The sequence below is a fragment of the Alistipes sp. genome (assembly GCF_020026455.1).
Classification (GTDB): Bacteria; Bacteroidota; Bacteroidia; order Bacteroidales; family Rikenellaceae; genus Alistipes.
This window is the reverse complement of sequence record NZ_JAHHQJ010000003.1, coordinates 57,672-173,014: the sequence shown is the minus strand read 5'-3', so window position 1 is coordinate 173,014 and position 115,343 is coordinate 57,672. Positions and strand designations below refer to the sequence as shown.

The window sequence follows — 115,343 nt, the reverse complement described above, 5'->3', positions numbered from 1 at the left end:
AGTCATACTTCGTGACTTTTCAATTGGTTAGTGAATTGGGGCGAATTGGCCGGAGGTCATCCCGGCCGTCATCACAAAAGTACCGAACCCCAACGAACCCGTCTCGCACAAAAAAGACAAATCATGCAACATATGGGACATCGATCCGCATGTGTGCTTGTAGGAGGGCTTATTGGCCGGAGGTCTCCGAATATTGGCTCGGCTTGCAGCCGTATTGGGCGATGAAACATTTGGTGAAGTACGATGGCGTTCCGAATCCTACCATGTAGGCGATCTCGGCAATGGTGAACTTGTGCTGCGACAGCAGTACGACGGCCTTCTTTATGCGGATCTGGCGGATGTACTCGACCGGCGTGACGCCCGCATATTTCTTGATCAGACGGCAGAGCTGTTTATTCCCGATCCCGGTCTTTTCGCACAGCGTCTTCACGTTCAGTTCGGTGTCGTCGATATGTTCCTCGATCGTGCGGGTAACCAGATCGAGCTGACGTTCGCTGCCCGATTCGGCGACGATCGGCGTAATGGTCGTGATCTGCTCGATGCGCAGCGACTCCCGAACTGCGTTTTTCGCCTGCAGCCGCTGCTCCACCAAGGCGCGCAGCAGGGGTGCCTCAAAGGGCTTCGAGAGGAACGTGTCGATGCCGAGCCGAGCCGCCTGTGTCTCCGTCTCATTGTCCTCTCGGGCCGTCACCATGATGATCGAGATCGATGCGAAGGCCGGCATCGCCTTGATGCGCCGGCACATTTCCAGTCCCGGCATGACGGGCATCATTTCGTCGGTGAGGATCAGCTCCGGGCGGAAGGTCGGTAGCAGGGCGAGTCCGGCCCGACCGTTCGAGGCGATCTGGCACTCGTAGCGCTCCGAAAGAATATCCCGGATGAACTCGGCAACGGCCCGGTTGTCCTCGACAATGAGGACCCGGGGCCTGGACAGATCCGGGTTTGTCTCCTGTGTCGGGGTTGCGGACGCCTTGGGTGCTTCGTATGGAAGCCGGACGGTGAAGGTCGTGCCCATGTTCTCGCAACTCTCGACGCCGATCTCCCCGCCGTGCATCTCGACATAGCGCTTGACCAGATAGAGCCCGATGCCGGTCCCGTTCTTCAGTTCGGCGGTGCGCGACGAGCGGAATAGCCGCTGGAAGATCAATTGCTGCTCTCCGGCGGGGATTCCTACGCCGTCGTCCGAAACCCGGATTTCGATCGAACTGCCGATCCGTCGGATGGAGCATCCGATCGTGGCATACTCCTTCGAATAGATGCACGCATTGGAGATGAGGTTGTTGAAGACGGATTCCATCTTCACGATATCCCACTCCGCCGTCAGGGGCTCGTTGTCCGCCGTGAAGACGAAATGCACCGACGGCCAGGCCTCCGCGTAGGAGTCGAAGATGCTCCGACAGAACTCCGTGACATCGACCCGCGAGCGGATGATCGGGGCCTCCGTTTCGAGGTCCACCCGGTCGATCTCGACGGTTTTATGCACCATCTCGTTGATCCGGACGGCATTCTTGTGAATTACGTCGAGCGTGTGGCTCATCTTCTTGTCCGTGACCTCCTCGCGCAACTGGCTCACCGGGCCGAGGATCATCGAAAGCGGGGTTTTCAGTTCGTGCGAGATGTTGGTCAGGAACTCCATCTTGTGGCGGATGCTGGCCAACGTCTGGTCGCGTTCGCGCTGTTCGAGACGTTTGCGGTCGCGGCGCCGCAGCAGGACGATTGTCGAAAGCGTTGCGCCGCCGAGTACGAGTATGTAGCCTCCGATGGCATACCAGCGTGCATACCACGGCGCGAGCACCCTGACCTGTAGCTTTATCGGCGTCGCTCCGGCGTCGTAATGCTTGATGAGCAGTTCGTGGGAGCCGGACGGCAGATGCGGAACAGACAGGGTGCTCTCTCCCGGAGGCAGAACCACATAATCATCCGTAATCCCGGGGATATGGTATGCGTAGCGGTAGGTCATTACCGGGTTGCAGTTGAGCGAACTCAGTTCGATCTTCAGTTCGTCGGAGGCGGATTTCAGCGTGATGGTTGACAACTCGGTCTCCGCAAGAAACGGGGTCGACGCGACCTTTCCGTCGACGATTACCCGCATGATGTTCACGTCTTTTTTTCGGATGCCGCTGGCGATCCATGCGGGATTGACCTGAATGATTTCGTCAGTGCTCCCCAGCAGAACGTCCCCGTCGGCGGGGTCGAGGTAGATCGAGGAGTATGATCGGTCGGGAACGGGCAAAAGATTGACTTCGCCCGAATCGCTCTGCAAGGTCCATACACCCGTTGAGGTGACGATCCACAGGTTGTCTCCGACCTTTTCCAAGTCGATGATGTTGTTGCTTCCCGATCCGCTGGTCGGAAGCCGGTATACGTGGGTCTGTTCCATCTCCTGCGACACCCGCAGGAGTTTGTCGGTGGCTCCTACCCAGATCTCGTCGTCCAGGTCGATGTAGAGCGTGTTGGGGGAGTTGCCGGTCAGCTCCTTTACGCTGATGCGCTGCAGGCTGTTGTCGTCGATCCGGATCAGGGAGTCGTCCCGGAAGAGGATGGCCCACAGGGTTCCCCGGCTGTCCAGGGCGATCCGGTTGACCAGATTGTTGGGAAGCCCCGTCTCCGTATTGATCGCCTGTTGCGCCCGGCATACCTTGCAGACTCCCAGTGTTGCGGGGTCCACGGCCATGATGCCGCCCAGGTAACTGCCCACCCAAAGGTGTGCAGCGGCATCCTCGACGACGCTGTAACACCAGTTGGCATTGTATTTCCCGTCGGCGTCCTCGATGTGGAAACTCTCGAAGCGGTGACGGCGTTTGTCAAAACGGTTCAGTCCGCCGTCGGTGGCAACCCAGACCGTTCCGTTGTGGTCCTGGAAGATGTCTCGGACCCGGTTGTGCGAAAGCCCGCTGTTTGCATTCCCGGGCAGGAACCATTCTGTCTCCTCGTCCGCCGCGCGGATGATGCCGTTGGGTCCGCCGAGCCACAAGGCGCCGTCCGTGTCGCGCAGCATGGAGGAGATCTGGTTGCCGTCGCCGCGTCCGGTCATGGCGCTCAACTGGATGATATTTAGGGCCGAGGTGGTATTGGTGATCGAAAGCCCCGTGTCGGTCCCGGCCAGCAGGTTGCCTTCGGTATCGACCTTCAGTGACCAGATGATGTTGTTGGCGATGGAGCCCGGAATGCGTGAATCGTGCCGGTACAAGGTTGTTTCCTGCTCCTCGCTGAGGAGATATAACCCGTTGTCGGTCCCCGCCAGAATGTCTTTGGCACAGAGTTGCAGTGATTTGACCGAATTGCCCTTTAAATTTTCGACCACGACGCGCTGCGCCGACAGATCATAGGAGAGCAGGCTGCCTTCGGTGCCGACATGAAGGATCCAATTCCCGGGGTCGAGAGCCAGCGCATTGACAAAAATCGAGGATTTGTCTGTTCCCCGGTATTCCAGCCTGATCGGCTCGATCCGGTTGTTAGAGAGGTCGTATCGGCACAGTCCGCGATAGGTCCCGATATAGAGATGTCCCCTATCGTATAAAAGGGCATATACGGCTTCGTGAGGCAGATCCAAGGTTAATTTCCGCAATTCGTCGGTCTGGAAATCGTATTCGTACAGCCCGGACAGAGCTCCGATCCATAATTTGTCCTCCACGGAGATCATGGCGCGGATTTCGGAGGGGTTGTGATCGGTAACCGGGTATCGCACCGCTCCCGATTGGGTTTCCAGAATCCGCAAACCGTTGTTGGTGCCGAGGTAGAGCGTCCCTTTGCGGGATACGACCCCGTAGATCTGGCATTTGGGAAATCCATTGTCGGGGCCGTATCCGTATATTTTGTATCCGTCGTAACCGAAAAGGCCGTAGTCGGTTCCCAGCCAGGTCAATCCGTTTTCGGCACGCGTGATTGCATGGACCGCCATCGGCATGTTGCCGACGGAGATGTTTTTCCAGAGCAGGTGTTCCGAGGCTTGCACCTGGATCCAACATGCAAGGGTAAGGAGTATGGATGTCAAAAATCTTTTCATGATTTTGTCGCCTAAAAGTCTCAATATGCATTGAGCGGATGGCCGTGTAAACAAAATTAATTTATTTTCTCGAGAAACGCTATCGAAACAATTCGATAAACTTCGTTTTGTTCCTAATTATCTGTGTTTATTATTCAGAAAGAATTGGCAGAATAATAGAAAAATTCTGTGATATGGTACTAAAAAGTTGAATAGCCTCTTCTCCTGGACCGAGAATCTCGGGGCACGGTGGATAACCTTCGAAGCGCTCGGCAAAGAGTCGTTTGACGATGCTCTGACTGCGGTTGTGCTCCAATCCGGCGGCAGCAAGCATTTGCCGGAAGCGGTTCTCCTGCTCCTTGTTGAGCCGGAACGGGTATTTGTAACTTGGGGTCGGGATTTGAGTGTTGCATTTTTTTTGATGAGTCATTCGATAGAAGTTGTGGGGTTCGACTTGGGAGAACTCCGCACGCCTCGCTCGTGGACAACATGCTATGCTTCGTGCTTGATCTGTATGGTGATGAATTGAACGATCTTCACGAAAAGAAGAACTGTCGCCGGATATTTTAACTGCCCATCCCCTGCACGGCTTTGCTGTCGCAGTGGCTGGCCTAAAAACAATCGGGCGGAAAGGAACTTGACTGGTTCCTTTCCGCCAGGTCGGTCTCCGGTATCAGTCCGTAGGCAAAACAGGTCACGATTTGGGCTCGAACACGTTGCCTAAGAATGCATTTTCAGGAGCCGTACAAAAACGAAAAACCTTACATATCCTGAGGATACATAAGGTTTTTTGCTTGTTTTGGCGCTTTCTTTTTCTACGCCCTGGGGTGGAAGATGGGGCTCGAACCCACGACCTTCGGAACCACAATCCGACGCTCTAACCGACTGAGCTACATCCACCGTGTGATACGCATTTGTCGTATCGGGATGCAAATGTAATATGTTTTTTCGGTCCGTGCAAAAAAAACGACTGAAAAATCATCCGGAAATGAAGGAAATGACAAAATGGCAGTCGTCTCTGCTCCTTTGTCACGCAAAATCTGCCAAAAAACGGTTGGCACATCTATTGATGGGATAGAGGTTGCGAAAGCGAATAAAACAGATTATATCAAACAAATTTAAAACACAAGGCTATGAACGTAAAACCATTATCGGACCGCGTGCTGATTCTCCCGAATCCCGCGGAGGAGAAGACGGCCGGCGGATTGATCATTCCCGACACGGCAAAGGAAAAACCCCTGGCAGGTAAAGTCGTTGCGGTAGGCCCCGGAACCTCGGAGGTCAAGATGGAGGTCAAGGAGGGCGACCAGGTGCTCTACGGCAAGTATGCCGGGCAGGAGATTCAGGTCGACGGCGTGGACTACCTCATCATGAAACAGAACGATATTTTGGCAATCATCTAAAATCGATAAACAATCATGGCAAAGGATATCAAATACAACGTAGAGGCGCGCGAACTCCTCAAGGAGGGTGTCGACGCGCTGTCGAATGCCGTTAAGGTGACACTCGGCCCCAAAGGCCGCAACGTGATCATCGACAAGAAATTCGGTGCTCCGCAGATCACCAAGGACGGTGTGACGGTGGCCAAGGAGGTGGAATTGGAGGACGCGTTCGCCAACATGGGCGCCCAGATGGTCCGCGAGGTCGCTTCGAAGACCAACGACGATGCAGGTGACGGTACGACCACCGCAACCGTGCTGGCTCAGTCGATCATCGGTGTCGGCCTGAAGAACGTGACGGCCGGTGCCAACCCGATGGACCTGAAGCGCGGTATCGACAAGGCCGTTGCGACGGTCGTGGAATCGCTCAAGAAGCAGAGCCAGGAGGTCGGCTCGGATTTCGCCAAGATCGAGCAGGTAGCCACCATTTCGGCCAACAACGACGAGACGATCGGTAAGCTGATCGCCGAGGCGATGGCCAAGGTCAACAACGAGGGTGTCATCACCGTTGAGGAGGCCAAGGGAACCGAGACCCATGTCGAGGTGGTTGAGGGCATGCAGTTCGACCGCGGCTATATTTCGGCTTACTTCATCACCGACACGGAGAAGATGGAGGCACAGCTCGAGAAGCCCTATATCCTGATCACGGACAAGAAGGTTTCGACGATGAAGGAGCTGATGGGCGTGTTGGAGCCGGTGGCTCAGAGCGGACGTGCACTGCTGATCATCGCCGAGGATGTCGATGGCGAGGCCCTGTCGGCACTGGTTGTCAACAAACTCCGCGGTACGCTGAAGATCGCCGCCTGCAAGGCTCCGGGATTCGGTGACCGTCGCAAGGAGATGCTTGAGGACATCGCCGTCCTGACGGGTGCAACCGTGATCTCGGCCGACAAGGGCATGAAGATCGAGGATACGACGCTCGCGATGCTGGGTTCGGCCGACAAGGTGACGCTCAACAAGGAGAACACCACGATTGTCGACGGTGCCGGCAAGAAGGAGGAGATCGCAGCCCGTGTGGGTCAGATCCGCGCGTCGATCGAGAAGGCTACGTCGGATTACGACCGCGAGAAGCTGCAGGAGCGTCTGGCCAAGCTGGCCGGCGGTGTTGCCGTGCTTTACGTCGGAGCCGCTACGGAGGTCGAGATGAAGGAGAAGAAGGACCGTGTCGATGACGCGCTGGCCGCAACCCGCGCAGCCGTCGAGGAGGGTATCGTCCCGGGCGGCGGCGTGGCTTACATCCGTGCCACGGCGGCTCTCGAAGGCATGAAGGGCCAGAACGAGGACCAGACGACGGGTATTCAGATCGTGAAACGCGCCATTGAGGAGCCGCTCCGCCAGATCGTCGAGAACGCCGGCGGCGAGGGTTCGGTGGTTGTCAACAAGGTGAAGGAAGGCAAGGATGCCTTCGGCTACAACGCCCGCGACGACAAGTATGAGGACCTGCTGAAAGCCGGTATCATCGACCCGACGAAGGTGTCGCGCGTAGCGCTGGAGAACGCCGCGTCAATCGCTTCGATGTTCCTCACCACGGAGTGCGTGCTGGCCGAGAAGAAGTCCGACGCTCCCGCCATGCCAGCAATGCCCGCAGGCGGTATGGGCGGCATGATGTAACGGACTTGCATCGATAAGCGGATATTTCCGCACACCCCTCGAACGGGACGAATGGAAGGTACCTCGGGTACGGATCCATCCGTCCCGTTCTTCGTGATGCCCGGGAGATCCCGGTCCGAGCCCTGCATTCGGGGCGGGTGCGGGACGGGGCGGGGCGGGGGCTCGCTCTGCGGTCTTCCAGCGGAAAGAGGGGGAATTCCGGGTCGGGGCGTGCATTCGGGCCGGGGCGGTTTCGTTTTGCCGCCTGTTTTTTGTACCTTTGCGGCGAAAAAATGCACGCTATGAAAAAAGGAATACTCTATGCCATGCTGGCCTCGGTATTGTGGGCGATTGTCAATCCGTTCATCAAGCAGGGGCTGAGCTACGATTTTACGCCGATGAATTTCGCGGGTCTGCGCTTCACCATTGTCGGGATCATTCTCTTCGCCTACACCTGGCATCGCGGCATGTGGTGCGAGATCATGCACCACCGGAGGCTCTTCGCCAATCTGATTCTGATCAACATGTTCCTGGGCTATACGGCTTTCTATTTCGGGGTCGATTTCGTCAGCGGGGCCATCGGTTCGATCGTCATGGGCCTCACGCCGCTGATCAACGTGCTGCTGGCGCATCTCGTGGCCAGCAACGACCGTCTGAACCGGTACAAGGTCGTGAGCCTTGCGGTGAGCCTCGCGGGGCTGCTGCTGATCGTCGGTACGGGCAGCGACGGTTCGCCGCTCGACTGGCGCGGCATCGGGGGTATCGTCCTGCTGCTGGCCTGCATTCTGTTCCAGGGCTATTCCGCGATCTCGGTTTCGGAGGACAAGGGCAAGGTCGACCCGATTTTCCTGAATGCCGTGCAGATGTTCTTCGGCGGCCTGCTGATCTACGGCGTAGGGGTCTCGGCGGAGGGTTTTCACCCCTTCTGGGCCAAACCCTTTGGGTTCTATGCCAGTCTCGGCGTGCTGGTCTTCATCTCGGTCTTCGCCTTCAGTTTCTGGTTCATGGCCCTGCGCACGAAGGGGGCGAAGGTCAGCGACATCAACATGTGCCGTTTGATCAATCCCGTCCTGGGGGCGGTGCTCAGCTGGATCATGCTGCCCGGCGAATACCCCGATTTCAGCACCGTGGCGGGTATGGTGGTCATCGTCAGCTCGCTGCTCATCTACTTCCGGGGCGAGACAATCGTGCAACGCTGGCAGCAGCGCCGGCATTGACGCGAAACGGACCGTCCCCGAAAGGAACGGTCCGTTTTCTTTTGCTGTGGAGGCCGGTTTTATTGCTCCTTGCCGCATTTGCAGTTCAGCATCTTCCAGACGCCTGCCGACAGGGCGGCTCCGATGAACGGCGCTACGATGAACAGCCACAGCTGGCTGAGTGCCGTGCCTCCTGCGAAAATCGCCGGGCCGAAACTGCGGGCCGGGTTTACGGAGGTTCCCGTGATCGGAATGCAGACGATGTGCACCAGCACCAGCGTCAGGCCGATAGCCAGTCCGGCCAGGTTGCCCGCGCCTTTCTCGCTGTCGGTCGCGCCGAGGACCACGAGTACGAAAATGAAGGTGAAGACCACCTCGGCGATCAGCGCCTGCACCATTTCGCCTTCGCCGAAGCCGTTGGCACCCGTTGCGGTTGTTGCGCCGTAGGCTCCCGTCGAGGTGAGCAGCCAGATGATCGCCGATCCGATCAGGGCACCGGCAAACTGGCCCACCATGTAGCCGGCGGCGTCCTTGCCGCTCATGCGTTTCGAGAGCCACACGCCGAGCGTGATGGCCGGATTGATGTGGCAGCCTGAAATGCCGCCGATGCAATAGGCCATCGCTACGACGGAGAGACCGAAGGCGAACGCCACAGCCAGAATTTCGGCCGGGGCGTCGCAACCCAGAAATACGGCGCTTCCGCAGCCCATCAGAGTGAGAACCATGGTTCCCACCATTTCTGCAAAATATTTCTTCATGATCATTGGGGTTTAGAGGACTGATGTCCTGTTTGCTTATACAAATATACGAAAAAAGAGCGGAAAGGGTGCAGAAAAAAGTGCTAAAAATTGATGACACCTCCGGGCGGGCGGCGTTTTCGGCGGACCTACGGCATCCATTCCAGGATCCCTTCGATGGGGTTGGCCGCGCGCCAAGTCTCGAATTCGGCATAGGTGCGCACGCCGTCGCGAAGGACCGCCCGGTAGTATTCAACGCCCGGGATCTTCACCTCGTCGGGAGTGTCGTACTTGAGTTGCAGGATGGTGCGGCGCGTCTCGTCGGTCAGCACCGAGGCGATCCGGTCGGCCACGCGTTCGAAGTAGCCGTCCCACGCCGAGCCGCGGGGCATGTGGATCATGTCGATCTGCCAGAGCCTTTCGTCTGCGTCGGCATACCACGCATGCCACTCGAGGCACTGGTCCCGCGTGTCGAGCAGGTTGGTCAGCTCGATGCGGCGGATGCGGGGATTTTCGGCCAGCCGGGCCATGGCGGCGAAGCTGTCGGCCACGCGCAACGGGGCCGAGTAGATGTGGTAGTCGATGTCGCGGTGCTTCATCAGCAGTCCCGTGCGGAGCGAGCCTATGAGGTTGGGTTCGGCGCCCACCGAGCGCCAGACGGCTTCCAGATCGGTGTCGCGGATGATCTCGCGGGCCCGCTGTCGGTTGGCGGCCGCAAGGTCGAGGATGTCGGTCATGGCATGTTCTTTTTGGGGTATATAACGGCGCCGGAGCGGTCGCGCTCCGGCGTGTGGAATCGGTTGCGTGCGGCTATTTGCCCAGCAGGATGCGGGCCTGGGCCAGGGCGGCGTCGGTGATCTCCGAGCCGGAGAGCATTTTGGCGATCTCGGTCACACGCTCCTCGTCGTTGAGGCGTGTGATGTCGGTGCGCCCGCCGCGCTTGTAGACCACGAAATGGGCCGTGCCCTTCGATGCGACCTGCGGCAGGTGGGTGATGTCCACCACCTGTATCGAGCCCGAGAGCGAGGCGATGATTTCGCCCATGGCGTCGGCGATGCGGCCCGAAACGCCCGTGTCGATCTCGTCGAAGATGATTGTCGGCAGCTGCATCCGTTCGGCCAGCAGGGCCTTCAGGGCCAGCATCACACGCGAAAGTTCGCCGCCCGAGGCGATGCGCTCGACGGGTTGCGGCGTCATCCGCGGATTGGCCGTGAAGAGGAATTGCACGCTGTCGCGGCCCGTGCGCCCCGGTTCCGCGAGGGGGAGCAGGGCGATGCGGAAAACCGTCTCGGCCATGCCCAGCCGGGCGAGGGTTGCGAGGATGTGTTTCTCGAATCCGGAGGCAGCCTTTTCGCGCGCCTTGTGCAGGCGGTCGGCCAGCGCCGCGGTCTTTGCGGATGCCTCTGCGAGGGCCGCTTCCGCCCGGGCGATCTCCTCGTCGCTGTGGACGATGGCTGCGAGTTGTGCGACGCAGCTATCGCGCAGGGCGATCAGTCCCACCTCGTCCGCCGCGCGGTGTTTCTGTTGCAGGGCGATCAGCGTGTCGAGCCGCGCCGAGCATTTCGCCAGCCGTTCGGGGTCGGCATCGAGCCGTTCGCAGGCGGCGGCAGCCGAGCCGTTGATGTCCTTGAGTTCCTCCAGCACCGAGCGCAGCCGTTCGGCGTATTCTCCGGCGGCGGGGTAGTGGCTGCGGATGTGGTTGAGTTCGTTCTCCGAATTCTTGAGTTGCGCCAGCACCCCGCTCTCGTCGGTGTCGAGGGCATTGCGCAGGGAGGTCAGCGCTTCGCCGATGCGGTCGGCATTTTCGAGCACCGTCAGTTCCTCCTCCAGTTCGGCCTGTTCGCCGGGGCGCAGGTCGGCGGCCGTCAGCTCCTCGGTTTGGAAGCGGAGCCACTCCTCGTCGCGGCGGCCCTTGGCGGCCTCCTCGCGCAGGGTCGCAAGCTGGCGGCGCAGTTCCGTGAGCCGAGCATACTGCGCGGCATACTGTGCCAGCAGCTCCCCGTTGGCCGCCACGGTGTCCAGAGCCGAGGTCCGGAACTCCTCCGACGAGAGAATCAGATTCTGGTGTTGCGAGTGGATGTCCAGCAGGCGAGTGCCCAGTTCGCGCAGCTGCGCCAGCTGCACGGGGACGTCGTTGACGAAGGCGCGGCTCTTGCCCGCAGGGGTGATCATGCGTGTCAGGGTCGTCTCGGGGGCATAGTCGAGGTCGTTCTCGTCGAAGAACGCCTCCAGACCGCTCCCCGTGATCTCGAAAGTCCCCTCCACCGTGCAGTTGCGCGTTGCGTCCTTCATCGCCTGCCCGTCGTTCTTGGCTCCGAGCAGCAGGCCCAGGGCCCCGAGCAGAATGGATTTGCCGGCTCCGGTCTCACCCGTGATGATGTTCAGGTGGGGATCCAGCTCCATTTCGAGCTTGTCGATGAGCGCATAGTTTTCGACCGACAGACGGCGTAGCATACCAATTCGGAATTAAGAATTCAAAAGTAAGAATTAAAAACGAAAAAACGAAGCCCGCGGGGCCCTGTTGCGTGCTATTGGGCGAAGAACTTTGCGATGCGTTCGGCGATGCGTCCGGCGACTTCACGCTTCGACAGCAGGGGAAGCTCTTCGCGGCCAGCGGCATCGATGAGGGTCACCTTGTTCGTATCGCCGCGGAAGCCGGCTCCGGCGTCGCGCAGCGAGTTGAGAACGATGAAGTCGAAATTCTTCTTTTCGAGTTTGGCTTCGGCATGCGCCTGTTCGTCGTGGGTTTCCAGGGCGAATCCCACCAGCAGGCGGCTGCCCTTGCGTGCTCCGAGTTCGGCGGCGATGTCGCGCGTGCGGCGCAGGGGAATGTACATGTCGCCGTCGCATTTCTTGATCTTGGTCTCCGAAACCCGGTCGGGGGTGTAGTCGGCCACGGCGGCGCACATGACAGCCCCGTCGGCCCCGTCGAAGGCCTGGACCGCAGCCTCGTACATCTCGGCGGCCGAGAGTACGTCCACTCGCTCCACGCCCGCAGGCGTCGGCAGCGAGGTGCGGCCCGTGACAAGCTTTACGCAGGCGCCTCTGGCGGCCAGTTCCCCGGCAATGGCATAGCCCATTTTGCCCGAGGAGTGGTTCGAGATGAACCGCACGGGGTCGATGGCTTCGATCGTGGCTCCAGCCGTGACGATCAGTCGTTTACCCTGCAGGCTCTTTTTTTTTTCGCAGAGAAGATCGCTGACGAATGCGACGATCGCATCGGGTTCGGCCATGCGGCCCTTGCCCTGAAGACCACTGGCCAGTTCGCCTTCGCCCGGCTCGACGATCCGCACGCCGCGTCGGGCAAGTGTCCGGAGGTTCTGCTGCGTGGCTTCGTGGGCATACATGTCCAGATCCATGGCCGGGGCCACGGCGACCGGACAGCGCGCCGAGAGGTAGGTGGTCAGCAGCAGGTTGTCGGCGATGCCGCAGGCCATTTTGGCCAGGGTGTTGGCCGTGGCCGGGGCGATCAGGTAGCAGTCGGCCCATTCGCCCAGCGACACATGGGAGTTCCACGCTCCGTTTTCGGGATCGAAGAACTCCACCAGAATCGGGTTCTTCGAGAGCGTGGCCATCGTCAGGGGGGTGATGAACTGCTTTGCCAGCGGGGTCATCACCACGCGCACCTCGGCGCCGGCCGTCTTCAATAAACGACAAAGCATGGCAGCCTTGTAGGCCGCTATGCTACCCGTGATACCCAGCAGTATGTGGCGTCCCGCCAGCGGGGGACACGTCTCCGGGGATGTCATTGCGTGCGGATGTTAGATCTCCTTCAACTCGCCGTCCTTGCCCTCCTTGTAGACCAGTTCGTGGTCGAGGAACTCCTCGGTGGCGATGATCACCGGTTTGGGCAGGCGCTCGTAGTAACGCGAAATCTCGATCTGCTCGCGGTTCTCGAAGGTCTCCTCCATGGTGTCGGTGGGCGATGAGAAGTCGGCGAGCTTGCGATTGAGCTCCGTCTTGAGTTCGGTCGAGATCTGGTTGGCGCGGCGGGCGATGATGTTGATGCTTTCGTAGACGTTGCCCGTCTCCCGGTCCAGATCCACCAGCTTGCGCGTGACGGTGTTGTTGGGAATGTTCTTCTTGATTTCCATCTTATATGTTGTTGTCCTTGTTATTGCGGTCGAGGTAATCGCGGGCCTGCTGGGCCATGCGGTCGAGGTTCTTGATATGTTTCGATTCGGGGAACTCCTCCTTGAACGAGAGGTAGGAGTCGAGCATCGACAGGTAGCGGTCGGTCTGCTTGGAGGAGATCGAATTGCTGGCCAGGTGGTAGCCCGAATCGACGATCAGATACATGATCTCTTCGCGGTGCTTGCTCTCGGGGTATTGTTTCAGCGCGTTCTTGAAGGCCACGATCGCCGACTTGTATTTGCCCGTTTTATAATAGGTGTAGGCATTCAGGTAGGCCTTCTCGTGGAGCCGCTCGGTCAGCTCGGTGTCGATTTTCCGGAAGTTCTCGACACGGTCGCTCTGCGGGTAGCGCGATATGAATTCGTTGATGGCGATCAGCGCGTGCCCGGTCATCGTCTGGTCGCGCGAGGGACCCGGCGAGAGGTAGTAGAAGCAGAGCGCATACATGCCCTCGGCGTCTTCGATGAAGGCGCTGCGGCCGAATTTGCGGCGGAAGTCGTCCAGCAGGGCCGATGCCGTGTCGAAATCGCGGTTCTTGTATTTGCAGCGGGCATTGAAGAACAGGACGCTGTCCTCGCGCGACGTGCCCGCGTAGTAATGCTGCACGCCCTCGAAAAGGGTCGAGGCGCGTTGCCATTTCTCCTTCTGATAGTACTCCAGCGCCTTGCTGTAAATCAGTTCGGGCTGCCCGCTTTTCAGAAGGGCATTCATCCCGGAGCATCCTCCGAGGAGGATCGCAACCGCCACTCCGCAAAGGGCGTATAAAAAAGTCTGCTTCATTTATGAATCTTTTACGGCGCTTTATCGCACAAAGTTACGCATAAATTAACGATTTGCAAAAAAAAATATTGCTTGCGGCGACAGCGGAGGAGTGCAGTGCGGTTTCGGGGTGTGGCGAACCGGTGTATTTGCGGTCGGTTGCTGTCGGTTGCGGTGCGTGCCGGGGAAGGCGAGCGCGGACGGGTGCGGCGGGGGCGTGGCGGGCCGGTGGTCGGGCGCGGACGGGTGCGGCATGGGAGCGGGCGGCGGCGGAGGGAGGAGAGCCGGCGAGCGGTGAGAGCGGGAAAATGGGCGGGGCCTTCGGAACCGGAGCCTTCTGAACCGGGGGGGCGTCAGGGGCGGAATCACATCAGGGGCGATACGAGCCGGAGCGCGTCGCCCAGCGTCCGGCGCCACAGCGGCGGCCTCCATTCGGCGGGGGTGATGCGTCGGCACGAGGCGAGGTCGTTGTCGAAGGTCGCAGCCAGTTGCCGGACCGTCGCGCGGTCGCGGATGAAGGCCGTGACTTCGAGATTGTCCGTCAGGCTGCGGTAGTCCATGTTTGCGGTTCCGACCGAGGCCAGCGTGTCGTCGACGATCACCAGTTTGGCGTGCAGGAATCCGTTGTCGTAGCGGTAGAGTTCGACGCCGGCGTCGAGCAGGTCCGCGACGTAGGAGTCGGAGACCAGGTCCGAGAGCGGCGAGTCGCTGCACGTGGGGATCATCACTTCGACCCGGATGCCGCCCCGCGCCGCAAGGCGCAGCGCATCGAGAATTAGCGTCGGGGGCAGGAAGTAGGGGGAGCAGATGCGCACCCGCCGTCTGGCCCGGACGACGGCCGCCGCGAACGCGTCGGCGATGGTCAGCCGCGAAGGACCCTCTTCGGACCAGGCCAGCTGGATCGGCAGGCGCTGCCGGATGCCGTGCGGGGCGACGTAGCGGCGCAGGTCGAGGCATTCGTGTGTGACCCGGGCCCAGTCGGCGATGAAGAGCCGCTGCATGTCCTTCACGGCATCGCCCTCGATGCGGAGATGCTCGTCGCGCCACTTGCCCATGTCGTTCCCGTCGAGGTAGTATTTCGCGATATTGATGCCGCCGAGGAAGGCGATACGGCCGTCCGTGACGACTATTTTGCGGTGGTTGCGGCGCGATACGCGTGTGGAGAACCACGGGAAGCGTACCGTTTCGAAGGCGGCCGTGCGGATTCCGGCGTCGTGCATGCGGCGCAAAGTCGTGCGGCTGAGCCGCCACGAACCCACGGCATCGTAGATGACGCGCACTTCCAGCCCGGCGCGGGCCTTGCGGATCAGAATTTCGGCGATGGTGCGCCCGATGCGGTCGTCGCGGATGATGTAGTACTCCATGTGTATCGAGCGGGCGGCGTGCTGCAGGGCGGCGATCAGGGCCGTGAAGGCGTTGCTGCCGTTGTGCAGCAGGCTGACGCTGTTGCGGGGTGCGGGGCGGGTTCCGCAGCCGCGGGCGACGATCTGTTCCACGGCATCGCCCCGGCAGATGCAGGGTTCTGGCGCCGGGATCGCACGGCGGTGTCCGGCCAGCACGTAGAGCAGCGTGCCGGCGACGGGAAGCAGGAAAACCAGTGCCAGCCAGGCGGCTGCCGAGGCCGGTATCCGTTGGCGACGCGTGATGACGAAGGCCGCGCCGAGGGTCCACAGCAGGTGAAGCGTAAGGGCGATGTACATACCCCGCAGGGCAGGCACGATCCGTGCCACGGAGCGCGAAAAAAGATTTGGAAATATGGATTTTACTTCCTATCTTTGTCTATACAATAGCAACGGGGTTCTGGCCTTTTTGGGTCGGGATTCTTGTTTTTTTACGTTTTTATTCGGTTTTTTGGAATTTCCGGCTCCGGCGGGAGATTCCGGAGAGTTGTTGAATTATGGCACAAGAGATTATTTACCTGACAGCGGAGGGTTACAAGAAAATTAAGGACGAACTCGAACACATGCGTTCCGTCGAGCGTCCGGCGATTTCGGCGGCGATCGCCGAAGCGCGCGACAAGGGCGATCTTTCGGAGAATGCGGAGTACGATGCCGCCCGTGAGGCACAGGGCCTGCTGGAGATGCGTATCGCCAAACTGGAGGATACGATAGCCAATGCCCGAGTGATCGACGAGTCGAAGATCGACAAGAGCAAGGTGCAGATTTTGAGCAAGGTGACGCTGCTGAACCACAACAATCAGAAGCAGGTGACCTACACGATCGTCGCCGAGCACGAGGCGAATCTGCGCGAGGGCAAGCTGGCGATCGGCACGCCCATCGCAAAGGCGTTGCTGGGCCGCAAGAAGGGCGACCGTGTGGATGTGGAGGTTCCGGCCGGCACGATCCATTTCGAGATCCTCGACATCAGCATTTGAGCCTCCCGGCTTTTTTCGGGGGCGTCCGCTTCCCCCGGGGGGCCGGACCAGACATACATCCTCGTTCGGAGGTATTTTTGCAGGGGTCGCGACAAGCGGCCCCTTTTTTTATGTCGCTAACCGTGCGTGTGATACGTCTTTGTCTGGGGTGTCCTGCGACTTTGTGGCTGTTCCGCCCCTGCCGCTTCCCGTGGCCTTGACAGGCGTTTTCGGACCGGCGGGGGGCGATCCGATCGGGGCGGGGAGTTGTGCGGCAGGGTTGCGTTTGCGCCCGCTGCCGTCACCGTTCGGGCCGCTCGATTGGATCAGATGTCAGTGCCGGGCGCGACTGGGACTTTCGGGGGCCGTTTTCGGGGCGAAGGGAACCGGAAACACTTGCTGTCGGTTGTTGACGACTGCTGCCGGTTTCGGGGCGGATTGGACATGTCGGGTGTGTCGAATGTGTCGGGGCGGATTGGGAGTGTTGAGCGTATCGAACGTGTTGGGGCGGATTGGGTCTGTCGGGCCTGCCGGGTCTGTCGGGCGGATGGGGGTGCGTGTAGCTTGAGGTTCGTGCCGTGTAGCTTGTGGCGCATGATCTGTGGCGCATGATCTGAGGTGTGTGGCATGCGGCCCGTGACCCGTGACCCGTGACCTGTGGCTCGGGCTGCATCTGCGCGGGTCTGCGGGGTTTCGCGGGGGGCGATTGCGGCGGAGAGCGTTGCGGGGCTTCGGCCCGGATACGAAAAGGCCGCCCCGAACGTCGGAGCGGCCTTTGTGGACGGGTTTCTTGGGCTTTACGGGACGGCTTTCCGTTTTCCGGTCGTCCGTCTCCGTCTCGCCCCCCCCCTCCTTGGTTTAGAGAGCCTTGATCTCGTGCAGGATGTTGTTCGTCTTGCGGACGGCCTCGGCCGAAGCGGCGAACTTCTCGGCCTCTTCCTTCGTGAGGTCGATCTTCACGATCTTCTCGATGCCCTTGCGGCCGATGATTGCGGGAACGCCGATGCAGATGTCCTGCTGGCCGTATTCGCCTTCGAGGTAGCAGCAGCAGGGGATCATCTTCTTCTGGTCGTTGAGGATAGCCTCGACCATCATTGCGGCGCCGGCACCGGGAGCGTACCATGCCGAAGTGCCGATGAGTTTGGTCAGAGTGGCTCCGCCCACCATCGTGTTGGCTACGGCCTCTTCGAGTTTCTTCTTCGAGGCGAACTGCGAAACGGGAACGCCGTTGACCGTGGCTTTCGATACGAGCGGGAGCATCGTCGTGTCGCCGTGGCCGCCGATGACCATGCCGTCAACGTTGTTGATGTTGGCACCCGTGGCTTTGGCCAGGTAGCATTTGAAACGGGCCGAGTCGAGAGCGCCGCCCATGCCGATGATGCGGTTCTTCGGGAGTCCCGAAGCCTTCAGGGCCAGGTAGGTCAGCGTGTCCATCGGGTTGGCTACCACGATGATGATGGCGCGGGGTGAGTGTTTGATGACGTTCTCGATCACGCCTTTCATGATGCCGGCGTTGGTGCCGATCAGCTCCTCGCGGGTCATGCCCGGCTTGCGGGGAATGCCCGAGGTGATGACTACCACGTCCGAGTTGGCCGTCATTTTGTAGTCGTTGGTTGCGCCGACGACCTTCGTGTCGAAATCCATCAGCGTCGAGCACTGGTACATGTCCAGCATCTTGCCTTCCGAGAGACCCTCTTTGATGTCGACGAGGACCACTTCGCTCGCCACTTCGCGGCAAGCCATTACGTTTGCACAGGTTGCACCTACGGCGCCTGCACCTACGACAGTAACTTTTGACATAACAGTAAGTATTTTGTGTAAAATGTTCGTTTCGCCTCCGGCGGACGGTTTCGTGCGCGGCTTTCCGCCGCGTTTGCAACCTGGCCCCGCCTCTGGATTCCCGCCTTGGCGGTTCATCCGAAGGGGACTTCCTATCCGATCAGCTTCTCGTAGTCGGCGGCGCTGAGCAGGGCGTCGTATTCGGCCGGATCCGACATCTTGACCTTCACGAGCCAGCCTTCGCCATAGGCGTCGCGGTTGACGACGGCGGGGTCGGCATCGACAGCCTCGTTGAATTCCACGATCTCGCCGCCCACCGGGAGGAATGCGTCGCTGACGGTCTTCACGGCTTCGATCGAACCGAAGACCTCGCCTGCAGCCAGGGTCTCGCCCACGGTCGGAACGTCGACGAAAACGATGTCGCCCAACTGGCTCTGGGCAAAGTCGGTAATGCCGATAACGGCCATGTCACCCTCGATGCGGCACCACTCGTGGTCGCTGGAGTATTTCAGATTTGCAGGTACGTTCATAATATCCTTGAAATTTGGTTTGAAATAGGCTGTTTTACGATGCAAATATAACTGTTATTTCTGTAACAGCAAAGGACTTTCACACTATTTTGCCATATATTTTTCCTGCGGCGGATTTTGGGCCGCCACCGCAGTCGGGTTCGCTTGAAGCAGGATGTTAGTGGATTGTAGGACAGGTCTTTATCTCCGATTGGCCGGCGTCGGTCCGGGTTGCTTTCCGGTGTTGCGGTTCCCGCCCCGGAGCTTCGGCCGGCGCTCCGGGGCGCAACGGCAGGCTGCGGCGGGTCGTTGCCGAGGCTGCATGGTGTGTGTCGGGGCGTCTTGCCGGCATTATCCGGGCCCGGCTGCCGGGGCGCAGATGTTGGGCGAAAACGGCGGCAGGGTGGGTCGGGATGCGAAAATCCGGTGCTCCGACCTCCCCCCCCCCTTCTGATGCCGATGCCTGCTATTGCGGCTTTTCAATCACGAATTCGATCTCCTTGAACAGGTATTCCCCGAGCGTGCCGTCGGAGTGCCGCAGCAGGAGTTCGCCCGTGGGGCGCACACCCTCGATCGAGGCCTCGGTCGGCCGGCCGTCGGGGAAGCGGAACGTGTGCCGCTCGCCCAGCCGGTACATCCGCTCGCGGTAGTCGCTCTGGAGGGGCTCCCGTTCGCCCTGCTCAAGCTGTGCGTAGCGGATGCCGATGCGGTGGCGGAAGGCTTCGAGCACCTCGCTGCGGTCGAACGCGTGTCCCGCGATCAGGGCCATCGACACGGGGTTGGGGAGCTCGGGGTCGAACTCCGTCTGGTTGACATTGATGCCGATCCCGACGATCGTGCGGCCGAGCGTCGGGCCGGAGTAGCTGTGTTCGATCAGGATGCCGACCAGCTTCTTGTCTCCGGCGTAGATGTCGTTGGTCCACTTGATGCGCGTCGCGATGCCGAACTGCGCAAAGGTGTCGGTGAGTGCGAGGGCTACGGCCTCGTTGAGCAGAAACTGTTCGCCGGCCGGCAGGAACCGGGGTTCGAGCACCAGCGAGAAGGTGAGGTTCAGACCCTCGGCGCTCGACCATTTGTGGCCCCGCTGGCCGCGGCCGGCACTCTGGCGCTCGGCCCAGACGATGTCCCCGTGGCGGTATTTCGCGTCGCGGGCGTCGTCGTTGGTCGAGGTGGTCTCTTCGATGTGGTCAATCATTGCTATACCGATACGCTGAAGTCGCGCAGGGCGTCGTTCAGCGAAGTTTTCTTGTCTGTGGACTCCTTGCGCTGGCCGATGATCAGCGCACACGAGACGCTGTATTCACCCGCCGGGAACTGCTTGCGGTAGCTGCCCGGAACAACCACCGAACGGGGCGGAACATAGCCCTTGTAGGTGACGGGTTCGGGGCCCGTGACGTCGATGATGTGCGTCGAACCGGTGATCACGGTGTTCGAGCCGAGCACCGCCTCGCGGCAGACGTGCGCACCCTCGACCACGATGCAGCGCGAGCCGATGAAGCAGTTGTCCTCGATGATCACCGGTGCGGCCTGCACGGGTTCCAGCACTCCGCCGATACCCACACCGCCCGAGAGGTGGACGTGTTTGCCGATCTGGGCGCAGGAGCCCACCGTGGCCCACGTGTCGACCATCGTGCCGGAATCGACGTAGGCGCCGATGTTCACGTACGAAGGCATCAGGATGGCTCCCGGAGCGATGTAGGCGCCATAGCGCGCCACGGCTTGGGGCACGACCCGCACGCCCAGCTCCTCGTAGCCGTGCTTGAGTTCCATCTTGTCGTACCACTCCAGTTCGCCGGCCTCCATTTTGCGCATGGGCTGGATCGGGAAGTAGAGGATCACGGTCTTCTTGACCCACTCGTTGACTTTCCATTCGCTTTTGGCGGGGTTGACGGGTTCCGCCGTGCGGAGCTCGCCCTTGTCCACCAGTTCGACGACCTGCCGTATGGCCTGCTGCACGGCGGGATCCTGAAGCAGCGCGCGGTTTTCCCACGCCTGTCCGATTATCGTTTCGAGTTCGTTGTACATAGACTGTTGTTTTCGATAGGCAAAATTACGGAAAATATTGAATTTTTCATAACTTTGCCCCGATCATTACCCAAACAGTTCAGTTATGAAGCATTTATCCATCAAGGTCGCCTTCCTGCTCGGAGCAGCGGCGGCGGTAAGTTGCGGCAATATGAAGCAGATCAAACATCAGCCTTACCCCGAGGCCGTGCGCGGTGAGGTGGTGGACAACTATTTCGGCACGGAGGTGTCCGACCCCTACCGGTGGCTCGAGGATGACAATTCGGAAGCCACGGGCGCATGGGTCGCCGCCGAGAACGCCGTGACGCAGGACTACCTTTCGCAGATTCCGTTCCGCGGGGCCATCCGCGAGCGGCTGACCGAATTGTGGAACTACGCCAAGGAGAGCGCCCCGCGCAAGCACGGCGACTGGTGGTACTATACGTATAACGACGGGTTGCAGAACCAGCCGGTGATCTACCGCACGAAGACGCCGGGCGAGGCCGGCGAGGTGTTCCTCGACCCCAACAAGCTCTCCGACGACGGAACGGTGGCCCTGGCCGCCATGTCCTTCTCGAAGGACGGCCGCTGGTTTGCCTATTCGGCCGCCACGTCGGGTTCGGACTGGGTGGAGATCCGCGTGATGGACACCGCCGACAAGTCGCTCACGTCCGACAGGATCGAGTGGGTGAAGTTCTCGGGCGCACAGTGGGCGGCCGATTCCAAGGGATTCTATTACAGCGCCTATGATGCTCCGAAGCAAAATACCTACTCGTCCAAGAACGAGTTCCAGAAGGTCTATTACCACACTCTGGGGACACCCCAGGCGGCCGACAAGCTTGTCTACGAGGACCGGGAACATCCGCTGCGCTACTTCTCGGCATGGACTTCGGAGGACGGTAAATGGCTCTTCGTCATCGCTTCGGAGGGAACGTCGGGTACGGAGATCCTTTATAAGAAAGTGTCGGAACCGAAATTCCGCGTCCTGCTGCCGGGCTTCGAGGCGGATTATTCGCCCGTCGACTGCAAGGACGACCAGCTCTATTTCGTGACCAACCGGGATGCGTCGAACTATGCGCTGATGAAGATCGATCTGAACCGTCCCGGGCAGCCCGAAACGGTGATTCCCGAGAGCGACCGGAATCTGCTCGAGGGCGTCGGTACGGCGGGCGGCAGCCTGTTTGCCTACTACCTGCAGGATGCGCAGAGCCGGATTTATCAGTACGACTACACCGGAAAGCAGGTGCGCGAGGTGGCGCTTCCGGCCATCGGCTCGGTCGGCGGATTCGACGGCCGCGAGGAGGACACGGAGCTTTACTATACGCTGGCCAACTACACGGCTCCGGCCACGATCTACAAATACGACATCGCTTCGGGCGAATCGACGCTTTACAAGGCTCCGGAGGTGAATTTCGACCCCGAACTGTTCACGACCGAGCAGGTGTTCTACACCTCGAAGGACGGCACGCGGGTTCCGATGTTCATCACCCGCCGCAAGGACATGAAACGCGACGGCAAGAATCCCTGTCTGCTCTATGCCTACGGCGGTTTCCAGATCAACCTCACGCCCGGTTTCAACCCCTCGGCACTGATGTTCGTCGAGCAGGGCGGCATCTACTGCGTGGCCAACCTGCGCGGCGGCTCGGAGTACGGTGAGGAGTGGCACAGGGGCGGCATGCTCGAGAACAAGCAGAACGTCTTCGATGACTTCATCGCCGCTGCCGAGTATCTGGTTGCCGAAAACTACACGTCGACGGACAAGCTGGCCATCCACGGCGGCTCGAACGGCGGTCTGCTGGTCGGTGCCTGCGAGGTGCAGCGCCCGGATCTCTATGCCGTGTGTCTTCCGGCCGTGGGCGTGATGGACATGCTTCGCTACCACAAGTTCACCATCGGCTGGGGCTGGGCCGTGGAGTACGGTTCGTCGGAGGACGAGGAGCAGTTCGGCTACATCTACAAATACTCGCCCCTGCACAATATCAAGGAGGGTGTGAAATACCCCGCGACGATGGTCATTACGGCGGATCACGACGACCGCGTCGTTCCGGCCCACTCGTTCAAGTTCGCCGCCACGATGCAGCATGCCCAGGCGGGTGATGCCCCGATCCTGATCCGCATCGAGTCGAAAGCGGGCCACGGCGCCGGCAAACCCACGTCGAAGCGTATCGACGAGGCGACCGACATGTACGCGTTCCTGTTCCAGAACATCGGCGTGCCGTACAGGGAGCTGAAAAAGTAATATTTTCAGGGGCCGCATTGCCGCTCAGAATCGTTTTCGGCGCCGGGCTGCGGCGGTTTCCGCGGGAGCAACAGGCGGAGGGTGCGGCGCTTTGGCCGGCAAAAGCCGGGGAGGGGCGCCGCACCGCCGCGTGCATCCTGTCGGGCGGCAAGACGCCAGGATTGGGTTAGTTAGGTTAAAACGAGAGACAACATGAAAGTCTATAAATTCGGAGGAGCGTCGGTGCGGAATGCCGACGGTGTGAGGAATCTGCGCAAGATCATCGACGACGAGCAGAACCTGTTCATCATCGTTTCGGCGATGGGCAAAACGACCAATGCTCTGGAAAAGGTGTTCGAAGGGCTTCAGAAAGGCGACAAACAGCTCTCGCTGGAGCATGTCGGGCAGCTGCGGAAGTGCCATGCGGAGATCATCGACGAACTGTGGCACGAGCCGAAGCGGCTTCCGGCCGTCGATGGGCTGTTCGACGAACTGGAAAAGGTCGCCACGCAAACCGTCTACAAACCCGGTGACGCCGAATTGTGGTACGACACGATCGTGGCCTACGGCGAGTTGGTTTCGACGACGATCATCTCCGAATATCTGAACTACGCCGGGGTGTCGAACCGCTGGATCGACATGCGCCGTTGCTTTCTCACCGAGCAGCGCCACAAGGACGCCGGAGTGGACATCGAGGCTTCGGCTCCGCTGCTGAAAAATGCGCTGGGCAAATGTGTCGAGAACATCTTCATCGGGCAGGGCTTCATCGGCGGTGCGCCCGACGGCACGACCACGACCCTGGGGCGCGAAGGCTCGGACTACTCGGCGGCGGTGGTGGCCAACATTCTCGATGCCGAGTCGATGTCGGTGTGGAAGGATGTGGACGGCGTGATGAACGCCGACCCGAAAGCGTTCCCCGATGCCGTGCAGATCGCCGAACTGAACTACCTCGACACCATCGAACTGGCTTACAGCGGTGCGCAGATCATCCATCCGAAGACGATCAAGCCGCTCCAGAACAAGAACATTCCGCTTTACGTACGTCCCTTCGGCGACAAGCGCAAGCCCGGCACGGTGATCCGCGGCATGTCGGCCCCGATCGACGTGCCCATCCTGATTCTCAAGAAGGACCAGGTGTTGCTGACCATCCGTTCGCGGGATTTCTCCTTCGTGCTGGAGGAGAAGTTCGCCACGATCTTCTCGCTGCTGGAGCGTTTCCGCATCAAGGCCAACCTGATCCACAATTCGGCCGTGAACCTGAGTCTGTGCGTCGACAACTCGTGGCACATCGACGAGGCCATCGAGGCGCTGCGCGGCGCGGGCTTCGATGTGATGAAGGCCGAGAACATGGAACTGCTCACGGTGCGCGGCTATACCGACGAACTGTGGCGGCGTTACGCCCGGGGGCCGCAGGTCTTCGTGCGGCAGGCCACGCAGTCCACCGTGCGCGTGGTCCGCAAACGGGAATAGCCGGTCCCGGGGGCCGGATTTGATGGGCGGGAGTCGCCGGATGCGTTTCGAACGGGTCCGAGTGTCCCCGCCCCTCGTTTTTTAGGGGTTACTACTGTCCGGAGCGGAGTTTGTGGATGATGTCGATCACCGACGAGTCACGGATTTCGCCGTTGCGCTTCATGTGCCAGATCGTGCGGGCGATATAGCGCTCGATGTCGCGTTCCAGCCGCTTGTAGAGCGGGCATTTGGTGTAGTTCTCGTTGTCGAGCAGCACGTCGCGGATCGAACGCAGTGAATTGGTGTAGTTCGACATCTCGTTCTTGAGCGCCACGCCCTGCTTCTTCGAGGCGGTGATCTTGGCGATCGACATGGCTCGCAGTTTCTCGCACACGGTGTTGAGCAGGATCAGCACCACGTTGTCCATCAGCGTGTGGCCGTGCATGAACAGATAGGCGTTTTCGGGCATCAGGCCGCGCTTGCGGAGCTGCAGTTCGAACTCCTTCATGGGTTCGATCATCCGCGGGTTGCGCTGCCGGAGCAGTTCCTCGCGCTTTGCGACGTTGCGCCGCAGCCACTCGATGGTCTTCGCGCCGTTGTCCTCGATGTCGAGGTAGCCGATGCGCACCGACTGCTTGAAGTCGATCAGCGGAAAGACATGCTCCGTGGCGAGCTGCGCCGAGTAGGCATACCAGAGGAACAGCGGGTAGATCGTGCACGAATAGTCGTGCATGAATTTCACGAAGTCGAAGATGCGCGTGTCGTTCTTGGTGGCCTTGACGCAGACGTTGTGCAGCGAAGGGGCGTAGCAGAGGTAGTTCTCGGTGGCGTAGGCGTAGGTGTGGAACATGAATTTGGCCTCGGCGACCTCTTTCGACTGGGGCGTGCGCCCGGCGAAGAGGTAGTCGAAGTCGGAGTCGACGCAGAGAAGCAGCTCCTCCGACGAGCGGGGGATCATGCTCATGAGGACCTTCTTGCCCTTGGGCAGGTCGCCGCGGTCGGGGACCGAGATTTCGAAACGCAGGTAGGGATTCTGGAAATGGTCGAAGATACCGCGCCAGAAGGCCACGTCTTCGTAGCCTTCGACATAGACCTTCACCAGCCGCTGGTCGGGGTTGGCAGGCAGCGGTTGGGGCAGTTCATCGAGCGTCATCGGACGCGTGAAGGGGTTGAACTTGCGCAGTTTTTCGCGGAACTTCTTCGTCATGCGTTAACAAAGATAAATATTTTGTTAATTTTGCGCAATAAATGACGCCGCTTTAGGCGTTTAATTTCAACCATTCGAACATTATGGCCGACAACGACTGGAAATCACGCCTCGGGATGGTCTACTCGACCGACCCGGGTTTCAACTACGAAACGGACGACGAACCCGAAGCCGAGACGCTGCCCGCCGGGCAGCAGGATCTGCGCGTGTGGCTCGACCGCAAACAGCGGGCGGGCAAGGTCGTGACCCTCGTCAAGGGGTTTGTGGGCCGGGATGCCGACCTTCAGGAGTTGGCGCGCATGCTGAAATCCCGGTGCGGCGTCGGCGGTTCGGCGAAGGCGGGCGAAATCATCATCCAGGGCGACCACCGCGACCGTGTGGTTGAACTGCTCACCCGCAGCGGCTACCGTTGCAAAAAAGCCGGTTCGTAACGTGCGCCGGCTGCTGTTGCTCCTTGCGTTGCTAAGTGTGTGGTGCGGTGTCGAACGCGCCGCGGCCCAGTATTATACCTGGGGTTCGGATCCGCCGCAGAAATGGTCGACGATCCGCACCCCCGACGTGCGGATGATCTATCCCGATACGGTCGCCGGCATCGCCCGGCGCACGCTGTTCTATCTCCGCTCGGTCCGTCCCGACATCGGTTACGGATTCCGCCACGGCCCGATGCGCATCCCCTTCGTCATGCACCCCGCGAATTTCCAGTCGAATGGTCTGGTGATGTATCTTCCCAAGCGCGTGGAATTCCTCACCCCGCCGGCCGTCGACAGCTATTCGATGCCGTGGTACAAGCAGCTCGCGGCCCACGAGTACCGCCACGCCGTGCAGTACAACAACCTCAATCGGGGCGTCATCCGCGCCCTGAGCTATGTGCTCGGGCAGCAGGGATCGACCATCGGCCTGCTGTGCATGCCGATCTGGGCCATGGAGGGCGACGCCGTGATGTCCGAGACGATGATGTCGTCGTTCGGCCGCGGTCTCCAGCCTTCGTTTTCGATGGCCTACCGCGCCATGGGCGGCGTCGGCCGCGACCGCTGCAACATCGACCGCTGGTTCTGCGGCTCCTACCGCGACTACATCCCCGACCACTACCAGCTGGGCTATCAGATCTGCTCCTATGCCTGGGAACGCTACGGCGAGAACATCTGGGACAAGGTCGCCTGGTACGGGTCGCGCAATCCCTACGTGCTGGCCACCACGCGTGTGGCGCTGGGCAAATTCTACAAGACCAACGTCATGAAGCTCTTCCGCGAAACCTTCGACGAGTTGGAACGCTACTGGGATTCGCTGCCGCAAACCGAGGACAGCGCCGTGCCGCTCACTGCGCTGCCCGAAAAGAACCACACGACCTACCAGTGGCCTCTGCCGCTGGGCGACACGGCTGTGCTGGCGCTGAAAACCGATCTCGACCGCGTTTCGCGTTTCGTCGTGATCGACCGCCGCACGGCTCGGGAACGGACGCTCTGCCATACGGGACTGGTCTCGACCCGTCCGTCGATGGCCGACGGCCGCGTGTGGTGGACCGAGTACCGCCGCTCCGCGCTCTTCGAACAGCGTGTCAATTCGCAATTGTGTTACATGGATCTTGCCGACGGTGTGCCCCGCACGGCATCGGGGCGGCGGAATGCACTCTATCCCACGGCCTCGGGCGAGGAGTTCGGATGGGTCGAGTACAGTCCCGACGGTCGCTATACGGTTGTGGTGCGGCATGGCGGGGAGGCCGAACGGCGGTTCGAGACTCCCGATCGGGTGGAGATCCACGGATTGGCGTGGGACGATCGGACCGTGGCGTGGTATGTCCTGGTCACCGACGACAGCGGTATATGGATCGGCCGCATCGATTCCGACGGCATGCATCCGATTACCGAAGGGGCCTACATCACCCTTTCGAACCTCCGGGCTGCGGACGGCAAACTCTATTACGGCTCGATCGCCTCGGGCAGGGACGAGGTCCACTGTTACGACCTGATGTCCCGCCGCGAATACCGCATCACCACCTCGGCCTACGGCTCTTTTGCCCCTGCTCCGGCGGAAGGAGGGGTGCTGCTGACGACCTACGACCGCCTCGGTTACCGCGTCGCCGAGCAGCGGGCCACGGCCGGCGACAGCCTGCCGATTCGCGTCACGCCGTCGCGGCTGCCCGTCAATCTGGTGAACCCGCCCCGAAAACGGTGGGACGTGGTGAATCTCGACACGGTGCGCTATACGTGTGCCGATTCGGTCGGACTGTCGGGCCGGTTCCGCGCCAAACGGTATCGCAAGGTCCCCAATCTGATGAACGTCCACAGCTGGATGCCCGTGGCATTCAATCCCTTTGCGGCGGTCGACGAACATGTGATCAATCTCAACGCGGGCCTTACGCTGATCTCGCAGAACCTGCTTTCGAACACCGAGGCCTACGCCTCCTACGGCTGGAACCGCCACGAGGGTTCGCTCGTGAATCTGGGCGTGCGCTATTTCGGACTGGGCGTGCGTTTCGACCTGGATGCCTCCTACGGCGGCAACCAGCTCTTCTATGCGCTGGCCGGGCGCGACGAGCAGGGAAACCCGGTCTACCAAACGCGTCCCGCCCCCGACAAATACTACTCCGTGGGGCTGTCGGCCACGCTGCCGCTCTATTTCCAGCGGGGCTATCACACGCGGCAGTTCTCCCTGTCGGCGGGCTGGAACTACTCCAACGGCATGGTCGCCGATCTGGGTAAAATCGAATGGGAGAACGGCAGCATCTCCAACATGCAGCGGATCGGTTTCCGCAAGGGACTGCACAAAGTCTCGTTCGGAGCCGGATTCTCCGACCAGGTGCGCATGGCGCACCGCGACATCGCGCCCCGCTGGGGCTACACCCTCAGTGCGAACTACACGTTCAACCCGGAGAACAGTCATTTCAGCGATCTGATTTCATGCTACGGACAGGTCTATCTGCCGGGGCTGGCACCCCACAACTCGCTGTTTCTGGCCGCGACCTACCAGACCTCGATCGGCGGCTACAAGTTCCCGTCGGGATATGCTCCGCTGAGCTACAAATCCACGCGGCTGGTTCCGCACGGGTTCACCTCCGCGGACATCGTGTCGAACAACTACATGGCTTTTCAGGCCGACTACCAGCTGCCGGTGTGGTATCCCGAGGGCGGCATCGGTTCGGTGATCTACATCAAGCGCATCCGGCTCAATGCCGGAGGCGACTATGCGCAGTTCCGCGACGTCGGCAACAACGGGATGACCCGGCGGCGGATCTGGTCGGTGGGCGGGGACCTCATTTTCGACTTCAACGTCTTCCGGCAGCCGGCGTCGGCCACGTCGACCCTCAAGCTCTCGTGCTACCGTCCGTCGTGCGGCGGGGTCTATGTCGCAGCATCGCTGGGATTGCCGTTTTAGCAATATATTTCGTATCTTTGTCGCAAATTTCGTCGTATGGGACAGAAAAAAAAGATGGGTGTCAGCCCGAGAACGATAAAATGGATCTGGTACGCGGCTTTCGCGCCCTTTGCGCTGGTGGCGCTGATGCTGCTGCTCACGGTCTTCGGCGTCTTCGGACGCATGCCCTCGTTCGAGGAACTGGAGAATCCGCGCAGCAATCTCGCCACGGAGATCTACTCCGAGGACGGCAAGGTGATCGGTACGTTCTTCGTGCAGAACCGCTCCTATGTGCAGTATGCCGACCTCTATCCGTCGGATTCGACGCTCCACATCCGGCTGGCCGGCTATGAGGTGCCGCCCATCGTTGCGGCGCTCATCGCAACCGAGGACGTCCGCTTCCGCTCCCACTCGGGTATCGACATCCCTTCGCTGGCGCGTGTGGCCGTGAAGACCCTGCTGCTGCAGAACACCTCGCAGGGCGGCGGCTCGACCATCACGCAGCAGCTGGCCAAGAACCTCTTTCCGCGCGATACGGTCCGCAACCGCGCTGCCGTCGTCCGCAAGGCCAAACTCGTGACCGCAAAGTTCAAGGAGTGGATCACGGCCCTCAAACTCGAATACAACTACACCAAGGAGGAGATTGCCGCCATGTACCTCAATACGGTGGAGTTCGGATCGAACGCCTTCGGCATCAAGTCAGCGGCCCACACCTTCTTCAACAAGGACCCGGACGAACTCAACGTGCAGGAGGCGGCCGTGCTGGTGGGGGTGGTGAATGCCCCGACGCGCTATTCGCCCATTCTGAATCCCGAAAATGCCCTCGCACGCCGCAACCTCGTGCTTTCGCGCATGGAGGAGGCCGGGGCCCTGACCCGCGGGCAGCGCGATTCGCTGGCGGCGCTGCCGATTGTGACCAACTACAAACCCGTGTCGCACAACGAGGGTGCGGCGACCTATTTCCGCGAGATGCTGCGGCTGGTGATGAACGCCCGGCCTCCCAAGCGCAACCAGTTCTACAACGAGTGGGACTACGATCAGGCGCTGAAGGAGTACAACGAGAACCCGCTCTATGGCTGGTGCCACAAGAACACCAAGGCCGACGGTACACCCTACAATATCTACCGCGACGGGCTGAAGATCTATACCACGATCAACTCCGTGATGCAGACCTATGCCGAGCAGGCCGTGCAGCGGCAGATGGAGAAGGAGATTCAGCCCAGGATGGAGGCGCAGTTCCGGGCGACGAAGACGCTTTTCGTCGATGCTGATCGCGAGGAGCGTGATCGGATCATGCGCCATGCCGTCCGCTATTCGGACCGTTACCGCGAGATGAAGCACGCCGGGGCGAGCGAGAAGGAGATCAACGCGGCCTTCGACAAACCCTGCCACATGCGGGTGTTCACCTACAAGGGCGAACGCGACACGCTGATGACGCCGCGCGACTCGATCCTCCACCACAAACGGATCATGCGGGCCGCGATGGTGTCGCTCGATCCTGCCACGGGCTTCGTAAAGGCCTATGTCGGAGGGCCGAACTTCCGTTACTTCAAGTACGACATGGCCAAGCAGGGCAAACGCCAGATCGGTTCGACGATCAAGCCCTTCGTCTATACCTTTGCCATCGACCATCTGGGGCTGACGCCCTGCACGATGGTCCCCAACCTGCCGACGACCATCGAGACGGCCAACGGTACGGCCTGGTCGCCCAAGGAGGCCGGCAATGTCGAGTACGACGGGGTGCTGCACCCCCTCAAGTGGGGACTTGCGCGCAGCCGCAACAACTATTCGGCGTGGATCATGAAGCAGGCCAAGCAGCCCGCCGCCGTGGCCGACTTCATCTACAACATGGGCATCCGCAGCTACATAGACCCCGTTCCGGCTCTGGCTCTCGGCTCTTCGGAATCGAACGTCTACGAGATGGTGAGCGCCTTTTCGACCTTCGCCAATCAGGGCGTGCATACCGATCCGATCTTCGTGACGCGCATCGAGGACCGGCAGGGCAACCTGATCGCCAGTTTCATCCCCCAGTCGCAGGATGCCGTCGGCGAACGCACGGCCTACACGATGCTCATGATGCTTCAGGAGGTGGTCAACTCGGGAACGGCGGGCCGTTTGCGGTGGCAGTTCGGGCTGACCGACATGGAGATCGGCGGCAAGACCGGAACGTCGAACAAGAACCGCGACGCGTGGTTCATGTGTGTGGTCCCGAAGCTGGTGACCGGGGCCTGGGTCGGTGGCGAGGATCAGTCGGTGCACTTCATCCGCGGGGGTGAGGGCAGTGTCATGGCGCTGCCGATCGTGGGCGAATATATGAAAAAGATCTACGACGACGGACGTTTCGGCATCAGCCGCACGGATCAGTTCGTGCGTCCGGCGATGATGCCCCGTTACGACTGCGAGGAGGAGGCCGGTTCCGAGGTGCCGGACAACTCCGAGGACGAATATTTCTTCGACTGACACGGAGCCGATTCCCCGTATTCGGTAAAAGTCCGGGCCGCCCGTCGCAAGGCCGCCCGGACTTTTTTTGGAGGGGGAGGACTGGGTTTGCCCGCCCGTCTGCCTATCTGTCTGCTCGTCCGCCTGTCCGTCTGCCTGTCCGTCTGCCTGTCCTCTTGCCTCCTGCCCGCCATCCCGGCCGGGACCTGCCCGATAGGGGGATTCGGCCGGAGGTGTCCACCCGGTCGGAGGAGTGTCCGGGAGCTGTCCGGTCGGGGAGTTCGGCCGAAGAGTTCGGCCGAAGGATGTCCGGTAGAGGCTGTCCGTTCGCGGGCGGCGGTGCGGTCGGCCCCGTCCGGATCGGCTGCCGGAGCCGGATTTCGCCTATTTCCAGCGAGGGAGAAGGATTTTTCCCGGAAAATCGTTATTTTTGCCCGCGGAGTTTCCGGGTACGGTCCGTCCGGGCGGAAACATGGATTACTTTATAACTTTATCGAGATGAAAATTGCTATTGTGGGCGTCAGCGGTGCTGTGGGCCAGGAGTTTTTGCGGATTTTGGAGGAGCGCCGGCTCCCGATCGACGAACTGGTGCTGTTCGGTTCGGAACGCAGTGCGGGCCGCACCTATAAATTCCGCGGCGAGGAGCTTACCGTCAAACTGCTGCAGCACAACGACGATTTCAAGGGAATCGACTTTGCCCTGACATCGGCCGGGGCGGGCACGTCGAAGGAGTTCGCCGAGACGATCACCCGGCACGGGACCGTCATGATCGATAATTCGAGCGCATTCCGCATGGATGCCGACGTGCCCCTCGTGGTGTCGGAGGTCAACCCCGGGGATGCGAAGAATGCACCCCGCCGCATCATTGCCAACCCCAACTGCACGACGATCCAGATGGTCGTGGCGCTGAAGGCGATCGAGGATGTGTCGCACATCCGCCGCGTGCACGTGTCGACATATCAGTCGGCCAGCGGTGCCGGGGCGGCCGCCATGGCGGAACTCGAGACGCAGTATGCCGAACTGGGGGCGGGCAAGGAGCCGACGGTGTCGAAATTCGCCTTCCAGCTGGCCTACAACGTGATTCCGCATATCGACGTCTTTACCGACAACGACTATACGAAGGAGGAGATGAAGATGTTCCACGAGACGCGCAAGATCATGCATTCGGACATCGCCGTGTCGGCTACCTGTGTGCGTGTCCCGGTGATGCGTGCGCATTCGGAGAGCGTGTGGCTCGAAACCGAATGCCCGGTCTCCGTGGCCGAGGCCCGCGAGGCCTTTTCGAAGGCCCGGGGCGTGGTACTGATGGACGATCCCGCCGGCAAGGTCTACCCGATGCCGCTCTTCATCGCCGGCAAGGATCCCGTCTACGTGGGGCGCATCCGCAAGGACCTGACGTGCGATAACGGGCTGACCTTCTGGTGTGTGAGCGACCAGATCAGGAAGGGTGCGGCGCTCAATGCCGTGCAGATTCTCGAGACGTTGATTTAGCCTTCGGGCGGAGCCGCCGGGGCGTACCGGCAGGAGGCCGACGGAAGGATTGGAGCCCTGCACCGCCCGTGGGCACATCGATTGCGGCTTACATGCAGGGCGGCGGTTGGGACGCTTGCGCAAGCCCGGGATTTCGTCCCGGGCTTGTGCCGTATTGCGCGTATTGGGAAACCCGGATCAAACGGGGCCCGATAAGCGGGGCGGAAGGGCGGCTGCTTGCGGCCTCTCGGTACAGCTCCCGGGTTTGTCCCGAAAGCCCGCAAAGGCCGATTGGGGCGTCCGGATGAAACCCTCGCTCCATCCCTGTTTTCGGCCCTTTTTCTTCGGACGCAGCCCCGGAGGAGCCGGCCGTCCTGTTCGGGCGGGAGGTTCGGCGACGCCTCCCCGATTGTTAAATTTCACCGTTCGTCGGCCAAATTCCACGCAATCTGTTTGCAGATGTCGGGATATTTTGCGAATATTGCATATGGGTTGTGCATATGAAAAATTGGCCATCCGCCGAATTTTGGCATTTTTAGCCACAACTTTTTTCCGATTTTTGAAGACCTTTGTATAAAACGACCTCAAAACCTTAAAAACCCATGAATCTCTCGTTCGAAAAATTGATTCTGATGCTCGGTCTGGCATGCTCGGTCTCGTGCGCGCAGCCCGAGAACAAAACGGAAATCCTGTTGCCCACTCCCGTGACGGTGGTCAAGCAAAACGGCTCCTTCGCCTTCAAGGAGGGAATGACGGTCAGCGTGTCCAGCAAGGAGCTGCTGCCGGCGGTCGGGTATCTGGAAAGTTTCCTGCCCCGGAGTTTCCTGACCGTCAAGAGCGGTGAGGATGCGGCCGCTCCGATCCTCATCTGCCGGGTCGACAGCCTTGCCAAGGGAGGCTACCACCTCGCTGTCGGCAAAAAGCAGCTGCTCATCGAGGCTGCCGATTATTCGGGCGTGGCTTCGGCCATCTCCACCGTGCGCCAGCTGCTGCCCGACGGCATCGAGGCCCGGGATTGGAGCAACCTCTCGATGGAGTGCGTCGACATTACCGATGCGCCCCGTTTCGAGTGGCGCGGCATGCACCTCGACGTTTCGCGTCACTTCTACGACAAGGAAGAGGTGAAGCACCTGCTCGACTTGATGTCGCTCTACAAGTTGAACAAGTTCCACTGGCATCTGACCGACGATCAGGGCTGGCGCATCGAAATCAAGCGCTACCCGCTGCTGACCGAAAAGGGCGCATGGCGCAAGTTCAACGCGCACGACCGCACCTGTCTGCGTTACGAGCAGGAACTTGCGAATCCCGACTACGGCATTCCGGCCGACAAGATCAAGATTGTCGAGGGCGACACCATCTATGGCGGTTTCTACACCCAGGAGGATATTCGCGAGGTGGTCGGCTATGCTGCCGAGCGCGGTATCGACGTCATTCCCGAAATCGACATGCCGGGCCACTTCCTGGCAGCCATCGAGCAGTATCCCTTCGTCGACTGCGAGCAGGCCGAGGCGTGGGGTGATGTCTTCTCCTCGCCCATCTGCGTAGGCGATGAAAAGGCCGTGGAGTTTGCCTGCAACATCTGGAAAGAGGTCTTCGAACTCTTCCCCTATGAGTATGCCCACATCGGCGGGGACGAGGTCGACCGCAAGAACTGGAAGAGCTGCAGGAAGTGCAACGAGCTGATTCGCCGCGAAAAACTGGGGAATGTCGACGGGATCCAGGCCTACTTCATCCGCGAGATGGAGCGGTTCTTCAACTCCCACGGCAAGCGTCTCATCGGTTGGGACGAAGTGGTGGAGGACGGTCTGAATGCCACGAGTGCCATTTCGTGGTGGAGAAGCTGGTGCGGCGATGCCGTGAAGAAGGCGACCTCCAAGGGCATGGAAGCCATCATCTGCCCCAATACCTGCTTCTATTTCGACTACGAGCAGAACGACGCTTCGCTGACGCAGATCTACGGGACGAATCCCTATCCGGCCGATCTCACCGAGGCCGAGAAGGCGCTGGTGAAGGGTGTGCAGTGTAATATCTGGTGCGAGTGGATTCCTTCGATGGACCGCATGGAGTACATGATCACGCCCCGGATGGTGGCCGTCAGCGAGTTGGGCTGGTGTGCAGCCGACAAACGGAACGATTATCCGGCCTTCGAGGGCAAGCTGCTGGGCCACTTCCCGCGTTTCGACAGGATGGGCGTCAACTACCGCATTCCCGACCTCAAGGGCTTCCATGACCGGAACGCATTCGTCGACAGTGCCGCTCTCAAGGTCGAGTGCATGCTCCCCGGAATCGATATCCGCTACACGACCGACGGCTCCGTCCCCACACTTTCATCGCCCAAATACACGGCTCCCGTTCCAGTTACCCAAACCACCCGTTTCGTGATTCGCGGCTTCCGTCCCGACGGCACGCCCGGCGATATCTACCGGACCGAGTTCATCAAGCAGGATTACATGCCTGCCGTGACCGCCCCCGCAGCATTGGGCGAGGGCCTGCGCGTCGAGCGCAAGGACTACACCGGTGAAGTCTGCGCCCGGATCCCTGCCGCGCGCACCCTCGAAACCTATGTCAGCACCAACGGCGTGAATATCCCTTCGGAGGTGAAGGGCTCCATCGCGCTCCTCTTCGACGGCTACATCGAGGTGCCGGCCGATGGCGTCTACACGCTGTCGACCCTCTCCGACGACGGCAGTGTGGTGACCATCGACGGCGAGGTGATTGTCGACAACGACGGTGCCCATTCGCCCCGGGAACGGACCTCGCAGGTGGCTCTGGCAAAGGGGCTCCACAAGATTCAGGTCACCTATTTCGACTACAACGGCGGTCTGCTCAAGTTCTTCGAGACCGGAGCCGACGGCGTGAAGCGCGAATGCCCGGCCGCATGGTTCAAATATGCTCGGGACTGATCCGTGGCCCATTTGCAAATCACCCCGACCGCGGTTACTGCGTGTCGGGGTGATTTTTTTTTGGTCCGAATCGCTAAACGCCTCATTTGCGGTGGCCCAATAGCAGCAGGGGCAGGAAGAGATAGAATCCCAGCAGCAGGATGCCCGCTGTCGGCATCGCATGCCGGGCGAAGCGGCGGCGATGGACGAAGGCATAGACGGCAGCCAAAACCGCCCCCAGCCACAGTGCATGGGGCGAGTAGGGCGCAAGACGCGGACGGACAAAGGCATCCTTCGCCGAGGTGAAGGACAGAGCCGTCGGGAAGAGGTATTTCCCCACACGCTCCGCGGTGGTGGTCTCTGCGGGCGGGGTGTAGGAATCCACCAGCGAATAGTCGCGGGCATTGATCGCCATGAGCCGCTCGTCGTGGTCGCGCTGCAGGGTGACGGTCCAGTAGAACATGTCGCCGATGATCATCAGCGCATCATTGGCGGCATCGAACGGCTCGACGGATACCTCGTGCAGCGAGTAGTCCCCGGCACGCAGGGCGTGGAACCGCCGCTGGCTGTCGCTCATGAAGGCGAGATGCCGTCGGTCGGCAAATTCGGTGACGAAGATGTGGGTGATCTCCAGCGAGTCCGGAAGGGCGATGCGGCGGACTTGGGGCTGGCCGTCGATTTGCAGCAGGTGGAAAATCTGACCGCTGTCGTCCTTCAGGAAATAGCCGTTGTCATACTCCTTCTGCGTCGAGGCGTTGCCCGACACCAGCCGTGCCGGAAAGCGGAACCCCGCCTCCTGCAGGGCGGCCGTGAAACGCCGGCTCTTGTCGGCATTGACCGTATTGGTGGCCATGTCGACAAACTCCATGGCGTGGCCTGTGATGCGGAATACATCGGTGGGCGACTCGAACTCGAGCCTTCGGGGATGGGACTCCAGGATCTGGTAGAGGCCTGTCCTGGGGCGGTTGATCTCCGAGGGGGTTGTGCGGAAGATGAATCCCGTGCGTTCGGCATCCTGCGGCGTGACTTTCACGCCCTCGATCTCCGAAGGGAAACGTCCCTCGGCGGCCAGCTGACGGTAGTAGAACAGGGGCATGATGCTGTCGATCTGCCGTTCGGTGTATCTGTTGCCGTTGAAGTCGCGGCCGAAGACCTTGCCGTGGCAATCGTAGTCGAGCTGTGCGAATGAGTGGACGATGCAGCTGTAAAGGGTGAAGGGGTGCCACGAGGGTGAGGCGGTCATGAAGGCCAGCAGCCAGGGCAGCAGCCACGACAACAGACCGCAGGCCAGAACGACAACTCCTGTTTTGATAATCTTGAGCATGGGTGTAAAATCTGTTTTGCGGTTAATCCTGGCAGCCCTCCTTGAAGCGGTGCATCGACAGCAGGGGCAGGAAGAATAGACCCGCGAGCAGCACGGCCAGCCAGGGCAGCATGCCGTCGTAGGATCGGGGGACGTCGCTCAGGTAGAACATGCGGCACAGCCCCAGCGCCATGACGATGTAGATTCCGCGGAGGTAACGGGTCGGTTCCATGCAGATCCAGGCGCAGAGCAGGTAGAGCGTCAGCCCGGCCAGCCACCACGGCAGGGCGGTGAGCAGTGCGTGTGCGGTGAGCTCGGGAGCCAGCAGGCGGTGGAGGTAGCCCCACAGCAGCACGCCCTGAAGGGCGAACAGCACGATGAGCAGTCCCAGCCCGATGGCGGCCATGAGCAGGATCATCCGATGGCGGGGATAGGGCAGGTGGAGGGTCAGTTTCAGCCGCTTGTGCATCATTTCGGGCAGGAACTGCGCCAGCGAGAGCAGCAGGCCTGCGATGAGCGGCACGAAGCGCAGTATCTCGATGAACACCACCTCCTTGTCGAGCATTATCTGCCACAGATGGGCGGCTCCGTTGAGGGTGACGGCGCGGTCGATGCGCAGCAGGGCGTAGATCGTTATGCCGATGAGGGCGAGACTCATCACCGGCAGCAGCGAGCGCATCTTGATCCACTCTTTGTAGAAAATCGCTTTTTCCATGGTTGTCAATATTTTCCGGTCAGGCCGATGAAAGCGTCCTCGAGGTTGAGCTTCTCGCGCGTGAGTTTGCCGAACGGTATGCCGCTGCGGCGCAGTCTGTCGGCCACCGTGTCGGGGGCTTCGAACGAGAACAGCTCGCCCTCTCCGCGGGTCACCTGCGGATGGTGGCAGCCTTCGATGTCGGGCAGTGACGACAGCGGGGTGGTGAACATGTAGCGGCCGAACGTGGAGAGCAGCTCCCCGACGGGCATCTGCACCATGATGCGGCCGTAGTCCATGATGATGCACTCTTCGATGAGTTTCTCCATGTCCTGAATGATGTGGGAGGTCAGAAACACGGTCTTGTCCTCGGCACGGGCATAGTCGCGGAGATACTCGACGAACAGACGGCGGTAGCCGGGGTCGAGACCCATCGAGAAGTCGTCGAGGATGAGCAGCTCGGCATCCTGTGCCAGAATCAGACCGAGGGCCACCTGCGACTGCTGGCCGCACGACATGCGCGAGATGCGCTGCCGCGGGGCGACATGCAGTTTCTCCATCAGGGCGTAGTAGGCGTCGCGGTTCCATCGGGGGTAGAACGGGGCGTAGAACCGCTCGATTTCCTCGATGGTCATGTAGGAGTACTGCACATGGCCCTCGATGAGCAGGGCTATCTTCTGTCGGGTCTGCGGCGTGAGGCGGCGCAGCTCCTCGCCGAAGATGCGACACTCGCCCTCGAGGGGCCGGAGGTAGCCGCTCAGGATGTTGATGGTGGTGGTCTTGCCGGTGCCGTTTTTGCCCAAGAGGCCGAGTATTCGGCCTCTTGGTACATCAAAACTCAAATCCCGATAGATGAGCCGCTTCCCGTAGTAGTGGGTCAGGTTCCGGCATTCGATAACATTGTCGTTCATGCTCCTACTGCATGAGTGAGGGGGTTGATTCGGGCGTGAAGTCCACCGTCGAATTGTTGGTGTCCTTGAGCAGGGTGCGGCCGTCGGCCATCTTCACGCTCTTGCGGATAACGCTCTTGCCGTAGCGGGTCTGGTCGTGGTCGATCTTGCCGCAGTAGCTCCAACCCGAATCCAGCGTGGGTGCAGTGACGATCCAGGCAAACTGCTCCTCGATGCTCAGGTTCACGGCGTCGGTGATCCATGCGTTGGGGAATTTCCAGGCTTCGCAGCTCATGGGGAAGGAGCCGTGGCCGGGAACTACCATCTCATATTCGGCGGTGTAGAAGTTGTCCTGGGCGAACGATGCGGCGGTCACACCCTCGCCGAAGCGGCCGATGGCGTAGGACTTGAAGCCGCGGTTGTGGAAGGTCCACATCATGTCCTTGCCCAGCGACGAGGAGATCATGTTCGGGACCAGGGGGTTGTCGACATCCTCGTCGTCGCGCTCGTTGTGGTATTCGAAGTCGGCCTTCGAGAGGTCGAACGAACGGGGGTTGTACTGACGGTGGTCGATGGCGGTGTCGGCAATGACGATCGACTTGCCGGGAGCCACCGGATAATCCTTACCCTTGCCGGGGACGATGAGGGTGTTGCTGATGGAGAAGAACTCGCTCATGATGTCGGGCGTGTAGTTGTATTTCGACACGGTGAGGAACTCCGAATCCATGAGAATGAGCCCATCGGCATAGAGGGTGCGGTCGGTGTTGTTGGTGATTTTGACATACTTGTCTCCGTCATACTGGTTGCCTTCGGGAGTGAGTGTTCCGGTGAAGAAGATCTCCTCGATGACGAAGTCGTTGGACGTGAGGGTCGAGATGCTGCTCTCGATGCTGATTTCGTTGGGCTGGCCTTCGGTGACGGTGATGCCTTCGCGCGAGGCCTCGATGTAGCTCTCCACCGTGGCGGAGTTGAGGGTGTAGCTCACCACGCCGTTCAACGTCAGGTTGTAGGTCCCGGCCTTGAGCTGGGTGGTGACGGTGTAGCTGCCTTCGCTTGCGGCCGTAAACTCACGGGTCTGGATGGTCTGGCCGGAGGTGACCTCCGTGAAGATGGCGTCGAGCGTCTTGAGTTTGGGCTGCTCTACGCTGATGGGCATGTTGATGCGGAGCGTAAGAGGGGTCTTGCCGTTGGAATGATCGTCGTCGTTGTCGCTGCAGGCTGCAAAGAGCAGCAATGTCGAAGCAATGAAGAATTTGAAAAGGTTTGTCATCATGATTTTGTTGATTTTGAGTGATTTTTATGTTTTTTTGATTTAAAATGTAATTCCGGCTTGGAGTTCCACCGCATGGGAGAGGGTGCTGTCCGAGAAACGGCGGAAGTGGTAGTTGGCCGAGGCAAACAGGTTGAGCCGTCGTCCCAGGGTGTGGTCGGCCCTCAGGGCGCAGTGCATCAGCACCGCATCGAGCTGCATGCGCCGGTAGTCGTGGCGGACCATCTTCACCAGCGAGGCGTGGAGGTCGGCCACCGGCAGCAGCAGATGGGGACTCATGGCCGCGCGATAGCCCGCACCGGCCTCGCACCGCAGATACATGCGCGACCGCTTCAGCAGGACGGAGCCGTCGACGCCGCCTGCGAGATGACTCGCCCGGCGGTTCTGCGAGGGGTAGAGGTAGTCCTCGGTCTGTCGGCGGAAGTCGGCCCAGGGCGACAGGTTCCACTCCCAGCGGGTGCCGCGGCGGCCCATGTATGCGTCGATGCGTGCCGACAGAGCGCTGTATTCATACATTTTGAGGTCTCCCACCACGGCGTAGATGTTCGAAATCTTCTCGCCCACGATGCTCTCCGTGCCGGGACGGTAGTGGTAGCTCAGGCGTGCGCCCACGCCCCAGTGGAGGAGGCGTCCGGCGACCGTGCGACCGATGTGTGCGCTCAGCGTTCGGGGTTCGATGCGCTGGAGGGGCAGGTTGTTGAACGCGACGAGGATTTTCTCCACCTTTCTGTACGCGTAGCTTGCCGCGGCAAACCATCCGTCGCGGCCGTCGCGCGGCGAGACGGTGAAGGTGAGCGTGCAGCCGCTTCCGCGGTAGTGGCTGCCGGCCTCGCCGCCCGAGAAGCGCGAAAAGTGGCTGCCGAGTCCCGAAAGATGGTATTCGGCCTTGATGCCGAGCGGATTGTAGAACTCCACGTCGCCGCGCTGTTTGTACTCCTGCGCCTTGAGCGAGAGGCCCGTGAGGTAGTTGCCCGTGCGGAACGCCACCCCGGCACAGAATTGCAGCTCGATGGAGATGTTGCGCGGCCGGGGGTCGATGTCGCGATACTCGTGCGAAGCCCTGATGTCGGCTTCCAGGGCCCAGGTCCATTTGCGGCGCTGCTGTCCGTAGCCGCCCCCGAATGTGTAGGTCTCGGAGGTCAGGTCGCCGCCCGTCGAGTCGGCCGTGATGTAGGGATAGATGAGCTCGAGGTCGGAGGACGAGTTCCACGTCACGTTGCGGACGGTCCCGCGGCGGTAGCCGGCCTTGCCCCACACCGAAGTCCGGGGCGAGAGCCGGCGGAACGATTCGGCCGCGAAGAATCCGTAATCGCTGCCGTCGCCTGCGGCCAGAAGCTGCGCTTCGTCGTCGTGGTTCAGCCGGTAGCCCACGCCGGCCTGCGAGAAGTCGCGGAGGTAGGCCGAGGTGTGGACTGCCGGATTTGTGTGGAGTGCCGACAGCATGTGTTTTTGGGGCGAAAACTGCTCTTCGAGGGCGAGAAACTGTCCGCGCTGCTTGTCGGAAGGCCGTGGGGTGCTTCTCGACGTGGTGTCGGCGGCGGACCCGGCGGCCTGTGCCGGCGAGAGGAGGCTCGCGGCGGCGAAGAGTGACGACAGCAGATAGATCGCTCTTTTCATGGCGGTGTCAGTTTTTGAGAATTAGGTCAACGGTTGCCTCGCTCGTGTCGCCGACCAGGGTCAGCGGAGCGTTGTCGATGACCACCTCGCCGAAGCGCCGTTGTCCGTCGCTGTCGGTGTAGGTCATGCCGCCTCCCTCGTTGATACTCAGGCGATAGAGGCCCTTGAGCAGGCGGATGCGGAGTTTCCCGTCGATGAAGTCCGAGGTGGAGATGCGCTGTCGGGTGTTGATGTTCTCGAAGACCATGGTGGCCTGGAAGCGGAGCATCTCGATGCCGCGCGGCGGCTCGACCTCGAGTGTCAGCCGGGTGAACAGCGGGTCTGTATCCTTTTCGACGCATGCCGCCGACAGGAGGGCCAGCAGCAGATAGAGTCTCGTTCTCATATTATAGCTTGAAGTTTAATTCCATCCCGAAATAAGGGGTTGCACTGCGGCGCACGGTGACACCTTCGACCTTGTAGTCGGGGGTGTAGTTGAGCATCTGGGTGATGAACATGGCGGCGGAGAGTTTTTCGCCCATGAGCCGCTTGGTGACCTTGAGGTTGGTGGTCATGGCAAACGGGACGCTGTGCCAGCGGAACGACTTTTCGTTGTAGTGGATGATCAGCCACTTCAGATAGGGGTCCTGCTCGGAGGCTTCGGTGAAGGGGAAGCTGTTGCCGTCGATGTCGGTATAGTGCGACGGGCGGCTGCTGCGGTGGGTGTTCAGGTCGCGCGTGAGCCACTGGCACTGGAAGGTGAGCGAGAAGCCCAGACCGATGCGCGGCAGGTCGGTGTCGACCATGAAGTTGGTGTTGCAGATTTCGCGGATGTAGTGCGAATCGTCGTCGTAGATACCCACATAGCCCAGCTCCTTGTTGTCGATGAGCACCGAGGGGCTGTAATGAATGGGTTCGCTGTTGGAGTATTCGGTGCGGAACCATGCTCCCGTGATCGTGACGCGCGTGCGCAGGGCGGCGATACGCTGCGACGAGAAGGTGAACTCGACGCCCTTTTTGGAGGTGCGGCTACCGTTGGTGGTCGCGGAGTAGGAACGCAGCACGTTCTGCGTGGTGTAGGGCATCTGCTCGAGCGAGGGCGGTTCCATGAGCTGCGAGCCGTCGATGCCGCTGTAATCGTAGGCCTTGTAGGAGTATTTGCGGTAGGTGGCAGCCGAGCGGAATCCCGACTTCATATCCTCCTCGAAATAGGTCAGCGACAGCCGGTTGCCGGCCACGGTGACATCGCCGCGCACCTCCCACTTGAAGTTGCGGGCCGGCATGAGCCGGTAGTTGGTCGGGTCGGTGATGTAGGTGCGGACGTTGAAACGGCGCAGCGCCGCATTGGTGTGGAAGTAGTTGAGCTGCATGAAGTCGTAGTAGCGGGGCGCGGGGTAGAGCTGGTTCATGGTCGGGCTTTTGGTGTGCCAGCCCATGCCTCCGGAGAGGGCTGTGGTCACCTCGTGGCCGGCGATGGTGAAGCCGGGAAGCGACAGGCGCAGGTTGACACGGGGATCGAACCAGAAATCGCCGTGCATGGCGTATTTGCGTGCGATGTTGAACATCGTGAGCACTCTCAGTCCGGCCATGATGTCGAGGTGGGTGCGTCCCATGGTGAGGGTGGTGTTGTCCTCAAGGAACATTCCCAGGTCGTGCTGTGCCGGGATCTTGTTGTAGGGATAGGGGCGCGCGGCCACGCCCGAGAAGATGGGGCGCGTCATGTCGAAGACCTGCCCGCGGCCCAGGTTCTTGTCCAGCGACCAGTCGGCGCCGGCCACGATCGAGGAGCGGCTGCGGGCGGTGGAGAAGGCAAACGAGGCCATCCACTTCACGAAGGCCGACAGCGGACGTCCGTCGACGGTCATGCGGGCGGTGTAGGAGGCCTCGATCGGCACGGCGTCGAACTCTCCGGCCTCCATGTTCACGGGGGTGACCATGGGTTTGCTGATGGAGACGAAACGGCGGCGGCGGATGAGGTCCTTCGAGTAGTCGAACGAGGCGGTGCTCTCCAGCGAACGGAAGAAACCCTCGCCTTTGGCGCGGTACTCGAAGTTGATGCCGCAGTTCAGACGGTTGTACTGCGACTTGTAGTCGTCGATGTTGTGGTTGTTGAGTTCGGGGTCCTTCTTCTTGTTGTCGAACGAGCCGGTGTAGTCGAGGTGCAGACCCAGTGAGGTCTGGTGTGTGTCGCTGTCCCATTTCTTGTCGACGCGCAGCGAGCCGGTCACGCGTTTGAAGTTCTCCAGCTTGTTGCGGGGGTCGGATTTGGCGTCGAGCAGGTCGGCGCCGACATTGACGGTGAGGTTGCGGCGCGGAATCTCGAACCCCTTGCCCGCATAGAAGAGTTTGCTGGCCATGTCGGCCTTGAAGCGCGCGTTGAGCTGGTGCCCGCCCTTGCGGCGTTTGATTTTCACCAGTCCGCTGGTCAGGTCGCCGTACTGCACCGACGGGATGCCGCGCACGATCTCCACACTCTCGATCTGGTCGGTGGAAATGGTGCGCATGTCGACGCCCGAATTGACGAAGTAGTTGTAGCTGATTTCGGTGTCGAAGGTGCTGCTGCCGGGGATGTACTGCATGTTGGCATCGGTGCTGACGGGGGCTCCGTCGATGACAAACGACGTGCCGAGGGCCGAGGTGGCGTAGTCGGAACTGCTGACGCCCGTCTCGCGCAGATGGATCGTATTGGGCGAGCCGAGCAGGGGCTTGGTGGCCGTTCCTCCGGGCAGCAGCGACAGCAGGTCGGCGAAGCTCGACGGCTGGAGGTGCTCCATGGCCTTGCGGTCGATGGTCGACGAACTGGTGCTTCCCTTGGTCTCGGAGGCTGTGACCACCACATCGCGGATGGAGACCGCACTCTCGTGCATGACGATGCGGTAGAGCGTGGGCGCATGCTGCGAGAGGTGAAGTTCGCGGCGGTAGGGGTTGTAGCCGATGTATTCGGCGGTCAGCACGTAGCTGTCCTCGTGCAGCGAGAAGAGGGTGCTGCCCTCCTTGTCGCTGACGGCGGCGAAGATGTGGTTGTCGGCATCGGTGAAGGCGATGGTGGTGTAGGGCAGGGGCATACCTAATGAGTCGGTCACCTCCACCGTAACCCGGATTTTCTCCTGCCGTGCGGCATCCGGCTCCTCCCATGCCTGAAGGGGACCGTACAGCACAAGTAAAGCGGTCGTTATGAGGGTCTTGAATAGACGGTTTAAAAATCGGGTCATCTGTTGTCTTTTGGCTCGACGAATTTAGAGGCGTACAGGACCGGAGACAATACCCAATGCAGGGGAAATTTTCGGGGGTGGATACCTACTTTTGGGGACGCCCCCCCCCTCTTGCCGACCGCTGCTGCCGGTCGCGGAAGGCGGTGCGGGGCGTTGGAGGGCGGCGGGGAGTGCCGGAGGTGCGGGGATGGAAAAATCCGGCCGCGGGGTTTGTCCCCGCGGCCGGATCGGTCGGTTGGAAGCTGCGCTTGGGGCGCCTTGGGTCGCCGTCAGCGGATTTTGTCGAGTTCGACGGTGAAGTGGCGCAGGATCGGAGCCTCGAAGGTGATGCGGTAGCCCCGGGTGATTGTCGCACGGCGCTCGAAGATGTTGCGGCAGGCGGCGGCGATCACCCGGATGTGGTTGTCGGTGTAGACGCGGCGCGGGATGGCCAGACGCAGCAGTTCGAGCGCGGGGTAGCGGTTTTCGTGCGTCTCGGGGTCGCGGTCGGCCAGGATCGAGCCGATCTCCACACCGCGGATGCCCGCTTCGAGATAGAGCTCCACGGCCAGTGTCTGGGCGATGAACTGCTCCTTGGGCAGGTTCGGAAGCACCTGCTTCGCATCCACGAAGATGGCGTGTCCGCCCGCCGGACGCTGGTAGGGAACGCCGTACTGGTCCAGCAGGTCGCCCAGCAGCCGCACCTGCTGGATGCGGGCGTCGAGCTGTTCGAATTCCGTGTTCTCGTCCAGCCCCACGGCCAGTGCGTCCATGTCGCGGCCCGACATGCCGCCGTAGGTGACGTAGCCTTCGAACATGATGCCGAACGACATGGCTTTTTTGTAGAGCTCCTCGGAGCGCATCGCCACGAAGCCGCCCATGTTCACCACACCGTCCTTCTTGGCCGAGATGGTCATGATGTCGGCCCAGGCATACATCTCGCGGACGATCTCCTTGATGGTCTTCGAGGCGTAGCCCTCCTCGCGGGTTTTGATGAAGTAGGCGTTCTCGGCGAAGCGCGCCGAGTCCATCAGCAGGGGCACGCCGTAGCGGCGGCACAGTTCGGCCGTTTCGCGGATGTTGCGCATCGACACGGGTTGGCCCCCGGCCGTGTTGTTGGTGACGGTGAGCACCACGCACGGAATCTTCTCGCGCGGGTTCTCGCGCAGGATCTTTTCGAGTTTCGCAAGGTCCATCTCGCCCTTGAAGGGCAGTTCCAGCTGCGTGTCGGCCGCCGCATCGATCGTGCAGTCCACGGCATGGCAGCGGCGGAACTCGATGTGACCCTTCGTGGTGTCGAAGTGCGAGTTGCCGGGGACGATGTCGCCCTCGCGGAGCAGAGCCGAGAAAATCACGTTCTCGGCGGCGCGTCCCTGGTGTGTGGGGAGGAACCACGGCATGCCGAACAGGTCGCCGACCCTCTCTTTGAGCCGGAAGTAGGACGAGGCCCCGGCATAGCTTTCGTCTCCGGTCATCATCGCCGCCCACTGGCGGTCGGACATCGATCCCGTGCCCGAATCGGTCAGCAGGTCGATCGCCACCTGGTCCGAGCGCAGTTTGAAAAGGTTGTAGCGGGCTTCGCGGATCCATGCTTCGCGTTCTTCGCGGGTGGAGGTGCGGATGGCCTCGGTCATCTTGATCTTGTAGGGTTCGGCATAAGGAAGTGTCATCGTATGGTTGGTTTTAGGTTGTGATTTGTCGGTATTCCGACCCAAAATACGAAAATTTTCCCGAAATCGGAACTCGGGTACGCTATTTGTTCGGGATCTTGCCGAATTTAATTTCCGAATGCGATGCGAAAATACCGCTGTACCTGTTGCGAATATATCTATGATCCCCTGTCGGGCGATCCGGAGCACGACGTGGGGCGCTCCACACCGTTCGATGCTCTGCCCGACGACTGGGTGTGCCCGGTCTGCGGCCGGGGGAAATGGGCCTTCGAGGCGATGGAGGAGCAGGGAGGTGATGGAAGATCTGAAATAAGCGATATATGATTTTGTTTATCAACCTGTTAATTTCTTTGATTATGGCAACGACCGACACCGCGGCCACGCCGCGTTTCACCCCGCAGGACCTGCCCTATGCCTACGATGCGCTTGCTCCCGCCATCTCCGAGGAGACGATGCACTACCACCACGACAAACATTATGCGGGTTATGTCGACAAACTCAACACCCTGATCGTCGACACGCCCTTTGCCGGGCAACCGCTGGAGGACATCATCCTTTCGGCCGACGGGGCCATGTACAACAACGCCGCGCAGGCGTGGAATCACGAGTTCTTCTTCGGGCAGCTTTCGCCGAAGCCCCGGAAGGAGCCCTCGGGCCGGCTGCTGGAGGCCATCAACCGCAGTTTCGGTTCGCTCGACGACCTGAAGGTGGAGATGGGCCGCACCGCCGCGGGGCTCTTCGGCTCGGGATGGGTGTGGCTGGCCGAGGATCCCTCGGGGCGTCTGGTCGTCGTCGGCGAGCCGAACGCCGGCAACCCCATGTGCCGGGGCATGAAGCCGCTGCTGGCGATCGACGTCTGGGAGCACGCCTATTATATCGACTACCGGAACCGCCGCGCCGATGCCGTCGAGGCGCTCTGGAACGTCGTCGACTGGAAGGTCGTGGGCGACCGCTACGCAAAACGATAGACGGTTTCAGCCGGTGTCCGAATGCCGTTTCCTCACACGGGAAACGGCATTTTTCTTGTTTCTGGGGCGAGGCGCTGATTCGTGGATTTGGGGACAAAATTCATCATTTTGCGATCTTTTTGGTTCACCAATGCACTTTTCTGCGCAAAAGAATGTATCTTCGCAGCGCAGAAATTTATGATTCGGACCGGATGCAGGAGAGAATTCAATTGATATTGATTCTGTTACTCTTCGCCTTGACGGGGAGTTTGGAGGATACGTCGTTACGCAGCGATGCGGAGAGCGTACGCCCTGCCCTGACGCAATCCTCGGTGGCCGATTCGCACGCCGCGGCATGCAATTACTTGTCCGCCGCGATCTGTCCCGGTGGCGTCTCGATCGAGACCCCCGCGACCCAGTCGGACCACAAGGCCTTCGTGCGGCAGCTTGCCGGCGCACGCCCTGCCTGCGATGCCGCCTTCGGCCTCCGGACCGCAATGCGCACCTACTCCCCGGCGTTGCACCCCGATGCCGTGGATTACTATGTCTTCTCCTTGGGGCGTATTCTGATTTAGCCTTTTCCGTCGTTTTTCCTGCCGCATGTTTCCGCAACGTTGCCGTCTGCGGGGCGTGTGGGCATTCGTCGTGTCGGAATTGCAAATTGTAAAACATCATATTCTATGTATTTCACGCTATTGGTGGTCGTCATCCTTACGGCCATTGCGCTGGTCGCAGTCGCGCTGGGCATCGCCCGCGCCGTGTCGCCGCGTTCGTACAACCCCCAGAAGGGCGAGGCCTACGAGTGCGGCATCCCGACGCGCGGACGTTCGTGGATGCAGTTCAAGGTGGGCTACTACCTCTTTGCCATCCTTTTCCTGATGTTCGACGTCGAGACGGTATTCCTCTTTTCGTGGGCCGTCGTCGTGCAGGAACTGGGCGTCTATGGACTGGTGAGCATCCTCTTCTTTTTGGTGGTACTGATTCTGGGCCTTGCCTATGCATGGCGGAAAGGAGCTTTGGAATGGAAATAAAGAGACCGAAAATCAAGTCGATGAAGTATGAAGACTTCAACGACAACGAATACCTCGAGCAGATGGTGCGCGAACTGCGCGCAAACGGAACCCAGGTGGTGGCGGGATGTCTCGACGAGGTGATCAACTGGGGCCGCAGCAACAGCCTCTGGCCCCTGACGTTTGCCACGAGCTGCTGCGGCATCGAATTCATGGCCGTGGGTGCCGCGCGCTACGACTTTGCCCGGTTCGGGTTCGAAGTGGCCCGCGCCTCCCCGCGTCAGGCCGACTTCATCATGGTCGCCGGGACCATCACGCACAAGATGGCCCCGGTGCTCAGGCGTCTTTACGACCAGATGGCCGATCCCAAATATGTGATCGCCGTGGGCGGCTGCGCCATCAGCGGTGGCCCGTTCAAGAAGTCGTACCACGTGGTCAACGGCGTGGACCGGATTCTGCCCGTCGACGTGTACATCCCCGGATGTCCGCCGCGTCCCGAGGCGATGCTCTACGGATTGATGCAGCTCCAGCGCAAGGTGAAGCTGCAGCGCTTCTTCGGCGACGTGAACCGGCAGATCGACCGTGAGGAGTACGAACGGCTGCTGCGGAGCGACCTGACGGCGGAGAAGAACGATTTGAATGTGGACGAAGAAAAACGAGAATTATGACCCTGACAGATAAAATGAAGGAATGGGCGCCTGCGGCCGTGTGGTCGGAGGCCGGCGAGGGGATGTTCACCGTGCCGGCGGAGGCTTTCCGCGGGGTGGCCGAACGCCTGAAGAGCGAAGGATTCGATTTCCTGCGCAGCCTGACCGGCATGGACTGGGGCGAAGCGGGCTTCGGTGTGGTGTACCACCTCGAAGCCACCGCGACGGGCGAGAATGTCGTGGTGCGGACGCTGACCCCGGAACGCGAACACCCCGTCCTGCCCTCGGTGTGCGACCTGTGGAAGGCCGCCGAGCTGAACGAGCGCGAGGCGTTCGACTACTTCGGCATCCGGTTTCTGAACCATCCCGACATGCGGCGGCTGTACCTGCGCGACGATTGGGTGGGACATCCCCTGCGTAAGGACTACGACCCGGCACTGAACCCGCTCCGCATGAGCAACGAGGTCTCGAAGGACAGCACCCCGACCTTCGAGCTGCAGCCCGACGGCAGTTTCATCCGCGGGCGCAACGTGCTTTTCGAGGAGGAGGAGTATGTCATCAACATCGGTCCCCAGCACCCGGCCACGCACGGCGTGCTGCGCTTCCGTGTGTCGCTCGAGGGTGAGATCATCCGGAAACTCGACGTGCACTGCGGCTACATCCACCGCGGCATCGAGAAGATGTGCGAAGAGCTGACCTACCCCCAGACCCTCGCCTTGACGGACCGTCTCGACTACCTCGGGGCGTCGCAGAACCGCCACGCCCTCTGCATGTGCATCGAAAAGGGGCTGGGCATCGAGGTGCCCGAGCGCGTGCAGTACATCCGCACGATCATGGACGAGTTGCAGCGCATCGATTCGCACCTGCTCTTCTTCTCCTGCCTGTGCATGGACATGGGTGCGCTGACGGCTTTCTTCTACGGGTTCCGCGACCGCGAGAAGGTGCTCGACATCCTGGAGCAGACCACCGGAGGCCGTCTGATCCAGACCTATAACACCATCGGCGGCGTGCAGGCCGACATCCATCCCGATTTTGTCCGCAAGGTCAAGGCATTCATCGCCTACATGCGTCCCGCCCTGCGCGAGTACCGCGAGATCTTCACGGGCAATGTCATCGCGCAGGAGCGTCTGAAGGGAACCGGCGTGCTGACGCGCGAGGATGCTATTTCGTTCGGCGCGACGGGCGGTACGGGCCGCGCCTCGGGGTGGGCCTGCGACGTGCGCAAGCGCCATTCCTATGCCGTTTACGACAAGGTGGATTTCGAGGAGGTGCTCTTCACCGAGGGCGACTGTCTGGCCCGCTACATGGTCCGCATGCGCGAGATCGAGCAGAGCATGTACATCATCGAGCAGTTGATAGACAACATTCCCGAAGGCGAATACCGGGTGAAGACCAAGCCCGTGATCCGCATCCCCGAGGGCAGCTACTACGCCGCCGTCGAGGGCAGCCGCGGCGAGTTCGGGGTCTTCATCGAGAGCCGGGGCGACAAGTTCCCCTACCGCATGAAATTCCGCTCGACGGGACTGCCGCTCGTTGCGTGCCTGGAGACCATCGCCCGGGGAACGAAGATCGCCGACCTGATCGCCATCGGCGGCACGCTGGATTACGTGGTCCCGGATATTGACAGATAAAAAAGAGATTGGATATGTTCGACTTTTCTATAATTACGAGCTGGGTCCACGGACTGCTGACCTCGTTCCTGCCCCTCGGGCTGGCCGTTTTCATCGAATGCGTGATCGTCGGTGGCTGTCTGCTGCTGATGTACACCGTGATCGCCATACTGATGATCTTCATGGAACGCAAGGTCTGCGCCGCCTTCCAATGCCGCCTTGGGCCCATGCGCGTGGGTCCGTGGGGTACGGTGCAGGTCATCTGCGATGTCTTCAAGATGCTCACCAAGGAGATCATCACCATCCGCCGTTCGGACAAGTTTCTCTACAACCTCGCGCCCTATATCGTCATCCTGGCTTCGGTGCTGGCCTTCGCCTGCCTGCCGGTCGATAAGGGGCTGGAGGTGCTGGATTTCAACGTGGGTGTCTTCTTCATGATGGCCGCCTCGTCGATCGGCGTGGTCGGCATTCTGCTGGCGGGGTGGAGCTCCAACAACAAGTACTCGCTCATCGGCGCCATGCGCAGCGGTGCGCAGATGATCTCCTACGAGCTCTCCATCGGCCTCTCGATCCTCACGATCATCGTGCTGACTGACACCATGCAGTTCTCCGAGATCGTGGCCCGGCAGGCCGACGGGTGGTTCCTGTTCAAGGGCCACATCCCGGCGCTGATCGCCTTCGTGATCTACCTCATCGCCGGCAATGCCGAGGTCAACCGCGGGCCGTTCGACCTCCCGGAGGCCGAGTCGGAGCTGACGGCGGGGTATCACACCGAGTATTCGGGCATGCACTTCGGACTCTTCTACGTCGCCGAGTTTGTCAACCTGTTCATAGTCGCGGGCGTTGCCGCCACCATCTTCCTCGGAGGCTGGATGCCGCTGCACATTGCGGGCTGGGAGGCCTTCAATGCCGTGATGAACTGCATCCCGGGTTTCGTGTGGTTCTTCGCCAAGGCGTTTTTCGTGGTGTGGCTGCTCATGTGGATCAAGTGGACCTTCCCGCGCCTGCGTATCGACCAGATCCTGACGCTCGAATGGAAATACCTCGTTCCCATCGGGTTGGCAAACCTGCTGCTGATGGTCATTGTCGTCGTCTTCAAACTGCATTTTTAGTTATGAGTAGCTATATCAAAGGCCTTTTCCGCGGGTTGGGATCCCTCCTGACCGGACTCAAGGTGACCGGACGCGAGTTTTTCACGCCCAAGATCACCGAGCTATATCCCGAAAACCGGGCCGTGCTGAAGATGCACGACCGTTTCTGCGGCTCGCTGACGATGCCGCACGATGCCGAGGGACACAACAAGTGCATCGCCTGCGGGCTGTGCCAGTCGGCCTGCCCCAACGGAACCATCCGCCTCACGACCGAGACGGTGGTCGACCCCGCGACGGGCAAGCCCAAAAAGCGGCTGGCGCGCTACGAGTACGACCTGGGCTCGTGCATGTTCTGCCACCTGTGCGTCAATGCCTGCCCGACCGGTGCAATCCGCTTCTCGACCGATTTTGAACACGCCGTCTACACGCGCGAGAAGCTCGTCAAACAACTCAACAAACAGTAAGTCATGGAAATAACACTCGAATTGGTCGTTTTCACGGTCCTGGCGCTGTTCATCGGCGTCAGTGCGATTCTCGCCGTGACGACCCGGCGCATCCTGCGCGCCGCGACCTACCTGCTGTTCGTGCTTTTCGGCACGGCGGGCATCTACTTCCAGCTCAACTATTCGTTCCTCGGGGCGGTGCAGCTGCTGATCTACGCCGGCGGCATCACGGTGCTCTACGTCTTCTCGATTCTCCTGACGTCGAGTCAGGGCGACAAGGCCGAGGACCTGAAAGGCTACAAACTCTTCGTGGGACTGGGCGCCGCGCTGGCCAGCCTGGGCGTCTGCCTCTGGATAACGCTCCGCCACGACTTCCTGCCCTCGCATTTCGAGCACGGCGAGCTGCACGTGCGGACCATCGGACACGCGCTGACGGGCAGCGGAAAATACGGTTACATCCTGCCCTTCGAGGTGATCAGCCTGCTGCTGCTGGCCTGCATCGTCGGCGGCATCCTCATCGCGCGCAAACGCTAAACAAGTACGACTATGATACACATGGAATATTACCTGATTGTCTCCACGGTGATGATGTTCGTGGGCATCTACGGATTCGTCACGCGCCGCAACCTGCTGGCGATGCTGATTTCGGTCGAGCTGATCCTCAACTCGGTGGACATCAATTTCGTGGTCTTCAACCGCTTCCTCTTCCCCGAGCAGCTCGAAGGATTCTTCTTCGCCCTGTTCGCCATCGGCATCAGCGCCGCGGAGACCGCCGTGGCCATCGCCATCATCATCAACATCTACCGCAACATCCGCAACATCGGAGCCCGGAGTCTGCGGGAAATGAAGTGGTAACGGAGCGAAAAAACGATCTTCTATGGAATATACGATTCTGATTCTGTTGCTTCCGCTGGCGAGTTTCCTCGTGCTGGGACTTGCGGGCATGAAGCTGCGTCCGGCGGTGGCGGGCGCCATGGGTACGGCCGTCTTGGCCGTCGTGGCGCTGTTGAGCTACCGGACGGCTTTCGACTACTTCTCGGCCGGGCGCGATGCCGCGGGCGTCTTCCCGACGCTGATCCCCTGGAACACCGTGTGGCTGCCCATCGGCGGCGCGCTGCACATCGACCTGGGCATCCTGCTCGACCCGATTTCGGTGATGATGCTCGTGGTGATCTCCACAGTGTCGCTGATGGTGCACATCTACTCGCTGGGTTACATGAAGGGCGAGCGGGGCTTCCAGCGCTACTATGCCTTTCTTGCGCTCTTCACGATGAGCATGATCGGGCTGGTCGTGGCGACCAACATCTTCCAGATGTACCTCTTCTGGGAGCTGGTGGGCGTCAGCTCCTACCTGCTGATCGGCTTCTACTATACGAAGAGGGAGGCCGTGGCCGCCTCGAAGAAGGCCTTCATCGTCACGCGCTTCGCCGACCTGGGATTCCTGATCGGCATCCTGATCTACGGCTACTACGCCGGAACCTTCTCCTTCACCCCCGCGACGCAGGCCCTGGCGGCTGCCGGGGCGATGATTCCGCTGGCGCTGGGGCTGATGTTCGTCGGCGGTGCGGGCAAGAGCGCCATGTTTCCGCTGCACATCTGGCTGCCCGACGCCATGGAGGGCCCGACACCCGTGTCGGCGCTGATTCATGCCGCGACGATGGTCGTGGCGGGCGTCTACCTCGTGGCGCGGATGTTCCCGCTCTTCATCGGCCATGCACCCGAAGTACTGCATTGGACGGCTTATGTCGGGGCCTTCACGGCTCTCTATGCCGCCGTCGTGGCCTGTGTGCAGAGCGATATCAAGCGGGTGCTGGCGTTCAGCACCATCTCGCAGATCGGATTCATGATCGTGTCGCTGGGTGTCTCGACCTCGGCCGACCCGCATGCCGGAGGACTGGGTTACATGGCCTCGATGTTCCATCTCTTCACCCATGCCATGTTCAAGGCCCTGCTGTTTCTCGGCGCGGGGTGCATCATCCATGCCGTGCATTCCAACGAAATGTCGGCCATGGGCGGCCTGCGCCGCTACATGCCGCTGACCCATGCGACCTTCCTCGTGGCGTGCCTCGCCATCGCGGGGATCTGGCCCTTGAGCGGGTTCTTTTCGAAGGACGAGATCCTGACGGCCTGCTTCGCCTTCTCGCCCGTCATGGGATGGGTGATGACCGCCATCGCGGGACTTACGGCCTTCTACATGTTCCGGCTCTATTACGGTATTTTCTGGGGTACGGAGAACCGCGAACTGCATGCGGCGCACCGGCCGCACGAAGCGCCGCTGACGATGACCCTGCCGCTCGTGCTGCTTGCGGCGGTGACCTGCGTGGCAGGATTCATCCCCTTCGGGGAGTTCGTGTCGAGCGACGGAGCGCCCTATGTCATCCATATCGACCGGAGCGTGGCCGCCGTGAGCCTCTGCGTGGCTGTGGCAGCCATCGTTTTGGCGACCTGGATGTATGCCCGTGACCGGCAGCCCGTGGCCGACCGTCTGGCTGCGACGTTCAGCGGCCTGCACCGCGCGGCCTATCGCCGGTTCTACATCGACGAGGTCTATCAGTTCGTCACCCACCGGGTGATCTTTGCCTGCATCTCGACGCCCATAGCGTGGTTCGACCGCCATGTGGTTGACGGCTTCATGGACCTCCTCGCCCGGGGCGCCAACACGGCCGCCTGGCTCATCCGCGACATGCAGAGCGGCAGCGTGCAGCGCTACTGCATCTGGTTCCTCGGCGGTGCGCTGGGCCTCACGATTCTGATTTCTCTGATCTGTTAATCCGAACGAGTTATGAATATACTATCTCTGTTTCCCGCCGTTCCGCTCGCGATGATGCTGGGCCTGTGGCTCTCGAAGTCCACGCGGCAGATCCGCACGGTGATGGTCGCGGGCTCATCGCTGCTCGTGGCTCTGGCCGTCGTTCTTGTGGTGCAATACCTCGGGCTGCGTGGCGCGGGCGAGACGGCGCAGATGCTTTTCACCGAAAGCCACGTCTGGTATGCCCCGCTCAACATCCACTACGCCGTGGGCGTCGACGGTATTTCGGTGGCGATGATTCTGCTGTCGGCCATCATCGTCTTCACGGGCACGTTCGCCTCGTGGCAGATGAAGACCGACGTCAAGGCCTACTTCCTCTGGTTCTGCCTGCTGAGCGTGGGGGTGTTCGGATTCTTCATTTCGGTCGACCTCTTCACGATGTTCCTCTTCTACGAGATGGCGCTGATCCCGATGTATCTGCTGATCGGCGTCTGGGGCACCGGGCGCAAGGAGTATGCCGCCATGAAACTGACACTGATGCTCATGGGCGGTTCGGCGCTGCTGCTGATCGGGATTCTGGGCATCTACTTCGGTGCGGGCGCCACGACGATGAACATACAGCAGATCGCCGCGCTGAACAACATCCCCGTGGCGTTGCAGCGCATCTGGTTCCCGCTGGTGTTCGTGGGTTTCGGCGTGCTGGGCGCGCTGTTCCCGTTCCATACGTGGAGCCCCGACGGTCATGCCTCGGCTCCGACCGCCGTGTCGATGCTCCACGCCGGAGTGCTGATGAAGCTGGGCGGATACGGTTGTTTCCGGGTCGCCATGTACCTTCTACCTGCAGCGGCACAGGAACTGAGCTGGATATTTATCTTGCTGACAACGATTTCCGTCGTTTACGGCGCCTTCTCGGCCTGCGTGCAGACCGATCTCAAGTACATCAACGCCTATTCCTCGGTGTCGCACTGCGGACTGGTGCTGTTTGCCGTGCTGATGATGAACACCGCGGCCGGTACGGGCGCCGTGCTCCAGATGTTGAGCCACGGTCTGATGACGGCCCTCTTCTTTGCGCTGATCGGCATGATCTACGGCCGCACCCACACCCGGGACATCCGCCAGCTGGGCGGGCTGATGAAGGTGATGCCGTTCCTCGCGGTCGGGTATGTGATCGCGGGTCTTGCCAACCTCGGGCTGCCGGGTCTGAGCGGCTTCGTGGCCGAAATGACCATCTTCAACGGAGCGTTCATGAACGCTGACACGTTCCACCGCGTGGTGACCCTCATCGCCTGCACGTCGATCGTCATCACGGCGGTCTACATCCTGCGCGTCGTCGGGAAAATCCTCTACGGCACGTGTGACAATCCCGAGCACCTGAAGCTCTCGGACGCCACGTGGGACGAGCGGCTGTCGGTCATCTGTCTGGTCGTCGCCATCGCCGGCATGGGACTGGCGCCCCTGTGGGTGAGCGACATGATCCGCGGCAGCGTCGGGCAGGTTATTATGCACATCATGAATTAAGCGAACTATGGATTACACCTCGATATTTACGCTGATGCGGGCCGAAGTGACCCTCACGGCGATCCTCGTCTTCGTGTTCCTCTACGACCTGATGGCCGGGGAGCGCGCACGCCGCCGTTTCTCGGCCGTGGCCTGCGGCCTGATGGTCGTGCAGGTGGTTGTGAACCTTGTGCCGACCGCCGGGGGAGAACTCTTCGGCGGGATGTTCTGCCACACGCCGATGGACGGCATTGTCAAAAGCATGCTCGGCATCGGGGCGCTGGTCGTCTTCCTGCAGTCCGACACGTGGTTGCGCCGCGAGGACACGCGCCACAAGCAGGGCGAATTCTACATCCTGACCCTCTCGACCCTGCTGGGCATGTATTTCATGATCGGTGCGGGCAACTTCCTGCTGTTCTTCATCGGTCTGGAGCTGGCTTCGGTGCCGATGGCCTGTCTGGTGGCCTTCGACAAATACAAGCGCTATTCGGCCGAGGCGGGGGCCAAATACATCCTCTGCGCGCTGTTTTCGAGCGGGCTGATGCTTTACGGCATCTCGTTCCTCTACGGGACGACCGGGACGCTCTATTTCGGGGACATGGCCGCCCGCATCGACGGCTCGCCGCTGCAGGTGATGGCCCTGGTCTTCTTCTTCTCGGGACTCGGATTCAAGATTTCGCTCGTGCCTTTCCACCTCTGGACGGCGGATGCCTATCAGGGGGCGCCGACGAACGTGACGGCCTATCTTTCGGTGGTCTCGAAGGGTGCTGCGGCATTCGTGCTGCTGACGCTGCTGGTGAAGGTCTTCGCTCCGATGACGGAGCAGTGGCAGACGCTGCTCTGGATCGTGGCGGTGTCGAGCATCACCGTCGCAAACCTCTTCGCCATGAGGCAGAAGGATCTCAAGCGGTTCATGGCCTTCTCATCCATCTCGCAGGCCGGATACATCCTGCTGGCCGTCGTCGGCGGCAGCGCCATCGGCATGACCTCGCTGGTCTTCTATGTGCTGGTCTACATGGCCGCCAACCTCGCGGTGTTCGGCGTGCTCTCCACGGTCGAGCAGCACAGCGGCGGCAGGGTCGCACTGGAGGACTACAACGGTTTTTCCCGCACCAATCCCCGCCTGGCCTTGCTGATGACCCTGGCGCTCTTCTCGCTGGCCGGAATCCCGCCCTTCGCCGGGTTCTTCTCGAAATTCTTCGTCTTTGCGGCGGCCTTCAAGGGCGGATTCCACCTGCTGGTCTTCATCGCCCTCGTCAACACGGTCGTGTCGCTCTATTACTACCTGCTGCTCGTCAAGGCGATGTACATCACGCCCGGCGATGCGCCGATCGGGACCTTTCGCAGCGACCGTTACACGCGCATCAGCCTTGCGCTCTGTATGGCGGGCGTCCTGCTGCTGGGCCTCGTCAGTGTGGTTTACGACGGCATCAACGCCTTTGCCTTCGGGCTCTGAGCGGGGCGGATATGCAAATGCGAGGCGCGGGAGACCGTGCCTCGCATTTTTTGTGCGGGTGTGTACGGGAGAGTTGCAGCCCTTCGGTCGGAGTGCGCGGTTGGTGGTCGTGACGACGCAGTGGAAGGGTTTGGCGGTCGTGACGATGCTGCGGAAGGGTTTGGCGGTCGTCGGGCTGAAGGTGCCGCCGGCAGGCGGGAGTGTCGCCGGGGTGGCGGCACTCCCGCGCTCCTGCGCTGCCGGGCGGCGGCTACAAATTCTTCAGTGTATAGTCGATCATCTTTTGCCGGACGTGTGCCGTTGCGTCGGGCATCATCGAGTGGTTCTGATCGGGGTAGATCATCATGTCGTACTGTTTGCCGGCACGGTTGAGCGCCCGGGTCATCTCGACGGTGTTCTGGAAATGGACGTTGTCGTCGGCCGTGCCGTGGATGATCAGCAACCGCGTGTGACGGTCGTCGAGCATCCGCGCGAAATTGATCGGCGAATTGTCGTCGTAGCCCGCGGCGTTGTACTGCGGAAGGTTGTTGTAGATCTCGGTGTAGATCGAGTCGTAGTAGCGCCACGAGGTGACGGGAGCCACGGCGATGGCCATTTTGAACAGCCCGAGACCCTTCATCGCACAGCTCAGGGCCATGAATCCGCCGTAGGACCAGCCGTAGATGCCGATGCGCGCGGAGTCGACCCAGGGCTGTGCCGCCATGTGGCGGGCGGTCGAGAGCTGGTCCTCGACCTCCAGTGCCCCCAGGCGCCCGTAGGTGAGTTTCTTGAACTTCTCGCCCCGGAATCCCGTGCCGCGGCCGTCGGCGCAGACCACGATGTAGCCTTTGTCGACGAGGGCGTCCTCCCAGTCCAGCGACCAGCGGTCGTGAACGGACTGCGAGCCGGGACCCGAATACTGGGTCAGCAGCACTGGGTAGCGTTGCGCCGGGTCGAAGTCGCGGGGCTTGATCATGTAGGCGTTGAGCGTGTCGCCGCGCTCGGTCGTGAAGGTGAAGAACTCCTTCACGGGGCGGCCTGTGGCGGCCAGCTCGTCGCGCAGGCGGCGGTTGTCGGCCAGCGTGCGGACGGGGTTGCCCGCGGCGTCGCAGATCTGCGTGACGTTGGGTGTCGAGACGTTGGAAAAGGTGGTGATGAAGTATTTCATTCCGGCACTCGGGGCTGCGTTGTAGTAGCCCTCGCCCGTGGTGAGGCGCTGTTTCTCCTTGCCGTCGAGGCGTACGCTGTACAGATTGCGGCGCAGCGGCGAGGTCTCGGTGGAGAGGAACCACACACGTTTGCCGTCGGTGCCCACGACCCGCGTCACCTCCCAGTTGCCGCGGGTGACCTGGCCGAGGATGCCCCGGCGCAGGCTGTAGAGGTAGAGGTGCATGAAGCCCGTGTGGCTCTCCTGCCGCACGAGGAAGCGGTCGCGGTCGACGAACGTCACGGTCCCGTCGTCGACGCGCTCGACATATTGCTGCGCACGCTCCTCGTAGACCGTGCGCTGTGCCCCGTGGGGCTCGCAGACGATCATTCCGAAGGTGTTCTGGCGGCGGTTGAGGCGGAAGTACCACAGTTTCCCGTCGGGTGTCCAGCCGATGCGGGGGATGTACTGGTCGGTCTCCTCGCCCGTGTCGATGCGCTCCCTGGCGCCGGTCTCAAGGTCGGCGATCCAGAGCTGGACCACGGAGTTGCGCTCCCCGGCCTTGGGGTATTTGAACGAATAGGCGCTGTTGTAGAGTTTGCCGTCGAAACGCATCATCTCCATCAGCGGCACTTCGCTCTCGTCGAAACGCAGGTAGGCGATGCGGCGGCTGTCGGGCGAGAAGGCATAGGCACGCGTGACGCCGAACTCCTCCTCGTAGACCCAGTCGGTCGTGCCGTTGATCACCTCGTTCCACGCTCCGTCGTCGGTGATGCGGCGTGTGGTCTGGGTGGTGATGTCGTAGACGTAGAGGTCGTTGCGGTCCGAGTAGGCGATCTTCTCCCCGTCGGGCGAGAAGGAGGCGTCGCGCGGCTTTTCGGCGTCGCGCAGGACGGGGCGCAGGGTGTTGTCGCGCACGAGTGAATAGCTGGTGGTGTAGGAGTGGCGGTAGATCGGATTGCGCCCCGAGGCAATGAGGATCGACCGCTCGTCGGGCGAGAAGGTATAGTCGGTGATGACGAGCTTCGGCGCCGACTTGGGGAGCATGCTCTCGCCGGGAGCGGCGGTGGCATAGCTGTAACGGACGATATCGTTCGACTCGAGGGTGGTGTAGTGTTCGCCGTCGGCCATCGAGCGGATGCCGTGTACCGATTCGTTCAGTCGCTGCAGCCGGGTGATTTCGGCGTATTCGTTCTGGGCGCGGACGCTGCCCGTCAGGAGTGCCGCTGCGGCGAGCAGCGGGAAAAGGATGGTTTTCAAGATTAAATGACGTGTTGAAAGGTTGTGTTCGATGTATGTGGGGGCTGTAGCCTTCCTTCAGGCGGAGGAAATCGGCGAGGGGGCGGATTTGCGGCCTGGTGCCGAAGCGACGGTCCTGTGTCGCAACGGCGCGGTCGGGCTCCGCGGCATCGGTTGGAACCCGGCCCCCCCCCTCCGTCGGGCCCGTTAAATATCCTCTATGTCGAAGTCGTAGCCCAGGCGTTTGCCCGTCACGAACTTCGAGTTGTCCATCTTGGTGTTGAACTGGTCCACCGTCACGCGTTTGTTCTCCTCGTAGGGCGGCATCAGCAGGTCGAAGTTCAGCGCGAAGCCGATAGCCGATTCGAGGATTGCGACCAGTGCCTCCTGGTCGATCTCCGACTTGCCGAAATCCATCGCCCGCATCGAGTTCTGCTGCTTGCCTTCGGCGAAGTAGCGGTGTTCGCGGTTGATGAAAATGCGGCCGATCAGGTAGCCTTCGTCGGCGTTGCGGTTGAATTTGAACGAGTCGGACAGGAAGTTGTAGATGTTGATGAGCCCGCAGTAGGAGTTGTCGCGGTCGGCCTGCACGTAGGGGTTTTGCCAGATGAGGTGGTCGGAATCGAACTCGAAGACGTCGCTGTGCATCTGGAAGATCAGGATGTCGTTGGCCACCTGCAGCTGAGCCTCGAACTTGCCGCGGTCGCGGTATTCGAGCCTCACGCGGCGGTCGAGTTTGCCGTCCAGTTCGTCGTCCATCTCCGAAGCCATCTCCAGAAGCGTCTCCTTCAGGGAGTTGAACGCTCCGAAGGTGTTGTCGAAAACCCGTTGTTTGAGGGTCGACTTGCGGATGATGGTGTCGAGAATCTGTGCTCTCAGCGGGGTTGTTTCCATGGTATATATAGGTTTTATTTTATGCGTATTTCGCGTCCTGCGGCCAGCTCCTCGCCCTTGCGGAGCTTGTTGAGCTTCTCGATCGACCGCGTCCGGATGGCGTAGGACTGACCCACGGAGTAGGCCGTTTCGCCCTGGCGGCAGATGTGGTTCCGGGTGTTGCCCTCCCAGCGCTTGCGCTTGCGCTCGATGTAGATCACCTCGCCCGGTACCGGCTGGGCCTTCTTGTCCTTCAGGTCGTTGAACTTGCGCAGGTTGCGCGGCGAGAGGCGGAATTTCCGCCCGATGTTCTCGAACGTGTCGTTCTCCTTGGCCAGCACGTAGTGCACGCCGTTGGTGGCGTAGACGTTGTAACCCTGGTGGGCGTTGATCGTCACGCGGTAGTTGTCCGGGTCGACGGCTCCCTCGGTCCGGGCCAGTTCCTCCACGCTGCTCTGCGACGAGAACCACTCCTCGGGATTGCGTTTCAGACCGTAGCGCGTGGCGTAGAGCCGTGCGCCGTCGGGCCGGTCGAGCAGGAAGAGCTGGTTCTCCTCGATGATGCGGATGAGCCGCTGCGCATAGTCGGGAGCCGTGGCGTAGCCCGCGGCCTTCAGACCCCGAGCCCAGCTCTTGTAGTCGTCGGAGGAGTAGGCGAAGAGCGAGTCGTAGCGGGGCTGCGAGTCGAGGAACTCGGCGTGGTCCCGGTACGACGCCTCGACCGAGGGGTAGGAGCGGAAGCATTCGCCCTTGGCGTCGTCGTCGTGGTAGACCTTCTCGCCCGTCCAGTTGCGTTTGCACTTGATGCCGAAATGGTTGTTCGACTTCATCGACAGCAGGCTGTTGCCGCAGTCGGATTCGAGGATGCCCTGCGCCATGGTGATGCTCGCGGGGATGCCGTAGCGCTCCATGTGGGCGATGGCGATGGACATGTAGCGGCTGATGTACTCTTCGCGCGTCTGGCGCACCTGGGCCCCGAGCTGCACGGTGGTGCAGAGGAGGATTCCGGAAAGGAGTATTGCTTTTTTGAAAAAAGTCATTATCTTTGTTTAATCGTTACCGACAAAGATATGATTTTCCGGTGAAAAATCCAATAATACAATAAAACCGCAAGCTATGTTTACTGAAAACGCGAACCGTATTTTCAACCGGTCCATCGAGGAGTACCACCGCTGGGACGATGTGGACCATCCCATCGACAATCCCTATGCTCCGGGTACGATCGACCATCTGCTCTACCACAAGAACTGGATTGATACGGTGCAGTGGCACCTGGAGGATATTATCCGCGACCCGGCCATCGACCCTGCGGAGGCACTTCTCATCAAGCGCCGCATCGACAAGTCGAACCAGGACCGTACGGACATGGTGGAGTATGTGGATTCGTACCTGATGGACAAATACAGGGACATAACGCCCGCCGAAGGCGCCCGGCTCAACACCGAGACCCCGGCCTGGGCCATCGACCGACTGTCGATCCTTGCACTGAAGATCTACCACATGGCTCGCGAGGTGGAACGGACGGATGTGGACGAGGCGCACCGCGCGGCCTGCCGGAAGAAACTGGATGTGCTGCTCGCACAGCAGGTCGATCTTTCGCAGGCCATCGAAGAGCTGATCGAGGACATCGAGGCGGGCCGCAAGTACATGAAGACCTACAAACAGATGAAGATGTACAACGACCCGGCACTGAATCCGGTGCTCTATGGGCAGAAAAAATAGCGTGGGGACCGCAAGCGGTCTCTCGACCGGAGACGGCGGGGGCGCAACGTCTGAGAGCGGGGTGTCCGGGAGCGGGATGCTTCGGGGCGGGGCGGCGGCTCCGCGTCACCTGCTGGTGGCGCGCACCTCGGCGATGGGCGATGTGGCGATGCTGCCGCATGCGTTGCGGGCGCTGACGGCCGCTTATCCCGATCTGCGGGTCACGGTGGCGACGCAGGCCATGTTCCGGCCCTTCTTTGCGGGGCTGGAGGTCGGGTTTCTCGACGTCGACACCCGGGGCGAACACCGGACCCTTGCGGGGATGTGGCGGTTGGCCGCCGAAGCCCGCAGGCTGGGGGTGGACGCCGTGGCCGACGTGCACGACGTGCTGCGCTCGAAGGCGTTTCGTCTCGCGATGCGTCTGCACGGCATTCCGGTGGCGCATATCGAAAAGGGACATGCCGAGAAACGGGCGTTCATCCGCTGCGGAGGCCGCGGAGCGGAGCCGTTGCGGCATACGGTGCTGCGCTATTGCGATGTCTTTCGGAGACTGGGGCTTGTGCTGGACGACCCCGCACCTGCCGTGCGCCGGGAGCGTCCCAATCCCTTCGGGGAGAAACACGGCATGTGGGTGGGCTTTGCCCCCTTCTCCGCACACCGGGGCAAGACCTATCCCGAGGAGCAGAGCCGCGAACTCGTGCGGCTACTTTCGGCGCATTACGGGCGGGTCTTCATCCACGGGGGCGGAGGTGCCGAACAGGCCTTCGCTGAGGAGATGGAACGCACGTATCCCAACGTCACGGCCTTGTACGGCAAGGTTCGTTTTGCCGGGGAGATGGACCTCATCGCCCATCTGGACTGCGTGGTGACGATGGATTCGCTGGTGATGCACCTGGCCTCGCTCGTCGCGACGCCCGTGGTGTCGGTGTGGGGCGCGACGCATCCCGGACTGGGTTTTCTGGGCTACGGGGTTTCGCCCGCGGGAGTTCTGCAGGCCGACATGGCGTGCCGTCCTTGCTCGGTCTTCGGCAACAAGCCCTGCCGCTACGGCGACTACCGCTGTCTGAAAGCCATAACGCCCGAAATGACGGCCCGGCGGGTGGACGAAATCACCGGCCGTTTGCCGGAGTGTTCCGAAAACGGATAGGACGGCGGGATGCATAATCCGATTGGGAGGTGACCTCACGGATTGATATCGGACGGGAATCGGGGCTGCACGCAGACCTCCGGTTCCCGTTCGGAGTTTTATTTCTTTTTATGCGCCGCTCCTGTGAAGGGGTGGCGTGTTTCATTTCCGTGAAATTGTATTTTGCGGTTACGTAGAGGGTGCCTCCCATTCGTACTTATTATAACCGACCTGATGATCTTATGGAGAAACTTCTTTTTCATCGGCTGATTTTTGCCTTGTTTGCAGTCTCGGGCTGCTCTTCGGGCAAGGACTACAACGGAAATCGCGATGGCGGATTCCGTGCAATTCCTGCTTTGCGAAACAGGGACGAAGGGCTGAATCTCACGTGCGGCTCCTGCTGCGATGCGACCTCCGGCATCTTGGCGCCGGATTATCCGACACCGACGACCGATGGCGATGCTTCGGCGGCGATCCGGGTTGCGCTGGAACTTTGCCCGACATGCTGTAGGGTTACGGACATGAACAAATACTGACGGACATGCAGAATTGTTTACGGGATTCGGATCTTGTCGCGATGATGCGCAGCGGTGACAGAGAGGCTTTCGGAGTGCTTTTCGACCGCTACTACGATCTGCTGCATACCTTTGCCAGGCATATCGTCAAGGACTCTTCCGTGGCGGAGGACATCATTCAGAACGTATTTGTCAAAATGTGGATGTGCAAGGAACAGGTCAATCCCGAATTATCGGTGCGCAATTACCTGTTGGTTGCCACACGCAACGAGCTCTTCGACTACATGCGCTTGCGGCACAACATGCTGCGCAGCGACATCAACGATGCGATGCTTAATGTCGCAGACGGCGATACGGACATTTACGACTATGTAGACGTGCGCGAACGGGTCGGCTTCATCGACTCGGTGATGCGGTCGATGCCCGACAAACGGCGTGAGATATTTGCCATGCGCTACGATCGCAATATGACCAATGCCGAGATTGCCCGGGCGCTGAACCTCTCGATTCGCACGGTCGAAAAACACGTTGATCTGGCAATCAAGCAGATACGAAAGACGATCTCCGTCGGGATCCTCTTTTTTGTGCTATTCTCCTGAAACCAAGACAAAACCTATGGATGTCAAGAAAAATATGTCGCGAGAGCAGTTGCTTGCCTACATGCGGGACAACTGTACGGAAGTCGAGGCGCAGCAGGTGCGCATGTGGCTGCGGGAGCGACTCAAGGACCCGGGACTGGACCAACTGTTCAGCGACCTGCTGGACGCTCTCGAGACCGAATACGATCCCGAGAGCAAGGAGCGTGTGCGGCGTAAACTGGATTCGATCCTCGCGGCATGCCCCGCCCCGAAAACCCCGCTCCGCGGCGATAGGTTTCGGCGGTGGCGATGGCCCCTTCGCATCATCGAATGTGCCGCCGTCATTGCCGCCGTCACTCTGGCGCTCCATTACAGGCGGCAGGCCAATACCCCGCGCGAGTGGGTGGAGGTCTATGCCGGCATGGGAGAGCGCCGCGAGATCGTCTTGCCCGACAGCACGCGCGTGTGGCTCAATGCCGATACCAAGCTCATCTATCCCAAGCGGTTCAACCGCTCGATGAGGCAGGTCTACCTGTCGGGCGAGATGTTCGCTGAGGTTCGCCGCGACGAGGACCGTCCGTTCATCGTTTCCGCCGATCGGTTGGAGGTGGAGGTGCTCGGTACGCAGTTCAACCTCAAATCCTATCAGGAGGATGCCAAGGCGGAGGTGAGTCTGGTGTGCGGTAAGGTGTCGGTAGGCATTAAGGCGTCGAAGATGAACGGAAAACTCACCCTCGAGCCCGGAGATATCCTCCGCCTTAATAAAAGCAACAATCACATTGATTTTCTCAATTTCGATCCCGATTCCTATGCAAGCTGGATCGACAACGGCAATTTCTTCTTCGTGGAACAGACCCTGGGCGACATCGTTGCCGACCTGTGCCGACACTTTGCCGTCGAGATCGTCATCACCGACAAGTCGCTGTGCGACGAGACCTACTACGCCTCGTTTGTCAACGGGGAGTCGCTCGGCGAAATTCTCGATGCTCTCAACCAGGACCGCCTGTTCTCGGTGCGCAAGGAAGCCGAGATCTATTACATATCGCCTTGCTATCCCTAAAATAAACATATCATGCAGTACACGAAACGAACGGAATCTGTAACGACTTATTTCTCAAAATTTCAAATCTTAACGTAATGAATAAACTTTTACCTTCCGTCAAAAGTTTGATCACGCTTGCCGGACTTCTGTGTCTCCTGTTTCAGGCCTCCGCGGCCGTGGCCCAGAAGGTGAGCCTGTCGGTACGCAATGCGACTGTCAAGGCAGCGATTGAACGCCTGCAAAAGGATTACGGCTACTCGTTCGTCATCAAGACGAAGGATGCCGATGTGAACAAGAGGATCACCCTTGATGTCAGAAACGAGGAGATCGGCACGGTTGTCGGAAAGATGTTCGCCGGGCAAAACGTCGTGAGCAATGTCGAGGGCAAGATGATTGCCATCATGTCCGCCCCTGCAAGGCGGGAATCTGCCATCCGCACTTCGGCCAATGCGGTTGTGAAGGGCATTGTGAAAGACACTGCCGGAAATCCGATTACCGGTGCCACGGTGATTGTCGACGGCACGACGATCGGCACCACCACGGACCTCGACGGCTCATTTTCCGTCCGGATCGGGGTGCGTACGGATGTCCGCCTGATTGTCTCCTATCTCGGTCTGAAGACCCGGGAGGTTGTCGTAGATGACCCGGCCCGGATTTATGAAGTCCGGCTCGAAAGCGACAATATGGCCCTCGACGAGGTGGTTGTGGTCGGTTACGGTACGCAGCGCCGCAGTTTGGTGACCAATGCTATCAGTCAGTTCAAACCCACCGAGGAGAATATGCGCAGCGTGATGTCGCCCTCGGAACTCCTTCAGGGTCGTATTGCCGGCGTGTCGATCTCGACCAGCTCGGGTAACCTCGGCTCGGCCGAGAAGATGAGCATCCGCGGATCGTCGTCGCTCAGCGCCAGCAACGAGCCGCTCTACGTGATCGACGGCATTCCGCTGTCGAACAATTCGGCATCGCTCTATTCGTTCGGTGAGAACATGAGTTCGCTGGCGACGCTCAACCTTACGGACATCGAGTCGATCGAAGTGCTGAAGGATGCTGCTTCGGCCGCGATCTACGGTTCACGCGCCACAAACGGTGTCGTGCTGATCACCACCAAGCAGGGACGTGAGGGAAAGTCGGAGGTCAAGGTCAACTACGGCTTCAGCATCACACAGTTCCCCAATGCCGGACGTCGCGAATACGTCGGTTCGAAGCAGTATATTGAGGTTTTCAACGAGGGTATAGACAACTACAACCGTCAGAACGGATTCACGATCCACAGCTCGGGATATGTCAAGCATATACGGAATCCTTACGGGGACATGCCCGACACCGACTGGCTCGATCTGATCACCCGGCTCGGGCAGTCGCACTATTTTGACATGTCGTTTTCGGGCGGCAATGCCAAGACCAAATATTACCTTTCGGGCAGCTACAACTACCAGGAGGGTGTCATCAAGACGAACGACGTCTCGAAGATCAACCTCAAGTCGAACATCAACCACGAAATGTTCAAATGGCTGAAGGTGGGTGCCAACATCAGCGGCAACTACCTGCATAATAACCGTATCCCGGGAGCCGATCTCGGCTCGACGATCATCGGGCGCGCCGTGCAGCAGCGCCCTTTCGACCGTCCGTATAAGCCCAACGGCGGCTATTATACGGGTGGAACCGACGAGCTGTTGCTGCACAATGCCGTGCAGATTCTCTCGGAGGAGACGTCCTATACGGACAACTACCGTTTCATCGGGTCGTTCTGGGCCGAGGCGCAGATCGTCAAGGGCTTGACGATCAGAGCGTCATACAATAATGACTCGGCCTATACCTACGACTATATTTATTACAACCAGAACCACCCCTATGCCGCCGACAACGGCCGTATTCTGGATCGGAATCGCTTCGTGATGACCAACACGATCGACCTGTATGCCAACTACAACCGCAAGATCGGCGAAGATTTCGAACTCGGGGCCATGATGGGGCACTCGTTCCTCAAGACCAAGAGCCGCACGTCGTATATCGATGCGCAGAACTATCCCTCGCCGGCGTTCGACGTGGCGAGCGTGGCCGCTAACATCGTCGGTGCCAGTGCCGGGCTGTCGGAATATGCCATTGAATCCTATTTCGCCCGCTTGAGCCTCGCCTACAAGGATCGTTACATGGTCAATGCCACGATCCGTACCGACGGTTCGTCGCGCTTCGCACCCGACTGCCGCTGGGGTTGGTTCCCCTCGGTGTCGGTAGGTTGGAATGTTTCGAACGAGGCATTCTGGAATGCCGAAAAGACCGATCTGAAGATCCGGGCCAGCTACGGCCGCACGGGTAATCAGGACGGTATCAGTAATTACGGTTGGCAGGCTCTGATCAGCGGCGGCACCAATTACGGAGGCCAAAGCGGTATCGCCATTTCGTCGAGTGGCAACAATCGTCTGACGTGGGAGACCGCCGATCAGTACAATGCCGGATTCGATCTGAGCTTCCTGGGCGGCAAGATCAACATGATTGCCGACGTTTACCTGAAGAACACGAATAACCTGCTCTATTCGAAACCCGTGCATGCTACAACGGGCGAAACCTCGATCCTGAGCAACATCGGTTCGATGCGCAACAAGGGCATCGAGTTCACGATCAATACCCACCTCAATCTGGGCAAGGTGCTGTGGAGTTCATCGCTCAATATCGCCCGTAACGTCAATAAACTGACGTCGCTGCTCGAAGACGATCTGCTGTCGATCGGTGCCAATCGTGTGCTGAAACTCGGCCGGACGGTGGGTTCGTGGTACCTCTTCCGTACGGATGGGATCTATCAGTACGACGGTGAGGTTCCGCAGGCACTCTACGATAAGGGCGTGCGTGCCGGTGATATCAAGTACTGGGACCGCAACGGCGACGGGGATATTACGGACGACGATCGAGTCGTTACGGGTAATCCTAACCCCAGGTTCTCGGGCGGCTGGAACAATACCTTCAAATACAAAGGGCTGGAATTGAGTCTCTTCTTTACGTATAGCTATGGTAACGACGTGTATGCGTCGTGGATGATCCACGGATCCAAGCCAGGTTACAACCGCGCGCTGCTGAAGGCCTATGCCGACAACCGCTGGACGGGGCCCGGCACGTCGAACAAATACCCGCGCGCGATCTACTCGTATAGCGGCTGGAACGGCAAGAACTCGACGATGTATCTGACCGACGGCTCGTTTATCCGCCTGCGCTCGGTGACTCTGGGATACACCTTCCCGCAGCGGCTGGTTTCGAAAATCCACCTCAAGGGACTTCGCGTCTATGCCCAGGGCGACAACATCTTCCTCTGCTCGCGCTATCCCGGCTGGGATCCCGAGACAAGCGTCGATCTCGATCCGCGCTTCTATGGCGAGGATGACGACGGTGTCCCTCAACCTCGTATCTTCAAGTTAGGCGTAAACATTACTTTCTAAATCTGACAATCATGAAATCGTTGCATAAAATTATCTTGTTTGCCCTGCTGCCCCTGGCAGGTGCTTGCAGCGGCATGCTCGACATCGAGCCGCATTCGGCGGTATCTCCGACGGTGGTCGGCTCCGACGACATCGAGGCGCTGCGTATCGGAATGTACCATGAGGTCCAGGAGGGACCGACCTACTACTCCTACATTGCGTTCGACCTCTTCGGAGGCGAGTTGATGACCAGCACGGGCCGTCCGATCACCCTGATCAACTCGCTTTCCAATGCATTGCATACGTTTGTCAGCAGTCAGTGGAACGGCTACTACGAGGCGCTTCTGCAGGTGAACAACGTCATGTCGATCGCCGAAGGTCTGGCCGACAGCCCCATTCGGAACCGGGTATTGGGCGAGTGTCACTATTTCCGGGCGCATATTTACCTCTGTCTGGTGACCCGTTTCGGCGATGTGCCCGTCTTGCGGCAGAACACTCAGGCCAAGGTATCGCGCGATCCGGCGTCGATGGCCTGGGCCCTGGTTGAGGAGGATCTAGACGCGGCTTCGGGCTTTCTGAACGGGTTGAGCGCCGATAGTTTCTACTACGTGTCGCCTGCCGCCGTGACGGCCCTGAAAGCCCGCGTAAAACTTTATCTGGGCAAGAAGGACGAGGCTCGGGTGCTGGCTGAGAGTCTGATTGCTAATCCGAACTATGCGCTTGACGACTTCGACAAGATTTTCCGCTCGAAGGCCAACAAGGAGGTGATCTTTGCCTTCTCGTGTCTGACCGAGGACGGTTCGTCGATCCGTATTTCCAATCAGTTTTACTCCTACAACCACCCCAACAAGGGCAGTTACAACTACCGTCCTGCGAGCGATGTGATGACGATGTATGCTGACAACGACCTGCGCAAGGAGGTGTCGATCACCACGCTCGATAACCTGAATTTCATCAATAAATATCCCAGCGGGCAGACGGGGTCAGACCCTGTGGTGATTTCGCGACTGGCCGAAATGTACCTGATCAGTGCCGAGGCACAGGGGCTCAACGGCGGTCTGGATCGGCTCAACGAACTGCGGGAAAAACGGGGCCTCGACAAACTGGAGAATCCGGCAACCGAAGCCGATTTCCTCGATGCGGTGCTTCGGGAACGCCGTCTGGAGTTCCTCGCCGAGGGCTTCCGCTGGTACGATCTCGTGCGGACCGGAAAGGCTACGCAGACGCTCGGTACGAAGGACTATCAGTGTCTGATGCCGCTTCCGAGCCGGGAGTTGCTTTACAATCCGAACCTCAGGCCGAATAATCCGGGTTATTAGCAGAAATTGTCCAATATGCATAAAACGATAAAACGATGAAAACATACAGATATATGATCGGAATGCTGTTGTGCGTGTGGCTGTTTGCGGCGTGTGACAATTCGGATGCGTTTGACGAATACACCAAGTTTGATCCGACTGCCCGGACGGACTGGGGACAGAGTATCGTCGACGGATCGAACGGCTATGTGGCTCATGTGAAGAGCGACAGGGTCTACAGGTTGGCCGACGGTGTGGATGTGTTGGAGATGGCGTTTCTGGCCGACGACGGACTGGCCATGCAGTTATTCCTGTTCAAGATTGCCTTGAGCGATAAAATCACCCTGCGCACGACGCTCGCCAACGACGAGAACGAACTGGGCACAGGGCAGACGATTATGAAGCAGCTCGAAGCGATGCAGAAGAAAGGGAAGAGGGTTTTGGGCGGAACGAATGCCGACTTCTTCAATACGACGACCTACATCCCCTATGGCGTATGCTACCGCGACGGCGTGGCGGTGAAGACCTCGTTTAACCGCACGGACTGCAATGTCTTCGTGATCTCGAAGGACAACACGGCCTACTGCTTCACGGAGGAGGAGTATGCCCTCGAAAAGGACATCGTCCGCGAAGCGGTCTGCGGGCGCAGTACGCTGCTGCTGAAGAACGGCGAGCAGTTGGATCAGAGCAGCAACACGATGCCGGTGGCGAATATGGAACCGCGTACCGCAATCGGCGTGTCGCAGGACGGCAAGGAGGTCTACCTGATGGTGGTCGACGGTCGTAATTTCTACTACTCGAACGGAGCCGATCTGCAGGATCTGATGAACCTGATGTCAGCCTGCGGAGCCTGCGACGCGCTCAACCTCGACGGCGGAGGCTCGTCGACCTTTATCGCCCGCAACGGCGCGGAGGGCGAACTCAGCCTGCTGAACTGGCCGACCGACCAGGGTGGGGTCATGCGCAAGGTGGCAACCGGACTGGCGATTGTCGAACAATAAAAGACGGAACCGATGAAAAAGATATTTCAATACCTGCTCCTGGCGGTCGCATGCGCGGCGTTCGGAGCCTGTCAGGATTTTAGTGACGATACGGCCTTTACGCCCAAGGTGCCCGAATTGTCGTTCGTGGAGAAGAACATTGCGGCAGAGAAGTCCTCCAAAGACTACGAACTCTCGATCAGATCGAACCTTCCGTGGCGCATCGAATGCGACAGGGACTGGGTCTCGTTCGAACCGTCGTACGGACAGGGTGATGCCACGATTACGGTGAGTGTGGCTGCAAACCGTACGCTCGACGAACGCACGGCGACGATCTCGGCTTACATCATCAAGGGCGAGAACGTCTCGCTGCCCGTGACGCAGGCTGCTGCGAGCGCTTCGGACCTCGCGACGCACTATTATGTCAAGACCGACGGCTCGGACGAAAAGGACGGTCTGACGTGGGAGACGGCGACCTCGCTTGCCAGTGCGATCGACCGGGCGATGAACGGAGATGTGATCCATGTGGCTGCAGGCTCTTACGTGCCTTCGGTGCCGCTGACGGGCATGAAGACTGCGCTGGACAATACGTTCGAAATTCACAGCAATTTCTCGATGATTGGCGGCTATCCGGCCGACGCGACCGAGGGTGCTGTGGCTGATCCCGTGGCCAATGAGACGATTCTGGACGGCGACCATGCCGTATGCCACGTGGTTGCGGTGACGGCGGCCAAGATGGGCGGCATGAAGGCTTTGCTCGACGGATTTACGATCAGGAACGGTTCGTCGCAGTTCGGATCGGTGGGCAGCACGACGATCAACGGGGTGAAGTTCTACCAGAGTTACGGTGCGGGCATTTTTATCGGCAATGCGGCGGTGGATATCCTCAACTGTAAGATTGTCGAGAATACGGACATCCGCTTGGGTGCCATCCGTGTCGACGCCGGTGCCGAGGCTCTGTTCGATAACTGTGTAGTTGCCGACAATGCGACCAGGACGACGGCAGCATACAACGGCGGCTGTCTGTGGGCCGATGGAGCCAAACTGCTGCGGATCAACAACTGTACGTTCGACAACAACAAGACCTCGGGTGTCGGTATCTGCATGTATATCTTCGGTGACACGGGCGGCAAGACCAATGTGTTGGTCAGCAACACCACGATCTCGAACAACAGCGTCAATCCCGAACATGCCACCAAGAACGGCGGCGGGATTTACGTCCGTGAAAACGGCAACCTGGTGATCGTCAATTCGACGGTCTGCGGCAATCATTCCGGGAAGGGTGGCGGCATTGCGGTGTATGGCACGGCGGCCAAGCCGAGCAAGGCCGTGATCGTCAGCTGTACGATTGCCGGTAACACGACAGTGACGGCCGGATATGGCGCGGGATTGCAGCAGGCTGCAGCTGGAGGGTCTATCGAACTCTACAATACGCTGATTTCGGGCAATACGACAGACGGCGCTGCCGACGATGTTGCCTGGCTTAAGGATGGCAGTCACAAGGTTGCCAACTCCATTATTGGAGGCACGGTCTACAATGCCGGGGGTGTGGCTGTTGCGGGTGCGGTGTTCGATCCTGCCTCGATGCTCGGCCCGCTGGGCAACAACGGCGGAGTGACGAAGACCTGCGTGCTGCTCGGCGATGCGAATCCGGCACGCCAGTACGGCATGTCCGCTTCGGAGCTGAAGATTCTGGGAGCGACGCTCGATCCGGCTTTCGGTGAGGCGGTCAGCACCATCGACCAGACCGGCGCTTCGCGTACGGGCAAGACGGTGATCGGTGCCGTTGTGAAATAGTTCTGTTTACACGGGGCCTGCCTGTTTTGGTGCGCTTCTTTTTATTCGTTGCAACGCGGGGCCGTCCCGTATGACGGCGCGCTATTGCATCGGCCTGACTTCTTATGATCGTTACAGTTATGAAACTTTACAGAATCGGACTGATGTTGCTTGCAGTCCTATGCGCTGTTCCGGTGTTTGCCGGGCGGCCGCCGCGGTTGAAGGTGGGGACCTCATCCGGAATTTTCGGTCCGGTGACGAACTGGACTTACGAAACCTTTGCCGAGGCGAAGAGAGCGGGGATCGAGGCCATCGAGGTCAGCGCGTCGACGCTGTTTCTGAACCGGGAGATGGCCGACGAAACACAGATTGAGGCGCGTTGCCGCCAACTGAGGCGCGATCTCAAACGCGCCGGGATCGAAATCTGGTCGGTACATATGCCTTTCGGCCGTGAGATCGATCTTTCACAGACGGACGAGGCTGTGCGGCAGCGAAGTGTCGAACTGCACCGTCGTCTGCTGCGCTTCTGCAAGATTCTTTCTCCCCGGATCGTGCTGTTTCATCCGAGTTGGTATCTCGGGCACGGGGAGCGCGATGAGCGGATCGTGCAGCTGGTGCGCTCGGTCGGGGAACTGCTTCCCGATGTGAAGAAGATCGGAGCCCGTGTGGTGATCGAGAACATGCTGGGCTACGAACTGGTCAAGGACCGGAATTACGAACGGCCGCTGGGGCGTACGGTCGAAGAGGTCCTGCATATCATGTCACTGATGCCCCGGGAGGTCGACGTCGCGGTCGATACCAACCACATCGACAACCCCGAACTGCTGATCCGGGCGCTTGGGCGCCGGGTGAGGACGATTCACGTCTGTGACGGTGATGGCCGCAGTGAGTGTCACGAAATGCCGGGGCAGGGCCAGGGCGATAACGACTGGGTGGCAATTCTGAAGGCCCTGTATGAGGATGCGCACTACCGGGGTGTCTTCATGTACGAAGTGAAGAAGGCGGAATTTCCTCAACTGAAGGCTTGTTATGACCGGATGTACGAACAGTATGTGCTGTCGAAGCGGTCGTTGTAGCAGGGGTGGTTGAGTAGGCCTTCCTGCGTTGTGCGCCGGGAAGGCGATGTCGCGGTTGGATGTGTGTTCTGGGGAGGGACGTATGTAATCGGGTTGCGGAGGATCTGTGTTGTAACGCCGGGAGGCGCGAGGTGTTGCAGAACTTCCGTCTGCGGTTTGCCATGATTCGGACAAACGGGGCGGCAACCGCAAATTTGCTCTCCAGATTGGCCTTGGAGCCTCTGTTCTCGGGGAGGACGGCGGGTCTCTCCGGCAACAGCAGCGCCTCCGGAAATCCGGAGGCGCTGCCATGTCGGGATGAAAAACCGGTTCCCGTTCGCTTTGGGGCTGTGGCTGTGGCTGTGGCCGCGGCTGTGGGCTTGCAAGGGGCGGCTTCGGGCGGCTTCGGGCGGCTTCGGGCGGCTTCGGGCGGCTTCGGGCGGCTTCGGGCATCTTCGGGTGGCTTCGGACGGCTTCGGGTGGCTTCGGGTGGCTCCGGATGGCTCCGGGCATCTTTGGGCGGCGCACTGACGGTGCATGGACGGTGCGCGGACGCAGGCGCTCTTCGTCGGGGCGGTGAGTCCCTCCGGGAAGGTTCCGGGGCGTGTCGGTGCAGGTTGTCGGCGCAGGTTGTCGGCTGCGGAGACCGTCCGGCAATCGGGGCTCGGTCCGGTCTCCGGAGTCGGCGTTGCCTGCTTAGCAGGGGTTGTTTGCTCGCGATTTCACATATTCGTCGATGGCCTTGGCTGCGGTGCGTCCCGCGCCCATGGCCAGGATGACCGTTGCGGCGCCCGTCACGGCGTCGCCTCCCGCGAAGACGCCCGGGCGGGTCGTGGTTCCGCGTTCGTCGGCCGTGATGCAGCCGCGGCGGTTGGTTTCAAGACCTGCGGTTGTGGCGGCCAGCAGCGGATTGGGCGAGGTGCCCAGCGCCATGATCACCACGTCGCAGGCGATTTCGAAATCGGATCCCTCCTTCACCACCGGCGAGCGGCGGCCGCTTTCATCGGGTTCGCCCAGCTCCATCTCCACGCACCGCAGGCCCGTCACCCAGCCCTTGTCGTCGCCGAGGACTTCGGTGGGGTTGGTCAACATGCGGAAGCGGATGCCCTCCTCCTTGGCGTGGTGGACCTCCTCGGCTCGTGCCGGAAGCTCTTTTTCCGAACGGCGGTAGACGATCGTGGCCTCCGCGCCCAGCCGCCGGGCCGTGCGCACGGCGTCCATCGCCACATTGCCGCCGCCCACGACGACGACGCGCTGCCCGACGTAGATCGGGGTGTCATACGCCTTGTCGTAGGCATGCATCAGATTGGCCCGCGTCAGGAACTCGTTGGCCGAGACCACGCCGTTGAGGTTCTCGCCCAGGATGCCCATGAAACGGGGCAGTCCGGCGCCCGAACCGATGAAGACGGCATCGAAGCCCTCGTCGTCCAGCAGCGAGTCGATGGTCACGGTGCGGCCCACGATCACGTCGGTTTCGATCTCGACGCCCAGCCGTTCGACCTGGGCGATTTCGCGCGCCACGATCCGCTCCTTCGGGAGACGGAATTCGGGGATGCCGTAAACCAGCACGCCGCCCACCTTGTGCAGTGCCTCGAAAATCTTCACTTCGTAGCCCATGCGGGCCAGATCGCTGGCGCAGGCCAGTCCGGCCGGGCCGCTGCCGACGACGGCGACCTTGTGCCCGTTGTGTCCGGCGGCGGGCGCAGCCGGGGTGCCGTGTTCGAGGTTCCAGTCGCCGACGAAGCGTTCGAGCTTGCCCACGGCGACCGGTTCGCTCTTGATGCCCAGGATGCACGAGCCTTCGCACTGGCTCTCCTGGGGGCAGACGCGGCCGCAGATCGACGGCAGCGAACTGTCTTCGGAGATGATGTCGGCGGCCTCCTGCAGCCGGCCTTCGTGCAGGGCGGCGATGAAGTCGGGGATGCGGATGCCTACGGGGCAGGCTGCTACGCAGCGGGGTTTCTTGCAGCGCAGACAGCGCGAAGCTTCGAGGGTGGCCTCTTCGAGGTTGTAACCGTAGCAGACTTCCTCGAAGTTGGTTGCACGGATCGCCGGGTCCTGTTCGCGCACCGGCACGCGGGGTATCTTGTTTGCCATAGTCCTATTTGTCCAATCCGATCTTACATACGTGTCCGGCCTCGCGCTCGGCCTTGATGGCTGCGGCGCGCTGCTCCTGGGTGCGGTACATGCCCTGACGGCGCATCGCCTCGTCGAAATCGACTTCGTGGGCGTCGAATTCGGGGCCGTCGACGCACGTGAAGCGCGTCCGTCCGCCGACCGTCACGCGGCAGGCTCCGCACATGCCCGTGCCGTCGACCATCAGCGCATTGAGCGATACGGTGGTTTTCAGGTCGTAGCGCTTCGTGGTGAGGGCGACGAACTTCATCATGATCATCGGGCCGATGGCCACGCATTCGTCGTAGTGTTTGCCCTCTTTTTCGATCAGCTCCCCGATCAGCTCCGTCACGAGCCCCTTGAAGCCCTCCGAGCCGTCGTCGGTGGCGATGTAGAGATTCTCGGCCACGGCGCGCATGGCGTCGGTGTAGATCAGCATGTCGCGCGTCTTGGCGCCGATGATGACATCGGCTTTCACGCCGCATTCCCACAGGCGTTTGACCTGCGGGTAGACCGGGGCCGTGCCCACGCCGCCCGCCACGAAGAGGTAGCGGCGTTTGCGCAGTTCCTCGGCGGGGATGTTGACAAATTCCGAAGGGTGGCCCAGCGGACCTGCAAAGTCGGCCAGGGCGTCGCCCTCGTTCAGTGCGCAGATTTTGCGCGTCGAGGCTCCGATGGCCTGCGTGACGATGGTCACGCTGCCGTCGGCGGTGTCGAAATCGGAGATCGTGAGCGGAATGCGCTCGCCGTGCTCGTCGACACGCACGATGACAAATTGTCCGGGCTGTGCCGAGCGGGCCACGCGCGGTGCGAGGATCTTCATCTGCCAGATGCCCTCGGCAAGGAGTCTTTTTTCAAGAATGGGGTACATTATATCCGTAGTATGTTTGTGTGTCACTCTTCGATGATTGCCGTCACCCGGATGCGCCGCATCGGCCGCACGGGATCGTTGGTCACCACCATCAGGTGTTCGGTCATGATGCCGTAGTCCTGCATCCGGGGATCGAGCCGGATGCTGCAGCGCAGCGACGCTCCGGGGGCGATTCTCTGTCCCGGGGCGAGCGTCGTGGTCACGTGTCCCTGGCCTTCGACGGCCCGCAGGATCAGCTCCGCACCGCCCGTGTTCGAAAGCGTGAAGTGCATTTCCCGGCTCGGTCCCGCATGTTCGACCGTCCCAAATTTAAGGATATTTTCCGAGAATTCGGCTTTCGGGGCCTTTTGTCCTGCATTTGCGGGCTGCGGATCGACGCCGATGCCGTGGGTGACGAGCCTCGTGCCGTTGCCCTGTCCGTCGGTCAGGACCTCCAGCACGTCGCGCACGGTCCCGTAGCGGGGTTTGTCGGCGGGGATGAGGTAGGAGAAGTTGATCTCGCCCCGCTCGCCCGGGGCGATGTGTTTCGGGTAGTCGGTCCGAAGCAATCCGCTTGCGATCTCGGGCCGCAGTTCGAGGCGGACCGGGTGTTTCGAGGTGTTGGCATAGCCGATCGATGCTTGCTCCTGGCGCCCCGGATAGATATAGGTGAAGGCGTTGAGCGTCGAGGTCAGCCGCAGCCCTCCACCGGCATCGACCGGGTAGAGCTCCTCGACGCTCTTCTGTCGCGGGACGACGTCTCCCTGCACGGTGAGGGTGGCGATCTTCCGCTTCTCCGACGAGTAGACCCACAGCTCCTTGGTGAACGAGCCGGGACGGTTGGCCGGGTCGTAGGTGACGGTGATCTGCGTCTTCCTGCCCGGGAGGATCGGTTGCTTCGAGAAGGCGGGGACCGTGCAGCCGCAGGTGGTCACCACATCGAGGATCACCAGGGGGGTGTCGCCGCGGTTGACACCCGTGAACGTATGGCTTACGCGGCCGTCGGTTTCGCGGATCGTGCCGAAGTCCCACGTGTCGGGCTGAAAAGTCAGCTGTTTCTGCGCCGAGGCTGTCAGGGCGCATAGTGTCAAGATAATAAGTGAGATAACGCGTTTTGGAGCCATTGTTTTATGTTTTGTGCGACATGCAAAGATACTTTTTTTGCGAAAAAAACATGCAATAATTTTGCGGGAATGAAAAAATGCTATATATTTGCACTCCGAAACGACAGGATAACACGTTTCGAAAAGCCTGAATAGCTCAGTTGGTTAGAGCACATGACTGTTAATCATGGGGTCCTAGGTTCAAGTCCTTGTTCAGGCGCAGATGCGCGAGGGTTGCGTAAGGTTCTTTCAACAAACGCCTGCGAAGGGTTGCCCGCAAAAGGGTGGTCCGGAGGGTAATCGGAAGATTGCCTTTGCAGTCCCAAGCCATTTTTAGGGGAGCTTAGCTCAGCTGGTTCAGAGCGTCTGCCTTACAAGCAGAGGGTCGGGGGTTCGAATCCCTCAGCTCCCACAACTGATGATCGACGACTTACAGCCTTGTAGGTCGTTTTTCTTTTATCTGCTTCCGGGGACGGGTCGGCCTGGTTGTGGAACCCGATAAATTATCTATATTTGCAAAACAGGGAGGTCGGGAGGCTTACTCCGCGATCGCTGCATGAACCAAGACCAGAAGCAAGCATGAAGATCGAAATTTTTACGGAAGCGGATATTGCGGAAGCCGCAAAATTGGCTTATGACGTTTGGGGTGACGAGTTTGGAAGACTGGGCCATGAGTACGGTCTGCTGATGTGCGAATACATCGTGCGTTATGGCTGGCTCAATGAGGAATTTGCCTTCAAGATTGTCGAAGAGGGGAGAATGCTCGGCTGCATATTGGCCGGCAGGGTAACCGACAAAAGCTCCTGCAATGAATGGCTCGAGAGGCATATTCCGGCAATGAATCGGGAGCAGTTGGACGAAGCCTTGGCGGTACGTACCTATTTTGACCGGACCGGGCCAAAGCTCTATGCGCGGATGAATGAAGAGACGGATTTGTGTCTGTCGTTCTTCATCAGTTCAAAACCGGGCTACGGAAAGGTCTTGATCAACGAAATCATGCGCTTGGCGAAATCAAAAGGATACGGGCATCTGTATCTTTGGACGGATTCGTCGTGCAATCACGAGTACTACGCCCGCAACGGCTATACGCTTGTATCCGAATTCAAGAGCGAGGAATGGGCCATGAACGACGACCGCTATCTGACCTATATTTATAAAAAGAGCGTGGATTAGATCCATTTCCGGTTCGGAACCCGGATGCTGCGTTTTGCGGATTGGGGCAATGGGGATTTTCATGGCCCAAGCGTGTTGAAAGTTTGTCTTTGTGGTTTAAATGTAAGATTGTCAGCTGATTCTGGGTAGTCTTGCCGGCGTTGGTCTTGCGTGCATGTGCGGGCTGGGGCGTAGCCCGGACGAGGTGCCGGCAAAAAAAGATTTCCCAAAATGAAGCGAGGACTTGCAGGAATAATTTATTTGTCCTACATTTGCACTCGCAATACGGTAAAAGGGAGCTTAGCTCAGCTGGTTCAGAGCGTCTGCCTTACAAGCAGAGGGTCGGGGGTTCGAATCCCTCAGCTCCCACAATGGAAACCATCCCCAAACAGGATGGTTTTTTATGCCGGGGAGCATAGCTCAGTTGGTTTAGAGCGCCTGCTCGACAAGCAGGAGGTCAGCGGTTCAAATCCGCTTGTTCCCACAAGAAGAAAAGCCTTTCGGATTCGTTCCGGAAGGCTTTTTCGTTGTCATTGGCGCAATGCCGACCCACAAAAAGGACGGATACGCACGTATCCGTCCTTTTGCATGAACCCTCCTTCTGCCGTTTGCCGGGCACCTGGTTGCGGCGTTTGCCGGGGCAGGCTCTCTCCGGCGCGATACCGTGGACCGTGTTGTCCGGGAGGCTGCAAATGGCGTTGCAGTCAGGTGTCCGAAAGGTCCCGGGCATCATCTTGGTACCGCCGGGGCACGGGGCGTCAGGCTGGGCCGAGCCGATTTTTTTCTGCGGGTCGGGGAATGTCGGGATTTATGGTTATTCGGGAATTTTTGCCAGGATAGGTTTGAATTCGGTAATTGAAACGATCATGCCGCGGTTGCTTTGGGCTGCGTTTAGCCGGATGTAACGTCCCTTATGCTTCCACTGCTCCTGCGCAATGCTAAGGCTGGTCGAAGTATTGCTCTTGTCGCCGAAGTCGAAGTCCTGCACTTTGGTCCAGGTTTTGCCATCGTCCGAAAGCTCGATGTAGCCGGACTTGAGGTCAGTAACATATGCATCCGAACGGCGGCCGATCCTTACTCCACACCAGTAGAAGGTGTCGCCCATGTCCCAGGATGTGATTACCGGGAGCTTGCCCTGGTCGCCGACGCCGTTGCTGTCGTAGCGGTTCTCCCAGCGGGTCGAGGGGTCGTTGTCGATCATGCATCTGGGCTCGCCGCCGTTCTGGTAGGAGCTGCACGAGATGAGTTGCCACTTGCTGCGGTTGTCGTAGATCGGGAGCAGCGAGATGTGGTAAAGCACCGTGTTCCGGTCGCCGATCTTGAATTTCGAATTGCCCTTGAGCTTGACGGCCAACGTGTAGTAGCGGTCTGTTGTCAGATTCGATTTGTCGATGCTTATGGTCGAAACCGCCTTGTTCGAGCCGGCTTTCAGGTTGGCTCCCGTGAAGGTGTAGGCGCTTTCGGGCAGCGGGATGTATTGTGTGCCGTGCTCGGCATTATAGGCTGTGAGTACGGCGTCGCCGTGTTCGTATTCCATTTCGGAATCCCATTTGTTGTCGAATTCGGTGTAGGTTGTGAATTCGAGTGTGTGGGCTTCGGTGGCGCTCAGGTCGCTTTCCATAACTCCGGAGTCTTGGGCCAGCACCTCGGTCTCCTGCATCCGGGGGTTGATCAGGATGGTGTTCAACTTCTCGTTGACCTCGGTCCCCGTGGCTGTGAGTCGCAGCGGAAGGACATAGTCGTTCATGTAGGGCAGCGCCATGATTCCCTTGCAGTCGAGGCGGACGGTGAGGGTGGTGCGGCGGCCTTCGGCCGTGATCGATCCGGTAGCCTTGACGATTTGGTAATACTCCTCGCCGAGTGGCGTGTAGGAGGAGCCGTTCGCGACGTTGAAAGCCTCGACGGCATCGGGGGCGGGGACAATCCTGACTTCCGACGGCTGTCCGAAATAGCCGCTGCTGTAAGCGTAAATGTCGAAGTCGATCGTCTCCTCCACGTCGTAATAGATTGCGTTCTGCACGCCGTTGTTGACGATGTAGACGCGCGGGTCGGTCAGGTTGTCGTCGCAGTGGTCTTTCTCGCAGGCGGTCAGCAGCAGTACGCCTGCGAAGGGTATCAATATGTTTTTCAGTTTCATGATTATCCGAATTAGTGGGGTTTACCAGCCGTAGTTTTGCGTGCATTTCACGCGGTCGAGTTCTTCCTGGGAAATCGGGAAGAGGTAGCAGCGCTTGGTGAAGACGCGGTTGCCGTCGCGGCCGCCGTCGTATTTGCAGATGACGCGCTGCCAGAATTCACCGTTTGCCTTGTGGTCCTTGGCGGCGACGTTCATGCCGTAGACCGGCATGTTGTTGTCCTTCTCGGCCGTCATCCAGGTTCGTGTGTCGAAATAGCGCAGGTTTTCGAAGCACAGCTCGACCTGACGTTCGCGGCGGATCAGTTCGCGCATCCTGGTCTGATTGCCGACGGCGTCGGGATAGACCTTCTCGATGTCGGGAACACCGGCGCGTTTGCGGATCATGTTCAGGTAGAGCGTGATCTCCGCGTTCGAGGGATCGTACTCATTAAGCGCCTCGACGTAGTTGAGCAGGATCTCCGCATAGCGGAATATGGGGAAGTCCAGGTAGCCCCAGTTGCCGGTGGAGGTGTCGATCGACGGGTTGATGAACTTGTGCACCAGGTATCCCGTCGGCGTATAGTTGTGCGACTTGCCCGGACCCGAATTGCCGTTGAAATAGAATTGGACGTTGGTTGTTTTCTTGTTGGCGCCGTGCCAAGTCATGCCGCTCCAGAATACGTTGATGTAGAAGCGCGGTTCGCGGTTCTGGTACATTTTGAAGGTCTCCAGTTCGTCGCCGTAGATCGGGTGTCTGAACCTCGAGAATCCGTTTTCGCTGTAACCTGCGTCGGGGTCGATGATCGGCCGCGCCTGGTCGCCGTCGGTGTAGCCCGTGATGGGGTAGCGGCCGTTGGCCATGGCGAATGCATCGACCTGTTTCTGGGTGACGCCGTAGCCGCCGAAGGCCGTTCCGCCGACACTCGGAGGTGTGGAGACCACGCGCCACTCGTGACCGCTGGCGATGCGCGTGTAGATCTTCTCCGTAGCTCCGCTCCCGGAACCCACCGACGTGAAGAGCGTGTTGAAACTGGCATAGGGGTCCGTGCCCTCGGCGCCGACCAGCGAGTAGAGGTTCAGATTCATAACGTCTTTGGCAGCTTGGGCTGCCAGCTCCCATTTCTTTTCGTCGTACTGGGTCGGGAACAGGTGGTCGCCGTTTTTGTTGACGATATCTTTGTAGAGATCGTTGCCGTTGAAGAGCTTGCGGGCCGAGTAGAGCAGCAGGCGGGCACGTGCGGCCAGGGCGGCGCCTTTCGTGGCACGGCCGTAGTAGATGTCGGGCCAGCTGTCGGGAAGCCCCTTGGCGGCTTCCTGAAACTCGTTTGCGACGTAGTTGACGCACTCCTCCCAGGTGTTGCGCTCGCGCTGGTCGAGTCCGCTCTGCGTGAAGTCCACCAGCTCGTCGCCGACGAGGAAGACGGGACCGTAGACGGGCAGCATCAAGGCATAGAAATGTGCGCGCAGGAAGCGGGCCTCGTTGTAGTAGTAGCCCTTGTCGATATCGTTCAGCTCTTCCGGAGGGCATTCGTGGATGTGCTGCATGAAGTAGTTGGCTTCGCGGATGCCCTTATAGGGGGTGTTGTAGGTATCGTTGCGGTAGACGGGGAGTGACGGATTCCACGCGTCGTAGTTGATTTGGGTGTAGATCCGGTCCAGATAGGCGAATGAGGTCTCGTCCGAGCAGGCCTCCCAGGGAATGTCTTCGTAGTGTGACACACAGGCGGGAGAATCGTAATCCGGCTGGTAGGAGTAGATGTTGGTCAGGTATTGGAACGCGGTCTTCTGCTTTTTGAATATGTTGGCCGAAGTTAGCGGCTCGTCGGGCTGGCGGTCGAGGTATGAGTCGCAGGAGGCGAGCAGGGCTCCGGCTGTCAGGAACAGGGCGAATATTTTAATCGTATTTTTCATGGTTGTTGCCGGTTAGGGGTTAGAAACCGATCGTGAGACCGAGGTTGATGATTCGGTTGTTCGGGTAGTTGGTGGCTCCGGTTTGCAGGTCGGGGTCCCACAGTTTGAAGGGACTGAACGTGAACAGGTTCACACCCGAGAGGTAGACGCGCAGGCTCTGCATGGCGATCTTGTTGGCGATGCGTTTGGGCAGCGTGTAGCCGATCTCGAGGTTCTTCAGACGCAGGTAACGTCCGTTGACCATCCAGAAGGTCGACTGCTGGTTGTTGTTGTCGATGACGCCGGTCGTTATGCGCGGGTATTTGGCACCGGGGTTCTCCGGGGTCCAGGTGTTGCCGTAGAGGTCGGCGAATACGCTCGATTCCTTGAGGCTGCGGCCGACAAACGCCCGCGTCTGGTTGCTGTAGGTCGAGAAGTTGACATGGGCCACGCCCTGGAAGAATGCCGACAGGTCGAGTGCTTTCCATTGCAGCGAAAAGCCGAATCCGTAAACGATCTCGGGAATGTCCGAGTAGCCGATGGGCTTCGTGTCGTAGCTGTCGACAATGCCGTCGCCGTTGAGGTCGAGGTATTTGATGTCGCCCGGTTTTACCTCGCCGAAGTTCTGCATGGGCCAGGAGTCGATGTCTTCCTGGTTCTGGAAGAGTCCGACGGCCACCAGACCGAATTGCTGGTATTGTCTCTGACCGCTGCGGTTCATGTAGATATAGGCGTAGTCCGGTTCGTCCTGGTCGATGATCCGGTTGCGTGCGTAGGTGAAATTGCCGCGCACGGTGAGCTGGAAGTCCTTGCCGAGCGGTTGGTGGTATTCGAGCGAGGCGTCGATGCCGCTGTTGCGCATCTTGCCGATGTTCACCCAGGGTCGGGTGTTCAGACCCACGTACATGGGGATGGATTTGCGCTGGAGGAAGATGCCCTCGCGGTTCTCCTTGAAATAATCCGCCGATATGTTCAACCGGTTGAAGAACGAGAGGTCGGCGCCGAGATTGAGTTTCTTGGCCTTTTCCCAGCCTACGTTGGGGTTCGGAAATTCGCCGAGACGAATCGAGGAGTAGTGGCTGGGTGTCGTGCCGAAATGGTATCTGCCGCCGCCGACCACGGTTTCGTTGTAGATGAAACGGCGGTCGCCGCCGATCTGGTCGTTGCCCACCAGACCGTAGGAGGCTTTGAGTTTGAGCATGCTGACTACATTGCGGATCGGTTCGAAGAATTTTTCGTTCGAGACGACGTAACCCGCAGCGATCGACGGGAAGAAACCGAAGCGGTGGTTGGGCGAGAAGTTCTCCGAACCGTTGTAGCCGAAGTTACCCTCGATGAAGTAGCGGTTGTCGTAGTTGTAGGTGATACGGCCCGCGATGCCCTGATGGCGGTAGGGAAGCGCTTTTTCCGAGTTGTTGGCGTTTTCACCCACGTAGTTCTTCTGCGACTGCTGGAAGAGGAACATCGCCGACATGGAGTGTCTGCCGAAGGTGCGTGCCCAGTTGGCTACGGCTTCGAAGTAGACCGAACGGTGACCCCTGTTGCTCTGGTTGTAGTTGAGGCTTTCCTCGCCGATCTTCGTCTGGTTGAACAGGAGTTCGCCCGCTTCGTTGCGGCCGGTGGCCAGCCATTGGGGCGAGGTTTTCGTGCGGCCCAGGCTGTTTTCGTTCTTGGCGTCGAACGAGCCCTTGATCGAAACGGTGAGGCCCTTGGTCACCCAGTCGCCCAGGTCCTGCGTCAGCACGAACAGCGACTGTGCCGTGTTGTAGAAGATTTCGCGGTAGCCGGTCTGCGTCAGCAGCGCATAAGGGTTCTCGCCCTGTCCCGACGCCGGGCCGGCCAGAAAACCGTTTGAATAGACGTCCGGGAAGGCGTTGGCTGCCGTCTTGATCGCATAGCCCCAGATGCCGTCGGATCCGGTGGCGCCCGAACCCGGTTCGTTCTTGCGTTCGAACGTGGTGGCCAGATTGATGTTGAGTTTGGTGTATTTGTGGAGCTGGACTTCGACGTTCGAACGGAAGTTGAACCGACGGTAGAAGACCGAGGTGTTGTACTCCTTCATGTTGTCGGCCTTGAACAGACCGTCCTCGTTGTAGAAACCTCCCGAGATGTAGTATTTGGCTGTCGAGCCGCCGCCCGAGATGTTGACGTTGACGCGCTGGTTGAACGAGTAGTCCTTATAGAGCCGCTTCACCCAGTTGATGTTGGGGTGCAGGTCCGGGTCCGAACCGTCGCGGTACATCCGGATGTCCTCCTCCGAGTAGAAGTCGTATCCGGCCGCCATGTTGTACATTTCGGCGAACTGGACGGCGTCGACCATGTCGGGAATCTTGGTCGGCTGTACCATGCCGGCCTCGAACTTGATGTTGATCTGCGGCTTGCCTATGGTGCCCTCGCGGGTGGTGACCAGCACGACGCCGTTGGCGCCGCGTACACCGTAGACGGCAGTTGCTGCAGCGTCCTTGAGGATCGAGAACTCCTTGATGTCCTCGATGTCCACCAGGTCGAGGTCGCGCTCGATGCCGTCGACCAGCACCAGCGGCGACTGATTCGAGCCGAAGGTGCTGATGCCGCGAATCCAGAAGGTCGACGAACTGCCCGGTTCGCCCGACCGCTGTATGGAGATGACGCCAGCGAGCTGTCCGGCCAGGTTGTTTGAAATCTTGCCCGTGGGCATCTTGATGTCGTTGACCGGAACGGAGGCTATCGAACCGATGATGCTGGCCTTTTTCTGAGCTCCGTAGCCGACGACGACGACCTCTTCGAGTTTATTGTCCGGAGAGAGGGTGATTACTCCCGGAATGTGGCCGATCGGGAACTCCTGCGTCTGGTAGCCGACGTAGGAGACGGTCACGAAGCCGAAATTGCCGGTGAACGAATAGTCGAACGAACCGTCCGATGCCGTGCTCGTGCCGAGAGCCGAATCCTTGATCCAGATCGTGGCGCCGATGATGGGCTGCCGGGTTGCAGCATCGAGGACCAGACCCGCGATGTGCTGTTTTCGCGGCGTGAGCGGAGTCTTGGCTGCGGATGAGGTGCCTTGTGTCGCCGCACGGGTCAGTATGATGTTGTTCTGGCGGATGATGTAGGTAATGCCGGTTCCGCGCAGGGCTTCGTCGAGCAGCAGGGAGACCGGTTTCGTCGAATCGGCTATCTTTACGGGGATGTTGTCCGCCAGGTTGCCCTGGTAGGAGATCCGGTAGGAGGTCTGCGATTCGATCTCCTGAATCAGTTCTTTCAGGCTGGTTACGTTTTCAATGCGGACCGAAGTCTGCTGAGGCGATGGTGCCGCCTGCATGGCTCCTCCCCACGGAATAAGAAGTGTCAGGCATGTTGCCAGCAGACACCAGGCATGCCGCATGCGGAGTAATTTTCGTTTCATAGAGGTTTGATTGAGATTGGTTTATTTGTGGATGGTTATTTTTTCGCCGTTGCGGTGGAAACGGGTGCTCGTCGAGAGCGTCAATACTTCGAGGATATGGTCGATCGGCTTGTTGAAGTCGAGGGTCCCGGTGAATCGGATGTCTTTGAGCGACTCGCAGCGGAAGTTGATACCTATGCCGTAGAATTTTTCGATTACCCCGGTGATCTGCCCCAGGGCGACGTGGCGGAACGTACGCAGGCGTGCGGCCAGCTCCGCCTCTATGTTAACCGTTTGCAGCATCAGATCGTTGTCTGTGGGATTGTAGGAGACTTTCTGCCCCGGGTGCAGGGCCACGACATGTTCCGCGGCGTGGAAATCGACGGCTCCCTCGACCAGGACGGTTTCGATATCGGAACAGTCGTCGTAGGCTTTCAGATTGAATTTGGTTCCGCGGACCACGACTTCGGCGTTGTGGACCGTGGAGACGGTGAACGGTGCTCCGTTGCGTTTGCTGACCTCGAAAAAGGCTTCGCCGATGAGGTGTACCTTGCGGTTGCTGTCGTCGAATGAGGCCGGATAGTTGAGCTGCGAACTGCGGGTGAGCCGGATGACGGAGCCGTCGGGCAGCGTTACCGAGCAGTCGCTGCGCTCGGCACTGACCGTGCAGCGACGGTCGTCCGGTAGGTTCTGATAGAGATACATGCCTGCGACGATCACGCCTGCGATGAGGATGGCGGCGTAGCGCGCTGCGATCTGCCTCCATTGGGGCCTTGATTTTGTACGGCGCACCTCGATGCGTCGCTGCAGTGCTCTGAAGGCCTGGTCGGTGTTGACGGATGCGGCGGCCCGGAGCCGGTCTCCGGTAAAGAGTACGAAGTAGAGTGTTTCGAGGTGGCGGCGGTTCTCTTCCGAGGCGTCGTACCAGTTTTCGATTTCGCGGTTGGCGGTTTCGTCGAGCTTTCCTTCGAGGAATTCGGTCAGCAGGTTGTCGTCGATCTCTTTCATAGGTTCGGGTTCTGTATGTAATACGATTGTGGGGAAATGGTTACTAAACGAAAGCCCGATTTTTTTCGGATTTTCGTTTTTATTGCATATGGAGGGTTGCGGAGGCCGGGCTTTCAGTTGTTCCCCGGCATTTCGAAAAACAGGGCGATCAGCGGCAGGTAGTCCTTGAGGGCGACGCCGAGGACTTTGAGTGCCTGGCCGATATGGTAGTTGACGGTCTGGGGCGATACTTCCATCTCAGCGGCGATCTGCTGATGGGTCATGCCCTGGAAGCGGCTCATCTCGAAGATGCGCCGGGTCTGCTCGGGGAGTTGGGCGAGTGCCTCGTGGTAGAGTCGTGCGAGTTCCGTGCCGAGGTAGAAGTCCGGGGAGTCGAACTGGTCGGCGAATTTCTTTTCCAACTGCTGGTGGACGCGGGAATGGACCTTTTGGCTGGAGATGCGGTCCAACGACTTGTTGCGGACGATCATGAACAGAAGGCCTTTGAGCGACAGTTCCTCCATCAGCATGTTCCGGTTTTCCCAAATGTAGAGCATCGTGTCCTGTACGATGTCTTCCGCTACGGGAAGGGATACCCAGCGTGAGGCGAAACTGCACAATCCTTTGTAATAGAGTCGGTAGCATGATTCGAAACACTGCCGGTCCCCGGCGTTGAGCCGGCGGATGATCTGCCGGTTGTCGAGGGTGTCGTATTGGGGGGTCAGGGACATAAACCGTCGTCTCTCGCGTAATTTGGGAGGCTAAAATTACAATTTTTTCCGGAAAACGGACCGGATTCCCGAAAAAAGACTCACCTTTGCAGGAAAATGGAACCGGGATGCCGGAAGGTCCGTGCCCCGGAATCACCGTTTTTATGTTGCTTATGAATACCGTCTGGATTGTATTGCCCATATTGATCGTCTTGATGTTTCAACTCGGCATCGAACTCGACCGGCAGGCATTTGCCGGGGTGATCCGCCGTCCGGCAGCCGTCGTCGCGGGGCTGATGGGCCAATTGCTGCTGCTGCCGCTCATCGCCTTCGGCGTGGGGATGCTCTTCCGTCTTCCGTCGGTCTATTTTCTGGGGATGATGCTGATCGCCTGCTGTCCCGGAGGCAGTTCGTCGAATGTCTTTTCGATGCTGGCCAAGGGCGATGTGGCCCTCTCGGTGACGCTGACCGCCTTGAGCAGCCTCATCACGCTGTTCACGATTCCGCTGGTGATGGGTTTCGCTGCACGTTTCGTTGCCGTGCATGCCGGGGCGGAGATCGAACTCCCGGTCGGGAAACTGCTGGCGCAGAACATCGTTCTGCTGTTCCTGCCGATGTGCTGCGGGGCGCTATTCAAGTATTGGCGGCCCCGGGCGGCACAGCGTGTGCATGAGGTGCTGGGACGTGTGGCCTTTCCGGCGCTGATGCTGCTTGCCGCGGTCTTTTTCGTGCAGTATGCTGAGACGATTCTGGAAAATATCGGCGTGCTGGGCCTGGCTGCCGGGATGCTGATCCTGTTCGCAATGGCGGGCGGGGCGCTGCTGGCCCGTCTGTTCCGCCTCCGGCAGGCGGTGCGACGCACGATCGTCATCGAGATCGGCATGCAGAATGCCGCGCAGGCGATTGCAGTCGCCACCTCGCCGCTGATCTTCAACAGCGGCGAAATGGCTGTCCCGGCCATTGTCTATGCCTTGGTGATGAACGTGGTCCTGCTGCTGTATCTGAAGCTGCTGCCGAAGCGGGTGGAGCAAGGCTGCTGAGGGGCGGGGCGCTCTGTGTTTGCCGGTCGGTCGGATGCCGTCCGGCGGGGCGGCATGCGGAGACAAAAACAGCAGGGAATCTCACGATTGCCTGCTGTCCCCGGAGGTTGCCCTCCTAAAACTACTAACCCAAACTTAAATAAATGAAGAAACCTCACTGCGGTTGCTGTGCCGCAGTTGACCGGAATAGGTACAAAGCGCGTGCCAAAGTGGCGCCGCCGGTTGCCGGAAAAGGGGCGCATCGTGGGCGGAACGGGCTGCTGCACGGGACTGCGGGATGTGTTCGGCGGAAATATTCCGCCGGAGCGCTTGCTTCCTACGGAGAAAAGTGTACCTTTGCCGGGCAATGGTTTCCCCGTGGAGGGGAATTAAAAGGGAATGCCGTGTGAATCGGCGACAGTTCCCGCTGCTGTGAGTCCCGCCCGCAAGGGTTTGTTCCGTTCCGGCATTCTTGAGCCACTGGTCTTCCGGGACCGGGAAGGCGCCGCCTCGGGGGACGAGTCAGAAGACCTGCCTTGCGCGATAGGGTGTTTGCTCCTGCGGAGAAAGGGAGTGCCTGAAGTCGTCGCCGGCCCCTCCCCGGGTCCTTATCTGCTTCGGTTTTCTTCTTTGCTGGTGTCGCGAACCCCTTCGGACAGACGTTTTTACGGTCGGATGGGACAATCGCAGCCATGCTTTGCCGGGTCGTCATGCCTGTTGTTGTCTGCGCGGGATTCGCCGTGAAGTCGGTCCGTTACGGACGGAATCGATGAAACCATTAATTAAAGAATAAGGTATGATGAGAAAATTAGTTGTGATCTGCTCCTGGGCGCTGCTTCTGGGCGGCTGCAAGAGCGAATGCGGGTCCCCGGAGCCGGATGGCTCCCAGCCCGCTCCCCCTCCCTCGGCCGAACTGCTGCAAAAGATCGGGGACCTGAATGAGGGTCTGGTGGTGCTGAAGACGCTGGCCGGGGCCGTGGCGCAGTCGGAAGTGCGGTCGGTGGCCGAGACGGAGGCGGGCGTGGGTCTGATGTTCCGCGACGGGACCGAAGTGGTGCTGGCCTGCAATGCCGCGGCCGAAACGCCGCTGGTCGGCATTGCGGCCGACGGGGATGTCTGGTATTGGACGCTGGCCTCGGAAAAGGACAAGCCCTGGCTTAAGGATGCTTCCGGCGGCAAGATGCCCGTTTCGGGACCTGTTCCGGTGATGGGGCGCGACAACGAGGGCTTCTGGACCGTGACGACGGATGCCGCCGTGACGCCCTGGCGGATCGGGGATGCCTCCGGGAATCCGGTCAAGGCTGTCGGCAACGAGCATGTGGCGTTGTTCCGTTCGGTGAAGGCCGAAAACGGCCGGGTGGAGATCGCTCTGGCCGACGGCGGGAGCCTCTCGGCAGCGCAGGTCAACGACCTGAGTGCTGCGGGAACGGCCAACTGTTATGTGGTTTCGGCCCCCGGGACGTATGTGTTCAATGCCCGGGTACGCGGAAACGGAGCCGGCGAAGGCGTCGGGTTCGAGCCGGCGATCGAGCTGGCGGACAACATGACGGCCGACTGGTTGTGGACCGACTCGGAAGGGCTGGTCTCGGAAATCGGGCTCGACAAGAAGTCGGGAGACATGGTCCTCAAGGTCGGCGAAGGCCGGGGCAACACACTGGTTGCCCTGATGCAGGAGGGCCGCATCGTCTGGAGCTGGCACATCTGGGTGACCGACGCCCCGCAGACGATGGCCTATGAAAACGGCGTGGTCTTCATGGACCGCAACCTGGGGGCCGTGGGGACTACGGTCGGCGGAACCGATGCTTACGGCATGTATTACCAGTGGGGGCGCAAGGATCCGTTCTACTGGGGCACGAAGACGGAAACTTCGGCCAATGCGTTCCTCGAGGCGAAGAACGGCACGGTGGTGAATCCCGCTTACCCGGAGCTGACGTGGAACATCACCAAGACCGCCGTGATGCCGGAGGTAGCTGCTGCCAATCCCATGACGTTCTACAACAACAAGGTCGGAAACGACTACAACTGGCTGGCGAAGCCGAATGCAAGGTTGTGGGGAGAGGCCAAGACCCTGAACGATCCCTGTCCGCCGGGATACAAGGTGCCGGATATAGACGCCTGGGAGAATCTGAGCTCGGGGCGCAACTACATTGAAGGAGTGTCGGCATGGGATGTCGAAAACTATGGTGTGACCTATACCCACAACGGGCAGACGGCCTGGTATCCGGGGCAGGGCTACCGCACGTACAGTTCCGGAGCCATCGTCGGCCAGCGGGCTTCAAGCGGCGGTTCGGGCGGCTACTGGTCGTCGAAGGCGACAGCCGCCAAGGCCTACTATCTGTATGTCAAGAAGCAGGGCAGTACGTCGGGGTCGATCAATCCGGAGCTGGACGTAAACCGCTCCTACGGCTATACGGTGCGCTGCTGCAAGGAGTAGCGGATCCGTCGGGATGAATAAAGGCAGGACTCTTTCGGGTCCTGCCTTTGTTTTCGAGGGCGGTTGCGGCCTACCGGAATACTCCCGTATAGGTCGAGGGCGAGAGGGCCCGCAACTCCGCCTTGACCGATTCGGCGACGTCGAGCGTCTCGATGAATGCCGCAATCGATTCGCGGGTGATGTGGGCATTGGTCCGCGTGAGGGCCTTCAATGCCTCGTAGGGTTTGGGGAAGCCCTCGCGGCGCAGGATGGTCTGGATGCCCTCGGCCACCACGGCCCAGTTGTTCTCCAGGTCGCACTCCAGTGCCTCGGGGTTGAGGATCACCTTGTTCAGCCCCTTGAGCAGCGACTGCAAGGCGATCACCGCATGGGCCATCGGTACGCCGATGTTGCGCAGCACGGTCGAGTCGGTCAGGTCGCGCTGGAGGCGCGAAACGGGCAGCTTCGAGGAGAGGTGTTCGAAAATGGCGTTGGCGATGCCGAAGTTACCCTCGGCATTCTCGAAGTCGATGGGGTTGACCTTGTGGGGCATGGCGCTCGATCCGACCTCCCCGGCCTTGATCTGCTGCTTGAAGTACTCCATCGAAATGTAGGTCCACATGTCCCGCGAAAGGTCGATGAGGATGGTGTCGATGCGCTTCATGTTGTCGAAGATGGCCGCCAGATTGTCGTAGTGCTCGATCTGCGTGGTGTACTGCGAGCGGCAAAGCCCCAGCGTCTCGTTCACGAACCGGTTGGCGAAAGCCACCCAGTCGATCGCGGGGTAGGCCGCCCGGTGGGCATTGAAGTTGCCCGTGGCGCCGCCGAACTTGGCCGGCACGGCGATGTCGTGGAGCATGAACAGCTGTTTTTCAAGCCGCTCGACGAATACCGAAAACTCCTTGCCCAGCGAGGTCGGCGAGGCGGGCTGTCCGTGCGTGCGCGCCAGCATCGGGACTTCGCGCCACTGTTTGGCGAACGACGCCAACGCGTCGCGGACCTCCTCGATGACGGGGTAGTAGACGCCCGTCATCGCCTCTTTCAGCGAGAGCGGAATGGCCGTGTTGTTGATGTCCTGCGAGGTGAGGCCGAAATGGACGAACTCCTTGTAGTCGGCCAGCCCGAGGGTGTCCATTTTCTCCTTGATGATGTATTCGATGGCCTTCACGTCGTGGTTGGTCACCGACTCGATCTCTTTCACGCGCAGGGCGTCGGCGTCCGAGAAATCGAGGTAGAGCGAGCGCAGGGCGGCGAATTTCGAACGGTCGATGCCGGCCAGCTGCGGCAGCGGAAGCTCGCACAGGGCAATGAAATATTCCACTTCGACGCGGATGCGGTAGCGAATGAGGGCCTGTTCCGAAAAATAATCGGCTAATTTCTCCGTTTTGGTACGGTAACGCCCGTCGACGGGCGAGATGGCGGTGAGGGGAGTTAACATGTGGGATTGTGATTTGTTTTTCGTTTCCAATCGCCAAATTTACGACTTTTAATTGAAAAACGCATAATTTTCCATACCTTTGTGGAGATGTAAACCGAAATCGGAATGAATTTCATACTGGCAATCATCGACTCCCTGGCGGGCCTCGTGCAGCGCAATCCGCTGACGACCCTCCTTATTGTTATACTGGCGCTCGGCGCCCCCGCGCTGCTCAAGGGCATCGCGTTGTTTATCCTGTATTTTCTGATGGGACTGGTTATTTTGGGTGTCGGACTGATGCTGGCTTTCCGCTGGCGGATCCGCAAGATGCGCAAGCAGATGGAGCAGCAGTTTGGCGGAGACTTCGGACGAAACTCCGGACCGAAGGGTTTCGGCGGCTTCGGGTCGCCCTTTGGCGGACAGCCGCGCAAGGAGCGCGAAGGCGAGGTGAAGGTGCACCGAACCCCGGGTGCTCCCGAGAAGCGTGTATCGCAGAACGTGGGCGACTACGTCGATTTCGAGGAGGAAAAGAAGTAGCATGTTGAAGATTTTTGAACTTATAGGGCGCTATTTCATGCTGATGGGAAAGGTCTTTTCCCGTCCGGAAAAGGCTGCCATCTACCGCCGGAGGATCATTTTCGAAATGGAGTCGCTCGGCATCGACTCGATCGGCCTGACGGCCATCATCTCGGTTTTCATCGGCGCGGTCATCACGCTGCAGATGTGCATCAACCTCGATTCGCCGTTCATCCCCCGCTCGCTGGTGGGATATGCCACGCGCGAGACGATGATTCTGGAGTTCTCGTCGGCGGTCGTGGCGCTGATTCTCGCCGGAAAGGTCGGTTCGTCGATCGCCTCGGAGATCGGAACCATGCGCATCACCGAACAGATCGATGCGCTCGAGATCATGGGCGTCAACTCCGCTTCGTACCTCATCCTCCCGAAGATCGTTGCCGCGATGCTCTTCTTCCCCTTTCTGACGATCCTCTCGATCCTGATCGGGATTCTGGGCGGATACCTCATCGCCGCCGCGACCGGCATCATGATCCCCGCCGACTATGTCGACGGACTGCTGATGGATTTCAAACCCTATTCGATCACCTACACGCTGATCAAGACCGTTTTCTTCGCCTACATCATCACCTCGATTTCGGCCTTCTACGGCTACAACGCACGGGGCAACTCGCTGGAGGTCGGCACGGCTTCGACGCGCGCCGTGGTGGCCAGCTGTGTGGTGGTGCTGCTTTTCGACTTGATTCTGACACAAGTACTGCTTATATGATACGCGCCGAACATATCGTCAAGTCGTTCGACGGCCGTGTGGTGCTCGACGACATCTCGGTCGAATTCGAGACCGGAAAAACAAACCTCATCATCGGCCGCAGCGGTTCGGGAAAAACCGTGCTGCTCAAGACGCTGGTGGGGCTGCACGAACCCGATTCGGGCGACGTGTGGTACGACAAGGTGAACTTTTCGAAACTCGGGTTCCGGGAGCGCAAGAGCATCCGCAAGGACATCGGCATGATCTTCCAGGGCGGGGCGCTGCTGGACTCCTCGACCGTCGTGGAGAACGTCAAGCTGCCGCTCGACCTCTTCACCTCGCAGAGCGAGCGGGAGAAGCTGGAGCGCGTGAATTTCTGCCTCCAGCGCGTGCGGCTCGAAGGTGCCAACGAACTCTATCCGGCCGAACTCTCGGGCGGCATGATCAAACGTGTGGCCATCGCCCGGGCCATCGTGATGAATCCCCGCTATCTGTTCTGCGACGAACCCAACTCGGGACTCGATCCGCAGACCTCGATTGTCATTGACAACCTGATCCACGAGATCTCGCGCGAATATGGCATCACGACGATCATCAACACCCACGACATGAACTCCGTGATGGAGATCGGCGAGAAAATTGTATACATCCACGGCGGCCGTAAGTGGTGGGAGGGGACCAAGGACGACATCCTGCATGCGGACAACCGCGAGTTGAACGATTTCGTCTTCGCCTCGGCCATGGCCAAACGGGCCAAACTGGCTGCCCGGTAGGCTCCCGCCGCAGCGCACCCCCGATGGCGGCGGTTGGCGGCGAACGGGACGTGACGGACAGGGTGCGGCGAACGGGGCGTGACGGACACGGCATGGTGGACGGGGCGCGGCGGCGGTTTGCGGCACACAAGGCGTGGCGAACGGGACAGGGCGAACGGGACAGGGCGAACGGGACAGGGCGGACAGGGCGCGGCGAGAAACGGATGTGTTCGCGATTTGTAAAAAATTTAATTTTTTATTTGCGTAAATTGTATAAAGTATGTACTTTTGTGCTGTTAAAAAAATAACGAAATTTTTCACTAACAAATAATTCAAAATTATTATGGCAACTATCAAAATCGGTATCAACGGCTTCGGTCGTATCGGCCGTCTGGTGTTCCGTGCCGCTTGCACGAACGACAACATCGAAGTAGTAGGTATCAACGACCTGGTTCCCGTTGACTACATGGCTTACATGCTGAAGTACGACACGATGCACGGCCGTTTCGACGGTACGGTGGATTTCGACGTGGAGAAGAGCCAGCTGATCGTTAACGGCAAGGCTATCCGCGTAACCGCCGAGAAGGATCCCGCAAACCTGAAGTGGAACGAGGTTAACGCCGAGTACGTGGTAGAGTCGACGGGTCTGTTCCTCACCAAGGAGAAGGCCGAGGCTCACATCGCAGCCGGTGCCAAGTATGTCGTTATGTCGGCTCCCTCGAAGGACGACACCCCGATGTTCGTATGCGGCGTGAACACCGATACCTATAAGGGCCAGACGATCGTTTCGAACGCATCGTGCACCACCAACTGCCTTGCTCCCATTGCTAAGGTACTGCACGACAAGTTCGGCATCACCGACGGTCTGATGACCACCGTTCACTCGACCACCGCAACGCAGAAGACCGTTGACGGTCCCTCGATGAAGGACTGGCGTGGCGGCCGTGCCGCTTCGGGCAACATCATCCCCTCGTCGACTGGCGCTGCAAAGGCCGTAGGCAAGGTGATTCCCGAGCTGAACGGTAAGCTGACCGGTATGTCGATGCGTGTTCCGACCCTCGACGTTTCGGTTGTCGACCTGACCGTGAACCTGGCAAAGCCCGCCAAGTACGACGAGATCTGCGCTGCCATGAAGGAGGCTTCGGAAGGCGAACTGAAGGGTATCCTGGGTTACACCGAGGAGGCTGTCGTTTCGTCGGACTTCCTGGGCGACGCCCGCACGTCGATCTTCGACAAGGCTGCAGGTATCGCACTGACGGACACCTTCGTGAAGGTCGTTTCGTGGTACGACAACGAGTGGGGCTACTCGAACAAGGTCCTCATGCTGATCGAGAAGATGGCCGCTTTCAACAACAAATAGTCGAAAGCCATCCGATAGAAAAAGAGGGAGCCAGCGATGGTTCCCTCTTTGCTTTGTTGGCTTCCGGGGCGACCGGAAGCCTATTTTTGGGAGTCGATCCGCATCTCGATCGAGGCGCCCGACCATTGGTTGATCTCCCGCTTTTCGGTGCGCAGGCGGTGTCCGGCACAGGAGATCCGCACCTCGATTCCGAAGGGCTTAGCCGCGTCGATGTCGTTGCCCGCGGGCAGCGTGTGGGGGATAATATATAGGTAGAGCACGAGGTGATCGCACGGCATGGTCTGCAGCGTGGCCGTGCGGTTTGCCGCGATGTTTGCGGGACGCTCGCGGAGGTTCGAGCCGACATCGGCCACGGTGGAGGCCGACGAGGAGAAGCCGATGCGCCGGCCGGTAGAGTCGAAACAGCCGCACATCAGCGCCACATTGTACCGCCACCACCCTTCGTAGCGGCTTGAGATTTCGATTGCAAATCCTTTTTCGTCCATGTTCTGTCGGGGCCGCACGGGCCGGATATGACGCCGGATCGGTTCGGCAGGCCGTGTGCGGACTATTTTTGCGTAAAAATAATACAACTGTCGTGCAACGCCAAATTTATTTGCCTCCCGCCGGATCGGGAGTACTAAAACTCTTGGTTTTCTTTGCAAATGTCTTATTTTTTCGTAACTTTGCGCACTAAATGTGCTTAAATGGAGGTAGCTCAACGATATTCGATTGCTTGGAAAGGGCTGAAAAACGGGCGTCACGACTTCCTTTTCGAAGTCGACAAGGCGCTGTTCGAGGCCTTCGAAAGCACGGAGATCAAGGACGGACAGTGTGAGGTCCGGGTCGGTTTGGACCGCTCGGAGAAGCAGCTCACGCTTGATGTCGGGATCACGGGACATGTCGTCGTCGAATGCGACCGATGTCTGGAGGATTGCCGCGTGCCCATCGATTTCGAGGGGCAGCTGCTGGTGAAATTCTCCGACGAGGTGCACGAATACGACGGCGAGGTGATGTGGATGCTGCCGGGCGAGGACCGCGTGGAACTCGCGCAGTACATCTACGAAAGCGTCGTGCTGTCGTTGCCCTACCAGCGGGTGCATCCCGAGGGGGAGTGCAATCCCGAGATGCTTGAACGCTTCCGGATCGTTTCCGATCGGGAGTTTGCGGCGATCGAGGCTGCGGCCGAACGCGTCGGGGAGCACAGCGGGGGCGAATGGGCCAAGCTGGCCGCCCTGCGCGAGCGGATGGAGGCCGAAGGTGCTGATGGTGAAGACGCCGAGGCCGAAGACGCGGAGCCCGAAAGCGCGGAGCGTAAGGGCGCGGACGGAGAACCCGGCGGGGAGGAATCCGGCGGCGCGAAATAAACACGGATAAAGATACGTTTAAACTTATAAATTAGATTTAAAAATGGCACATCCTAAACACAAAGTCTCGTCGACGCGACGCGATAAGCGCAGAACCAACTACAAGGCTACCGTTCCGACGGTGGTTACCTGCTCGAACTGCGGCGCAGCGGTGCTCTATCACCGTGTATGCCCCGAGTGCGGCTTCTATCGCGGAAAGCTTGCCATCGAGAAGAAGGCTGCCGAATAAATTCCGGCGCTCAAAAGAGTGCATCCCTGCGGGGAGTGCCTCTTTTTTAATTTATGAAGGTTCCCTTCCGGCCCTCCGAATCCCCGGCCGCGCATGTTTTCCGGGGCGGGGCGGGAGCGGAACAGGATATCAACCAACACTCGTACGAGTATGATAAAGATTGGCGTAGATGCCATGGGCGGCGATTACGCTCCCGAAGCGGCTGTCAAGGGAGCCGTCATGGCACTCGATGCGATCGGGTCGGACAGCCGTATCGTGCTGTTCGGCGACGAAGCGAAAATTAAGTCCGTGCTCGCTGCGGAGGGGTGTCCCGCCGAGCGGTTCGGAATCGTTGCGACCTCCGAGGTGATCGAGATGGGCGATCATCCGGCCAAGGCCTTCCAAGCCAAGGCGGATTCGAGCATCACGGTCGGGTTCGGCTATCTGGCCAAGGGTGCTGTTGACGGGTTTGCGAGCGCAGGTTCGACCGGTGCCATGATGGTCGGTTCGATGTATGCCGTCAAGCCGATCGAGGGTGTCGTGCGTCCCACGATTTCGTCCATCGTTCCCACCATCGCAGGGCGTCCGGCGCTGCTGCTGGATGTGGGGCTGAATGTGGACTGCAAACCCGAGGTGCTGGCGCAGTATGGTCTGATCGGTTCGATTTACGCCGAGGCGGTGCTGGGCATCGAGCGTCCGCGCGTGGCGGTGCTCAACATCGGCGAGGAGGAGACCAAGGGCAATGCCCAGACCAAGGCTGCCTTCGAACTGCTCCGGGAGGACAAACGGATCAATTTCGTGGGTAATGTCGAGGCTTCGTACATCTTTTCGGGCAAGGTTGCAGATGTGGTCGTATGCGACGGATTCGTCGGCAATACGGTCCTGAAAATGGCCGAGGGCCTCTACCGCATCAACATGGCCATGGGATGCAGCAATGCCTTCTGGGACGCCATGAATTACGAAAACGTGGGCGGAACCCCCGTTCTGGGTGTCAATGCGCCCGTTATCATCGGCCACGGATGCTCTTCGCCCCTGGCGATCCGGAGCATGATCCTTTCGACCGAACAGGTCATCAAGGCCGATCTGACAGCGAAACTGCAACGTGCGTTTCAAAATTAACCAAAACACGAAAACCAAAGCTAATGGGTAAGATAACAGCAGCTATTACGGGTGTGGGACAGTACCTTCCGGAATACATCCTCACCAACGAAGAATTAAGCCGCATGGTCGACACCAACGATGAGTGGATCATGTCGCATACGGGTATCAAGACCCGTCATATCCTCAAGGGAGAGGGCCTCGGCACTTCCTATATGGGCGCCCGGGCGGTCATCAATCTGTTGGATAAGGCGGGGGTGGATCCCATGGAGATCGACGTGGTGATCTGTGCCACGATAACCCCCGACATGTTCTTCCCCTCGACGGGCAACCTGATCGCCGACCAGGCGGGTTGCAAGAACGCCTTCGCGTTCGACGTCTCGGCGGCCTGCAGCGGCTTCCTGTTCGCCCTGACCACAGGCGCGAAGTTCATCGAAGCCGGCACGAGCAAGAAGGTCGTCGTCGTGGGTGCCGACAAGATGTCGTCGATCATCGACTATACCGACCGTTCGACCTGCCCGCTCTTCGGCGATGCCGCTGCTGCCGTGCTCCTGGAAGCCAATACCGAAGGTCTCGGTGTTGTGGATTCGATTCTGCACTCCGACGGCTCGGGCGAGATGCAGCTCTACATGAAGGCGGGCGGTTCGCGCTACCCGGCTTCGGTCGAAACCGTACAGAACAACTGGCATACGATCATGTGGGACGGCCACGCCGTGTTCAAGGCTGCCGTGTCGAAGATGTCCGACGTTTCGGTGGAGATGATGGAGCGCCACAACCTCAAGGGCGAAGACATCCGTTTCCTGGTTCCCCATCAGGCCAACCTGCGCATCATCGACGCTACGGCGCGCCGTATGGGCATCACGCAGGACAAGTGCATGATTAACATCGACCGCAACGGTAACACCACGGCCGCTACGATCCCGTCGTGTCTTTTCGACTACGAGAGTCAGCTGCGCAAGGGCGACAACCTCATCATGTCGGCTTTCGGCGGCGGATATACCTGGGGTGCGACCTATGTGAAGTGGGCCTACGACGGCCAGAAGGAATAAACGGGACGCGACTCCCGGCAAGAGGCGGAAACCATCATCGGTTCCCGCCTTTTTTGTTCGTTCCCGCGGTGAGTTTTCTCTTTGGAGACGCAGGCCCCTGCCGGGGATGTCCGCCGCGGATTTCTGGAATCTTGGCGGATTTCGTGTTGCAACCCATCCGATTTTTCGTATCTTTGTTAATATAAACTCATTGCCGATGAACCGTCTGAATCGTATTTTTCACAACAAACAGATCAAACTGTTTTGGTTCCTGCGGAGTTTCGTGCGTTACCTGACGCCGAAATATTTGTTCAGTCCCGTCTGGACCGGGTCCTCGCCGAAGCGGAACGCCGCCCCGACTGGGAGTATATCTGCCGACGGGCGGACTATTACAACAAACTCTCGCCCGCGACAGCAGCACTCCCCCGCGAAGGACTGCGCCCGTTGGGCGAGCACAAGTTCCGCCGGGGCATCAGGACGGCCTACTTCTTCGATACCTATGAGTTTACCCGCTGGTTCCGCGACAGCCTGCTGTGGAATTGCATTCCCGGGGATGTGACGACGGTTCCCGATGTGCCGTCGATCGTCAAGAGCCGTCCGATCCGCGGCGACAATGCCAATTCGGTGTTGCTGAAGCTCGACAAGGTCCGCCATTTCATCTTCCTGCGGGACGACATCCCCTTCCGGGAGAAGGAGGATAAGTCGATTTTCCGGCTGGCAATCACGCAGCGTCCCCACCGCGAACGGTTCATGCGCATGTATTTCGGTTCGGAGTGCTGCGATGCCGGCATCTCGACGCCCGCTCCCGAATATCCCCCGGAGTGGACCAAGCCCCATATTTCGATGTACGACCACCTGCGCTTCAAGTTCGTCCTGGCGATCGAGGGCAACGATGTGGCCACGAACCTCAAGTGGGTCATGTCCTCGAACTCGCTGGCCGTGATGCCCCGCCCGACCTACGAGACATGGTTCATGGAGGGCACGCTCATCCCCGGGTATCACTATGTCGAGATCCGGCCCGACTATTCCGATCTCGAAGAGCGGATGCGCTACTACATCGAGCATCCGGACGAGGCCGAGGCGATCATCGCGCACGCGCACGAATACATCGCGCAGTTCCGCGACCGCCGGCGCGAAAAGATCATTTCGCTGCTGGTGTTGCGCAACTATTTCCGGCGGACCGGGCAATGCTGATTCGCGGCATTTCAGTTTCCTTTCGGATTCGGGGCCTAGTTTCGTCCGTCTGAATGGCGGGGCCGGAGGATGGTGGCGGTCGGCGGATTTATGCCGGGCGGGTCTCCCCCTTGTCCCCGTCCCGAGAAAAAGGAGTGTATTATGAAGCTACTCATTGTTGAAGACGAACCCTCCCTGCGGGAGATCATGGTCCGGACACTGACCCGGGAGCAGTATGTCGTCGAGCAGGCGGCCGATTATGCCGCGGCGCTCGACAAGATCTCGGCATACGATTACGACTGCGTCCTGCTGGACATCATGTTGCCCGGAGGGAGCGGCTTGCGGCTGCTCGAGGCGCTGAAGCGGCTTCGCAGCCGGGCTGCGGTGATCATCATTTCGGCCCGCGATTCCCTCAACGACAAGGTCGAGGGTCTGGAGCTCGGTGCCGACGACTACCTCCCCAAGCCGTTTCATCTGGCGGAATTGAGTGCCCGCATCCGCAGTGTCCTGCGCCGCCACCAGCGCGGCGGGGAGGAGAGCCTCGATGCGGGCAACGTGCGCCTGTGGCCCGACAGCCGCCGGGTCGAGGTGGCGGGCCGCGAGGTGGGGCTGCTGCGCAAGGAGTACGACATCCTCCACTACTTCATGTCCCGCCCCAACCACACGGTCGACAAGGCCGCACTGGCCGAAGGGGTCTGGGGCGACCACATCGACCAGGCCGACAATTTCGATTTCGTCTATGCGCAGATGAAGAACCTGCGCCGCAAGCTCCACGATGCGGGCGCCGACATCGAGATCCGCGCCGTCTACGGCTTCGGCTACAAACTCGTACGGCCGTGAGTCTGGTTTACCGCATCCTGCTGCACCTTTCGTGGGGGCTGTCGCTGCTTCTGGCGGCGTGGGCCGTGCTGTTTTACTTCACGCTGGTCGATGAGATCAACGACGAGGTGGACGATGCTCTTGAGGCGCGTGCCGAGGTGATCGTCAGGCGGGTTCTGGCCGGCCGCGAGCTGTCCGTTCCGGCGGACGGGGGCAACAGCGGCTACTTCCTGCACGAAGTCTCGGCCCAATATGCCGCCGCGCAGTACCACGAACGCTATTCCGACGAGGAGATCTTCATCCCCGAGCGCGAGGAGGAGGAGCCGGCCCGCGTGCTGCGCAAGGTGTTCCGCGACGGTGCGGGGCAATGGCGCGAACTGACGGTGATGACCCCGACCATCGAGAAGGACGACCTGCGGGAGTCGATTCTTTGGTGGATGGTCTGTCTCTATCTCTTCCTGCTGATGATGATCCTGCTGGTGACCGTCGTTGTGCTCTACCGCACGATGCGGCCGCTCTACGCCCTGCTGTGCTGGCTCGACAGTTACACCGTGGGGGCGCGGAATGCGCCGCTGGATGTCGAGACCTCCGTCACGGAGTTCCGGAAGCTCAACGATGCCGCACGCCGCTATGCCGCGCGGGCCGAATCGTCGTTCGAGCGGCAGAAACAGTTCATCGACAACGCCTCGCACGAGATGCAGACGCCGCTGGCGGTCTGTCGCAACCGGTTGGAAATGCTGGTCGACGATGCACAGGCGCTCACCGGGGAGCAGCTGGGCGAGATCGCCAAGGTGCAGCGGACGCTGGACTACCTCGTGCGGCTCAACCGGTCGCTGCTGTTGCTGTCGAAGATCGACAACGGGCAGTTTCCCGAGACCGAGCAGGTCGGCATGAACACACTGGTGCGGCGCACGGCCGAGGAACTGGCGGAGATTTACGCCTATCGCAACATGCGCCTAGAGCTTGTGGACGAAGGGGCGCTCACGGTGCGGATGAATCCGTTGCTGGCCGGAAGCGTGGTCGCCAACCTGCTGAAAAACGCATTCGTACACGGTGACGGGGGTGGAGAAGTGACGGTGCGCGTCGCTCCGCGTCGCTTCTCGGTCTGCAACAGCGGTGCGGGAGGTCCGCTCGATGCTGGGCGTGTCTTCGACCGCTTCTATCAGGGAACCCGGAAGGAGGGTTCGACGGGGCTGGGGCTTGCCGTGGTCGACGCCGTCTGCCGGCTCTACGGCTTGCGGATCTCCTATGCCTATGTGGAGGGGTGTCATTGCTTCACGGTCGACTTCCCGGTGTGAAAAAATGGCGGGGAATCGGCTTTTTTCAGATTCGTTTCAGTTTCGGGTCGCAACTTTGCAGTACGAAATTTGACAAAACACTACGATTATGAAAAAAATCACGATTCTTCTCGCTTCGCTGGCCATTGTGGCCTCTTCGCTTCCCGTTTTCGCCGGCAAGGACCGGATCATCACCGTCGGCGAACTTCCCGCCGTTGCGCAACAGTTTGTCCAGACCCATTTCAAGGCGGTCGGGGTCTCCTACGCCAAAGTCGACGAGGAGCTGTTCGACAAGGACTACAAGGTGGTCTTCGTCGACGGGTCGAAGATCGAGTTCGCCCGGGACGGAGCCTGGAAGGAGGTCGAATGCAAATACGGCGAGGTTCCCGCAACGGTTGTTCCGCAGCAGATCCGCGACTATGTAGCCGCGAATTTCGCAGGACGCAGGATCGTCGGCATCGACCGCGACAAACTCGACTGGGAGGTGAAGCTCGACAACGGGATCGACCTGAAATTCGACCGGCAGTTCCGCCTGACCGAGATCGACGACTGATCCGTATTCTGCTGAAAACCATCCGCCGGCGTCCGAATTCGTGCCCGGGCGCTGTCTATGTCGTTTTATAATGTCTTGCTTTTGTGGTATAAAATAATTTGATGATAATCTTTGTGGAAATCACAAAAAACTATTGTATATTTGTATCACAAAAGGAACCGTAAAAATTAAAACCCTACAGTTATGTTAAGCACGAAATTACACGAAGCGATGAACGCGCAGATTAACGCCGAGCTTTGGTCGGCCTATCTTTATCTTTCGATGTCGATGGACGCCGAAGCCAAGGGCCTGAAAGGTGTTGCCAACTGGTTCTACATTCAGTTCCTGGAGGAGCAGGATCATGCGCGGATCTTTATGAACTACATCCTCTCGCGCGACGCCGAGGTGAAGCTGCTCCCGATCGAGGAGGTGCGCACCAAGTGGGCATCGCCGCTGGAGATGTTCGAGGACACTCTCGGCCATGAGAAGGAGGTTACGGCCATGATCAACAATCTGGTCTCCATCGCTGCCGAGGACAAGGATTACGCCTCGTCGAACATGCTCGTCTGGTTTGTCGACGAGCAGGTCGAGGAGGAGGAGTCGGCACGCGATATGATCACCGCCTGCGAGGCCGTCGAGGGCAACAAGTTCGGGCTCTACATGCTCGACAAGGAGCTGAGCGCACGCTCCTATGTGCAGGCTGCGCCGCTGGCGACCGCCAACGCATAAACGAAAGTTTTTGTCATAGTTATTTATAGTGGGTCCGGCCTCCGAAAGGAGGTCGGATTTTTTTGGTTCGTCGGATTATTTGACTACTTTTGTATTGGAATATACGATTAAAGGTTAGGATAAACCTTTATACCTGCAGTAAACCGTTACCTGTTGTAGCAATACGGCAGTTTTTATGATGGTATAATATTGATCTGAAACCAAAGTTTTATCCCTGTCCGTCCGGGCGGGGAACAGGCTTGGGCGTAAGGACAACTGCCATCATAGGGTTGTAACGGGCCTGCTGTAGGGGTTGTACCTGCGTCCTTGCTTTTTTGGGAGGATCGCCCGGCGGGCTGCCGCCGCGGGGACGGACCCGGGTACCTGACTTGTGCGGAGGAGTGTAACCCGGTCCGGCTTTTGGAAGGTTTTCTTCATGGAATTTCCGGACAAAGCAAAAATGAGGCGTCACTGTTTGTTTGCCGGACCGGGATCTTTCGCACGTTTTTTCTTCTTTCCGACCGGCGCCGGATCAACCGGGTTGCCTGATTTCTTTTTGCCGACTGGCCCGGATCAACCGGGTTGCCTGTTTTCTTCTTGCCGACCGGCGCCGGATGGCGGTCGCCCGTATCGCTGTGTGGCGTATCGCTGTGCCGCTGTGTCGCCGTGCTGTCGCGTCGGCCGAGGTCGGGGGGACTGCGGAAGGGGCCCTTTTGCGTCTCTTTGTCAGAAAAGAGAGAGGGCACCCTGGAAGGTTGCCAGGACAACGATGTAACGCACGCTTTTTCCCGCGAGCATTGCGCCGCCGGTCAGCCACACGTTGCTGCGCATCAGTCCCAGCACGATGGCGATGGCTTCGCCGATGGTGGGCAGGAAGGCGAAGAAGGCCATCAGCGCCCCGCGTCCGGAGAGGAATTTCCGCGCCCGAGCCAGTTGGCGCGTCGAGACCCCCAGCCGGATGATCCATTCGGTTTTGCCCAGAGTTCCGATCCAGTAGCAGGTCATGCCGCCGAGCGTGTTGCCCAGCGCGGCCGCGACGACACAGCCCACGGGATCAAGTCCCATGCCTGCGAGTACCAACATCACCGCTTCGGAGCTGAACGGCAGGATGCTCCCGGCGATGAATGCTGAGAGAAAGAGGCCCCAATAGCCCCAGTCGATGAGAAATTCGGTGATCGTTTCCATGTATATCCGCGCGGGGCTTCGGTGCCCGTGCAGACAAAGATAGCGATTTTTTCGGTTCCTACACCTCTCCGGCCCAGCCGTGGATCACGCGGCTGCGGACGTCGACGCCCATTTCGCGGGCGCGGACGAGGATGCGGCGTGCCAGGGCGGCCTTGCGGTCGTCGGGGGCGTAGCGGAAATAGGCTTCCGCCGCGCGGATGTGGGCTGCGTCGATGAGCGGAAATTCGCGGGTTTCGGGGATTCCGAACGCCGAGGCGCGGAGCTTGCGGCGTTCTTCGACGGTGAGCCGGTCGGAAATGTCGGTTTTTGTGGCCATGACGGTTTGTTTTTCTTGCCGGGAGGCAAAATCCGGGCCAGATTCCGGGTTTACCGTCCTTCCGGTCTGCCGCTTCGAAGCCTGCTTGGGGGCGGACAACCTGCTTTCGCGTTGTTGGTGGCGGCAGATTCCGGACCGGGAAAGACCCGCACCGAGAGTCTGGGGCCGTTTTTTACGGACGACAGCGGGCTGCGCCGTTTCGGCGGCCGAGGGGTGCGAAATCCATGCGGCGGCATTTGCGAAATCCATGCGGGAGCATTCGCAGAATCCTTGCGGGGGCATTCGCGAAGTCCACGCCGCAGCATTCGCACCCCAGCCGGCGGCGGATGTTGCGGGAAAGAGCGGTCGGAGAAGTGCGTTCCTGTTTTCGGTTTGTTGCCGATGCTGCAAATTCCAGATCTTCGTTTTGTTTTCCCAAGGCGATGGGTTATCTTTACGGCTGTGAACTTCAACCGGTACATAACGGAAACCGAATTTTCGGAACTCGCCGCCTTAATCCGCCGCGAGGGCATCGTAGGGCATTTCGCCCGCGGAGAGCAGCTCTCCGCACAGGGACTTCGCAGCCTCCGTTGCGGACTGGTCGTACAGGGGGCTTTCCGTTATGTGCACGCCAATGCTGCGGGGGAGGAGCATGTCGTGGGTTACGCCTTTGGCGGAGAGTTCGTCGGCGACTATATCTCGATGTGCGTCGATACCCCGTCGCGGGTGACGATCGAGGCGATGTGCGGCGTCGAGGCCCTGCTTGTTCCCGGTGAACGGATCCAAACTTTCTTCCGCGCCGATGTCGCCGGCGAGCGGCTGGGCCGCAGGCTGGCCGAACACATGCTGGCCGAGGTTTACGAACGTCTGCTGGACCGCTATGCGGCCTTGCCGCAGCAGCGTTACGAGGCTTTGACGGAGCGTTGCCCCGATGTGTTGCAGCTCGTTCCTCTGCGGGAGCTGGCCTCCTATCTGGGCGTGCGTCCCGAGACGTTGAGCCGCATCCGCCGCCGCGTTCGCTGATTTCTTGATCTGCATCAACGTTTTTCCCGGGTGTCTCCGTTAACTTTGTTTCCATGAAACGTGCGATTATCATTGGGGCGACGTCCGGTATCGGCCGGGCGTTGGCCGAACGTCTTGCGGCCGAGGGATATCGGATCGGTGTGACCGGGCGGCGGGAGGCGCTGCTGGAGGAGCTGGCGGCCAGCCGTCCGGATAGCTTTTGTTATGCTGCGGCCGACATCATGGATCCTGCTGCCGCCTGTGCGGCACTGGAACGCCTGGCCGGAGAGCTGGGCGGCATGGATTTGTGTGTGGTCTGCGCCGGAACCGGCGACCTGAATCCCGGACTGGACCATGCGCTGGAAGAGCCCGCCATCCGCACCAACGTCGTGGGCTGGACCGCGGTGGTCATTTGGGCCTACGATCGTTTTGAGGAGCAGGGCGGTGGCCATCTGGTCGTCGTCACGTCGGTCGGAGGCCTGCGTGGCGGCGGTGCGGCTCCGGCCTACAACGCCTCGAAAGCCTATCAGATCAACTATGCCGAGGGTCTGCGGCAGCGGGCCGCGAAGTCCGGACTGCCCCTCTGGGTGACCGACATTCGTCCGGGATTCGTCGCGACGAAGATGGCCAAGGGCGAGGGCTTGTTCTGGGTGATGCCCGTCGACCGGGTTGTGGAGGGGATTGTGCGGGCTATCCGCCGTCGCCGGAGTGTGGCGGTCGTCACACGCCGTTGGCGGTTCGTTGCGTGGCTGATCCGGCACATGCCGGAGTGTATTTACCGTAAAATGGGATGATGACCGGCGGTGTGCCCGGGAAGGGCTACTCCTCCTCTTCGTAATAGACCTTGTAGAACTTGCCCTTCTCGTCCTCGCCCTGCTCCAGCAGGTTGCGGTTGCCGTGGACGTAGATGTGGAAATTGCGGTCGAGCTTGATGACGCTCTTGTACGACCGCGCCTGCTTCCTGACGGCCGAATCCGAGATGCCGAATTCATCCTCGATGCGGATGTCGCGGTCCTGTTCGTACTCCTGGCGGAAGCGCGTGAAGCTCTCCACGACCTCCGGCTGGCGGATCACCTTTTCCGAAAAATCCTCCATCGAGAAGGTATCCTGCTCCTGGAAATACTTCATCGTGTCGTTGAGCATCTCGGCCTGGTCGGCCTTCGACACCTCGAACTCCTTTGAGAGGTGTTTCGTGACGTATTTCTTGCACATGGCCAGCGTGTTGTGCGTATTGTGGTAGTTGTCCTGGCGCTGGCGCACGCGCAGGAAATCGTCGATCCAGTAGCGTGCTTCGGTGCGGTTGGTGTTGTCGACCACGAAGAGCGCAAACCCCTCCCCGCGTTCGGTGTTGAAGATGACGGCTCCCTTGTCCAGCCGTTTGATGTCGATGCCCTCGCGGGCCGCGATGTGCACGCCCCCGGTCTGCTGTTCGATGTCGAGGAACGTGTCGCGCGTCTCGGACTTGAACAGCCCCAGGGCGTCGCAGCGTTCGCCACCGAAATTGCAGTCGGAAAAGTAGGCCGTATAGAATTCGCCGCCCTTGATCTGCGGGTGCATGCCGCTCTCGTAGAGGTGCTTGGCGAGGCTCACCGAATTTTCGAGAAGCGACTCCGGGTCGTCGAAGATCCTGCATGCGAAGTTCCAGACCTCGTTGCACTCGAGGTCGGTCTCGTGGTAGAGGTTGTAGCACTCCTCGCTTTTGAAGCCGCCGAGGAAATAGGCCGTGAGCGTACGCATCAGCCCTTCGTCGGCGACCTGCGCCGAGAGTTCGGGCGAGACCATCAGGGGTTCGTCCTTCGATTTGTTGCCGACGACGTGTACGGCCAGCGCTTCGATGCGCGTATCTTCGGTGTATAACATGTTCGGGATCGTTTAACGGACGACAAAGATGCGCATTTTTTGGCTCCCCGGCAAGTCCTGCGACCGATAAAAAAGCCGGGACCCCGCATCGCGAAGTCCCGGCCCGGGGTGTGGATGGTGTGCGCCCTATCGGCGGGTTGCAGGCGCGATCTTCAGATGGAAGGTGTAGTCGGCATAGGGAATCCGGTATTCGGGCTGCGGCAACGCGCCCCACGAGTTGATGCAGGCCACTCCGTACTGCATCTTGTCGAGGCACACCGAAACATTCTTCTGCTTTGCGACTTCGGGCGAATGTCCCTGCTGTTTGGCGGCTCCTTCGTCGAGCAACTCCAGCGGGTAGTGGAGCGCCGAGGCGGAGAACGGGGCTTCGGAGGTCACCGTGAGACCCCGTCCGCCGATGTCCGCGAGGTGCCACCAGCGCAGGTCGCTCTTCGTGCCGGTCTCCTGCGGGCGGATGTAGGGGTAGAACTGCTCGTCGACACTCTGGCGGTAAAGTCCCACGAAGGTCGACGATTTGCGGTCGGCATAGTTCTCGCCCGGGCCGCGGCCGTAGTATTGCAGGCGGTCGAATGCCTCGGGCATCTCGAAGCGCATGCCGAAGCGGAACATGTCGGGAACCTCGGCTCCCGGCGTGGCATGCAGCGACTGCTCGATGGTCAGGGCTCCCGTGTTGTCGACGGCGTATGCGATCTCCAGCGTGGCCTGTACCTCGGGCAGTTCATAGTTGGCCTTCACGGTGACGATGCCGTCGGCCTCCGCATGGGTGAGTGCCGAGAGTTGCATCTTCGGCTCTTTCCAGACGGCCATTTTGTTTTGCAGCCCGGCGCCGAAGTCGTTGTCGGTCGGCGCGCGCCAGAAGTTGGGGCGCAGCGAGGAGCCGTCGGCCAGAAAATCGAGCCCGCAGGCTTCGTAGCGGGTGATGAAGCCCGTCTGGCGGCTGAAGTCCAGCCGCAGGCCGTTGCCCGAGACGATCAGGTAGTCGGCATGGTTGTCCGCAACGGAGAGCTGTTCCCCTTCGGCCGCGGATTTCGCCGCGGGGGCCGTGAAGACATATTCGCGGATCGGCAACTGGGCACGGGCCGCGGTGTGGCCCGCGGGCAGGATGCCTTCGGCCGTCTTGAGCCGGTAGGCCACGTCGAGCAGCAGCTCGCCCGCGGCGGGCAGCGTGGCCGGGTCGTAGGGGAGTGCGATGTGCATGCTCTGCTGCGGCGCGGTTTCCAATCCGTCGACGACGCCTCTGCACAGGGGCTTCCCGTCGCAGAGCACTTCCCAGTGCAGATCGTAGTTTCCGAGGTCTTGGAAGAAGTTTTCGTTGAGGACCTCGATCCTGTTCTTCGTATCGTCGGCCCACGTCGTCCAGATCGACTGGTAGTGGTAGCGCACCTCCTCCATGTGGGGATTCGGCGTGCGGTCGGGACCGATCAGGCCGTTGTTGCAGAAATTCTGGTCCGAGGGATCGTAGGGGTTCCAGTCGCCGCCGTAGCCGTAGATCGTCACCCCGTCGCGGCCCTTCTTGCGCAGCGACTGGTCCACGAAGTCCCAGATGAAGCCGCCCTGATATTTCGGTTGGCGGCGGATCAGCTCCCAGTATTCGCGGAAGCCGCCCATCGAGTTGCCCATGGCGTGGGCATATTCGCACTGGATCAGCGGTTTCTCGGGATTCCCGGCGAGGTATTTCTCACACTGCTCGTAGTCCCAGTACATCGGGCAGATGATGTCCGTGTTGCGGCTGCCGGGCGAATAGACGGCCCGTTCGTAGTGTACCGGACGTGTCGGGTCGTACTGCTTAATCCAGTCGTAGCAGGCGCTGAAGTTCGGACCGTCGCCCGCTTCGTTGCCCAGCGACCAGATGATGACCGACGGATGGTTGATGCTGCGCTGCACGTTGCGCTGGTTGCGCTCCAGATGCGCCTTGGCGTAGAGCGGATTTCGGGCCAGCGTCTTTTCGTCGTAGCCCATGCCGTGCGACTCGACGTTGGCCTCGGCCACGACGTAGAGTCCGTATTGGTCGCAGAGCGAGTACCAGAGGGCATCGTCGGGGTAGTGGCACGTGCGCACGGCGTTGATGTTGTTCTCCTTCATGATGCGGATGTCCTCCAGCATGCGCTCTTCGGATACGCAATAGCCGTAGTCGGGGTCGATCTCATGCCGGTTGGCGCCCTTGATCAGCACCGGCCGGCTGTTGACGAGCAGCTGCCCGCCTTCGATCTTCACGTCGCGGAATCCGATCCGGAGCGGAATGACCTCGATCACTTCGCCCGCCGATGAGCGGAGTGTCGCCGTCAGTTGGTACAGTGCGGGGGTCTCGGCGCTCCACAGGGCCACTTTCCCGGCGTCGAGCGTGCAGTGCTCCTCGTCCTTGGTGACGCGCAGCTGCTGCGAGGCAACGTTGCGCCCCTGGGCGTCGGTGAGTGTCAGTTCGAGGCTGCATCCCCGCGTCTGCCTGGGGAAGAGGGCTTTGACGGATACCGTTCCCGAGGTGTAGTCGGCCGAAGGTGTGGCGTTGACCTGGAGATCGGCGATTTGGCGTTTGTCACGCGCATAGAGGTAGCTGTCGCGGGCCACACCCGAAAGGCGGAAGAAGTCCTGGTCTTCGAGGTAGGTGCCGTCGCACCAGCGGAAGACCTGGAAGGCGATGAAGTTCTGCCCGGGTTTCACGTAGGGCGTCAGGTCGAACTCGGCCTCCAGCTTGCTGTCCTCGCTGTAGCCCACATAGTGGCCGTTGACCCAGAGGTAGATGTTCGACGTCACCGAGCCGAAATGCGCGACGATCTGCCGGCCAGCCCATGCTGCGGGGATGTCGACCGTGCGGCGGTAGGAACCCACGTGGTTCTGCGCGACGGGAACGTGCGGCGGATCGTTTTTGAACCAGTCCCGCCAGGCATAGCCGACGTTGAGGTAGATCGGATCGCCGTATCCGTTCAGTTCCCAGAGTCCCGGCACGGGCATCTCGTCCCAGCCTTTGTCGTTGAATCCGACACGGAAAAAGTCCGTCGGACGTTGGTCGGCATCGCGCACCCAGTTGAATTTCCAGTTTCCATTCAGCGTGACGAACCGCTCCGAACGGGTCTTGTCGCCCGCCTGTGCGGCTTCCGGCGACTCGTATGCGAACCAGGAGCTGTGCATCGGCATCCGGTTCACGGCATTCACGCCGGCGTCCTGCCATTCGTTGCTCTGCGCACCGGCCGTCAGCGTCGCAGCAGCGGCCAGGCAGCATAAGAGGGTTTTCTTCATCGGTTATCTCTGTTTTTAAGGTTTAGTCGTGGCCTGTCGGGGCGGCGGTTGGCGCTGTGCGCCGGACCTTTGAAGCGACCCGATTGGGTAAATTTCGGGAAAATGTCGGAAAACTCCAAATATGGCGGTCGAAAAAAGCAGCGGCCGCGGTGTTTCGGGCTTTTGCCGGTGGCGGTCATGATCCGGGCAGCACCTTTCCCGGGTCGTTTGTCGCCCCGTTTGTCCCAAGCGCCCCGGAGGTATCGGAATGTCGGACATTTTCCGGATATTTTCCGGGCATTTCCGATCTCTTCGCCTCAGGCCCTCCCCATTCTTCCGGAAGAGGGGACGGAATGGACCCGGCTGTCCCGGAAGAATACCTAAAAGATGCGATTGTGAGGGCTCCTGGAACTGTTTATTTTTGCGGCGTTTTTAGCAAAGGAAAACATGCAAAATAAAATCTCTGCACATGCAGGTGGATTTCTGTTGCTTTTAAGTACGCTACTTCTCGCCACCCACCTCGAAAGCCGCGCCCAAAAGCCATTCAAACTTCCTGCTCAGGGGAACTATGTCTACGGCCGGGTTCTGGAAAAAATATCGAAGAAACCGATGGTCGGGGTGACGGTGCTCCTGAAAGGTTCGTCGCACGGGGAAATAACCGATTCCAACGGCTGTTATGTGTTGAAAATCCCCGATCAGGGAGGGGTGATCAGCTTCTCCTACATCGGCTTTGAGAGCAGTACCGTCGCGGTGGCGACGAAGGAGAACATTGACGTGATGCTGGTTGAGGCTTTGGAGAGCATTCAGGACGTGATCGTTACCGGGTACAACCTGATTCGGAAGGAGAGCTTCACGGGCAACACGACGAAGATCGGGAAGGAAGAGCTGCTGCAGGTGAACCCCAACAACCTCATTGCGGCCATTCAGACCTTTGACCCCTCCTTCAGGATACAGGAGAACCTCTCCGCCGGAGCCGATCCGAATGCACTGCCCAAATTCGTCTTGCGCGGCCAGACGGGAATCGGCCAGACGGCGCTGAGCGAAACCTCCGCTTCGGCCATCTCGAGGGAGGTGCTGGTGGGGAATTCCAATTTGCCCATTTTCATCCTCGACGGATTCGAGGTCGATGTCGAGAAGATCTACGACCTCGACATCAACAGCGTCCACAGCATCAATATCCTCAAGGATGCCGCCGCCACGGCCATGTACGGATCCCGTGCCGCAAACGGCGTGATCGTCGTCGAACGGCGTGCCCCGGAGGCCGGCAAGTTTCGGGTGCAGTACATGGGGAACTTTTCGGTCGAGGCCCCCGATCTGTCGTCGTACAACCTGATGAATGCTCGGGAAAAGCTCGAGGCCGAACGTCTGGCCGGACTCTATGACAGCTCCACGCCCGAAATCGCCCCCTATACCGACGCCTACTACCAGCGGCTCAACAACGTGCTGACCGGAGTCGACACCTATTGGCTTTCGCAGGGGCTGCGCACGGCTTTCAGCAACAGGCATTCGGTCTTCATGGACGGAGGCGAGAATGACGTGCGGTGGGGCGTCGAACTCGGATACCGGGGAACGGATGGCGTGATGAAGCATTCGGACCGGAAAAACACCAACGTCGCATTCTACATCGACTACCGCTTCGGGGGACTGCAGATCAGGAACAAGGTGACCTATACCTACAACAAGAGTTCGGACGTGCCTTTCAACACCTTCAGCGACTACTCGCATCTGCTTCCCTACATGCGAATCCATGATGCGGAGGGGCATTACGTGCGGCGGCTGGAGAATTTCGGCGGCTATTCGGGATCGCTGGTAAACCCCCTCTATGAGATCAATTTCTACAACAGCTACGACCGGTCCGTCTATAACGAGGTGGCAGACGACCTGAGCCTGAACTGGCACATCACCGACAAGCTGCGTTTGCGCGGACAGTTTTCCGTCCTGATGCGGGACAGCACCCAGGAGCTGTACAAGGATCCGGCTTCGGCCAGCTACTCCTCTTCGTCCGGTAGCCTGAACGGCGATAAGATGGAGTCGAGGCAGAAGCGTACCGTCATGGACGGAAGCCTCTCGCTGATGTACAACAACACGTTCGGCAGGCATAGCCTGAATTTCTGCCTGTCGGCCAATATCCGGCAGACGCAAACCAGTGCTTCGCAAATCAATTACCGCGGATTCCCCGGCGGCGATCTGATTTCGCCCAACTATGCGGCTGAAGTGTACGGCAAGCCCGGCACCCTGGACAACACGACCCGTCTGGCGGGAGGACTGCTGACCGTGAACTATACCTGCGACAACATCTATCTGGCCGACATGACGGGACGCATCGACGGCTCTTCCGAATTCGGAGCCGACAGGCGGTGGTCCAATTTCTGGGCGGTGGGAACCGGTGTCAACATCCACAATTACGACTTTCTGAAGGACAACAGGGTGATCTCCACCCTGAAGTTACGCGCCTCCTACGGATTGACCGGCAAGACCAACTTCTCACTCTATTCCGCCAGGGACATGTACCAGCTGCACACCGACGGCTGGTATCCCACCGGCTATGGGGTCTTCCTCTACCAGAAGGGGAATCCCGGTCTGAAATGGGAGCGCAAGTACACCCTCGACGCAGGCATCGAGGTGGGGTTGTGGCAGGACCTCGTCCATGTAAGGGTCTCGGCTTACAACGAGCGCACGGTAGACCTTATAACCGACTATACGATACCCTCCTCCTCCGGATTCACGGCCTACAAGGAGAACATGGGGAAGGTTAAGAATACGGGCGTCGAACTGGAGTTGAGGACCCGGTTGTATGGCGACCGAAACTGGC

At 60.0% G+C, this 115,343-nt stretch carries 92 protein-coding genes, 5 tRNA genes, 2 pseudogenes and 1 riboswitch (2 of these 100 cut by a window edge); of the genes and pseudogenes, 58 read left to right on the top strand and 41 right to left on the bottom strand.

Going from position 1 to position 115,343, the window contains the following annotated elements; genetic code table 11:
- From QZ460_RS02890 to QZ460_RS02880, 3 genes and pseudogenes are all read right to left on the bottom strand, one after another.
- Positions 1 to 6 carry the beginning of a TonB-dependent receptor gene (locus tag QZ460_RS02890; RefSeq protein WP_290540094.1) on the bottom strand. It extends 3,033 nt beyond the left edge of the window, so the window shows 6 of its 3,039 coding nt (coding positions 1-6); the start codon lies at positions 4 to 6; its stop codon lies off the left edge, out of view.
- A gap of 163 nt (positions 7 to 169) precedes the next feature.
- Positions 170 to 4,006, bottom strand: coding sequence for a hybrid sensor histidine kinase/response regulator (locus QZ460_RS02885; protein WP_290540093.1), 3,837 nt, complete (start codon positions 4,004 to 4,006; stop codon positions 170 to 172).
- 241 nt (positions 4,007 to 4,247) lie between these two features.
- Positions 4,248 to 4,415 (bottom strand): annotated as a pseudogene (locus QZ460_RS02880) (mobilization protein); the annotation flags it as partial.
- A gap of 44 nt (positions 4,416 to 4,459) precedes the next feature.
- Between QZ460_RS02880 and QZ460_RS10200 the strand changes: the two are divergent.
- Positions 4,460 to 4,555, top strand: a pseudogene (locus tag QZ460_RS10200) (DUF3408 domain-containing protein); the annotation flags it as partial.
- 253 nt (positions 4,556 to 4,808) lie between these two features.
- On the opposite strand, the gene QZ460_RS02875 reads toward QZ460_RS10200, so the two are convergent.
- Positions 4,809 to 4,885: transfer RNA gene (locus tag QZ460_RS02875), tRNA-His, on the bottom strand.
- Between the two features lie 233 nt (positions 4,886 to 5,118).
- Here QZ460_RS02875 and QZ460_RS02870 point away from each other — a divergent pair.
- The 3 genes from QZ460_RS02870 to QZ460_RS02860 all read left to right on the top strand — a co-directional run bounded on the left by QZ460_RS02870 (position 5,119) and on the right by QZ460_RS02860 (position 8,231).
- Positions 5,119 to 5,388, top strand: a complete 270-nt coding sequence (locus tag QZ460_RS02870) for a co-chaperone GroES (RefSeq protein ID WP_022062262.1) — start codon at positions 5,119 to 5,121, stop codon at positions 5,386 to 5,388.
- Positions 5,389 to 5,403: 15 nt separating this feature from the next.
- Positions 5,404 to 7,035, top strand: a complete 1,632-nt coding sequence (gene groL, locus QZ460_RS02865; RefSeq protein WP_290540092.1) for a chaperonin GroEL — start codon at positions 5,404 to 5,406, stop codon at positions 7,033 to 7,035.
- 281 nt (positions 7,036 to 7,316) lie between these two features.
- Entirely contained in the window at positions 7,317 to 8,231 is a 915-nt protein-coding gene (locus tag QZ460_RS02860) for a DMT family transporter (RefSeq protein ID WP_290540091.1), read from the top strand.
- A 59-nt stretch (positions 8,232 to 8,290) separates the two neighbouring features.
- Here the strand turns inward: QZ460_RS02860 and QZ460_RS02855 are convergent, their stop codons facing one another.
- The 7 genes from QZ460_RS02855 to cls form a co-directional block, all read right to left on the bottom strand.
- The gene (locus QZ460_RS02855; protein ID WP_290540090.1) at positions 8,291 to 8,968 is read right to left on the bottom strand and encodes an MIP family channel protein; all 678 of its coding nucleotides are present in this window, start codon (positions 8,966 to 8,968) and stop codon (positions 8,291 to 8,293) included.
- A gap of 128 nt (positions 8,969 to 9,096) precedes the next feature.
- Positions 9,097 to 9,684, bottom strand: coding sequence for a phosphoglycerate mutase family protein (locus QZ460_RS02850; RefSeq protein ID WP_290540089.1), 588 nt, complete (start codon positions 9,682 to 9,684; stop codon positions 9,097 to 9,099).
- Between the two features lie 73 nt (positions 9,685 to 9,757).
- Positions 9,758 to 11,401: a DNA repair protein RecN gene (gene recN / locus QZ460_RS02845; protein WP_290540088.1), complete on the bottom strand. Its 1,644-nt coding sequence runs from the start codon at positions 11,399 to 11,401 to the stop codon at positions 9,758 to 9,760.
- Positions 11,402 to 11,475: 74 nt separating this feature from the next.
- Complete coding sequence (gene coaBC, locus QZ460_RS02840; protein ID WP_290540087.1) at positions 11,476 to 12,696, bottom strand: bifunctional phosphopantothenoylcysteine decarboxylase/phosphopantothenate--cysteine ligase CoaBC; 1,221 nt, start codon at positions 12,694 to 12,696, stop codon at positions 11,476 to 11,478.
- A 12-nt stretch (positions 12,697 to 12,708) separates the two neighbouring features.
- Entirely contained in the window at positions 12,709 to 13,041 is a 333-nt protein-coding gene (locus QZ460_RS02835) for a DNA-directed RNA polymerase subunit omega (RefSeq protein WP_290540086.1), read from the bottom strand.
- Between the two features lies 1 nt (position 13,042).
- Entirely contained in the window at positions 13,043 to 13,861 is an 819-nt protein-coding gene (bamD, locus tag QZ460_RS02830; RefSeq protein WP_290540085.1) for an outer membrane protein assembly factor BamD, read from the bottom strand.
- A 344-nt stretch (positions 13,862 to 14,205) separates the two neighbouring features.
- Positions 14,206 to 15,570: a cardiolipin synthase gene (cls, locus tag QZ460_RS02825; protein WP_290540084.1), complete on the bottom strand. Its 1,365-nt coding sequence runs from the start codon at positions 15,568 to 15,570 to the stop codon at positions 14,206 to 14,208.
- 167 nt (positions 15,571 to 15,737) lie between these two features.
- Between cls and greA the strand changes: the two genes are divergently transcribed.
- Positions 15,738 to 16,214 (top strand): transcription elongation factor GreA, encoded by a 477-nt coding sequence (gene greA / locus QZ460_RS02820; protein WP_290540083.1) that lies wholly within the window; start codon positions 15,738 to 15,740, stop codon positions 16,212 to 16,214.
- An 837-nt stretch (positions 16,215 to 17,051) separates the two neighbouring features.
- On the opposite strand, the gene mdh is transcribed toward greA, so the two are convergent.
- The 4 genes from mdh to QZ460_RS02800 all read right to left on the bottom strand — a co-directional run bounded on the left by mdh (position 17,052) and on the right by QZ460_RS02800 (position 20,506).
- Complete coding sequence (gene mdh, locus QZ460_RS02815) at positions 17,052 to 17,993, bottom strand: malate dehydrogenase (RefSeq protein WP_290540082.1); 942 nt, start codon at positions 17,991 to 17,993, stop codon at positions 17,052 to 17,054.
- A gap of 131 nt (positions 17,994 to 18,124) precedes the next feature.
- Positions 18,125 to 18,502, bottom strand: coding sequence for a glycine cleavage system protein GcvH (gene gcvH / locus QZ460_RS02810; RefSeq protein ID WP_290540081.1), 378 nt, complete (start codon positions 18,500 to 18,502; stop codon positions 18,125 to 18,127).
- 445 nt (positions 18,503 to 18,947) lie between these two features.
- Positions 18,948 to 19,676, bottom strand: coding sequence for a biotin--[acetyl-CoA-carboxylase] ligase (locus QZ460_RS02805; RefSeq protein WP_290540080.1), 729 nt, complete (start codon positions 19,674 to 19,676; stop codon positions 18,948 to 18,950).
- 2 nt (positions 19,677 to 19,678) lie between these two features.
- Positions 19,679 to 20,506 carry a 2,3,4,5-tetrahydropyridine-2,6-dicarboxylate N-succinyltransferase gene (locus tag QZ460_RS02800; protein ID WP_290540079.1) on the bottom strand — a complete coding sequence of 276 codons (828 nt, stop codon included), beginning with the start codon at positions 20,504 to 20,506 and terminating at the stop codon, positions 19,679 to 19,681.
- A gap of 85 nt (positions 20,507 to 20,591) precedes the next feature.
- Between QZ460_RS02800 and QZ460_RS02795 the strand changes: the two genes are divergently transcribed.
- On the top strand, positions 20,592 to 22,724 hold the full coding sequence (locus QZ460_RS02795; RefSeq protein WP_290540078.1) for a prolyl oligopeptidase family serine peptidase: 2,133 nt from the start codon (positions 20,592 to 20,594) through the stop codon (positions 22,722 to 22,724).
- A gap of 192 nt (positions 22,725 to 22,916) precedes the next feature.
- Positions 22,917 to 24,173 carry an aspartate kinase gene (locus QZ460_RS02790; RefSeq protein ID WP_290540076.1) on the top strand — a complete coding sequence of 419 codons (1,257 nt, stop codon included), beginning with the start codon at positions 22,917 to 22,919 and terminating at the stop codon, positions 24,171 to 24,173.
- 91 nt (positions 24,174 to 24,264) lie between these two features.
- Here the strand turns inward: QZ460_RS02790 and QZ460_RS02785 are convergent, their stop codons facing one another.
- The gene (locus QZ460_RS02785) at positions 24,265 to 25,359 is read right to left on the bottom strand and encodes a DUF4435 domain-containing protein (protein ID WP_290540074.1); all 1,095 of its coding nucleotides are present in this window, start codon (positions 25,357 to 25,359) and stop codon (positions 24,265 to 24,267) included.
- 83 nt (positions 25,360 to 25,442) lie between these two features.
- On the opposite strand from QZ460_RS02785, the gene QZ460_RS02780 reads away from it, so the two are divergent.
- From QZ460_RS02780 to QZ460_RS02760, 5 genes are all read left to right on the top strand, one after another.
- The gene (locus QZ460_RS02780) at positions 25,443 to 25,790 is read left to right on the top strand and encodes a translation initiation factor (RefSeq protein ID WP_290540072.1); all 348 of its coding nucleotides are present in this window, start codon (positions 25,443 to 25,445) and stop codon (positions 25,788 to 25,790) included.
- Between the two features lies 1 nt (position 25,791).
- Positions 25,792 to 28,731: a hypothetical protein gene (locus tag QZ460_RS02775; protein WP_290540069.1), complete on the top strand. Its 2,940-nt coding sequence runs from the start codon at positions 25,792 to 25,794 to the stop codon at positions 28,729 to 28,731.
- Between the two features lie 36 nt (positions 28,732 to 28,767).
- Positions 28,768 to 31,170 (top strand): transglycosylase domain-containing protein, encoded by a 2,403-nt coding sequence (locus QZ460_RS02770; protein WP_290540067.1) that lies wholly within the window; start codon positions 28,768 to 28,770, stop codon positions 31,168 to 31,170.
- Between the two features lie 477 nt (positions 31,171 to 31,647).
- Positions 31,648 to 32,640 carry an aspartate-semialdehyde dehydrogenase gene (locus QZ460_RS02765; protein WP_290540065.1) on the top strand — a complete coding sequence of 331 codons (993 nt, stop codon included), beginning with the start codon at positions 31,648 to 31,650 and terminating at the stop codon, positions 32,638 to 32,640.
- Between the two features lie 581 nt (positions 32,641 to 33,221).
- Positions 33,222 to 35,522, top strand: a complete 2,301-nt coding sequence (locus QZ460_RS02760; protein ID WP_290540064.1) for a family 20 glycosylhydrolase — start codon at positions 33,222 to 33,224, stop codon at positions 35,520 to 35,522.
- Between the two features lie 82 nt (positions 35,523 to 35,604).
- Here QZ460_RS02760 and QZ460_RS02755 read toward each other — a convergent pair whose 3' ends face one another.
- The 8 genes from QZ460_RS02755 to QZ460_RS02720 all read right to left on the bottom strand — a co-directional run bounded on the left by QZ460_RS02755 (position 35,605) and on the right by QZ460_RS02720 (position 46,115).
- Positions 35,605 to 36,825, bottom strand: a complete 1,221-nt coding sequence (locus QZ460_RS02755) for a DUF4857 domain-containing protein (protein ID WP_290540062.1) — start codon at positions 36,823 to 36,825, stop codon at positions 35,605 to 35,607.
- 22 nt (positions 36,826 to 36,847) lie between these two features.
- Positions 36,848 to 37,519, bottom strand: a complete 672-nt coding sequence (locus tag QZ460_RS02750) for a hypothetical protein (RefSeq protein WP_290540060.1) — start codon at positions 37,517 to 37,519, stop codon at positions 36,848 to 36,850.
- Between the two features lie 5 nt (positions 37,520 to 37,524).
- Positions 37,525 to 38,409 (bottom strand): ABC transporter ATP-binding protein, encoded by an 885-nt coding sequence (locus tag QZ460_RS02745; RefSeq protein ID WP_290540058.1) that lies wholly within the window; start codon positions 38,407 to 38,409, stop codon positions 37,525 to 37,527.
- A gap of 4 nt (positions 38,410 to 38,413) precedes the next feature.
- The gene (locus QZ460_RS02740) at positions 38,414 to 39,661 is read right to left on the bottom strand and encodes a DUF4876 domain-containing protein (RefSeq protein ID WP_290540057.1); all 1,248 of its coding nucleotides are present in this window, start codon (positions 39,659 to 39,661) and stop codon (positions 38,414 to 38,416) included.
- Between the two features lie 39 nt (positions 39,662 to 39,700).
- The gene (locus QZ460_RS02735) at positions 39,701 to 41,275 is read right to left on the bottom strand and encodes a DUF6850 family outer membrane beta-barrel protein (protein WP_290540056.1); all 1,575 of its coding nucleotides are present in this window, start codon (positions 41,273 to 41,275) and stop codon (positions 39,701 to 39,703) included.
- 7 nt (positions 41,276 to 41,282) lie between these two features.
- Positions 41,283 to 41,660, bottom strand: coding sequence for a hypothetical protein (locus QZ460_RS02730; protein WP_290540055.1), 378 nt, complete (start codon positions 41,658 to 41,660; stop codon positions 41,283 to 41,285).
- Between the two features lies 1 nt (position 41,661).
- A complete protein-coding gene (locus QZ460_RS02725) occupies positions 41,662 to 44,466 on the bottom strand; it encodes a TonB-dependent receptor (protein WP_290540054.1) in 2,805 nt (934 codons plus the stop codon).
- Positions 44,467 to 44,735: 269 nt separating this feature from the next.
- Positions 44,736 to 46,115 carry a tryptophanase gene (locus QZ460_RS02720; protein ID WP_290540053.1) on the bottom strand — a complete coding sequence of 460 codons (1,380 nt, stop codon included), beginning with the start codon at positions 46,113 to 46,115 and terminating at the stop codon, positions 44,736 to 44,738.
- A 123-nt stretch (positions 46,116 to 46,238) separates the two neighbouring features.
- On the opposite strand from QZ460_RS02720, the gene QZ460_RS02715 reads away from it, so the two are divergent.
- The 13 genes from QZ460_RS02715 to QZ460_RS02655 all read left to right on the top strand — a co-directional run bounded on the left by QZ460_RS02715 (position 46,239) and on the right by QZ460_RS02655 (position 57,565).
- A complete protein-coding gene (locus tag QZ460_RS02715) occupies positions 46,239 to 46,439 on the top strand; it encodes a rubredoxin (protein ID WP_290540052.1) in 201 nt (66 codons plus the stop codon).
- A 32-nt stretch (positions 46,440 to 46,471) separates the two neighbouring features.
- Complete coding sequence (locus QZ460_RS02710; RefSeq protein WP_290540051.1) at positions 46,472 to 47,083, top strand: superoxide dismutase; 612 nt, start codon at positions 46,472 to 46,474, stop codon at positions 47,081 to 47,083.
- Positions 47,084 to 47,298: 215 nt separating this feature from the next.
- Positions 47,299 to 47,637, top strand: a complete 339-nt coding sequence (locus QZ460_RS02705) for a hypothetical protein (protein ID WP_290540050.1) — start codon at positions 47,299 to 47,301, stop codon at positions 47,635 to 47,637.
- Between the two features lie 105 nt (positions 47,638 to 47,742).
- Entirely contained in the window at positions 47,743 to 48,093 is a 351-nt protein-coding gene (locus QZ460_RS02700; RefSeq protein ID WP_009599057.1) for an NADH-quinone oxidoreductase subunit A, read from the top strand.
- Entirely contained in the window at positions 48,084 to 48,740 is a 657-nt protein-coding gene (locus QZ460_RS02695) for an NADH-quinone oxidoreductase subunit B (protein WP_290540049.1), read from the top strand. Before QZ460_RS02700 ends, QZ460_RS02695 begins: the two co-directional genes overlap by 10 nt.
- 62 nt (positions 48,741 to 48,802) lie before the next feature.
- Positions 48,803 to 50,350: an NADH-quinone oxidoreductase subunit C gene (locus QZ460_RS02690; protein WP_290540127.1), complete on the top strand. Its 1,548-nt coding sequence runs from the start codon at positions 48,803 to 48,805 to the stop codon at positions 50,348 to 50,350.
- A 14-nt stretch (positions 50,351 to 50,364) separates the two neighbouring features.
- Positions 50,365 to 51,441 carry an NADH-quinone oxidoreductase subunit NuoH gene (gene nuoH / locus QZ460_RS02685; RefSeq protein WP_290540048.1) on the top strand — a complete coding sequence of 359 codons (1,077 nt, stop codon included), beginning with the start codon at positions 50,365 to 50,367 and terminating at the stop codon, positions 51,439 to 51,441.
- 2 nt (positions 51,442 to 51,443) lie between these two features.
- A complete protein-coding gene (locus QZ460_RS02680) occupies positions 51,444 to 51,884 on the top strand; it encodes a 4Fe-4S binding protein (protein ID WP_290540047.1) in 441 nt (146 codons plus the stop codon).
- A 3-nt stretch (positions 51,885 to 51,887) separates the two neighbouring features.
- Positions 51,888 to 52,397 carry an NADH-quinone oxidoreductase subunit J gene (locus QZ460_RS02675; RefSeq protein WP_290540046.1) on the top strand — a complete coding sequence of 170 codons (510 nt, stop codon included), beginning with the start codon at positions 51,888 to 51,890 and terminating at the stop codon, positions 52,395 to 52,397.
- Between the two features lie 12 nt (positions 52,398 to 52,409).
- Positions 52,410 to 52,718: an NADH-quinone oxidoreductase subunit NuoK gene (gene nuoK, locus QZ460_RS02670; RefSeq protein ID WP_022061764.1), complete on the top strand. Its 309-nt coding sequence runs from the start codon at positions 52,410 to 52,412 to the stop codon at positions 52,716 to 52,718.
- Positions 52,719 to 52,740: 22 nt separating this feature from the next.
- Positions 52,741 to 54,633: an NADH-quinone oxidoreductase subunit L gene (gene nuoL, locus QZ460_RS02665; protein WP_290540045.1), complete on the top strand. Its 1,893-nt coding sequence runs from the start codon at positions 52,741 to 52,743 to the stop codon at positions 54,631 to 54,633.
- A 12-nt stretch (positions 54,634 to 54,645) separates the two neighbouring features.
- Positions 54,646 to 56,130, top strand: coding sequence for a NuoM family protein (locus QZ460_RS02660; protein WP_290540044.1), 1,485 nt, complete (start codon positions 54,646 to 54,648; stop codon positions 56,128 to 56,130).
- A 7-nt stretch (positions 56,131 to 56,137) separates the two neighbouring features.
- The gene (locus tag QZ460_RS02655) at positions 56,138 to 57,565 is read left to right on the top strand and encodes an NADH-quinone oxidoreductase subunit N (RefSeq protein ID WP_290540043.1); all 1,428 of its coding nucleotides are present in this window, start codon (positions 56,138 to 56,140) and stop codon (positions 57,563 to 57,565) included.
- 250 nt (positions 57,566 to 57,815) lie between these two features.
- Here QZ460_RS02655 and QZ460_RS02650 read toward each other — a convergent pair whose 3' ends face one another.
- The 3 genes from QZ460_RS02650 to QZ460_RS02640 form a co-directional block, all read right to left on the bottom strand.
- On the bottom strand, positions 57,816 to 59,951 hold the full coding sequence (locus QZ460_RS02650) for a S9 family peptidase (protein WP_290540042.1): 2,136 nt from the start codon (positions 59,949 to 59,951) through the stop codon (positions 57,816 to 57,818).
- A gap of 186 nt (positions 59,952 to 60,137) precedes the next feature.
- Complete coding sequence (locus QZ460_RS02645; RefSeq protein ID WP_290540041.1) at positions 60,138 to 60,824, bottom strand: hypothetical protein; 687 nt, start codon at positions 60,822 to 60,824, stop codon at positions 60,138 to 60,140.
- A 14-nt stretch (positions 60,825 to 60,838) separates the two neighbouring features.
- Entirely contained in the window at positions 60,839 to 61,843 is a 1,005-nt protein-coding gene (locus QZ460_RS02640; RefSeq protein ID WP_290540040.1) for a glucosaminidase domain-containing protein, read from the bottom strand.
- 76 nt (positions 61,844 to 61,919) lie between these two features.
- On the opposite strand from QZ460_RS02640, the gene QZ460_RS02635 reads away from it, so the two are divergent.
- The 10 genes from QZ460_RS02635 to QZ460_RS02590 all read left to right on the top strand — a co-directional run bounded on the left by QZ460_RS02635 (position 61,920) and on the right by QZ460_RS02590 (position 74,302).
- The gene (locus QZ460_RS02635; RefSeq protein ID WP_290540039.1) at positions 61,920 to 62,525 is read left to right on the top strand and encodes a DUF4254 domain-containing protein; all 606 of its coding nucleotides are present in this window, start codon (positions 61,920 to 61,922) and stop codon (positions 62,523 to 62,525) included.
- Positions 62,509 to 63,651, top strand: a complete 1,143-nt coding sequence (locus QZ460_RS02630; RefSeq protein ID WP_290540038.1) for a glycosyltransferase family 9 protein — start codon at positions 62,509 to 62,511, stop codon at positions 63,649 to 63,651. Before QZ460_RS02635 ends, QZ460_RS02630 begins: the two co-directional genes overlap by 17 nt.
- Positions 63,652 to 63,872: 221 nt before the next feature.
- Positions 63,873 to 64,166, top strand: a complete 294-nt coding sequence (locus tag QZ460_RS02625; RefSeq protein WP_290540037.1) for a hypothetical protein — start codon at positions 63,873 to 63,875, stop codon at positions 64,164 to 64,166.
- Positions 64,167 to 64,171: 5 nt separating this feature from the next.
- Entirely contained in the window at positions 64,172 to 64,744 is a 573-nt protein-coding gene (locus QZ460_RS02620; protein ID WP_290540036.1) for an RNA polymerase sigma-70 factor, read from the top strand.
- Positions 64,745 to 64,760: 16 nt separating this feature from the next.
- Positions 64,761 to 65,783, top strand: coding sequence for a FecR family protein (locus QZ460_RS02615; protein ID WP_290540035.1), 1,023 nt, complete (start codon positions 64,761 to 64,763; stop codon positions 65,781 to 65,783).
- Between the two features lie 77 nt (positions 65,784 to 65,860).
- Positions 65,861 to 69,193, top strand: coding sequence for a TonB-dependent receptor (locus QZ460_RS02610; protein WP_290540034.1), 3,333 nt, complete (start codon positions 65,861 to 65,863; stop codon positions 69,191 to 69,193).
- An 11-nt stretch (positions 69,194 to 69,204) separates the two neighbouring features.
- Positions 69,205 to 70,491 (top strand): RagB/SusD family nutrient uptake outer membrane protein, encoded by a 1,287-nt coding sequence (locus QZ460_RS02605; RefSeq protein WP_290540033.1) that lies wholly within the window; start codon positions 69,205 to 69,207, stop codon positions 70,489 to 70,491.
- Positions 70,492 to 70,526: 35 nt separating this feature from the next.
- Positions 70,527 to 71,471, top strand: coding sequence for a phosphodiester glycosidase family protein (locus QZ460_RS02600; RefSeq protein WP_290540032.1), 945 nt, complete (start codon positions 70,527 to 70,529; stop codon positions 71,469 to 71,471).
- A 12-nt stretch (positions 71,472 to 71,483) separates the two neighbouring features.
- Positions 71,484 to 73,247, top strand: a complete 1,764-nt coding sequence (locus tag QZ460_RS02595; protein WP_290540031.1) for a BACON domain-containing carbohydrate-binding protein — start codon at positions 71,484 to 71,486, stop codon at positions 73,245 to 73,247.
- Positions 73,248 to 73,366: 119 nt separating this feature from the next.
- Positions 73,367 to 74,302, top strand: a complete 936-nt coding sequence (locus tag QZ460_RS02590; RefSeq protein WP_290540030.1) for a sugar phosphate isomerase/epimerase — start codon at positions 73,367 to 73,369, stop codon at positions 74,300 to 74,302.
- A 675-nt stretch (positions 74,303 to 74,977) separates the two neighbouring features.
- Here QZ460_RS02590 and gltA read toward each other — a convergent pair.
- From gltA to QZ460_RS02575, 3 genes are read right to left on the bottom strand one after another with little or no spacing between them, the layout of a single operon-like run.
- Positions 74,978 to 76,378: an NADPH-dependent glutamate synthase gene (gene gltA / locus QZ460_RS02585; RefSeq protein WP_290540028.1), complete on the bottom strand. Its 1,401-nt coding sequence runs from the start codon at positions 76,376 to 76,378 to the stop codon at positions 74,978 to 74,980.
- Between the two features lie 4 nt (positions 76,379 to 76,382).
- Positions 76,383 to 77,267: a sulfide/dihydroorotate dehydrogenase-like FAD/NAD-binding protein gene (locus QZ460_RS02580; RefSeq protein ID WP_290540026.1), complete on the bottom strand. Its 885-nt coding sequence runs from the start codon at positions 77,265 to 77,267 to the stop codon at positions 76,383 to 76,385.
- Positions 77,268 to 77,290: 23 nt separating this feature from the next.
- Entirely contained in the window at positions 77,291 to 78,370 is a 1,080-nt protein-coding gene (locus tag QZ460_RS02575; RefSeq protein ID WP_290540025.1) for a DUF1573 domain-containing protein, read from the bottom strand.
- A gap of 125 nt (positions 78,371 to 78,495) precedes the next feature.
- Between QZ460_RS02575 and QZ460_RS02570 the strand changes: the two genes are divergently transcribed.
- From QZ460_RS02570 to QZ460_RS02550, 5 genes are all read left to right on the top strand, one after another.
- Positions 78,496 to 78,569, top strand: a tRNA-Asn gene (locus QZ460_RS02570).
- 117 nt (positions 78,570 to 78,686) lie between these two features.
- A tRNA-Val gene (locus QZ460_RS02565) sits at positions 78,687 to 78,761 on the top strand.
- A gap of 167 nt (positions 78,762 to 78,928) precedes the next feature.
- Positions 78,929 to 79,522 (top strand): hypothetical protein, encoded by a 594-nt coding sequence (locus QZ460_RS02560; protein ID WP_290540024.1) that lies wholly within the window; start codon positions 78,929 to 78,931, stop codon positions 79,520 to 79,522.
- Between the two features lie 273 nt (positions 79,523 to 79,795).
- Positions 79,796 to 79,870 (top strand) — tRNA-Val (locus QZ460_RS02555).
- A 40-nt stretch (positions 79,871 to 79,910) separates the two neighbouring features.
- Positions 79,911 to 79,985, top strand: a tRNA-Val gene (locus QZ460_RS02550).
- A gap of 330 nt (positions 79,986 to 80,315) precedes the next feature.
- Here the strand turns inward: QZ460_RS02550 and QZ460_RS02545 are convergent.
- The 5 genes from QZ460_RS02545 to QZ460_RS02525 all read right to left on the bottom strand — a co-directional run bounded on the left by QZ460_RS02545 (position 80,316) and on the right by QZ460_RS02525 (position 88,586).
- Positions 80,316 to 81,638, bottom strand: a complete 1,323-nt coding sequence (locus tag QZ460_RS02545; protein WP_290540023.1) for a DUF1735 domain-containing protein — start codon at positions 81,636 to 81,638, stop codon at positions 80,316 to 80,318.
- 21 nt (positions 81,639 to 81,659) lie between these two features.
- On the bottom strand, positions 81,660 to 83,528 hold the full coding sequence (locus QZ460_RS02540; RefSeq protein WP_290540022.1) for a RagB/SusD family nutrient uptake outer membrane protein: 1,869 nt from the start codon (positions 83,526 to 83,528) through the stop codon (positions 81,660 to 81,662).
- A gap of 19 nt (positions 83,529 to 83,547) precedes the next feature.
- The gene (locus QZ460_RS02535; protein WP_290540021.1) at positions 83,548 to 86,889 is read right to left on the bottom strand and encodes a TonB-dependent receptor; all 3,342 of its coding nucleotides are present in this window, start codon (positions 86,887 to 86,889) and stop codon (positions 83,548 to 83,550) included.
- A 21-nt stretch (positions 86,890 to 86,910) separates the two neighbouring features.
- Entirely contained in the window at positions 86,911 to 87,876 is a 966-nt protein-coding gene (locus QZ460_RS02530) for a FecR domain-containing protein (protein WP_290540020.1), read from the bottom strand.
- Positions 87,877 to 87,989: 113 nt separating this feature from the next.
- Entirely contained in the window at positions 87,990 to 88,586 is a 597-nt protein-coding gene (locus QZ460_RS02525) for an RNA polymerase sigma-70 factor (RefSeq protein ID WP_290540019.1), read from the bottom strand.
- A 152-nt stretch (positions 88,587 to 88,738) separates the two neighbouring features.
- Here QZ460_RS02525 and QZ460_RS02520 point away from each other — a divergent pair, with 152 nt between their 5' ends.
- Positions 88,739 to 89,605: a bile acid:sodium symporter family protein gene (locus QZ460_RS02520; protein ID WP_290540126.1), complete on the top strand. Its 867-nt coding sequence runs from the start codon at positions 88,739 to 88,741 to the stop codon at positions 89,603 to 89,605.
- A gap of 330 nt (positions 89,606 to 89,935) precedes the next feature.
- A riboswitch (cobalamin riboswitch) is annotated at positions 89,936 to 90,138 on the top strand.
- A 245-nt stretch (positions 90,139 to 90,383) separates the two neighbouring features.
- Positions 90,384 to 92,018, top strand: coding sequence for a PL29 family lyase N-terminal domain-containing protein (locus QZ460_RS02515; protein WP_290540018.1), 1,635 nt, complete (start codon positions 90,384 to 90,386; stop codon positions 92,016 to 92,018).
- Between the two features lie 70 nt (positions 92,019 to 92,088).
- Here QZ460_RS02515 and purB read toward each other — a convergent pair whose 3' ends face one another.
- Entirely contained in the window at positions 92,089 to 93,435 is a 1,347-nt protein-coding gene (purB, locus tag QZ460_RS02510; protein WP_290540017.1) for an adenylosuccinate lyase, read from the bottom strand.
- A 105-nt stretch (positions 93,436 to 93,540) separates the two neighbouring features.
- Here purB and QZ460_RS02505 point away from each other — a divergent pair, with 105 nt between their 5' ends.
- From QZ460_RS02505 to gap, 4 genes are all read left to right on the top strand, one after another.
- Positions 93,541 to 93,951 (top strand): DUF4834 family protein, encoded by a 411-nt coding sequence (locus QZ460_RS02505; protein ID WP_290540016.1) that lies wholly within the window; start codon positions 93,541 to 93,543, stop codon positions 93,949 to 93,951.
- A 1-nt stretch (position 93,952) separates the two neighbouring features.
- Positions 93,953 to 94,696, top strand: coding sequence for an ABC transporter permease (locus tag QZ460_RS02500; protein ID WP_290540015.1), 744 nt, complete (start codon positions 93,953 to 93,955; stop codon positions 94,694 to 94,696).
- A complete protein-coding gene (locus tag QZ460_RS02495; protein WP_290540014.1) occupies positions 94,693 to 95,448 on the top strand; it encodes an ATP-binding cassette domain-containing protein in 756 nt (251 codons plus the stop codon). Before QZ460_RS02500 ends, QZ460_RS02495 begins: the two co-directional genes overlap by 4 nt.
- A gap of 322 nt (positions 95,449 to 95,770) precedes the next feature.
- The gene (gap, locus tag QZ460_RS02490; protein ID WP_290540013.1) at positions 95,771 to 96,787 is read left to right on the top strand and encodes a type I glyceraldehyde-3-phosphate dehydrogenase; all 1,017 of its coding nucleotides are present in this window, start codon (positions 95,771 to 95,773) and stop codon (positions 96,785 to 96,787) included.
- An 80-nt stretch (positions 96,788 to 96,867) separates the two neighbouring features.
- On the opposite strand, the gene QZ460_RS02485 is transcribed toward gap, so the two are convergent.
- Positions 96,868 to 97,272: a hypothetical protein gene (locus QZ460_RS02485; protein WP_290540011.1), complete on the bottom strand. Its 405-nt coding sequence runs from the start codon at positions 97,270 to 97,272 to the stop codon at positions 96,868 to 96,870.
- 201 nt (positions 97,273 to 97,473) lie between these two features.
- Between QZ460_RS02485 and QZ460_RS02480 the strand changes: the two genes are divergently transcribed.
- The 9 genes from QZ460_RS02480 to QZ460_RS02440 all read left to right on the top strand — a co-directional run bounded on the left by QZ460_RS02480 (position 97,474) and on the right by QZ460_RS02440 (position 104,997).
- On the top strand, positions 97,474 to 98,133 hold the full coding sequence (locus QZ460_RS02480; protein WP_290540010.1) for a DUF177 domain-containing protein: 660 nt from the start codon (positions 97,474 to 97,476) through the stop codon (positions 98,131 to 98,133).
- Positions 98,134 to 98,176: 43 nt separating this feature from the next.
- Positions 98,177 to 98,362 (top strand): 50S ribosomal protein L32, encoded by a 186-nt coding sequence (gene rpmF, locus QZ460_RS02475; RefSeq protein WP_010264557.1) that lies wholly within the window; start codon positions 98,177 to 98,179, stop codon positions 98,360 to 98,362.
- A gap of 150 nt (positions 98,363 to 98,512) precedes the next feature.
- A complete protein-coding gene (gene plsX / locus QZ460_RS02470) occupies positions 98,513 to 99,460 on the top strand; it encodes a phosphate acyltransferase PlsX (RefSeq protein ID WP_290540009.1) in 948 nt (315 codons plus the stop codon).
- Between the two features lie 23 nt (positions 99,461 to 99,483).
- A complete protein-coding gene (locus QZ460_RS02465) occupies positions 99,484 to 100,488 on the top strand; it encodes a beta-ketoacyl-ACP synthase III (RefSeq protein ID WP_290540008.1) in 1,005 nt (334 codons plus the stop codon).
- 243 nt (positions 100,489 to 100,731) lie between these two features.
- A complete protein-coding gene (locus QZ460_RS02460; protein WP_290540007.1) occupies positions 100,732 to 101,661 on the top strand; it encodes a glycosyl transferase family 90 in 930 nt (309 codons plus the stop codon).
- A 141-nt stretch (positions 101,662 to 101,802) separates the two neighbouring features.
- The gene (locus tag QZ460_RS02455; protein WP_290540006.1) at positions 101,803 to 102,480 is read left to right on the top strand and encodes a response regulator transcription factor; all 678 of its coding nucleotides are present in this window, start codon (positions 101,803 to 101,805) and stop codon (positions 102,478 to 102,480) included.
- The gene (locus tag QZ460_RS02450; RefSeq protein WP_290540005.1) at positions 102,477 to 103,757 is read left to right on the top strand and encodes a HAMP domain-containing sensor histidine kinase; all 1,281 of its coding nucleotides are present in this window, start codon (positions 102,477 to 102,479) and stop codon (positions 103,755 to 103,757) included. The genes QZ460_RS02455 and QZ460_RS02450 overlap by 4 nt, the downstream gene beginning before the upstream one ends.
- An 88-nt stretch (positions 103,758 to 103,845) precedes the next feature.
- Positions 103,846 to 104,289 carry a PepSY-like domain-containing protein gene (locus QZ460_RS02445; RefSeq protein ID WP_290540004.1) on the top strand — a complete coding sequence of 148 codons (444 nt, stop codon included), beginning with the start codon at positions 103,846 to 103,848 and terminating at the stop codon, positions 104,287 to 104,289.
- 210 nt (positions 104,290 to 104,499) lie between these two features.
- Positions 104,500 to 104,997, top strand: a complete 498-nt coding sequence (locus QZ460_RS02440; protein ID WP_290540003.1) for a ferritin — start codon at positions 104,500 to 104,502, stop codon at positions 104,995 to 104,997.
- Positions 104,998 to 105,702: 705 nt separating this feature from the next.
- Here the strand turns inward: QZ460_RS02440 and QZ460_RS02435 are convergent.
- Positions 105,703 to 106,161 (bottom strand): VTT domain-containing protein, encoded by a 459-nt coding sequence (locus QZ460_RS02435; RefSeq protein ID WP_290540002.1) that lies wholly within the window; start codon positions 106,159 to 106,161, stop codon positions 105,703 to 105,705.
- A gap of 58 nt (positions 106,162 to 106,219) precedes the next feature.
- Positions 106,220 to 106,477, bottom strand: a complete 258-nt coding sequence (locus QZ460_RS02430) for a hypothetical protein (RefSeq protein WP_290540001.1) — start codon at positions 106,475 to 106,477, stop codon at positions 106,220 to 106,222.
- 441 nt (positions 106,478 to 106,918) lie between these two features.
- On the opposite strand from QZ460_RS02430, the gene QZ460_RS02425 reads away from it, so the two are divergent.
- Both QZ460_RS02425 and QZ460_RS02420 read left to right on the top strand, forming a co-directional pair.
- On the top strand, positions 106,919 to 107,479 hold the full coding sequence (locus tag QZ460_RS02425) for a Crp/Fnr family transcriptional regulator (protein WP_290540000.1): 561 nt from the start codon (positions 106,919 to 106,921) through the stop codon (positions 107,477 to 107,479).
- Positions 107,480 to 107,532: 53 nt separating this feature from the next.
- Positions 107,533 to 108,252 carry an SDR family NAD(P)-dependent oxidoreductase gene (locus QZ460_RS02420; protein WP_290539999.1) on the top strand — a complete coding sequence of 240 codons (720 nt, stop codon included), beginning with the start codon at positions 107,533 to 107,535 and terminating at the stop codon, positions 108,250 to 108,252.
- Between the two features lie 25 nt (positions 108,253 to 108,277).
- Here the strand turns inward: QZ460_RS02420 and QZ460_RS02415 are convergent, their stop codons facing one another.
- Together QZ460_RS02415 and QZ460_RS02410 are read right to left on the bottom strand one after the other, a co-directional pair.
- The gene (locus tag QZ460_RS02415; RefSeq protein ID WP_290539998.1) at positions 108,278 to 109,318 is read right to left on the bottom strand and encodes a nucleoid-associated protein; all 1,041 of its coding nucleotides are present in this window, start codon (positions 109,316 to 109,318) and stop codon (positions 108,278 to 108,280) included.
- Positions 109,319 to 109,444: 126 nt separating this feature from the next.
- Positions 109,445 to 112,552 (bottom strand): glycoside hydrolase family 2 TIM barrel-domain containing protein, encoded by a 3,108-nt coding sequence (locus tag QZ460_RS02410; protein ID WP_290539996.1) that lies wholly within the window; start codon positions 112,550 to 112,552, stop codon positions 109,445 to 109,447.
- Between the two features lie 426 nt (positions 112,553 to 112,978).
- On the opposite strand from QZ460_RS02410, the gene QZ460_RS02405 reads away from it, so the two are divergent.
- On the top strand, positions 112,979 to 115,343 hold the 5' portion of the coding sequence (locus QZ460_RS02405) for a SusC/RagA family TonB-linked outer membrane protein (protein WP_290539995.1). Its footprint extends 761 nt past the window's final position; the window shows 2,365 of its 3,126 coding nt (coding positions 1-2,365); it begins with the start codon at positions 112,979 to 112,981; its stop codon lies off the right edge, out of view.

Excerpts from the sequence above, each read along its gene's own strand:
- QZ460_RS02885 (WP_290540093.1), bottom strand. The coding sequence starts at position 4,006 with ATGAAAAGATTTTTGACATCCATACTCCTTACCCTTGCATGTTGGATC.
- QZ460_RS02870 (WP_022062262.1), top strand. The coding sequence starts at position 5,119 with ATGAACGTAAAACCATTATCGGACCGCGTGCTGATTCTCCCGAATCCC.
- groL (WP_290540092.1), top strand. The coding sequence starts at position 5,404 with ATGGCAAAGGATATCAAATACAACGTAGAGGCGCGCGAACTCCTCAAG.
- QZ460_RS02860 (WP_290540091.1), top strand. The coding sequence starts at position 7,317 with ATGAAAAAAGGAATACTCTATGCCATGCTGGCCTCGGTATTGTGGGCG.
- QZ460_RS02855 (WP_290540090.1), bottom strand. The coding sequence starts at position 8,968 with ATGAAGAAATATTTTGCAGAAATGGTGGGAACCATGGTTCTCACTCTG.
- QZ460_RS02850 (WP_290540089.1), bottom strand. The coding sequence starts at position 9,684 with ATGACCGACATCCTCGACCTTGCGGCCGCCAACCGACAGCGGGCCCGC.
- recN (WP_290540088.1), bottom strand. The coding sequence starts at position 11,401 with ATGCTACGCCGTCTGTCGGTCGAAAACTATGCGCTCATCGACAAGCTC.
- coaBC (WP_290540087.1), bottom strand. The coding sequence starts at position 12,696 with ATGACATCCCCGGAGACGTGTCCCCCGCTGGCGGGACGCCACATACTG.
- QZ460_RS02835 (WP_290540086.1), bottom strand. The coding sequence starts at position 13,041 with ATGGAAATCAAGAAGAACATTCCCAACAACACCGTCACGCGCAAGCTG.
- bamD (WP_290540085.1), bottom strand. The coding sequence starts at position 13,861 with ATGAAGCAGACTTTTTTATACGCCCTTTGCGGAGTGGCGGTTGCGATC.
- greA (WP_290540083.1), top strand. The coding sequence starts at position 15,738 with ATGGCACAAGAGATTATTTACCTGACAGCGGAGGGTTACAAGAAAATT.
- mdh (WP_290540082.1), bottom strand. The coding sequence starts at position 17,993 with ATGTCAAAAGTTACTGTCGTAGGTGCAGGCGCCGTAGGTGCAACCTGT.
- gcvH (WP_290540081.1), bottom strand. The coding sequence starts at position 18,502 with ATGAACGTACCTGCAAATCTGAAATACTCCAGCGACCACGAGTGGTGC.
- QZ460_RS02805 (WP_290540080.1), bottom strand. The coding sequence starts at position 19,676 with ATGATTGACCACATCGAAGAGACCACCTCGACCAACGACGACGCCCGC.
- QZ460_RS02800 (WP_290540079.1), bottom strand. The coding sequence starts at position 20,506 with ATGTACAACGAACTCGAAACGATAATCGGACAGGCGTGGGAAAACCGC.
- QZ460_RS02795 (WP_290540078.1), top strand. The coding sequence starts at position 20,592 with ATGAAGCATTTATCCATCAAGGTCGCCTTCCTGCTCGGAGCAGCGGCG.
- QZ460_RS02790 (WP_290540076.1), top strand. The coding sequence starts at position 22,917 with ATGAAAGTCTATAAATTCGGAGGAGCGTCGGTGCGGAATGCCGACGGT.
- QZ460_RS02785 (WP_290540074.1), bottom strand. The coding sequence starts at position 25,359 with ATGACGAAGAAGTTCCGCGAAAAACTGCGCAAGTTCAACCCCTTCACG.
- QZ460_RS02780 (WP_290540072.1), top strand. The coding sequence starts at position 25,443 with ATGGCCGACAACGACTGGAAATCACGCCTCGGGATGGTCTACTCGACC.
- QZ460_RS02770 (WP_290540067.1), top strand. The coding sequence starts at position 28,768 with ATGGGACAGAAAAAAAAGATGGGTGTCAGCCCGAGAACGATAAAATGG.
- QZ460_RS02765 (WP_290540065.1), top strand. The coding sequence starts at position 31,648 with ATGAAAATTGCTATTGTGGGCGTCAGCGGTGCTGTGGGCCAGGAGTTT.
- QZ460_RS02760 (WP_290540064.1), top strand. The coding sequence starts at position 33,222 with ATGAATCTCTCGTTCGAAAAATTGATTCTGATGCTCGGTCTGGCATGC.
- QZ460_RS02755 (WP_290540062.1), bottom strand. The coding sequence starts at position 36,825 with ATGCTCAAGATTATCAAAACAGGAGTTGTCGTTCTGGCCTGCGGTCTG.
- QZ460_RS02750 (WP_290540060.1), bottom strand. The coding sequence starts at position 37,519 with ATGGAAAAAGCGATTTTCTACAAAGAGTGGATCAAGATGCGCTCGCTG.
- QZ460_RS02745 (WP_290540058.1), bottom strand. The coding sequence starts at position 38,409 with ATGAACGACAATGTTATCGAATGCCGGAACCTGACCCACTACTACGGG.
- QZ460_RS02740 (WP_290540057.1), bottom strand. The coding sequence starts at position 39,661 with ATGATGACAAACCTTTTCAAATTCTTCATTGCTTCGACATTGCTGCTC.
- QZ460_RS02735 (WP_290540056.1), bottom strand. The coding sequence starts at position 41,275 with ATGAAAAGAGCGATCTATCTGCTGTCGTCACTCTTCGCCGCCGCGAGC.
- QZ460_RS02730 (WP_290540055.1), bottom strand. The coding sequence starts at position 41,660 with ATGAGAACGAGACTCTATCTGCTGCTGGCCCTCCTGTCGGCGGCATGC.
- QZ460_RS02725 (WP_290540054.1), bottom strand. The coding sequence starts at position 44,466 with ATGACCCGATTTTTAAACCGTCTATTCAAGACCCTCATAACGACCGCT.
- QZ460_RS02720 (WP_290540053.1), bottom strand. The coding sequence starts at position 46,115 with ATGACACTTCCTTATGCCGAACCCTACAAGATCAAGATGACCGAGGCC.
- QZ460_RS02715 (WP_290540052.1), top strand. The coding sequence starts at position 46,239 with ATGCGAAAATACCGCTGTACCTGTTGCGAATATATCTATGATCCCCTG.
- QZ460_RS02710 (WP_290540051.1), top strand. The coding sequence starts at position 46,472 with ATGGCAACGACCGACACCGCGGCCACGCCGCGTTTCACCCCGCAGGAC.
- QZ460_RS02700 (WP_009599057.1), top strand. The coding sequence starts at position 47,743 with ATGTATTTCACGCTATTGGTGGTCGTCATCCTTACGGCCATTGCGCTG.
- QZ460_RS02695 (WP_290540049.1), top strand. The coding sequence starts at position 48,084 with ATGGAAATAAAGAGACCGAAAATCAAGTCGATGAAGTATGAAGACTTC.
- QZ460_RS02690 (WP_290540127.1), top strand. The coding sequence starts at position 48,803 with ATGTTCACCGTGCCGGCGGAGGCTTTCCGCGGGGTGGCCGAACGCCTG.
- nuoH (WP_290540048.1), top strand. The coding sequence starts at position 50,365 with ATGTTCGACTTTTCTATAATTACGAGCTGGGTCCACGGACTGCTGACC.
- QZ460_RS02680 (WP_290540047.1), top strand. The coding sequence starts at position 51,444 with ATGAGTAGCTATATCAAAGGCCTTTTCCGCGGGTTGGGATCCCTCCTG.
- QZ460_RS02675 (WP_290540046.1), top strand. The coding sequence starts at position 51,888 with ATGGAAATAACACTCGAATTGGTCGTTTTCACGGTCCTGGCGCTGTTC.
- nuoK (WP_022061764.1), top strand. The coding sequence starts at position 52,410 with ATGATACACATGGAATATTACCTGATTGTCTCCACGGTGATGATGTTC.
- nuoL (WP_290540045.1), top strand. The coding sequence starts at position 52,741 with ATGGAATATACGATTCTGATTCTGTTGCTTCCGCTGGCGAGTTTCCTC.
- QZ460_RS02660 (WP_290540044.1), top strand. The coding sequence starts at position 54,646 with ATGAATATACTATCTCTGTTTCCCGCCGTTCCGCTCGCGATGATGCTG.
- QZ460_RS02655 (WP_290540043.1), top strand. The coding sequence starts at position 56,138 with ATGGATTACACCTCGATATTTACGCTGATGCGGGCCGAAGTGACCCTC.
- QZ460_RS02645 (WP_290540041.1), bottom strand. The coding sequence starts at position 60,824 with ATGGAAACAACCCCGCTGAGAGCACAGATTCTCGACACCATCATCCGC.
- QZ460_RS02640 (WP_290540040.1), bottom strand. The coding sequence starts at position 61,843 with ATGACTTTTTTCAAAAAAGCAATACTCCTTTCCGGAATCCTCCTCTGC.
- QZ460_RS02635 (WP_290540039.1), top strand. The coding sequence starts at position 61,920 with ATGTTTACTGAAAACGCGAACCGTATTTTCAACCGGTCCATCGAGGAG.
- QZ460_RS02630 (WP_290540038.1), top strand. The coding sequence starts at position 62,509 with ATGGGCAGAAAAAATAGCGTGGGGACCGCAAGCGGTCTCTCGACCGGA.
- QZ460_RS02625 (WP_290540037.1), top strand. The coding sequence starts at position 63,873 with ATGGAGAAACTTCTTTTTCATCGGCTGATTTTTGCCTTGTTTGCAGTC.
- QZ460_RS02620 (WP_290540036.1), top strand. The coding sequence starts at position 64,172 with ATGCAGAATTGTTTACGGGATTCGGATCTTGTCGCGATGATGCGCAGC.
- QZ460_RS02615 (WP_290540035.1), top strand. The coding sequence starts at position 64,761 with ATGGATGTCAAGAAAAATATGTCGCGAGAGCAGTTGCTTGCCTACATG.
- QZ460_RS02610 (WP_290540034.1), top strand. The coding sequence starts at position 65,861 with ATGAATAAACTTTTACCTTCCGTCAAAAGTTTGATCACGCTTGCCGGA.
- QZ460_RS02605 (WP_290540033.1), top strand. The coding sequence starts at position 69,205 with ATGAAATCGTTGCATAAAATTATCTTGTTTGCCCTGCTGCCCCTGGCA.
- QZ460_RS02600 (WP_290540032.1), top strand. The coding sequence starts at position 70,527 with ATGAAAACATACAGATATATGATCGGAATGCTGTTGTGCGTGTGGCTG.
- QZ460_RS02595 (WP_290540031.1), top strand. The coding sequence starts at position 71,484 with ATGAAAAAGATATTTCAATACCTGCTCCTGGCGGTCGCATGCGCGGCG.
- QZ460_RS02590 (WP_290540030.1), top strand. The coding sequence starts at position 73,367 with ATGAAACTTTACAGAATCGGACTGATGTTGCTTGCAGTCCTATGCGCT.
- gltA (WP_290540028.1), bottom strand. The coding sequence starts at position 76,378 with ATGGCAAACAAGATACCCCGCGTGCCGGTGCGCGAACAGGACCCGGCG.
- QZ460_RS02580 (WP_290540026.1), bottom strand. The coding sequence starts at position 77,267 with ATGTACCCCATTCTTGAAAAAAGACTCCTTGCCGAGGGCATCTGGCAG.
- QZ460_RS02575 (WP_290540025.1), bottom strand. The coding sequence starts at position 78,370 with ATGGCTCCAAAACGCGTTATCTCACTTATTATCTTGACACTATGCGCC.
- QZ460_RS02560 (WP_290540024.1), top strand. The coding sequence starts at position 78,929 with ATGAAGATCGAAATTTTTACGGAAGCGGATATTGCGGAAGCCGCAAAA.
- QZ460_RS02545 (WP_290540023.1), bottom strand. The coding sequence starts at position 81,638 with ATGAAACTGAAAAACATATTGATACCCTTCGCAGGCGTACTGCTGCTG.
- QZ460_RS02540 (WP_290540022.1), bottom strand. The coding sequence starts at position 83,528 with ATGAAAAATACGATTAAAATATTCGCCCTGTTCCTGACAGCCGGAGCC.
- QZ460_RS02535 (WP_290540021.1), bottom strand. The coding sequence starts at position 86,889 with ATGAAACGAAAATTACTCCGCATGCGGCATGCCTGGTGTCTGCTGGCA.
- QZ460_RS02530 (WP_290540020.1), bottom strand. The coding sequence starts at position 87,876 with ATGAAAGAGATCGACGACAACCTGCTGACCGAATTCCTCGAAGGAAAG.
- QZ460_RS02525 (WP_290540019.1), bottom strand. The coding sequence starts at position 88,586 with ATGTCCCTGACCCCCCAATACGACACCCTCGACAACCGGCAGATCATC.
- QZ460_RS02520 (WP_290540126.1), top strand. The coding sequence starts at position 88,739 with ATGAATACCGTCTGGATTGTATTGCCCATATTGATCGTCTTGATGTTT.
- QZ460_RS02515 (WP_290540018.1), top strand. The coding sequence starts at position 90,384 with ATGAGAAAATTAGTTGTGATCTGCTCCTGGGCGCTGCTTCTGGGCGGC.
- purB (WP_290540017.1), bottom strand. The coding sequence starts at position 93,435 with ATGTTAACTCCCCTCACCGCCATCTCGCCCGTCGACGGGCGTTACCGT.
- QZ460_RS02505 (WP_290540016.1), top strand. The coding sequence starts at position 93,541 with ATGAATTTCATACTGGCAATCATCGACTCCCTGGCGGGCCTCGTGCAG.
- QZ460_RS02500 (WP_290540015.1), top strand. The coding sequence starts at position 93,953 with ATGTTGAAGATTTTTGAACTTATAGGGCGCTATTTCATGCTGATGGGA.
- QZ460_RS02495 (WP_290540014.1), top strand. The coding sequence starts at position 94,693 with ATGATACGCGCCGAACATATCGTCAAGTCGTTCGACGGCCGTGTGGTG.
- gap (WP_290540013.1), top strand. The coding sequence starts at position 95,771 with ATGGCAACTATCAAAATCGGTATCAACGGCTTCGGTCGTATCGGCCGT.
- QZ460_RS02485 (WP_290540011.1), bottom strand. The coding sequence starts at position 97,272 with ATGGACGAAAAAGGATTTGCAATCGAAATCTCAAGCCGCTACGAAGGG.
- QZ460_RS02480 (WP_290540010.1), top strand. The coding sequence starts at position 97,474 with ATGGAGGTAGCTCAACGATATTCGATTGCTTGGAAAGGGCTGAAAAAC.
- rpmF (WP_010264557.1), top strand. The coding sequence starts at position 98,177 with ATGGCACATCCTAAACACAAAGTCTCGTCGACGCGACGCGATAAGCGC.
- plsX (WP_290540009.1), top strand. The coding sequence starts at position 98,513 with ATGATAAAGATTGGCGTAGATGCCATGGGCGGCGATTACGCTCCCGAA.
- QZ460_RS02465 (WP_290540008.1), top strand. The coding sequence starts at position 99,484 with ATGGGTAAGATAACAGCAGCTATTACGGGTGTGGGACAGTACCTTCCG.
- QZ460_RS02455 (WP_290540006.1), top strand. The coding sequence starts at position 101,803 with ATGAAGCTACTCATTGTTGAAGACGAACCCTCCCTGCGGGAGATCATG.
- QZ460_RS02445 (WP_290540004.1), top strand. The coding sequence starts at position 103,846 with ATGAAAAAAATCACGATTCTTCTCGCTTCGCTGGCCATTGTGGCCTCT.
- QZ460_RS02440 (WP_290540003.1), top strand. The coding sequence starts at position 104,500 with ATGAACGCGCAGATTAACGCCGAGCTTTGGTCGGCCTATCTTTATCTT.
- QZ460_RS02435 (WP_290540002.1), bottom strand. The coding sequence starts at position 106,161 with ATGGAAACGATCACCGAATTTCTCATCGACTGGGGCTATTGGGGCCTC.
- QZ460_RS02430 (WP_290540001.1), bottom strand. The coding sequence starts at position 106,477 with ATGGCCACAAAAACCGACATTTCCGACCGGCTCACCGTCGAAGAACGC.
- QZ460_RS02420 (WP_290539999.1), top strand. The coding sequence starts at position 107,533 with ATGAAACGTGCGATTATCATTGGGGCGACGTCCGGTATCGGCCGGGCG.
- QZ460_RS02415 (WP_290539998.1), bottom strand. The coding sequence starts at position 109,318 with ATGTTATACACCGAAGATACGCGCATCGAAGCGCTGGCCGTACACGTC.
- QZ460_RS02410 (WP_290539996.1), bottom strand. The coding sequence starts at position 112,552 with ATGAAGAAAACCCTCTTATGCTGCCTGGCCGCTGCTGCGACGCTGACG.